This window comes from Stutzerimonas sp. C6.4V, from assembly GCF_058536345.1.
This window is the reverse complement of the sequence record NZ_JBZUBM010000001.1, coordinates 3,270,001-3,353,791: the sequence shown is the minus strand read 5'-3', so window position 1 is coordinate 3,353,791 and position 83,791 is coordinate 3,270,001. Positions and strand designations below refer to the sequence as shown.

The 83,791-nt window shown below is 59.9% G+C and carries 74 protein-coding genes and 1 tRNA gene (1 of these 75 cut by a window edge); 42 read left to right on the top strand and 33 right to left on the bottom strand.

The genetic code is table 11. The annotated features are described in order from the left end of the window. Positions 1 to 34 precede the first annotated feature (34 nt). From AC4LFW_RS15815 to AC4LFW_RS15795, 5 genes are read left to right on the top strand one after another with little or no spacing between them, the layout of a single operon-like run. Complete coding sequence (locus AC4LFW_RS15815) at positions 35 to 1,945, top strand: ATP-binding cassette domain-containing protein (RefSeq protein ID WP_491820249.1); 1,911 nt, start codon at positions 35 to 37, stop codon at positions 1,943 to 1,945. Then, positions 1,942 to 2,523, top strand: coding sequence for a mechanosensitive ion channel domain-containing protein (locus AC4LFW_RS15810; RefSeq protein ID WP_491820072.1), 582 nt, complete (start codon positions 1,942 to 1,944; stop codon positions 2,521 to 2,523). The genes AC4LFW_RS15815 and AC4LFW_RS15810 overlap by 4 nt, the downstream gene beginning before the upstream one ends. A gap of 6 nt (positions 2,524 to 2,529) precedes the next feature. After that, complete coding sequence (locus AC4LFW_RS15805; protein ID WP_491820071.1) at positions 2,530 to 3,291, top strand: TerC family protein; 762 nt, start codon at positions 2,530 to 2,532, stop codon at positions 3,289 to 3,291. 48 nt (positions 3,292 to 3,339) lie between these two features. Then, a complete protein-coding gene (locus AC4LFW_RS15800; protein ID WP_491820070.1) occupies positions 3,340 to 3,972 on the top strand; it encodes a LysE family transporter in 633 nt (210 codons plus the stop codon). A 14-nt stretch (positions 3,973 to 3,986) separates the two neighbouring features. After that, positions 3,987 to 4,448: a YaiI/YqxD family protein gene (locus AC4LFW_RS15795; RefSeq protein WP_491820248.1), complete on the top strand. Its 462-nt coding sequence runs from the start codon at positions 3,987 to 3,989 to the stop codon at positions 4,446 to 4,448. A gap of 45 nt (positions 4,449 to 4,493) precedes the next feature. On the opposite strand, the gene AC4LFW_RS15790 is transcribed toward AC4LFW_RS15795, so the two are convergent. Together AC4LFW_RS15790 and elbB are read right to left on the bottom strand one after the other, a co-directional pair. Further along, positions 4,494 to 4,964, bottom strand: coding sequence for a thioesterase family protein (locus AC4LFW_RS15790; RefSeq protein ID WP_491820069.1), 471 nt, complete (start codon positions 4,962 to 4,964; stop codon positions 4,494 to 4,496). Between the two features lie 145 nt (positions 4,965 to 5,109). Further along, positions 5,110 to 5,772 carry an isoprenoid biosynthesis glyoxalase ElbB gene (gene elbB / locus AC4LFW_RS15785; protein ID WP_491820068.1) on the bottom strand — a complete coding sequence of 221 codons (663 nt, stop codon included), beginning with the start codon at positions 5,770 to 5,772 and terminating at the stop codon, positions 5,110 to 5,112. A 311-nt stretch (positions 5,773 to 6,083) separates the two neighbouring features. Here elbB and hemB point away from each other — a divergent pair, with 311 nt between their 5' ends. Together hemB and ppk1 are read left to right on the top strand one after the other, a co-directional pair. Further along, positions 6,084 to 7,097 carry a porphobilinogen synthase gene (gene hemB / locus AC4LFW_RS15780; protein WP_491820066.1) on the top strand — a complete coding sequence of 338 codons (1,014 nt, stop codon included), beginning with the start codon at positions 6,084 to 6,086 and terminating at the stop codon, positions 7,095 to 7,097. A gap of 19 nt (positions 7,098 to 7,116) precedes the next feature. Beyond that, positions 7,117 to 9,321, top strand: a complete 2,205-nt coding sequence (gene ppk1 / locus AC4LFW_RS15775) for a polyphosphate kinase 1 (protein ID WP_491820065.1) — start codon at positions 7,117 to 7,119, stop codon at positions 9,319 to 9,321. A 47-nt stretch (positions 9,322 to 9,368) separates the two neighbouring features. Here ppk1 and ppx read toward each other — a convergent pair whose 3' ends face one another. Beyond that, positions 9,369 to 10,871, bottom strand: coding sequence for an exopolyphosphatase (gene ppx, locus AC4LFW_RS15770; protein ID WP_491820064.1), 1,503 nt, complete (start codon positions 10,869 to 10,871; stop codon positions 9,369 to 9,371). A 210-nt stretch (positions 10,872 to 11,081) separates the two neighbouring features. On the opposite strand from ppx, the gene trxA reads away from it, so the two are divergent. From trxA to AC4LFW_RS15750, 4 genes are all read left to right on the top strand, one after another. After that, positions 11,082 to 11,408 (top strand): thioredoxin TrxA, encoded by a 327-nt coding sequence (gene trxA, locus AC4LFW_RS15765; protein WP_003283463.1) that lies wholly within the window; start codon positions 11,082 to 11,084, stop codon positions 11,406 to 11,408. Between the two features lie 230 nt (positions 11,409 to 11,638). Continuing rightward, positions 11,639 to 12,898 carry a transcription termination factor Rho gene (rho, locus tag AC4LFW_RS15760; protein ID WP_019341285.1) on the top strand — a complete coding sequence of 420 codons (1,260 nt, stop codon included), beginning with the start codon at positions 11,639 to 11,641 and terminating at the stop codon, positions 12,896 to 12,898. Between the two features lie 99 nt (positions 12,899 to 12,997). Further along, entirely contained in the window at positions 12,998 to 14,464 is a 1,467-nt protein-coding gene (ubiD, locus tag AC4LFW_RS15755) for a 4-hydroxy-3-polyprenylbenzoate decarboxylase (protein ID WP_491820063.1), read from the top strand. A 34-nt stretch (positions 14,465 to 14,498) separates the two neighbouring features. Beyond that, positions 14,499 to 15,470: a CDP-6-deoxy-delta-3,4-glucoseen reductase gene (locus AC4LFW_RS15750; protein ID WP_491820062.1), complete on the top strand. Its 972-nt coding sequence runs from the start codon at positions 14,499 to 14,501 to the stop codon at positions 15,468 to 15,470. A 91-nt stretch (positions 15,471 to 15,561) separates the two neighbouring features. On the opposite strand, the gene AC4LFW_RS15745 is transcribed toward AC4LFW_RS15750, so the two are convergent. The 3 genes from AC4LFW_RS15745 to AC4LFW_RS15735 all read right to left on the bottom strand — a co-directional run bounded on the left by AC4LFW_RS15745 (position 15,562) and on the right by AC4LFW_RS15735 (position 20,302). Beyond that, the gene (locus AC4LFW_RS15745; protein ID WP_491820061.1) at positions 15,562 to 16,227 is read right to left on the bottom strand and encodes an SPOR domain-containing protein; all 666 of its coding nucleotides are present in this window, start codon (positions 16,225 to 16,227) and stop codon (positions 15,562 to 15,564) included. Further along, positions 16,228 to 17,967, bottom strand: coding sequence for an arginine--tRNA ligase (argS, locus tag AC4LFW_RS15740; protein WP_491820060.1), 1,740 nt, complete (start codon positions 17,965 to 17,967; stop codon positions 16,228 to 16,230). A 112-nt stretch (positions 17,968 to 18,079) separates the two neighbouring features. Continuing rightward, the gene (locus tag AC4LFW_RS15735; protein ID WP_491820058.1) at positions 18,080 to 20,302 is read right to left on the bottom strand and encodes a primosomal protein N'; all 2,223 of its coding nucleotides are present in this window, start codon (positions 20,300 to 20,302) and stop codon (positions 18,080 to 18,082) included. Between the two features lie 217 nt (positions 20,303 to 20,519). Between AC4LFW_RS15735 and rpmE the strand changes: the two genes are divergently transcribed. The 3 genes from rpmE to AC4LFW_RS15720 all read left to right on the top strand — a co-directional run bounded on the left by rpmE (position 20,520) and on the right by AC4LFW_RS15720 (position 23,067). Then, positions 20,520 to 20,732, top strand: a complete 213-nt coding sequence (rpmE, locus tag AC4LFW_RS15730; protein ID WP_491820057.1) for a 50S ribosomal protein L31 — start codon at positions 20,520 to 20,522, stop codon at positions 20,730 to 20,732. Between the two features lie 40 nt (positions 20,733 to 20,772). Next, positions 20,773 to 21,552, top strand: a complete 780-nt coding sequence (locus tag AC4LFW_RS15725; protein ID WP_491820056.1) for a thermonuclease family protein — start codon at positions 20,773 to 20,775, stop codon at positions 21,550 to 21,552. A 246-nt stretch (positions 21,553 to 21,798) separates the two neighbouring features. Then, complete coding sequence (locus AC4LFW_RS15720) at positions 21,799 to 23,067, top strand: malic enzyme-like NAD(P)-binding protein (RefSeq protein ID WP_491820055.1); 1,269 nt, start codon at positions 21,799 to 21,801, stop codon at positions 23,065 to 23,067. 55 nt (positions 23,068 to 23,122) lie between these two features. On the opposite strand, the gene AC4LFW_RS15715 is transcribed toward AC4LFW_RS15720, so the two are convergent. Further along, positions 23,123 to 25,564 (bottom strand): penicillin-binding protein 1A, encoded by a 2,442-nt coding sequence (locus tag AC4LFW_RS15715; protein WP_491820054.1) that lies wholly within the window; start codon positions 25,562 to 25,564, stop codon positions 23,123 to 23,125. 184 nt (positions 25,565 to 25,748) lie between these two features. On the opposite strand from AC4LFW_RS15715, the gene AC4LFW_RS15710 reads away from it, so the two are divergent. The 11 genes from AC4LFW_RS15710 to hemE all read left to right on the top strand — a co-directional run bounded on the left by AC4LFW_RS15710 (position 25,749) and on the right by hemE (position 41,299). Further along, positions 25,749 to 26,813 carry a pilus assembly protein PilM gene (locus AC4LFW_RS15710; RefSeq protein WP_491820053.1) on the top strand — a complete coding sequence of 355 codons (1,065 nt, stop codon included), beginning with the start codon at positions 25,749 to 25,751 and terminating at the stop codon, positions 26,811 to 26,813. Further along, positions 26,813 to 27,385 carry a PilN domain-containing protein gene (locus AC4LFW_RS15705; protein ID WP_491820051.1) on the top strand — a complete coding sequence of 191 codons (573 nt, stop codon included), beginning with the start codon at positions 26,813 to 26,815 and terminating at the stop codon, positions 27,383 to 27,385. Before AC4LFW_RS15710 ends, AC4LFW_RS15705 begins: the two co-directional genes overlap by 1 nt. Further along, positions 27,382 to 28,005 (top strand): type 4a pilus biogenesis protein PilO, encoded by a 624-nt coding sequence (gene pilO / locus AC4LFW_RS15700; RefSeq protein WP_491820049.1) that lies wholly within the window; start codon positions 27,382 to 27,384, stop codon positions 28,003 to 28,005. Before AC4LFW_RS15705 ends, pilO begins: the two co-directional genes overlap by 4 nt. After that, entirely contained in the window at positions 28,002 to 28,529 is a 528-nt protein-coding gene (gene pilP / locus AC4LFW_RS15695) for a type 4a pilus biogenesis lipoprotein PilP (RefSeq protein ID WP_491820047.1), read from the top strand. The genes pilO and pilP overlap by 4 nt, the downstream gene beginning before the upstream one ends. 53 nt (positions 28,530 to 28,582) lie before the next feature. Continuing rightward, complete coding sequence (locus tag AC4LFW_RS15690; protein ID WP_491820045.1) at positions 28,583 to 30,700, top strand: type IV pilus secretin PilQ; 2,118 nt, start codon at positions 28,583 to 28,585, stop codon at positions 30,698 to 30,700. A 3-nt stretch (positions 30,701 to 30,703) separates the two neighbouring features. Then, entirely contained in the window at positions 30,704 to 31,249 is a 546-nt protein-coding gene (gene aroK / locus AC4LFW_RS15685) for a shikimate kinase AroK (RefSeq protein ID WP_491820043.1), read from the top strand. A gap of 24 nt (positions 31,250 to 31,273) precedes the next feature. Continuing rightward, positions 31,274 to 32,377 (top strand): 3-dehydroquinate synthase, encoded by a 1,104-nt coding sequence (aroB, locus tag AC4LFW_RS15680; RefSeq protein ID WP_491820041.1) that lies wholly within the window; start codon positions 31,274 to 31,276, stop codon positions 32,375 to 32,377. A gap of 9 nt (positions 32,378 to 32,386) precedes the next feature. Beyond that, entirely contained in the window at positions 32,387 to 33,907 is a 1,521-nt protein-coding gene (locus tag AC4LFW_RS15675) for an SPOR domain-containing protein (RefSeq protein WP_491820039.1), read from the top strand. A gap of 170 nt (positions 33,908 to 34,077) precedes the next feature. Continuing rightward, positions 34,078 to 38,526: a glutamate synthase large subunit gene (gene gltB, locus AC4LFW_RS15670; protein ID WP_491820037.1), complete on the top strand. Its 4,449-nt coding sequence runs from the start codon at positions 34,078 to 34,080 to the stop codon at positions 38,524 to 38,526. 111 nt (positions 38,527 to 38,637) lie between these two features. Beyond that, entirely contained in the window at positions 38,638 to 40,056 is a 1,419-nt protein-coding gene (locus AC4LFW_RS15665; RefSeq protein WP_491820035.1) for an FAD-dependent oxidoreductase, read from the top strand. 178 nt (positions 40,057 to 40,234) lie between these two features. Continuing rightward, positions 40,235 to 41,299, top strand: a complete 1,065-nt coding sequence (hemE, locus tag AC4LFW_RS15660; RefSeq protein ID WP_491820033.1) for a uroporphyrinogen decarboxylase — start codon at positions 40,235 to 40,237, stop codon at positions 41,297 to 41,299. A gap of 41 nt (positions 41,300 to 41,340) precedes the next feature. Here hemE and AC4LFW_RS15655 read toward each other — a convergent pair whose 3' ends face one another. The 6 genes from AC4LFW_RS15655 to rpsU all read right to left on the bottom strand — a co-directional run bounded on the left by AC4LFW_RS15655 (position 41,341) and on the right by rpsU (position 47,691). Continuing rightward, positions 41,341 to 41,634, bottom strand: coding sequence for a hypothetical protein (locus AC4LFW_RS15655; protein ID WP_491820032.1), 294 nt, complete (start codon positions 41,632 to 41,634; stop codon positions 41,341 to 41,343). A 163-nt stretch (positions 41,635 to 41,797) separates the two neighbouring features. Next, positions 41,798 to 42,229, bottom strand: a complete 432-nt coding sequence (gene trxC, locus AC4LFW_RS15650; protein ID WP_491820030.1) for a thioredoxin TrxC — start codon at positions 42,227 to 42,229, stop codon at positions 41,798 to 41,800. Between the two features lie 911 nt (positions 42,230 to 43,140). Then, a tRNA-Ile gene (locus tag AC4LFW_RS15645) sits at positions 43,141 to 43,217 on the bottom strand. 117 nt (positions 43,218 to 43,334) lie between these two features. Next, positions 43,335 to 45,191 (bottom strand): RNA polymerase sigma factor RpoD, encoded by a 1,857-nt coding sequence (gene rpoD / locus AC4LFW_RS15640; protein WP_491820028.1) that lies wholly within the window; start codon positions 45,189 to 45,191, stop codon positions 43,335 to 43,337. A 218-nt stretch (positions 45,192 to 45,409) separates the two neighbouring features. Then, the gene (gene dnaG / locus AC4LFW_RS15635) at positions 45,410 to 47,335 is read right to left on the bottom strand and encodes a DNA primase (RefSeq protein WP_491820026.1); all 1,926 of its coding nucleotides are present in this window, start codon (positions 47,333 to 47,335) and stop codon (positions 45,410 to 45,412) included. 140 nt (positions 47,336 to 47,475) lie between these two features. After that, positions 47,476 to 47,691, bottom strand: a complete 216-nt coding sequence (gene rpsU, locus AC4LFW_RS15630) for a 30S ribosomal protein S21 (RefSeq protein WP_003283508.1) — start codon at positions 47,689 to 47,691, stop codon at positions 47,476 to 47,478. A gap of 196 nt (positions 47,692 to 47,887) precedes the next feature. On the opposite strand from rpsU, the gene tsaD reads away from it, so the two are divergent. Then, positions 47,888 to 48,913: a tRNA (adenosine(37)-N6)-threonylcarbamoyltransferase complex transferase subunit TsaD gene (gene tsaD / locus AC4LFW_RS15625; protein ID WP_491820023.1), complete on the top strand. Its 1,026-nt coding sequence runs from the start codon at positions 47,888 to 47,890 to the stop codon at positions 48,911 to 48,913. Between the two features lie 9 nt (positions 48,914 to 48,922). Here tsaD and plsY read toward each other — a convergent pair whose 3' ends face one another. Beyond that, a complete protein-coding gene (gene plsY / locus AC4LFW_RS15620; protein WP_491820021.1) occupies positions 48,923 to 49,492 on the bottom strand; it encodes a glycerol-3-phosphate 1-O-acyltransferase PlsY in 570 nt (189 codons plus the stop codon). 75 nt (positions 49,493 to 49,567) lie between these two features. On the opposite strand from plsY, the gene folB reads away from it, so the two are divergent. Together folB and folK are read left to right on the top strand one after the other, a co-directional pair. Next, positions 49,568 to 49,921 (top strand): dihydroneopterin aldolase, encoded by a 354-nt coding sequence (gene folB, locus AC4LFW_RS15615; RefSeq protein WP_491820019.1) that lies wholly within the window; start codon positions 49,568 to 49,570, stop codon positions 49,919 to 49,921. After that, positions 49,912 to 50,457, top strand: a complete 546-nt coding sequence (gene folK, locus AC4LFW_RS15610; protein ID WP_491820017.1) for a 2-amino-4-hydroxy-6-hydroxymethyldihydropteridine diphosphokinase — start codon at positions 49,912 to 49,914, stop codon at positions 50,455 to 50,457. Before folB ends, folK begins: the two co-directional genes overlap by 10 nt. A gap of 15 nt (positions 50,458 to 50,472) precedes the next feature. Here the strand turns inward: folK and AC4LFW_RS15605 are convergent, their stop codons facing one another. The 11 genes from AC4LFW_RS15605 to AC4LFW_RS15555 all read right to left on the bottom strand — a co-directional run bounded on the left by AC4LFW_RS15605 (position 50,473) and on the right by AC4LFW_RS15555 (position 64,539). Beyond that, positions 50,473 to 51,675 carry a multifunctional CCA addition/repair protein gene (locus tag AC4LFW_RS15605; protein WP_491820016.1) on the bottom strand — a complete coding sequence of 401 codons (1,203 nt, stop codon included), beginning with the start codon at positions 51,673 to 51,675 and terminating at the stop codon, positions 50,473 to 50,475. Positions 51,676 to 51,733: 58 nt separating this feature from the next. Next, positions 51,734 to 53,287, bottom strand: coding sequence for a SpoVR family protein (locus tag AC4LFW_RS15600; protein WP_491820015.1), 1,554 nt, complete (start codon positions 53,285 to 53,287; stop codon positions 51,734 to 51,736). Between the two features lie 10 nt (positions 53,288 to 53,297). Beyond that, positions 53,298 to 54,569, bottom strand: a complete 1,272-nt coding sequence (locus AC4LFW_RS15595; protein ID WP_491820014.1) for a YeaH/YhbH family protein — start codon at positions 54,567 to 54,569, stop codon at positions 53,298 to 53,300. A gap of 90 nt (positions 54,570 to 54,659) precedes the next feature. Next, complete coding sequence (locus AC4LFW_RS15590) at positions 54,660 to 56,582, bottom strand: PrkA family serine protein kinase (RefSeq protein ID WP_491820013.1); 1,923 nt, start codon at positions 56,580 to 56,582, stop codon at positions 54,660 to 54,662. Between the two features lie 270 nt (positions 56,583 to 56,852). After that, positions 56,853 to 57,182: a thiosulfate sulfurtransferase GlpE gene (gene glpE / locus AC4LFW_RS15585; RefSeq protein ID WP_491820011.1), complete on the bottom strand. Its 330-nt coding sequence runs from the start codon at positions 57,180 to 57,182 to the stop codon at positions 56,853 to 56,855. Continuing rightward, complete coding sequence (locus tag AC4LFW_RS15580) at positions 57,179 to 58,000, bottom strand: symmetrical bis(5'-nucleosyl)-tetraphosphatase (protein WP_491820010.1); 822 nt, start codon at positions 57,998 to 58,000, stop codon at positions 57,179 to 57,181. Before AC4LFW_RS15580 ends, glpE begins: the two co-directional genes overlap by 4 nt. Continuing rightward, a complete protein-coding gene (gene apaG / locus AC4LFW_RS15575) occupies positions 57,997 to 58,380 on the bottom strand; it encodes a Co2+/Mg2+ efflux protein ApaG (RefSeq protein ID WP_491820008.1) in 384 nt (127 codons plus the stop codon). The genes AC4LFW_RS15580 and apaG overlap by 4 nt, the downstream gene beginning before the upstream one ends. Before the next feature lie 26 nt (positions 58,381 to 58,406). Continuing rightward, positions 58,407 to 59,213: a 16S rRNA (adenine(1518)-N(6)/adenine(1519)-N(6))-dimethyltransferase RsmA gene (gene rsmA, locus AC4LFW_RS15570; RefSeq protein WP_491820007.1), complete on the bottom strand. Its 807-nt coding sequence runs from the start codon at positions 59,211 to 59,213 to the stop codon at positions 58,407 to 58,409. A 195-nt stretch (positions 59,214 to 59,408) separates the two neighbouring features. Continuing rightward, a complete protein-coding gene (gene pdxA, locus AC4LFW_RS15565; protein ID WP_491820006.1) occupies positions 59,409 to 60,389 on the bottom strand; it encodes a 4-hydroxythreonine-4-phosphate dehydrogenase PdxA in 981 nt (326 codons plus the stop codon). A 93-nt stretch (positions 60,390 to 60,482) separates the two neighbouring features. Continuing rightward, entirely contained in the window at positions 60,483 to 61,790 is a 1,308-nt protein-coding gene (locus AC4LFW_RS15560) for a peptidylprolyl isomerase (protein WP_491820005.1), read from the bottom strand. Then, complete coding sequence (locus AC4LFW_RS15555; RefSeq protein ID WP_491820003.1) at positions 61,771 to 64,539, bottom strand: LPS-assembly protein LptD; 2,769 nt, start codon at positions 64,537 to 64,539, stop codon at positions 61,771 to 61,773. The genes AC4LFW_RS15560 and AC4LFW_RS15555 overlap by 20 nt, the downstream gene beginning before the upstream one ends. Positions 64,540 to 64,670: 131 nt before the next feature. Between AC4LFW_RS15555 and AC4LFW_RS15550 the strand changes: the two genes are divergently transcribed. The 3 genes from AC4LFW_RS15550 to AC4LFW_RS15540 are packed head-to-tail and all read left to right on the top strand — an operon-like array spanning position 64,671 to position 67,125. Continuing rightward, positions 64,671 to 65,693, top strand: a complete 1,023-nt coding sequence (locus tag AC4LFW_RS15550) for an aminoglycoside phosphotransferase family protein (RefSeq protein ID WP_491820001.1) — start codon at positions 64,671 to 64,673, stop codon at positions 65,691 to 65,693. Then, a complete protein-coding gene (murU, locus tag AC4LFW_RS15545; protein WP_491820000.1) occupies positions 65,690 to 66,355 on the top strand; it encodes an N-acetylmuramate alpha-1-phosphate uridylyltransferase MurU in 666 nt (221 codons plus the stop codon). The genes AC4LFW_RS15550 and murU overlap by 4 nt, the downstream gene beginning before the upstream one ends. Further along, on the top strand, positions 66,355 to 67,125 hold the full coding sequence (locus AC4LFW_RS15540; RefSeq protein ID WP_491819998.1) for a TerB family tellurite resistance protein: 771 nt from the start codon (positions 66,355 to 66,357) through the stop codon (positions 67,123 to 67,125). The genes murU and AC4LFW_RS15540 overlap by 1 nt, the downstream gene beginning before the upstream one ends. A 4-nt stretch (positions 67,126 to 67,129) precedes the next feature. On the opposite strand, the gene AC4LFW_RS15535 is transcribed toward AC4LFW_RS15540, so the two are convergent. Continuing rightward, positions 67,130 to 68,146, bottom strand: a complete 1,017-nt coding sequence (locus AC4LFW_RS15535; RefSeq protein ID WP_491819997.1) for a DUF3530 family protein — start codon at positions 68,144 to 68,146, stop codon at positions 67,130 to 67,132. 294 nt (positions 68,147 to 68,440) lie between these two features. Here AC4LFW_RS15535 and gabT point away from each other — a divergent pair, with 294 nt between their 5' ends. The 7 genes from gabT to trpC all read left to right on the top strand — a co-directional run bounded on the left by gabT (position 68,441) and on the right by trpC (position 75,333). Further along, positions 68,441 to 69,721, top strand: coding sequence for a 4-aminobutyrate--2-oxoglutarate transaminase (gene gabT / locus AC4LFW_RS15530; RefSeq protein ID WP_491819996.1), 1,281 nt, complete (start codon positions 68,441 to 68,443; stop codon positions 69,719 to 69,721). A 102-nt stretch (positions 69,722 to 69,823) separates the two neighbouring features. Then, positions 69,824 to 70,498, top strand: coding sequence for a ribulose-phosphate 3-epimerase (gene rpe, locus AC4LFW_RS15525; RefSeq protein WP_491819995.1), 675 nt, complete (start codon positions 69,824 to 69,826; stop codon positions 70,496 to 70,498). Continuing rightward, positions 70,495 to 71,196: a phosphoglycolate phosphatase gene (locus tag AC4LFW_RS15520; protein ID WP_491819993.1), complete on the top strand. Its 702-nt coding sequence runs from the start codon at positions 70,495 to 70,497 to the stop codon at positions 71,194 to 71,196. Before rpe ends, AC4LFW_RS15520 begins: the two co-directional genes overlap by 4 nt. Before the next feature lie 180 nt (positions 71,197 to 71,376). Then, complete coding sequence (trpE, locus tag AC4LFW_RS15515) at positions 71,377 to 72,861, top strand: anthranilate synthase component I (RefSeq protein WP_491819991.1); 1,485 nt, start codon at positions 71,377 to 71,379, stop codon at positions 72,859 to 72,861. A gap of 2 nt (positions 72,862 to 72,863) precedes the next feature. Then, entirely contained in the window at positions 72,864 to 73,457 is a 594-nt protein-coding gene (locus AC4LFW_RS15510) for an aminodeoxychorismate/anthranilate synthase component II (RefSeq protein ID WP_491819989.1), read from the top strand. Next, complete coding sequence (trpD, locus tag AC4LFW_RS15505; protein WP_491819988.1) at positions 73,457 to 74,503, top strand: anthranilate phosphoribosyltransferase; 1,047 nt, start codon at positions 73,457 to 73,459, stop codon at positions 74,501 to 74,503. The genes AC4LFW_RS15510 and trpD overlap by 1 nt, the downstream gene beginning before the upstream one ends. Next, positions 74,500 to 75,333, top strand: coding sequence for an indole-3-glycerol phosphate synthase TrpC (gene trpC / locus AC4LFW_RS15500; protein WP_491819986.1), 834 nt, complete (start codon positions 74,500 to 74,502; stop codon positions 75,331 to 75,333). The genes trpD and trpC overlap by 4 nt, the downstream gene beginning before the upstream one ends. Before the next feature lie 57 nt (positions 75,334 to 75,390). Here the strand turns inward: trpC and crp are convergent, their stop codons facing one another. Continuing rightward, complete coding sequence (gene crp / locus AC4LFW_RS15495; RefSeq protein WP_491819984.1) at positions 75,391 to 76,035, bottom strand: cAMP-activated global transcriptional regulator CRP; 645 nt, start codon at positions 76,033 to 76,035, stop codon at positions 75,391 to 75,393. A gap of 214 nt (positions 76,036 to 76,249) precedes the next feature. On the opposite strand from crp, the gene AC4LFW_RS15490 reads away from it, so the two are divergent. After that, on the top strand, positions 76,250 to 76,672 hold the full coding sequence (locus AC4LFW_RS15490; protein ID WP_491819982.1) for an OsmC family protein: 423 nt from the start codon (positions 76,250 to 76,252) through the stop codon (positions 76,670 to 76,672). A 130-nt stretch (positions 76,673 to 76,802) separates the two neighbouring features. Here AC4LFW_RS15490 and coq7 read toward each other — a convergent pair whose 3' ends face one another. The 4 genes from coq7 to hemJ form a co-directional block, all read right to left on the bottom strand. Continuing rightward, on the bottom strand, positions 76,803 to 77,450 hold the full coding sequence (gene coq7 / locus AC4LFW_RS15485) for a 2-polyprenyl-3-methyl-6-methoxy-1,4-benzoquinone monooxygenase (RefSeq protein WP_491819980.1): 648 nt from the start codon (positions 77,448 to 77,450) through the stop codon (positions 76,803 to 76,805). Positions 77,451 to 77,503: 53 nt separating this feature from the next. Beyond that, the gene (locus AC4LFW_RS15480) at positions 77,504 to 77,845 is read right to left on the bottom strand and encodes a histidine triad nucleotide-binding protein (RefSeq protein ID WP_491819979.1); all 342 of its coding nucleotides are present in this window, start codon (positions 77,843 to 77,845) and stop codon (positions 77,504 to 77,506) included. Positions 77,846 to 77,958: 113 nt separating this feature from the next. Beyond that, positions 77,959 to 78,933, bottom strand: coding sequence for an NAD(P)H-dependent flavin oxidoreductase (locus AC4LFW_RS15475; protein WP_491819978.1), 975 nt, complete (start codon positions 78,931 to 78,933; stop codon positions 77,959 to 77,961). Between the two features lie 16 nt (positions 78,934 to 78,949). Continuing rightward, positions 78,950 to 79,378, bottom strand: coding sequence for a protoporphyrinogen oxidase HemJ (hemJ, locus tag AC4LFW_RS15470; protein ID WP_491819976.1), 429 nt, complete (start codon positions 79,376 to 79,378; stop codon positions 78,950 to 78,952). Positions 79,379 to 79,513: 135 nt separating this feature from the next. Between hemJ and argC the strand changes: the two genes are divergently transcribed. After that, entirely contained in the window at positions 79,514 to 80,548 is a 1,035-nt protein-coding gene (gene argC / locus AC4LFW_RS15465) for an N-acetyl-gamma-glutamyl-phosphate reductase (protein ID WP_491819975.1), read from the top strand. A 136-nt stretch (positions 80,549 to 80,684) separates the two neighbouring features. Beyond that, entirely contained in the window at positions 80,685 to 81,035 is a 351-nt protein-coding gene (gene erpA, locus AC4LFW_RS15460; RefSeq protein WP_491819974.1) for an iron-sulfur cluster insertion protein ErpA, read from the top strand. A 57-nt stretch (positions 81,036 to 81,092) separates the two neighbouring features. Here erpA and AC4LFW_RS15455 read toward each other — a convergent pair whose 3' ends face one another. Together AC4LFW_RS15455 and AC4LFW_RS15450 are read right to left on the bottom strand one after the other, a co-directional pair. Beyond that, positions 81,093 to 82,184, bottom strand: a complete 1,092-nt coding sequence (locus AC4LFW_RS15455; RefSeq protein ID WP_491819973.1) for an anhydro-N-acetylmuramic acid kinase — start codon at positions 82,182 to 82,184, stop codon at positions 81,093 to 81,095. Continuing rightward, a complete protein-coding gene (locus AC4LFW_RS15450; protein WP_491819972.1) occupies positions 82,184 to 83,587 on the bottom strand; it encodes a peptidoglycan DD-metalloendopeptidase family protein in 1,404 nt (467 codons plus the stop codon). The genes AC4LFW_RS15455 and AC4LFW_RS15450 overlap by 1 nt, the downstream gene beginning before the upstream one ends. 174 nt (positions 83,588 to 83,761) lie before the next feature. Between AC4LFW_RS15450 and tyrS the strand changes: the two genes are divergently transcribed. Next, positions 83,762 to 83,791 carry the start of a tyrosine--tRNA ligase gene (gene tyrS, locus AC4LFW_RS15445; protein WP_491819971.1) on the top strand. The gene runs 1,170 nt beyond the window's last position, so 30 of the gene's 1,200 nt are visible here — the first part of the coding sequence; its start codon is at positions 83,762 to 83,764; its stop codon lies off the right edge, out of view.

The following is an 83,791-nucleotide window of genomic DNA, read 5'->3' as shown; positions in this document are numbered from 1 at the left end:
CAAAATCCACGACCTGATAAACTCCGCCGCCATTATGATCCGACTTCAGAACCTTACTCTACAGCGCGGCCCGCAGCGTTTGCTCGACGGTGCCGAGTTGACCCTTCATCCTGGCCAGAAGGTCGGGCTTGTCGGTGCCAATGGCGCCGGTAAATCCAGCCTGTTCGCCTTGTTGCGTGGTGAATTCGCCGCCGACGGAGGCGACTGCCAACTGCCGCCGGACTGGCGTATCGCACACATGCGGCAGGAGGTCGATACGCTCGATCGACTGGCTGTGGATTACGTCCTCGATGGCGACACCGAGCTTCGTCGTGTCCAGGCTGCGCTGGCGACCGCCGAATCGGCCCATGACGGCAGCGCCCTGGCCCGCCTGCATACGGAGCTGGACAATGCCGACGGCTATAGCGCCGATGCTCGGGCGCGTAAGCTGTTGGCTGGCCTGGGTTTCGCCAATGAACAGATGGATCGTCCGGTCAGCAGCTTTTCCGGTGGCTGGCGGATGCGACTCAACCTCGCCCAGGCGCTGATGTGTCCTTCCGATCTGCTTCTGCTCGACGAGCCGACCAACCACCTCGATCTTGATGCGATTCTGTGGCTGGAGTCCTGGCTGAAAAGCTATCCGGGCACGCTGATGCTGATTTCTCATGATCGTGACTTTCTCGACGAAGTCGTCGGCAACGTCGTGCATGTCGAACAGCGCAAGCTGACCTTGTACCGCGGCGGCTATTCGGCGTTCGAGCGCGCTAGGGCCGAGCGTCTCGCGCAACAGCAGCAGGCGTTTGAAAAGCAGCAGGCGCAGCGCGAGCACATGGAGGATTTCATCCGTCGCTTCAAAGCCAAGGCGAGCAAGGCGCGCCAGGCTCAAAGTCGGATCAAGGCGCTGGAACGACTCGAGGAGCTGGCGCCAGCGCATATCGATTCGCCGTTCGATTTCGCCTTTCGCGAGGCCGACAGGGTTTCCAGCCCGTTGTTGGACCTGGCAGAAGGGCGTCTCGGATATGGCGACAAGGTTGTGCTGGACAAGGTCAAGTTGCAGTTGGTGCCTGGTGCTCGAATCGGCCTGCTCGGGCCCAACGGTGCGGGCAAGTCCACCTTGATCAAGACCCTGGCCGATGAGTTGCAGCCCTTGGGTGGCCGTTTGCAGCGTGGCGAGAACCTGGTCATCGGCTATTTCGCCCAGCACCAGCTCGACGCCCTGGATGCCAATGCCAGCCCGCTGTTGCACCTGCAGCGCATTGCACCGGGCGAGCGGGAGCAAGTGCTGCGTGATTTTCTCGGTGGCTTCGATTTTCGCGGCAATCGCTGCGATGAGCCGGTGCTCAATTTCTCCGGCGGCGAAAAGGCACGTCTGGCCCTGGCGTTGATTGCCTGGGGCAAGCCCAACCTGCTGTTGCTGGACGAGCCCACCAACCATCTGGATCTTGAGATGCGCCTGGCGCTCACGCTTGCATTGCAGGACTTCGACGGTGCGGTGCTGGTGGTGTCTCACGACCGTCATCTGCTCAAGAGCACCACCGATGAGTTTCTGCTGGTCGCCGACGGCCGCGTCGCTGGCTTTGACGGCGATCTTGACGACTATGCGAGATGGCTGACGGATTACCGCGTTCGGCAGCAGCCCGTGAACTCTTCGGAATCCGTTGGCGACAAGACGGACAAGCGTGCGCTGCGGCAGGCGGCGGCCGCGCTGCGTCAGCAGCTGGCGCCGCTCAAAAGGCAGGCTGACAAGCTGGAAAAGGACCTGTCTGGCGTGCAGGAAAAACTCGCCGAGATCGAGACACGTCTTTCAGACACTGCGCTTTACGAGGCGGCGCGAAAAGATGAATTGCGGGATGTGCTCGCCAGGCAGGCCGAGCTGAAAGGGCGTGAAGCCGCGCTGGAAGAATCCTGGCTCGAGGCGCTTGAGGCTCTGGAGTCACTGCAGGGCCAGCTGGAGGCCAGCGCATGAGCGAACGCCTGCTGCGCCTTTCGCATCAGTGGCAGGACCAATTGTTGGTCGCGTTTCAGGTGCTGTTGATCCTGACCGCAGCCTTCGTACTGCAGCGGCTGGTAGTTCGTGGGCTGTCACGGCTGGGCAACCGTTACCCATTGCCGGCCGAACTGCTGTTACCGCTGCGCGGAGGCATTCGCTGGCTCATCATCGGCGGCGCGCTGATCATGGTCCTGGAGCGTTTCGGCGTATCCGCCACCGTGCTCTGGACCGCGTTCTCGGGGTTCGTGGCAGTCGCAGCAGTGGCTTTTTTTGCCATGTGGAGCGTGCTGTCAAACTTGCTGTGTGCGGCGCTGATCATGGCCGTAGGACCTTTTCGCCTGGGCGACGTGGTAGAGCTTGTGGAAAGCTTCGACAAGCCGATCGTCAAAGGGCGCGTCACAGATATCAATCTGCTGTACACCACGCTTGAGGAAAGCAGCGAGGGTGGAACTGCCGCCATCGTCCAGGTACCCAACAGTCTGTTCTTTCAAAAGGCACTGCGCCGCTGGCGCGGGACCGAAATTCGACCTCTCGACCACACCTCCCACGAGTAAAGCAATATGGAATGGCTTAGCAACCCGGAAATCTGGGTCGCGTTTCTGACCCTGACCGCCCTGGAAATTGTCCTCGGCATCGACAACATCATCTTCATTTCCATCCTGGTGGGGCGCTTGCCCAAGGAGCAGCAGCCCAAGGCGCGTTTCTTCGGCCTGGCCCTGGCAATGGGGACGCGAATCCTGTTGCTGTTGTCGATCGCCTGGGTCATGCGTCTGACCAACGATCTGTTCACGGTCTTCGAGCATGGCGTTTCCGGGCGCGACCTGATCCTGTTCTTTGGCGGTCTGTTCCTGCTGTTCAAGAGCACCATGGAAATCTGGCACAGCGTCGAAGGTGAAGAGGAGCAGGGCAGCGCCGCCGGTGGAGCAGCCAAAGCCAGCTTTGTAGGCATCATCCTGCAGATCGCGGTCATCGACATCGTATTCTCCCTGGATTCGGTAATAACCGCGGTGGGCCTGGTAGATAACGTGCAGGTGATGATTGCCGCGATCGTCATCGCGGTCGGCGTGATGATGCTGGCGGCCGGTACCATCAGCGACTTTATCGAAAAGCACCCGACACTGAAGATCCTCGCGTTGTCCTTCCTGATCGTGGTCGGCACCTTGCTGGTCGCTGAGGCGTTCGGCGCCCATGTCCCGAAAGGCTACGTCTACTTCGCCATGGTCTTTTCCCTTGGCGTGGAGGCGATCAACATTCGCATGCGCAAGGCGATGAACCGCAAGCTCAAGGAACCGGTCAAGCTTGGCAAAGACATTCCTGACTGAGACACGCCCGCCGCTGCGTCCGGGCGCAGCGGCAACTGAGGAACACCCATGACGTTGGATACCTGGCTGGCCTTTTTCCTTGCCTGTTGGATCATCAGCCTCTCGCCTGGTGCGGGGGCCATCGCGTCGATGTCCTGTGGTCTGCAGTACGGTTTCTGGCGAGGTTACTGGAACGCCATCGGCCTTCAGATCGCTTTGGCGCTGCAGATCGCCGTCGTGGCGGCAGGTGTCGGTGCGGTACTGGCGACCTCCGCGCTGGCGTTCAGCCTGATCAAATGGTTCGGTGTCGCCTACCTGCTGTGGCTCGCGCTGAAGCAATGGCGGGCATTGCCCGAAGAGCTCGATGACAGCTCCGCGCCGCGGCCGATTGGCCGGCCATTGGCGCTGGTGTTCCGTGGGTTCCTGGTCAATGCCAGCAACCCCAAGGCCATAGTGTTCATTCTCGCCGTGCTGCCGCAGTTTCTCGATCCGCAGCGGGACCTGTTGGTCCAGTACATGCATATGGGCGCCACCATGGTGGTGGTGGATCTGATCGTCATGGCTGGCTACACCGGCCTTGCCGCGAAGGTGTTGCGCCTGCTGCGCACCCCGCGCCAGCAGCGCCTGGTCAACCGCAGCTTCGCTGCGATGTTTGCCGGTGCAGCAGCCCTGCTCGCTACTGTGCGGCGGGCCGTGGCATGAGCGGCGTCGGGCCATTGCGGGTGTGGGTTGATGCCGATGCCTGTCCAAAGGCGGCCAAGGAACAGTTGATCAAGTTCGCCCTCAAGCGAAAGTTCGAGGTGGTCCTGGTGGCGGGGCAGAGTCAGGTCAAGCCGGCCTTTGCCTGCGTTCAGCTGGTTGTCGTCCCGAGCGGGCCGGACGCTGCCGACGACTATCTGGTCGAGCATGCCCGGCCGGGTGAGCTGGTGATCTGCAGCGACGTTCCGCTGGCTGATCGACTGGTCAAGAAGGGTGTCGCAGCACTCGATCCGCGCGGCCGCGAGTTCGACGAGCGCAACATGGGGGATCGTCTGGCAGTGCGCAATCTGTTCACGGATCTGCGCGAACTGGGCCAGGCGGGCGGCGGTCAGGCGGCTTACGGCGACAGGGATCGTCAGGCATTCGCCAATGCCCTGGACCGTCTCCTGACGCAACTTTCCCGAGCCCGGGCACGCTAGGCGAGCCCATCCGGGGTCGCTTCGTCATGTCCGTCCCTTGTGCGGTTATCCGCACAGATAGGTGCCGGTGCCTACTGCAATCAACACATCCTCTTCGTTGTGCAGTTCGGAACGCACCACGGCCACCTTGTTGCCGGACCGCAGCAGCGTGGCACTGGCGTTGAAGCACTTGCCGCGCCCGGGACGCAGGTAGTCGATGCGCATGTCGATAGTGCCGAGGCGTGCAAGGCGCAGGGCGCGCTCCTCGGTCGTCAGATGCCGATGCTTTTCAAAGGCACCGATCATGGCCATGGCGCCACCTGCAACGTCAAGCAGGGAAGCGATCACGCCACCATGCAGGATGCCGTGGAAGAAGTTTCCGACCAGCTCCTGTTTCATGGGCAGGCGCATCACCACGCGCTGGTGGGAGACTTCACCCAGCTCAATGCCAAGGTACTCGTTGAAGGGTATGCGCTCGAACAGCTGACGCACGGCTTGTTGCTGCTCTTCGATGGTGTCGATGGGTGGCGGTGTCATGATCGCGGCTTCCTGGCGGATCGGATCAAGCTGCAGGAGTATGGCCGGATTGACCAGAGGTGCGGCGGGAGTGCCGGTACGATTGGCCTTATAGCCGCCGTCCGCACGAATAAACCCGGGGATGCCCCCGGGCTATATCGCTGGGTTACTCGCTTGTCAGGTCCAGCACGCGGTCGACGAGCTTGTTGATGCCCGAGGCCGCTTCGCTGATTGATTGGGCCAGCATGTACGCCGGCGTCGTCACCAGCTTGTGCTGCGGGTCTTCCACGATCTCGGTGACTTCGCACGCCTGATGCTCGATTCCCATCTCGCGCGATGCCACGGCAGCGGGGTCGTCGTCATTGCCCAATGTGCAGACGACGCCGGGACCGAAGATCTGTGCGGCCATCGTCGGGGCGATGCACATCATGCCGACTGGCTTGCCGGCTTTGGCGAATGCCTGCGCCAGCTGCAGAACCTCTGGCAGAATCGTGCTGCCGGCGCCCTGGGTGGCGAAGTCGGACAGGTTTTTCGCAGCACCGAAGCCGCCAGGCATGATCAACGCGTCGAAATCCTCGACGTCGGCCTCATGCAGATCCTTGATATTGCCGCGCGCCAGCCGGGCGGACTCGACCAGAACGTTGCGGCTTTCGGGCATTTCCGCGCCGGTAAGGTGATTGATCACATGCATCTGCTCGATGTCCGGTGCGAAACACTGGACCGTGGCGCCGCGCTGGTCCAGTCGCAGCAGGGTAATCACGCTTTCGTAGATCTCCGAGCCGTCGTACACACCGCAGCCGGAAAGAATCACGGCGACTTTTCTATTCATAGGGTTCTCCTGGTCGGATTTTCAAGCCCGATGGGCTTGGCTGATGGGCTCGATGTTAAACCCTGGCTTGGGTGCTGGTAAGTCCGCCTCTACCTGATGGGATGCATGGACGCGCCCGGCGATCGCTTCGTGCAGGTGCGGGCCGGTGCGCTCCTGGCTGCGGCTGGTTGCCTAAAGCACTGGCAGTGGGCGTCCTGGGTGACGACAATGACCACAACAGCCTGTCGATCTGGGATGACCCTGTCATCAATTGGTCATAAAGACAGCTTATAAACGTCATATTCGCCCGCCATGCGGGCCAGGAGTTCGCTGTGAGTTTCGTGCCTGCCAACCGGTTGTTCCCTGCCACTCGCCTGCGCCGTAATCGCCGTGATGACTTTTCCCGCCGACTGGTGCGCGAAAACCTGCTGAGCGTGGATGACCTGATCTTGCCGGTCTTTGTTCTTGACGGCGAAAACCGTCGGGAGCAGGTGCCGTCAATGCCCGGTGTGGAGCGTCTCTCCATCGATCTGCTGTTGGAGGAAGCGGAAGAACTCGTGGCGCTTGGCATTCCGGCGCTTGCCCTGTTTCCGGTGACTCCCCTGGAAAAGAAGTCCCTCGATGCGGCTGAAGCCTGGAACCCTGACGGCATTGCGCAGCGTGCCACGCGGGCGCTGCGTGAGCGGTTCCCTGAACTAGGCATCATTACCGATGTTGCGCTTGATCCCTTCACCACTCATGGGCAGGACGGCATTCTCGACGAGCAGGGCTACGTGCAGAACGATGTCACCGTCGATGCGCTGGTCCGCCAGGCCCTGTCCCATGCAGAGGCAGGCGCTCAGGTGGTTGCGCCTTCGGACATGATGGACGGTCGTATCCAGGCGATTCGCGAGGCGCTGGAAGTGGCCGACCATCACAATGTCCGGATCATGGCCTATTCAGCCAAATACGCCAGTGCCTATTACGGCCCGTTCCGCGATGCGGTGGGTTCAGCGGCCAACCTGGGCAAGGGCAGCAAGAACACCTACCAGATGGACCCGGCCAATGGGGATGAGGCACTACATGAAGTAGGTGCTGATCTCGCCGAAGGCGCCGACATGGTCATGGTCAAGCCGGGTATGCCTTATCTGGACATCCTGTGGCGGGTCAAGGATGCCTTTCGCGTGCCGACGTTCGTCTACCAGGTCAGCGGTGAATATGCGATGCACATGGCGGCGATACAGAACGGTTGGCTCACCGACGCCGTTGTGCTCGAGTCACTGACCGCCTTCAAACGTGCAGGCGCCGATGGCATCCTCACCTACTTCGCCAAGCAGGCGGCACAACAATTAAAGCAGGGGCGATAAGCCCTCCCGAGGCAGATCGATGACGAATCAGGGACTCAGCGAAAACGAAGTGCAGCTCGCTGCGATCGAGGCGCAGCCTCTCGAGGAGCTGGCTCCGCCAGCGCCCGAGCCGGAGAAGATGGAGGAGGCGCCAGCGCCAGTAGCGCCACCGCCAAACCTGGACGACAACAGCCTCTATATACACCGCGAGCTGTCGCAGCTGCAGTTCAATATCCGCGTGCTGGAGCAGGCGCTGGACGAGTCCTACCCGCTGCTGGAGCGGCTCAAGTTCCTGCTGATCTTTTCCAGCAACCTCGATGAGTTCTTCGAGATCCGCGTTGCCGGGCTGAAGAAGCAGGTAACCTTCGCTCGTGAGCAGGCCGGCGCCGATGGGCTGCAGCCCCACCAGGCGCTGGCGAGAATCTCTGAGATTGTTCATGACCAGGTCAACCGGCAGTATTCGATCCTTAACGAGGTTCTGCTGCCCGAGCTGGCCAAGCATCAGGTGCGCTTCATCCGCCGCCGGCACTGGACGGCAAAGATCAAGGCCTGGGTGCGTCGTTACTTCCGTGACGAGATCGCGCCTATCATCACGCCCATCGGTCTCGATCCCACCCATCCGTTCCCCTTGCTGGTCAACAAGAGCCTAAACTTCATCGTCGAACTGGAAGGCATCGATGCCTTCGGGCGGGATTCCGGGCTGGCGATCATCCCCGCCCCGCGCTTGCTGCCACGAGTGATCCGCGTGCCTGAAGACGTGGGGGGAGCGGGAGCCAACCATGTCTTCCTGTCATCGATGATTCACGCCCACGCCGACGACCTGTTCCATGGGATGAAGGTCAAGGGCTGCTACCAGTTCCGTCTGACGCGTAACGCGGACCTGTCGGTCGACACCGAAGATGTCGAGGACCTGGCGCGCGCGTTGCGCGGCGAACTGATCTCGCGGCGCTACGGCGATGCGGTGCGGTTGGAGGTGGTGGATACCTGCCCGAAGCATCTGGCCGACTTCCTGCTCAAGCAGTTCAGCCTGAGCGAGAGCGAGCTATATCGTGTCAACGGGCCGGTGAACCTGACCCGCCTGTTCAGCATCACAGGGCTCGATAGTCATCCGGAACTGCAGTACCTGCCGTTCACGCCGGCCATTCCCAAACTGCTGCAGAACAGCGAGAACATCTTCAACGTGGTCGGCAAGCAGGACATCCTGCTGTTGCATCCGTACGAGTCGTTTACGCCGGTGATCGATCTGCTGCGTGAAGCGGCGAAAGATCCCTGCGTGCTCGCCGTCAAGCAGACGCTGTACCGCTCCGGCGCCAATTCCGAGATCGTCGATGCGTTGGTCGAGGCCGCGCGTAACGGCAAGGAGGTCACCGCGGTTATCGAACTGCGTGCCCGCTTCGATGAGGAATCCAACCTGCAACTGGCCAGCCGCCTGCAACAGGCCGGGGCGGTAGTGATCTATGGTGTGGTGGGCTACAAGACCCACGCCAAGATGATGCTGATCCTGCGTCGTGAGAATGGCGAACTGCGGCGCTACGCGCACCTGGGGACCGGCAACTATCATGCGGGAAATGCGAGGCTGTACACCGACTACAGCTTGCTGACCTCCGACGACGCGCTTTGTGAAGACGTTTCCAAGCTGTTCAGCCAGTTGATCGGCATGGGCAAGACCATGCGCATGAAGAAGCTCCTGCACGCGCCGTTCACCCTGAAAAAGGCGTTGCTGGACATGATCGCCCAGGAGACTCAACACGCCAGCGAAGGCAAGCCGGCGCACATCATCCTCAAAGTCAACTCGCTGACCGACGCCAAGATGATTCGAGCGTTGTACAAGGCCAGTCAGACCGGCGTGCGCATCGATCTCATCGTCCGTGGTATGTGCTGTCTGCGTCCGGGCATCGCCGGGGTTTCGCACAATATCCAGGTGCGCTCGATCATCGGGCGCTTTCTTGAGCACAGCCGCGTGTTTTATTTCTTCAACGGGGGCGACGAAAGGCTTTACCTGTCCAGCGCCGACTGGATGGAGCGTAATCTGGACCGGCGGGTCGAGACCTGCTTCCCTGTCGAAGGCAAGAAGCTCGTGACTCGCGTCAAGAAAGAGCTCGAAGGCTATCTGACTGACAACACCCAGAGCTGGACCCTGCAGCCGGACGGCAGTTACCTGCGCAACAGTCCGAGTGGCAATCAGAATGCACGCAACGTGCAGAACTTCCTGCTTGAGCGGCTCGGTAGCCCTACCGCGCGGTAAGGTTCAGGCGTGGCGGCGGGCAACAGCCTCGCCGCCCTTGGCCCGGTTTATCGTACCGTCAGCGTGAAATCGATCCGCTTGAGCCAGTCCGCTTCCAGGGCGAAGTCAGCCTGCGTCAGCGGATTGTTGGCCAGCCAGCCCTCCGGGAAGACCACGTCCAGGCTGTTGTCACCGGCCTGGAGCTCGAATGCCGGCGCCTGCTGCGGTCCACGTATGTGATGGAACAGAATCGCAAAGCGCAGCAGCACGCACAGACGAGTCAGCTTGACGCCGTCTTCGCTCATCTCTTCGAATTTCTGCTTGGGAATGTTGCGCCGGTGGCCGCGGACCAACAGCGCCAGCATCTGCTGATCCTGGCGTGAGAAACCCGGCAGGTCGGAATGCTCGATCAGGTAGGCGCCGTGCTTGTGGTAGTGGTAATGGGCGATGTCCAGACCGACTTCATGAATGCGCGCCGCCCAGCCGAGCAGTTCCCGCAGCCATCCCTCATCCAGAGCCCAGTCCGCCGCTACCTGATCAAAGGCCTCCATGGCCTTGCTTTCGACCCGTGCCGCCTGCTCGGTGTCGACGTGATAGCGCTCCATGAGAAAGCTCAGGGTGCGGTCGCGTATGTCTTCCTGATGATGCCGGCCGACAAGATCATAGAGCACACCCTCGCGCAGGGCGCCTTCGGAGTGGGCCATGCTGGCGAGCTCAAGAGCGTCGAAAATCGCTTCAAGAATGGCCAGCCCGGCGGGGAAGATGCTCTTGCGGTCAGGCTTGATCCCGTCCATGTCCAGCTTTTCAACATCGCCGAGCTTGAACAGCTTGCGTTTGAGCACGCCGATGCCTTCGGCGGTGACTTCGCCATTGCTCAACCCTGCGCCCTTGATGGCCAGGCCCACGGCGCGGATAGTGCCGGAGGCGCCTACCGCATCCTGCCAGCCGAGCCGACGCAGGCCGTGCTCGATGCTCATCAGCTCCAGTCGGGCGGCGGTATAGGCTTGGGCATAGCGTGCAGCGGTGATTTTGCCGTCGCGGAAGAATCGCTGGGTAAAACTGACGCAGCCCATCTGCAAGCTTTCACGCAACAGTGAATCGAAGCCCTCGCCGATGATGAATTCGCTGCTGCCACCGCCAATGTCCACCACAAGACGCTTGCCTGCTGAGGCAGGAAAGGTGTGCGAGACACCCAGATAGATCAGCCGTGCTTCCTCGCGACCAGAGATAACCTCAACCTGGTGGTTGATGATCGTTTCCGCCTGGCGGATGAACAGGGCACGATTGCGCGCCTCACGCAGGGCATTGGTGCCCACGACACGCACCGCACCCTGGGGCAGATGGTTCACCAGCTGGGCAAAGCGGCGAAGGCAGTCGAGGCCGCGCTGCATGGCGACCTGATCGAGCTGTCTGTTTTCATCGATGCCGGCCGCGAGCTGGACCTTTTCGCCAAGCCGCTCCAGGATGCGCATCTCGCCGTTGCTGGTGCGGGCCAGCACCATGTGGAAGCTGTTCGATCCCAGATCGAGCGCGGCAATCATCGGAAATGGTTCGGCGGGTAGTGGGCGCATGGGGCAATCTCTGTGCAAAACCACGACATCCTGACATGATCGCCGTCTTCCGCCAACGCGCAGGCGCCAGGCAGTGCCATCTTGTCGCGATCCCTGGGTACACCTGCGCGTTTCTCCTGGCCAAATCCCGAGCGACAGGCTGCGGCTTTCGGTCTGCCCCAAGCCGGGCTATGATGGCGTCACTTCTGATTTTGACCCTGGAGAACATCCATGAGCGAATACATCAACAATGTCAGCGACAGCAGCTTCGAGCAGGACGTGCTCCAGGCAGACGGCCCTGTGCTGGTCGATTACTGGGCCGAGTGGTGTGGTCCATGCAAGATGATCGCTCCGGTGCTCGATGAGATTGCCAAGGATTACGAAGGCAGGCTCAAGGTCTGCAAGCTGAACATAGATGAAAATCAGGAAACCCCGCCAAAGTACGGCGTGCGTGGTATCCCTACCTTGATGCTGTTCAAGAACGGTAATGTCGAGGCGACCAAGGTGGGTGCCTTGTCCAAGTCTCAGCTGGCCGCGTTCCTCGACAGCAATATCTGATGCAGCTGCCGTGACTCCAAAGCCCTCGCAAAACGCGGGGGCTTTTTTATGCATGCAGGCTGGACGCTTCGCCTGTGTGGTGCTAAATTCGGCCCTGCGACGCTTCTCCGTCGCCCTCTGCATGCCGTCGCCGACGCACTTCAGCCTAAAAAAGCACAACGAACCTGTTCGTCTCTTGCTGCGCGGCTTCTCAAGCTAATCGCTTTCTTCATCCCTTCTGATCTCTCTCTATGAATCTGACCGAACTTAAGCAAAAGCCCATCACCGAACTGCTGGAAATGGCCGAACAGATGGGCATCGACAACATGGCCCGTTCGCGCAAGCAGGACGTGATTTTCTCCCTGCTGAAAAAGCACGCCAAGAGCGGTGAGGAAATCTCCGGTGATGGCGTGCTGGAGATCCTCCAGGATGGCTTCGGCTTCCTGCGCTCCGCGGATTCGTCCTATCTCGCCGGGCCTGACGACATCTATGTCTCGCCGAGCCAGATTCGCCGCTTCAACCTGCGAACCGGCGACACCATTGTCGGCAAGATCCGGCCGCCCAAAGAGGGTGAGCGTTATTTCGCCTTGCTCAAGGTCGACACGATCAACTTCGATCGTCCGGAAAATGCGAAGAACAAGATCCTCTTCGAAAACCTGACGCCGCTTTTCGCCAACAAGCGACTGACGATGGAAGCCGGAAATGGCTCGACCGAAGACCTGACTGGTCGGGTGATCGATCTCTGCGCCCCGATCGGCAAGGGTCAGCGTGGCCTGATCGTCGCACCGCCGAAAGCGGGCAAGACGATCATGCTGCAGAACATCGCGAGCAACATCACGCGCAACAATCCCGAGTGCCACCTGATCGTTCTGCTGATCGACGAGCGCCCGGAAGAAGTGACCGAAATGCAGCGCACCGTGCGTGGTGAAGTGGTCGCCTCTACCTTCGATGAGCCGCCGACCCGCCACGTGCAGGTTGCCGAGATGGTGATCGAGAAGGCCAAGCGCCTGGTCGAGCACAAGAAGGACGTCGTCATTCTGCTCGACTCCATTACCCGTCTGGCACGTGCCTACAACACCGTAATACCGAGTTCCGGCAAGGTACTGACCGGCGGTGTGGATGCTCATGCCCTGGAAAAGCCCAAGCGTTTCTTCGGCGCGGCGCGCAACATCGAAGAGGGCGGCAGCCTGACCATTCTCGCCACTGCGCTGGTTGAAACCGGCTCGAAGATGGACGAAGTGATCTACGAGGAATTCAAGGGCACGGGTAACCTTGAGCTACAGCTTGATCGGCGCATCGCCGAAAAGCGTGTCTTTCCGGCCATCAACATCAACCGCTCCGGCACCCGCCGCGAAGAGTTGCTGACCAGCGAAGAAGAGCTTCAGCGCATCTGGATTCTGCGCAAGCTGCTGCACCCGATGGATGAAAGCGCTGCCATCGAGTTCCTGCTAGACAAGCTCAAGGACACCAAGACCAACGAAGAATTCTTCATGTCAATGAAGCGTAAGTGATCGACAGGCGGCTAGCCGCCTGGGGCTGAAGGCTGGAAAGGCTGGACGAAGAGTTTTTCGTTCAGCCTCCAGCCTTTAGCGCTTTTATCGAGAGGCCTGATGAATTACACCGACCTTCGTGATTTCATTCGCAGCCTGGAACAGCGCGGCGAGCTGAAGCGTATCGCCGTGCCGGTATCGCCCGTTCTGGAAATGACAGAGATCTGCGACCGCACCCTGCGCAAGCAGGGGCCGGCGCTGCTGTTCGAAAATCCGACCGGCTTCGACATGCCGGTATTGGGCAACCTGTTCGGCACGCCCAGGCGAGTTGCGCTTGGGATGGGCGCCGAGGAGGTCTCGGAGCTGCGCGAGATCGGCAAGCTGCTGGCCTTCCTCAAGGAGCCCGAGCCTCCGAAAGGGCTCAAGGACGCCTGGAACAAGCTGCCGATCTACAGGAAGGTCATCAGCATGGCGCCCAAGGTTCTCAAGGACGCGGCATGCCAGGAGGTGGTGCTGGAAGGTGATGACGTCGACTTGGCCAAGCTGCCTGTCCAGACCTGCTGGCCTGGCGACGCGGGGCCGCTGATCACCTGGGGCCTGACGATCACCAAGGGGCCCAACAAGGAGCGCCAGAACCTCGGTATCTATCGTCAGCAGGTGATCGGCCGCAACAAGGTGATCATGCGCTGGCTCAGTCATCGTGGCGGCGCGCTGGATTTTCGCGAGTGGTGCGAAAGGTACCCGGATCGTCCCTATCCGGTCGCGGTGGCGCTTGGTGCCGACCCGGCCACCATCCTTGGCGCAGTCACGCCGGTCCCGGACTCGCTCTCCGAGTACGCCTTTGCTGGCTTGCTGCGTGGCAGTCGCACCGAACTGGTCAAATGCCGGGGGAGTGATCTGCAAGTGCCGGCGGGTGCTGAAATTGTCCTGGAAGGCCACATTCAGCCTGGCGAAATGGCCGATGAAGGGCCCTATGGTGACCACACCGGGTACTACAACGAGGTGGATCGGTTCCCGGTGTTCACCGTCGAGCGCATCACCATGCGTCGCGATGCCATCTATCACAGCACCTACACCGGAAGGCCGCCGGACGAGCCGGCGATTCTCGGTGTGGCGCTCAACGAAGTCTTTGTTCCGATCCTGCAGAAGCAGTTTCCCGAAATCGTCGACTTCTATCTGCCGCCGGAAGGCTGCTCCTACCGGATGGCCGTGGTCACTATAAAGAAGCAGTACCCCGGCCACGCCAAACGCGTAATGCTGGGCGTCTGGAGCTTTCTGCGGCAGTTCATGTACACCAAGTTCGTCATTGTCACCGACGACGATATCAATGCCCGGGACTGGAATGACGTTATCTGGGCGATTACCACGCGCATGGACCCCAAGCGCGACACGGTACTGATCGACAATACGCCGATCGACTATCTCGATTTCGCGTCGCCGGTCTCTGGCCTTGGCAGCAAGATGGGGCTCGACGCGACCCACAAGTGGCCGGGTGAAACCGTGCGCGAGTGGGGGCGGGCCATCGTTCAGGACGAGGCGATCAAGCGCAGGGTAGACGAACTCTGGGCCGAGCTGGGCATCGACTGATGACCTGCCATGTATTCACTCAGGTTTAGAATTGATGAAAGTGACCCTGCAGCCCTCCGGCGCAGTACTCGAGGTCGAGAGCGGCGAACTGATTCTGGACGCTGCGCGTCGGCTGGGATATGACTGCCCACAGGCCTGTCGCAACGGCAATTGCCTGATCTGCGCAGCGCTGCTGGTCAATGGACGCGTCCGCCAGCGCGGCGAGAGCCAGGATCACGGCGAGGTATTCGCCTGCCTCGCCGAACCGGAAGAAGACTGCGTCTTACTCTGGGACGGTGTGCTCGCGCCGGGGGAACTCCCGGTGCGTACGTTGAGCTGCCAGCTGATCAGCTGCGAAGCTGCCGGTGGCGACGTGTTTCGCGTACGGCTGCGTGCGCCGGCCGGAAAGATGCCGCGTTACCATGCAGGGCAGTACCTGCTGCTCAAGCGTGCCGATGGCGAGTTCAGTGCGTTCTCGCTTGCTTCGGCGCCCAAGCAGGGGCGTGAACTGGAGCTTCATGTACTGGCCCGAGAGGAATCGGCAGTTGCTTTGCTCGATTTCATCCGGCGTGCGGGCATGGCGACGATCCAGATGCCCTTTGGTGATGCCCATCTGGATGAGCTTCCCGACGGACCACTGCTGCTCATAGCGGCGGGCACCGGAATGGCACAAATGCACAGCCTGATCGAGCACACCCGAGCAGAAGGATTTACCCATCCGGTGCATCTGTACTGGGGCGTTCGCCGACCAGAGGACTTCTATCAACTACCGCACTGGGACGAGTGGCAGTCAATGCCCAACCTTTTCCTGCATCAGGTGGTCAGTGACGTCTGTGATTGGGAAGGCCGCTGCGGCATGTTGCATGAGGCCGTGTGCGAGGATTTCACTAACCTTGAGCCGCTACACGTATACGCCAGCGGTTCTCCGGCGATGGTTTACGGCACTCTGGATGCCCTGGTCGAGGCAGGCATGGATGCCAGGCAGATGCGGGCCGACGTCTTTGCCTACGCGCCGAGAAAAGTCTAGATCGGCTAGTCAGCCGTGGGTTCGCCGCGAAGCGTCAGGTGAGCTGATCGACAAGAAGCGGGAAGGCTAATTCCCGCTTTGCATGTATGGGTTAACGACTCTGCCGCTGCTGCAGCAACAGGTTGCTGTAGCCGCTGGCGGAGAGCGTTTTCTGCGCCTTGCCGAGCTGCTCGCGATCAGCGTAAGGCCCTACCAATACCCGATACCAGACCTCGTCTCGCACAGTGACATTTTCCACCCGGACATCCTGGCCCAGCAGGATGATCTGGGCGCGGACCTTCTCGGCCTCGGGTTTCTGCCGAAACGAGCCTGCCTGCAGGAAAAACTGCGTTGCCGGCGCTTTGGCAACGGTCGGCGGAGGTGGCGGCACCTGTCCATTTAGCGCCGCTTCAGCGCGTGCCGCATCGATGGTCGCAGCTTGCTCCGGAGTGACCGGTGCTGCGGCTGGTGGTTCGGGCTTGGGAGCTTCGGGCGGCAGTATGACTTCCGACTCTGGCAGCAGTGTGTAGAAATCGTACTTCGGCTTCACTGCCTGACCGGTTGCCGGAGTCGGCCGCTTGGGTTGCTCCTTGGTTTTTTCAGTTTCCCTGGATCGCTTGACCTCGCTGCCGCCGGGCTCCAGGTTCATCAGGAACACGATGAAGCCGCCGATGACCAGTCCACAAAGGAGCCAGACCCAGCCGGGCACCGGCTTCTTTGCTGGCGCCTGGTAGCGGCTCGCGCCTCGCTTCGGGGCGGGTTTCTTCTTGGCTGCCACTTACATTCGCTCCAGCGTTTCCAGGCCCAGCAATTCCAGCCCTTGCTTCAGCGTCTTGCCAGTCAGGGCTGCCAGGCGCAGGCGGCTCTGCTTGACCGACTCGCTCTCGGCCGAAAGGATCGGGCGGTGCTCATAGAAGCTGGAAAACAGGCCAGCCAGGTCATACAGATAGCTGCAGAGCACATGCGGTACGCCTTTTTCGGCAACGCCGTTGAGTACTTCGCTGAACTGCGCAAGCTTCGTGCCCAGCGCCTGTTCCGGCTCCGATTCGAGCTGAATCGAGCCGGATAGCTCGTCCATTCCGGTGCCGAGCTTGCGGAACACGCTGGCAACACGGGTGTACGCGTAAAGAAGGTAAGGCGCTGTATTGCCCTCGAAGCTCAGCATCTGTTCAAAGTTGAAGCTGTAGTCGCTGGTGCGATGCTTGGAGAGATCGGCATATTTCACTGCGCCGATGCCGACTGCTCGCGCAATCCGGCGAAGCTCGCCCTCGTCGAGATCAGGGTTCTTGCCTTTTACCAGGTCATAGGCGCGTAGCTCTGCTTCGTCGAGCAGGTCGACCAGCTTCACGGTGCCGCCGTCACGCGTCTTGAACGGACGGCCGTCCGCGCCGTTCATGGTGCCGAAGCCCATATGCTCAAGCTGCATGGCGCCGTCGACGAAGCCGGCGCGGCGGGCAACCTCGAAGGCCATCTGAAAATGCAGTGCCTGGCGCTGGTCAACGAAGTACAGCGCGCGGTCGGCCCGCAATTGCTGGCTGCGATAGCGCATCGAGGCCAGGTCAGTCGTGGCGTAGAGATATCCGCCCCCCGCCTTCTGGACGATCACCGGAAGCGGGTTGCCCTCGGCGTTCTTGAACTCGTCGAGAAAGACACACTGCGCGCCATTGCTTTCGCTCAACAACCCCTTGGCCCTGAGCGACGCCACGATATCGCCGAGCTCGGCGTTATAAGCGCTTTCGCCTTTCACGTCGTCCGGAGTGAGCTTGACGTTGAGGCGGTCGTATACCTTTTGGCAATGCGAAAGCGAGATCTCGTTGAAGCGTGTCCACAGGCGCAGGCACTCGGGGTCGCCTGCCTGCAGTTTCACCACCAGCGCGCGGGCGTGCTCGGCAAACTCGGTCGATTCATCGAAGCGCTGCTTTGCCGCGCGGTAGAACTGCTCCAGATCCGATAGCTCGGTTTCGGCTGCCGCCGGGTTTTCTTCAAGGTACGCGAGCAGCATGCCGAACTGCGTGCCCCAGTCACCCACGTGGTTCTGGCGGATCACCTCGTCGCCGAGAAATTCCAGTACGCGCGCAACGGCATCGCCAATGATGGTCGAGCGCAAATGGCCGACATGCATCTCTTTCGCCAGGTTGGGCGATGACAGGTCGACCACGACGCGCTGGGCCGGACCCGCCTTGCTGACACAAAGGTGCGCGTCAGCCAGCGCAGCGTCGAGTCGCTGGGCGAGCGCCGAGCTGTTCTGGAAGAAGTTAAGGAATCCGGGGCCGGCGATCTCGACCTTGCTGATGCTGGCGTCGCTCGGCAATGCCTCGATCAGTTTCTGCGCCAGATCCCGGGGCTTCATCCTGGCCGGTTTCGCCAGCATCATGGCGATGTTGCTGGCGAAGTCCCCGTGGGTCCTGTCGCGGGTGTTCTCCACCTGGATCGTCGGGGCCAGGCCATCGGGCAGCACACCGTCAGCGGTGAGGCGGGTCAGGGCTTGCTGGATCAGGTGGCGAATACTGTCTTTCATCGGATGCTCGGTCGGCCAGAGGCTTGGGTCGAAAACTGGGCATTATCGGGGGCCGAGGGGCGAACCTTCAAGGCTTAAGGCATGAGTCGTCGGTGTGTTCCGAGTCTAGTGCTCAAAATAGGTCGATCGGATCCACATCCAGCGACCAGCGTACCGCGCGGCTGCCGGGTAGCTGTTCCACGACGGGCATCCATGCATTCATCAGGCGATGCAGGGTCGCGCGCGTATTGGCTTGCAGCAGCAGTTGGGCGCGGTAACGACCGGCACGGCGCTCCATCGGGGCTGGCACCGGGCCAAGCAGTTCGATGCCGCTGAGCTCCAGTTCTGCCAACAGCTGTTCGGCCTGGCTGCATGCCTGATCGAGAAAGTCTTCCGCCTGGCCTGGTCTATGAGCCTCGGCGCGCAGCAATGCAAGATGACTGAAGGGGGGCAGCCCAGCGGCGCGACGTTCGCTCAATGCCTGGTCGGCAAACGCGAAATAGCCTTGTTCCGTGAGCTGCACCAGCAGTGGGTGGTCGGCAAGATGGGTCTGGATGATGACCTTGCCAGGTTCGTCAGCGCGTCCCGCACGCCCGGCCACTTGGACGATCAGCTGAGCCATGCGCTCGCTGGCTCGGAAGTCTGCGGAAAACAGCCCGCCATCAGCGTCGAGGATGGCCACCAGGGTGACCCTGGGAAAGTGATGCCCCTTGGCGAGCATCTGTGTGCCCACCAACAGGCAGGGCTCGCCGCGGTTGATGGTTGCCAGCAGCGCTTCCATCGAACCTTTGCGTGAAGTGCTGTCGCGGTCGATGCGCAGCACCGGATAGTCAGGGAAAAGAACGGCGAGTCGTTCTTCGGCGCGCTCAGTTCCTGCGCCAACGGGCCGCAGGTCGACCTGGCTGCAGTCTGGACAGTTCAGCGGCGGACGTTCGGCATGACCGCAGTGGTGACAGCGCAACTCATTGTGGCGCTGGTGTACTGTCATGCGTGCGTCGCAGCGCGGGCATTGACTGAGCCAGCCACAATCATGGCAGAGCAGCGAAGGGGCAAACCCGCGGCGGTTGAGGAACACCAGGACTTGTTGTCCTGCAGCCAGTGTTTGCGTCATGGCCTGTTGCAGCGGGCCCGATATCCCGGAATCCATTGGTCGGCTTTTGACATCCAGACGCAGGAAGCGGGGCGGCAGAGCGCCGCCGGCTCTCTGGGTCAGTTTCAACAGCGCATAACGGCCGGTATGGGCATTGTGCAGGCTCTCCAACGAAGGAGTCGCCGAACCGAGGACAATCGGCAGACCTTCCTGGCGTGCCCTGACGATGGCAAGGTCCCGGGCGTGGTAACGCAGGCCTTCCTGCTGTTTATAGGAGGCGTCATGTTCTTCATCGAGAATGATCAGCCCAGGATTCTTCATTGGCGTGAACAGTGCCGAGCGGGTGCCGATGATGATGTCGGCTTCGCCGTCCCGTGCCGCCAGCCAGGCATCCAGCCGCTCACGATCGTTGATATTTGAGTGCAGCAAGGCGATGCGCGCATTGAAGCGCTTTTCAAAACGGGCCAGGGTCTGCGGACCGAGGTTGATTTCTGGAATGAGCACCAGGGCTTGCTTGCCCGCTTTCAGCACCTGGTGGATGAGCTGCAGGTAGACTTCGGTCTTGCCGCTCCCGGTAACGCCTGCCAGCAGGAACGGCTGAAAACCCTCGAGGCCCGCGTGTATGGCTTCCACGGCGGAGCGTTGCTCCTGATTGAGCGGAAGTTCGGGCTGTAGCAACCAGCTGCCATGGTGGCGGGGAGCGGAGTGGCTGCGACGCGTCTCGACACGCAGCAATCCCTTCTGCGTGAGCAACTCCAGGCTGTCCTTGTTCAGCTGCAGCTGGCCCAGCAGCGAGTGAGCAACGCCATGGGGGTGCTGTGCAATCGTTCGCAGCGCTTCCCGCTGGCGGGGAGCCCGGCTCAATCGGGGATCTTCCGGGCGTGCGCCAGCGGCCGCATGCCAGAAGCGCTCCTGCCTGGCCTCGGCTGGCTCGCCTTGACGCAGCAGTACCGGAAGCGCCCAGCTGAGAGTGTCTCCGAGGCTGTGCTGGTAATACTGGGCAGTCCACAGGCATAGCTTGAACAAGGCGGCGGGCAAGGGCGTAGTTGCGTCGAGCAGTTCCAGCGCAGGCTTGAGCCTGTCTTGCGGCACCTCGCTGTCATCGACCAGCTCCACGAGCACGCCGATGATTTCGCGCCGCCCAAAGGGCACACGCAGCCGCATCCCCGGGCGCAGCGCCGCATAGGGCACGCCCACCGGCGGCAGGTAATCGAAAAGCCTGCGCAGGGGCGAGGGTAAAGCCAGCCGGAGAATGGGTTGAGGCACGCTGAGATCCTTGACGAGGATGCCGATGGTAAACGATCTCTGTCTGTCAGGCTGAGTCCAGCCTTGGGTACCTTGCGTCGGCTGGCGCCTTTTGACCGGGCGCCTCCAGGGCGACCGCCTGCGCTTGCATCACCTCGCTGCTCTGGTATTATTCGCGCCCTTCCGTGCGGTACTCGACATAGGGTCGGGTGGCGGCACAAGTCCTAGAGGATTTTCCATGAAAGCCGATATCCATCCAAATTACGTTGAAATCGAAGCCACTTGCAGCTGCGGCAACGTCATCAAGACCCGTTCCACGCTGGCCAAGAACATGAACATCGACGTCTGCTCCGAGTGCCACCCGTTCTACACTGGCAAGCAGAAAGTGCTGGATACCGGTGGCCGTATCGACCGCTTCAAGCAGCGTTTCGGTGTGTTTGGCGCCAAGTAAGCTGTCATCGCGAAGGGAACCCATGAGGTTTTCCACGCAAATGAAAAGGGCGTCCCTGGTGGGCGCCTTTTTTATATCCGCAATCTTGTGCTTGCCGGCTGCGGCGCTCTGCCGAGCTGACGGCCAGCTTGCTCAGGCTGATGTCGCAAGGGTGCTGGATGGCGATACATTGCGCCTGGCTGACGGGCGCAGCGTGCGTCTAATTGGCATAAATGCGCCTGAGCTTGGCCGCAAAGGCCATCGCGACGAGCCCTTCTCCGTCATGGCGCGCGACCGCCTCAAGGCCATGGTGGACGCTAATGGCGGCAAAGTGGGCTTGAGGCTGGGGCGGCAGGCCCAGGATCACTATGGTCGCCTCCTTGCGCATGCTTATGATGCCGGCGGCGAGAATCTAGAAGCCGATCTGCTTGCCGAGGGGCTCGGCTACTTCCTGGCCATTTCTCCCAATACCCGTTTGGCGGAATGTCATCGAGCAGCCGAGCAGCAGGCGCGACATGCCGGTAAGGGCCTATGGTTCCGGTCACCCGCCATTTCGTCCACGGAAATCCGTCGGGCCGGTTTCGCCTTGGTGCGGGCCAGGGTGCAGCGGCTGGAACGGAACCGTGGCGGCATCTGGCTGGAGTTGCCGGGCTCGCTGGTCATACAGGTCCCGCACAGGAGTTCTGCCGCTTTCGGAAGCGCGGCTCTCGAAAAGCTGATGGGGCGTGAGATCGAGGTCAGGGGCTGGGTGATCGACAGGCGGGGGCGCGTTGACGAAAAGCGGCAGGCCCGTTGGATGCTCAAGGTCACTCATTCCTCGATGCTTCAGCGGCTCGAATAACAGGCAGCTGAAAAAAGCATTCAGCTGTTGCTCCTGTTTGTCGCTGCGCCTCGTCTGCGTCTTTCAACGGTCTGCCAACGGATCTGTCCTGAGTTCGGCAGTTTTGCCACGCCCGGTTGGGCCTTGTCAGCTGAAAGTCTTATGGTCTGGACCTTGACAGTCAGGTTTCTGCTTGGCTTGTGACGGTGCGGGAAGTTGGCGTATCCTCGACCGCCTGTCTGTCCCAGTAAAATAAGCGGAATGCCCATGACTGACCTTAAAACTGCCGCTCTCGATTACCATGCCAAGCCCCGTCCGGGCAAGCTGAGCGTCGAGCTGACCAAGCCTACCTCCACCGCTCGCGATCTATCGCTCGCCTACAGCCCGGGTGTAGCGGAACCGGTGAGGGAAATCGCTCGTGACCCTGAGCTGGCTTACCGCTATACCGGCAAGGGCAATCTGGTGGCTGTGATATCCGACGGCACCGCGATCCTCGGTTTGGGCAATCTGGGGCCGCTGGCCTCAAAGCCGGTAATGGAAGGAAAGGGCGTACTGTTCAAGCGTTTCGCCGGCGTCGATGTGTTCGATATCGAAGTGGACGCTGAGAGCCCGCAAGCCTTCATCGATACCGTCAAGCGCATTTCCATCACTTTCGGGGGGATCAACCTCGAAGATATCAAGGCGCCTGAATGCTTCGAAATCGAACGCGCCCTGATCGAACAGTGCGATATTCCGGTGTTTCACGACGATCAGCATGGCACTGCCATCGTGACCGCAGCGGGCATGCTGAACGCTCTGGAAATTGCAGGCAAGACGCTTGAGGAAGCCAGGATCGTCTGCCTGGGGGCCGGCGCTGCTGCGACTTCTTGCATGAAGCTGCTGGTCAGCATGGGTGCGAAGATCGAAAACATATTCATGATCGACCGCAAGGGCGTCATCCACGCCGGTCGCGACGATCTGAACCAATACAAGGCGATTTTTGCTCACGAAACCGACAAGCGGACACTCGACGACGCGCTGGACGGTGCCGACGTATTTGTCGGGCTGTCCGGAGCCAATCTGTTGAGCCCCGAAGGACTTAAGCGTATGGCTGCCAACCCGGTGGTGTTCGCCTGCTCCAACCCGGATCCGGAAATCAGTCCCGACCTCGCGCATGCCACGCGTTCGGACGTCATCATGGCGACAGGCCGTTCCGACTATCCGAACCAGGTTAACAATGTGCTGGGCTTCCCCTTTATCTTCCGTGGTGCATTAGATGTGCGCGCGTCGCGTATCAACGAAGAGATGAAGATCGCTGCAGCATTGGCCTTGCGTGACCTGGCCAAGCTGCCCGTGCCGGCCGAAGTTGCAGCCGCTTATGGTGTTGATCATCTGGAGTTTGGACGTGAGTACATCATTCCCAAGCCGATGGATGCCCGCTTGATCACCTTGGTATCGGATGCGGTCGCCAAGGCTGCCATCGAAAGTGGCGTGGCCACGCTGCCCTATCCAGCCAACTATCCGCTGAAGTCGGTTGCCGACGTGTTTAACGGCTGATCGGCTGGCGATAAAAAACCCCGCATTGCGGGGTTTTTTTATTTTTAGGGCGACGTCAAAAAAGGTCGATTGGCGCCGCTTCCGATGAAGGCAGTGGGCTGCCGGGCACGGGTGCGCCGGGCTCGAACTCATCGGTGCCCGGTGGCAAGTCCTCGCTTCGGAACACCTCGAAATAAGCCTCCGGTGTTCCTGGTGCTGCCGCCCGCCCGCTCGCTGGATCGATGCGCAAGGTCAGAATTCCGTCCGGTTCGGCTGGAGGATGCTCGGGTTGGCCTTCCAAGACGGCGCTCATGTATTTCATCCAGATAGGAAGCGCGACGGTGCCGCCATATTCCGTCCGGCCAAGGCTCTGTGGCTGGTCGAAACCGGCCCAGACGGTAGTGACATGATCGGCGTTGTACCCTGAGAACCAGCTGTCCTTCGATTCGTTGGTCGTACCCGTCTTTCCGGCGAGATCCCCGCGGCCCATGGACAGGGCGCGGCGGCCTGTGCCTCGCTTAATCACATCCTGCAGCATGCTCGTCATGATGTATGCCGTGCGCTCGTCGATGATCTGCTCTGCATATACAGGCGGCTGGACCGTGGCCTCACGCTCACCTACCAAGCGCGTATCGTGCTGCGCAAACGCGGTGACGGCCGCCTGCTTCATTTCGTCCCCCAGTGGGGGGGGCTCGCCTCCGGGTACCCGTGCCGGGTTGGCCTGGAAGACCGGCTTGCCGTCACGATCATCGATTCGCTCGATCAGATAGGGCTCAATCTTGTAGCCGCCATTGGCAAAGGCTGTCCAGCCCGTGGCAATTTCCATCGGTGTTAGGGTCGCAGTACCAAGCGCCAGAGAAAGGTTTGCCGGCAGGTCTTCCGGTTTGAAGCCGAAGCGTTTTACGTAATCGATCGTGTACGGAATCCCCAGTGTCTGCAGCAGGCGGATAGAGACCAGGTTGCGCGACTTATATAGCGCCTCACGTAAGCGGATAGGTCCAAGAAAGGTGTTGTTGTCGTTCTTGGGACGCCAGACCCTGTCGAGACTGTCTTCGAAAACGATGGGTGAGTCATTGACCAGCGTGGCAGCGGTGAAGCCGGCATCCAGTGCAGCGCTGTAGACGAAAGGCTTGAAGCTCGAGCCCGGCTGCCGCTTCGCCTGGATGGCGCGGTTATAGTTGCTTTGGTCGAACGAAAAGCCGCCCACAAGTGCCTCGATCGAGCCGTCAGTTGGGTCGAGTGACACCAATGCCGCCTGCGCCTGTGGAATCTGGCTGAACACTGCCGTGTTATCCACCAGGCGGACCCGAACGACATCGCCGACCTTGGCAACGTCTTCGGGGCTATTGGGACGAGGTCCGAGACTGTTGGTGCTGATATATGGGCGGGCCCATTTCATGCTGTCCCAGGGCACGCTTCGTTGGGATCCGTCACGCAGAGCCACGGTCAGACCATCAGCAGAAACCCCGGTGACAACGGCGGGGACCAGGCCGGACTGGCTGCGAAAGGCGTTCAGCTCCTTGATCCAGGCGTTGCGATCGTTTCCTTTGAGTGTGGCCTCGGGCCCTCTGTAGCCATGGCGTTGATCATATTCGATCAAGCCCTGGTCCAAGGCCTGATTCGCGGCACTCTGCCGTTCACTGTTTGGCGTGGTGTAAACGCGATAGCCATCGGTGTACGCAGCACTACCGAAACGCCCGACCATTTCCGCACGAGCCATTTCCGCTATGTAAGGTGCCACCAACTCGGGCGATGCACCGTGGTAGGTTGCATCCACAGGCTCGGCCAATGCTGCCTGGTACCTGGCATCGTCGATCGAACCAAGCCGGTGCATGCGGCCTAGAATCCAGTCGCGCCGCTCCTTGCTGCGTGCCGGGTTGGCCAGCGGATTGAATGCCGATGGTGCCTTGGGCAATCCAGCAATCATTGCCATCTGCGCGAGGCTCAGCTCGCTCATGGGCTTGCCGTAATAAACCTGAGCTGCCGCTTCGATACCATAAGCACGATTACCCAGATAGATCTTGTTGACGTAGAGCTCGAGAATCTCGTCCTTGCTTAATTCCCGTTCGATCTGTAACGCCAGCAGAATCTCGTTGATCTTGCGTGAGAAGCTGCGCTCGCTGGACAGGAAAAAGTTCTTGGCGACCTGCATGGTGATGGTGCTGCCGCCTGTCTGAATCTGCCCAGTCTTCAATAATTGCGTGGCAGCGCGCATCAGGCTGGCCACTTCGACGCCATAATGATTCGCGAAATTGTCATCCTCGGCGGCCAGCAGCGCGGCGATGAAATCTTTCGGGATTTGATCGAAGCGGACAGGGGAGCGACGCATTTCGCCATACTCTGCAATCAGCTTTTCGTCGCTGCTGTAGACGCGCAGCGGTATCTGGAGCTGAACGCTGCGGAGTGAGTCAACCGATGGCAGATTCGGGCTGAGATAAAGAAAGGCGCCGCTGAGACTAAGCACAAGTCCACAGAAAATAGTCAGGCACGACCATAGGAAAAACTTCAGGAAACGCATCGGGGTTCATTGGATCCAGGGTGGGAGCTGAAGGGTAAGCCGCAGACGATGCTGAAAGGAAAAACCGTTCACATTATAAGCGGATTTTTTGCTGAAGAGCCATTTACGGTTCTGTCAAGGCTGTTATCTAATGCGGGCATACATAATTAATCCGTAAGTAGCGGATAAAGATAGGGAATCGGCCGTGCTAGGGCTCTTCACGAAGAAAGCAAATACGCTGCTTGGGATCGATATCAGTTCGACTTCCGTCAAGCTGCTCGAATTAAGCCGCTCGGGCTCCCGCTATCGGGTAGAGTCCTATGCCGTTGAGCCACTTCCACCCAACGCAGTGGTGGAAAAGAACATCGCTGAGCTTGAGGGCGTCGGGCAGGCCTTGACTCGCCTGCTGGCCAAGGCCAGGACGGGCGTAAAGTCGGCGGCGGTGGCAGTTTCCGGATCGGCAGTGATTACCAAGAGTATCGAAATGGAGGCTGGGCTCAACGACGATGAGTTGGAAAACCAGCTGAAGATCGAGGCAGATCAGTACATTCCCTACCCCCTAGAGGAGGTGGCGATTGATTTTGAAGTCCAGGGTCCATCGGCCCGTTCGCCAGGGCGTGTGGATGTCTTGCTGGCCGCGTGCCGCAAAGAGAATGTCGAGATCCGCGAGGCTGCGCTTGCTCTGGCAGGGCTGACCACCAAGGTTGTGGACGTTGAAGCCTATGCATTGGAACGGTCGTATGGGTTGCTGGCGCCGCAGCTGGGTGCGGGCCATGAGGAACTCACCGTTGCGCTGATCGACATCGGCGCCACCATGACCACCCTGAGCGTGCTCCATAACGGACGCACCATCTATACGCGCGAACAGCTGTTTGGCGGGCGCCAGCTGACTGAGGAAATTCAGCGCCGTTACGGGTTGTCCATGGAGGAAGCTGGGTTGGCCAAGAAGCAGGGCGGCCTCCCTGACGACTATGAAAGTGAAGTGCTTCAGCCGTTCAAGGAGGCTGTCGTTCAGCAAGTCTCGCGCTCGTTGCAGTTTTTCTTTGCGGCTGGGCAGTTCCACGACGTTGATTACATTCTTCTCGCGGGCGGCACCGCTTCGCTGCCTGATCTGGATCGGCTCATCCAGCAGAAAATCGGAACTCAGACTTTAGTCGCCAACCCATTTGCCGATATGGCCTTGAGCAGCAAGGTCAATGCGGGTGCCCTTGCAAGTGACGCGCCTTCGCTGATGATCGCATGCGGGTTGGCGTTGAGGAGTTTCGACTGATGGCCAAGATCAACCTTCTTCCTTGGCGTGAGCAGCTTCGGGAAGAGCGCAAGCAGCGCTTTCTGGTATCGCTTGCGGGGGCTGCGGTGCTCGCGGTGGGCCTGTTGTTTCTCGCCGATCAATATCTGGCAAATGCAATTGAGCAGCAAAACGCTCGAAATCAGTTCATCAGTAAGGAAATCGCTGTGCTTGATGCGCGGATCAGCGAGATCAAGGAATTGAGAGAACGTCGGCAGCAATTGCTCGAGCGCATGAAGATCATTCAGGACCTGCAGGGCAACCGCCCGATTATTGGGCGCGTATTCGACCAGCTGGTTCGTACATTGCCCGATGGTGTGTATTTCACGGACTTGAAGATGACTGGCAAAAATATCGCGATTGTCGGAGCCGCCGAATCAAACAATCGGGTCTCCAACCTTATGCGCAACCTGGATGGTTCCGACTGGCTCGAAGCCCCGAATCTCAATGAAGTCAAAGCTGTGACCGCAGGTGCTGTCGACCAGGAAAACGTATTTCAGCTTACGGTACAGCAGACGCAACCAGCGGTGGCTGTTGAGGAGGCGAAGCAATGAGTTTTGCCTCGTCAATTGAAAGCCTTCGTAGCGTTGATCTGTCGGATCTCGATCTCAACAACCTTGGCTCCTGGCCTGCGCCAGTCAAGGTCATCACCGCCGCGTTGCTGGTCATCCTGGTCTTGGCTGGAGGTTATTACCTGCATCTGAGTGATCTGCAGCTCAATCTGGAGCAGCAGAAAGCTCAGGAGGAGTCGCTCAAGCAATCGTTCTCCTCCAAGGCTTTCCAGGCTGCAAACCTCGAAGCCTACAAATCTCAGATGACCGAGATGGAGGCGTCGTTCGGCGCCTTGCTACGCCAGCTACCCAGCGACACCGAGGTGCCTGGGTTGCTTGAGGATATAACTCGTACCGGGCTCGGCAGCGGATTGGAGTTCGAGGAGATCAAGCTTCAACCGGAAGTTGCGCAGCAATTCTACATCGAGCTGCCAATCCAGATCAAAGTCATCGGTAGCTATCACGACCTGGCCACGTTTGTAAGCGGCGTCTCGAGCTTGCCCCGAATCGTCACGTTGCATGATTTCGAGATCAAGCCGGAGAGCAAGGACTCGTCCTCCAAACTAAAAATGAGCATTCTGGCCAAGACTTACCGTTATAACGACAAGGGGCTACAAAAATGATGGGGGCCCGATTATTCGCGATTGGCTTGGGTCTCGTCGCGCTAAGTGCTTGCAGTGACGGCGGAGATTTTGCTGATTTGCGCGCCTACATGGACGAAGTGCGTGCCAAGCCAAAGGGCTCGATCGAGCCGCTTCCAGCATTCTTGCCGTACGAGGCGTTCACCTACAGCGCCGCATCGCTGCGGCACCCGTTCCAGCCGCCAATGAAGCTTGATCTGGCTCAGCGTCAAAAGGGCACGAAGGACATCAAGCCGGACGATACGCGAATCAAGCAATTTCTCGAACAGTTCAATATCGAGAATTTCGTCATGGTCGGTACGCTGGCTAATGGAGTCGGTAACTATGCGCTTATCAAAGGCGGTGACGGCGTTCATCGAGTAAAAGTTGGTGATTACCTGGGGCGTAACCACGGTCGTGTCGTCGAAATCAACGAGGCGGAAGTCGACGTCGTGGAAATTGTCCCTGACGGAGATGGTGGCTGGCTAGAGCGCCCGCGTAGCCTGACCTTGAAAGAACGCTCCTGAGTTCGGAGCGAAACATGGAAAACCGATACCGGTCCGCACAACGGAAGCCTTTTATGAATACCACCCTCTCACGTCTTGGCTTGTCGCTTTTGGCAGTCCTTATCTCGCCGGCGCTATTGGCTGCCAATCTGAATAACATGGACGTTGCTTCCCTGCCTGGTGACCGCGTCGAACTGAAGCTCGCTTTCGACGAGCCGGTAGCGGCGCCTCGCGGATATACCTTGGACCAGCCCGCGCGCATCGCGCTCGACCTGCCTGGCGTATCCAGCAAGCTGGGCACCAAGAACCGCGAGCTGGGGATGGGAAATGCCCGCAGCGTGACGGTCGTCGAAGCTCAAGGGCGCACAAGACTCATCGTGAATCTCACGGCCCTCGTCCCTTACTCCACGCGAGTAGATGGCAACAATCTTTTCGTCGTGCTTGGCGAAAGCACTCCCGGGTTGGCGGCCACGGCTACCGCGCCGGTCGCTCCAGTTGTGCCGGCACCGCAACAGCAACAGCAGCAGGCGCGAGCAAGCAGTATCGAGAATATCGACTTTCGGCGCGGAGAGGACGGCGCTGGCAACGTCGTCATAAGCCTGTCGGACCCATCCGTCAGTCCGAGTATCGAAGAGCAGGGTGGCAAGATTCGGGTTTCTTTTGCCAAGACTCAACTGCCCGAGTCATTGAGAGTTCGTCTGGATGTTCAGGACTTCGCAACCCCGGTCAAGTTTGTCGACGCTACTAGCAAGTCTGACGGTGCGAGCATCTTTATCGAGCCGACCGGTCGCTATGACTACTTGGCTTATCAGACTGATGACAAGCTGACCATTAGCATCAAGCCGCTGAGTGAGGCTGATGTTGAGAAGCGCAAAGCAGAGCGCTTCGCTTACTCGGGAGAAAAGCTGTCGTTAAATTTCCAGGACATCGATGTTCGCTCGGTGTTGCAGTTGATTGCAGATTTCACTGATCTCAACCTTGTCGCCAGTGATACCGTTCAAGGAAACATCACGTTGCGGTTGCAGAACGTCCCGTGGGATCAAGCGCTTGATCTGGTGCTGAAGACCAAGGGGCTCGATAAACGTCAGGTCGGAAATGTTCTGCTTGTCGCGCCGGCAGATGAAATTGCAGCACGTGAGCGGCAAGAACTGGAATCCAAGCGGCAAATCGCAGAGCTCGCACCGCTCCGTCGCGAGGTGGTTCAGGTGAACTACGCCAAGGCTTCGGATATCGCGAAGCTGTTTCAGACGGTTACTAGCAGCTCGGGGCAGGCTGACGACCGTGGCTCTATAGCTGTCGATGACCGCACTAACAATATCATTGCCTATCAAACGCAGGAACGATTGGACGAGCTGCGTCGAATCGTGACTCAGCTGGATATTCCGGTGCGTCAAGTGATGATCGAGGCCAGGATCGTCGAAGCCAATGTCGACTACGACAAGGCGTTAGGCGTCCGGTGGGGGGGGAGCTTCACGTCCGGTAACGCAGCGGTCTACGGTAAGGACGGTGCTACTACCTTTGACACGGATACTGGGCGCGCTTACTTACCAGGAACCGACACTATCGGAAACTTTACGGCCAGCGAAGGCGTTGCACCGGTGCCCTTCGTCGATTTAGGTGTCGCAAATAGTACCGCTGGTCTCGGCATTGGTTTCATCACCAATAACTTGATCCTGGACTTGCAGCTTTCTGCAATGGAAAAGACCGGGAACGGGGAAATCGTATCGCAGCCGAAGGTGATGACTGCTGACAAGGAGACCGCAAAAATCCTCCGCGGCTCGGAAATCCCTTATCAGGAAGCCAGTTCCAGTGGTGCGACCTCTACGTCATTCAAGGAGGCCGCCCTTTCGCTGGAAGTAACCCCTCTGATTACGCCAGATAACCGGGTGATCCTCGAGGTTAAGGTGACTAAGGATGCAGCAGACTTTAGTCGTGCAATAAACGGCGTGCCTCCGATCAATAAAAACGAGGTTAATGCCAAGGTTTTGGTCGCCGACGGCGAGACAGTAGTTATTGGTGGTGTGTTCTCCAACACGCAAACCCAGTCAGCCGAAAAAGTCCCGTTTTTAGGCGATCTTCCTTATCTCGGGCGGATGTTCCGTCGCGATGTTGTAGCGGACTCTAAATCTGAGCTGCTGATTTTCCTGACACCGCGTATCCTGAACCATCAGGCCATTGCAGTGAATCGTTAACTGGTGGAAAACATCATCCTCGTAGGCCCGATGGGAGCTGGCAAGAGCACCATTGGGCGGCTACTTGCCAAGGAGCTTCGGCTGCCGTTTCGTGATTCCGACAAGGAAATCGAGCAGCGCACGGGGGCCAGCATTCCGTTGATCTTCGATGTGGAAGGCGAGCAGGGCTTTCGAGAGCGTGAGCAGGCTACGATCGCCGATCTCTGCAAGATGCAGGGCGTAGTGCTGGCAACTGGTGGCGGAGCTGTATTGCGGCCAGAGAACCGTCGTGCCCTTCGGGCTGGTGGGCGTGTTGTTTATCTGCATACATCGGTCGAGCAGCAGCTCGATCGCACCGCTCGTGATCGCAATCGACCGTTGCTCCAGACAACGAATCCCCGAGAGGTTCTGCTGGGTTTAATGGCTGTAAGGGATCCGTTATATCGGGAGATCGCCGACCTGGTTATCGAAACTGACGAGCGCCCGCCGCGGCTCGTAGTGGTTGAGATTCTCGATCAGCTCAAGCTGCTCGCGGCTCGTGAAAGCCATGACCGAACTGCGTTATCCTAGCCCCCTTTATTAAGTGGGGGCCCCATGCAGACTCTGAATGTCGATCTCGGCGAGCGTAGCTATCCGATTCATATTGGCGAGCGGCTCATCGAGCGCGGCGAGCTGTTATCCCCACACATTCGCGGCAACCAAGTGGCGGTTGTCACAAACGAGACTGTCGCTCCCCTTTATCTAGAGCGTCTCTGCCGGAGCCTGGCAGATTACAACGTCACTCCGATTATTCTGCCGGACGGCGAGGCACACAAGAACTGGCAAACCCTTCAGTTGATCTTCGATGGGCTACTGAACGCCAGGCATGATCGCAACACTACTGTGGTCGCCCTGGGCGGTGGGGTAGTCGGGGATATGGCGGGCTTTGCTGCGGCCAGCTACCAACGAGGCGTCAGTTTCATTCAGATCCCTACCACGCTGCTCTCTCAGGTGGACTCTTCGGTTGGCGGCAAGACGGGCATCAATCATCCCCTCGGCAAAAACATGATCGGTGCTTTCTACCAGCCCCAGGCGGTACTGATCGACACTGTCACGCTCCAGACGCTGCCGGCACGTGAACTCTCCGCCGGGCTGGCCGAGGTCATCAAGTACGGCTTGATCTGTGACGAGGCATTTCTCGGGTGGCTCGAAGAGCATGTCGACAGCCTTCGTGCGCTCGATCAGCAGGCCCTTACCGAGGCCATCCATCGTTCTTGTGCCGCCAAGGCCAGGGTGGTTGCAGCAGATGAGCGAGAGGGGGGTATCCGCGCAATACTCAATCTGGGGCATACCTTTGGTCACGCGATCGAAACGCATCAAGGGTACGGCGCATGGCTTCACGGCGAGGCCGTTGCGGCAGGTATGGTCATGGCGCTTGAAATGTCTCGTCAGCTTGGCTGGATTACCGTTACACAGCGTGATCGTGCTGTCAGTTTGCTTGCGAGGGCTGGCTTGCCTGTGGCTCCGCCTGCCCAAATGAGCCGTGATGACTTTTTGCGCCACATGGCGGTCGACAAGAAAGTCCTCAATGGTCAGATGCGCTTGATTCTGTTGCGCGGCTTGGGTGATGCGCTGGTCACCGGCGACTTCCCTCGAGAGGCGCTGGATGCCACGTTGAGCGTCGATTACGACGCATTGATGCAACAGTCGAATATCTAAGAGATTTTCATGACCACTTTGTCTGCCGACGACTCGTTTCTGGATCACTATGGATTCAGTCATGATCCCTTTGCTGCGCGCGTACCCGGATTCAAATTCTTTCCCGCTCAGCGCAAACCGGTGTTGGGGCAACTGCATCATCTCGCTCGCTATAGCCAGCTGTTATTGGTCGTGACGGGGCCCGGAGGCAGCGGGAAAACCCTCCTTCGTCAGGCGCTCGTGGCAAGCAGCAACAAGCAGTCCGTACAGAGCGTTGTTATCACGCCGCAGGACACGCTTGATTCTGCTGGTCTGCTGCAGCAAATTGCCCAGGCCTTGGGCGTGCAGCGTACCGATTTCGATTCGGTCATGGGGCAGATCATCCAGTTGGGGCTTACCGGGCAGGAGGTTTACCTTCTGGTTGACGATGCGGAGCGGCTGACTGGTGCGGCAATTGAAACCCTGTTGCGTCTGGCTGAAGGTAGCCCCGAGGGGCGACCCCATGTGTTTCTGTTTGGCGAGAATGGGCTGGTTCCTCGTCTGGAAGCGCTGGTTGAAGGGGAAGAGCGCTTTCACGTGATTGCTTTGCAACCCTATGAAGAAGATGAAACCCGTGAGTATCTCGCGTTGCGCCTCGAGGGGGCAGGTGCCGGACTGGATTGTTTCAGCGAAGACCAGCTGGGCCGCATACATGAACAGTCTGAGGGGTGGCCGGGTGCAATCAATCATATCGCTCGGAATGAATTGATCGAGGCCATGCAGAGTTCCAGGTCGAAGAAGAAATCGACTGGAAGGGGGCTGCCGCTACCAATGAAGCATATGTTGGCATTGGTCGCGGTGCTCTGCGTTGTGGTGATAGCGCTTCTAATGCGAGGCGGCAACGATGAGCCTGTGACCTCGACAACTACGAATCTCCCGCTTGAGTCTCTGCCGGCAGCGTCCTCACCTGCCGCACAGGAGCCTGGTGTATCTGTGTATGAATCGCAGCAGGCCCAACCGTTGATGCGTGAGCCGCTCGCGGCTGCCGGCGGGAATGAGAGTGAAGCCCTGCCCGAGGGGCCTTCGCTGACCACAACCCCCGAGGCGGAGGTGCCGGCGTCTGTAAGCTCGCCTGAGCATGACCAGCCTACAGGGCGCGCTTCGATTCCAGCGGCGCCCGAGCCGCTTAGCTCCCCCGTGCAGCCTGCTCAACCTATGGCTGCTGAACCTGAACCTGAGCGCCGAGCTGCGCCTGCAGCATCTCCTGCCGTTACTGCCCAGTCTGCAGGTGGTTGGTACGCGAGCCAGCCAAAAACGAATTATTTGGTCCAGGTGCTGGGTACGCGAAGCGAGAGCAACGCCGAAGCGGTCGTGAACAAATACGGCAGCGGCTACCGTTATTTCGTCAAGCGGCACGATGGCAAGCCTCTTTACGTGGTCACCTATGGTAGCTACCCAAGCCGGAGCGCTGCCGTGGCGGCAATCAACTCGTTGCCGGCCGCGCTCAAGTCAGGCAAGCCATGGGTGCGTAGCTTAGCCAGCGTCCAACAGGAAAATGCCGGTGCTCGGTAGCTGACGCTCTGCATGGGCTGCGTGCGCCGTTTCGGTGCGCGCAGAAATAAATTGTGCAGCCCTTCACTGCTTTGTAAACTGCTCCCCCTTTTGCCCGCGTGAAAGACAGGGCTTTGCTCCGTCTATCCGGTAAGAGGTTGTTTTACAACGAATTAGCTGTTGGAGCGCCTATGAGAGCAGGTCTGTTTCGTCCTGAAGAGTTCAAGGATAACTGCGGCTTCGGTCTGATCGCCCATATGCAGGGCGAGGCAAGCCATCACCTGCTTCAGACCGCCATTCAGTCCCTCACTTGCATGACGCACCGTGGCGGCATCAACGCCGACGGCAAGACGGGCGACGGTTGCGGTTTGCTCATGCAGAAACCCGACGTGTTCCTGCGGGCCATGGCGAAGCAGCACTTCAACACCGACCTGCCGGCCTTGTATGCAGTCGGTATGATCTTTCTCAGCCAGGATTCGGCCAGGGCCGACGCTGCCCGGCGCGCGCTCAACGAGGAAATTGCTGCCCAGGGGCTGACGCTGGTTGGCTGGCGCGAAGTACCCATCGACACCACCGTCCTTGGCCGTCTGGCATTGGAGCGCCTGCCCCGCATCGAGCAGGTGTTCGTCTGTGCTGAAGATATTTCCGAACGGGATTTCGGCATCAAGCTCTTCTTTGCTCGTCGCCGCGCCGAAGTGGCGCTGGCTGGCGACAAGGAATTCTACGTCTGCAGCTTTTCCGACAAGGACATCATCTACAAAGGTCTGATGATGCCGGCGGACCTTGAGCAGTTCTATCCCGACCTCGGAGACGAACGCCTGGCGACTGCCATCTGCGTTTTCCATCAGCGTTTCTCCACCAACACCATGCCCCAGTGGCCGCTGGCGCAGCCGTTCCGCTTTCTTGCCCACAATGGTGAGATCAATACCATCACCGGCAACCGTAACTGGGCCCAGGCGCGTCGCTTGAAGTTTGCCAACGAGTCGCTGCCAGGTCTGGAAAGCCTCGATCCGCTCGTAAACCGCACCGGCTCCGATTCTTCAAGCATGGACAACATGCTGGAGCTGTTGGTCACCGGCGGCATGGATTTGTTCCGCGGCTTGCGCATGATCATTCCGCCGGCCTGGCAGAACGTCGAGACCATGGACCCGGATCTGCGCGCCTTCTATGAATACAACTCCATGCACATGGAGCCCTGGGATGGCCCGGCCGGCGTGGTATTGACCGATGGCCGCCACGCGATCTGTCTGCTTGATCGCAACGGGCTGCGTCCAGCGCGCTGGGTGACCACCACTAACGGTTACATCACTCTGGCGTCAGAAGTGGGCGTATGGGACTACAAGCCGGAAGACGTCATCGCCAAGGGCCGGGTCGGGCCGGGTCAGATTCTGGCGGTCGATACCGAGACCGGGCAGGTTCTGCATACCGACGACATCGACAATCGCCTGAAGTCGCAGCACCCATACAAGAAGTGGCTGCGTCAGAATGCCCTGCGCATCCAGTCGACCCTCGACGACAACGACCATGGATCGGCGTTCTACGATGCCGACCAGCTCAAGCAGTACATGAAAATGTTCCAGGTCACGTTCGAGGAGCGTGACCAGGTGCTGCGCCCGCTCGCTGAGCAGGGGCAGGAGGCGGTAGGTTCCATGGGCGACGATACGCCGATGGCGGTGCTGTCGCGTCGTGTGCGCTCGCCGTATGACTACTTCCGTCAGCAGTTCGCGCAGGTTACCAACCCGCCGATCGACCCGCTGCGCGAGTCGATCGTGATGTCGCTGGAAACCTGCCTGGGCGCCGAGCGTAATGTCTTCGAGGAAACCGCAGATCACGCCAATCGTGCAATCCTGACGACTCCGGTGGTCTCTCCGGCCAAATGGCGGACCATCTTGGAGCTCGATCGGCCGGGCTTCGAGCGCCAGTTGATTGACCTCAACTACGAGGAGTCCATAGGGCTCGAAGCTGCCGTGCGCAACATTGCTGATCAGGCTGAAGAAGCGGTGCGTGGCGGCAAGGTCATGCTTATCCTCAGCGACCGTGCCATCACCCCGGGGAAACTGCCTGTACACGCAGCGCTGGCCGTCGGTGCGGTACACCATCGCTTGATCGAGACCGGTTTGCGCAGCGACTGCAACATTCTGGTCGAGACCGCCACCGCCAGGGATCCGCATCATTTCGCGGTGCTTATCGGTTTCGGTGCCACGGCAGTCTATCCGTTCCTCGCATTCGAGGTGCTTGGTGACCTGATCCGTACAGGGGAGGTGCTTGGTGATCTTTATGAAGTGTTCAAGCATTACCGCAAGGGCATTTCCAAGGGGTTGCTGAAGATCATCTCGAAGATGGGCATCTCCACCATCACCTCTTATCGGGGCGCCCAGCTGTTTGAGGCGGTCGGCCTGTCGGACGAGGTCGTGGATATGAGCTTCCGCGGCGTCGCAAGCCGTATCAAGGGGGCTCGATTCGTCGACCTGGAAGCCGAACAGAAAGCGCTCGCCAGTGAGGCATGGAGCAACCGCAAGCCCATCCAACAGGGCGGCTTGTTGAAGTTCGTCTACGGTGGGGAATATCACGCTTACAACCCTGACGTAGTAGCTGCCTTGCAGGTTGCGGTGCAACAGGGTGACTACAATCGCTTCAAGGAATACACCGCGCTGGTCGACCAGCGTCCGGCCTCCATGCTGAGAGACCTGCTCAAGCTAAAGGTTACGGACCAGCCGCTTGCGCTGGAGGATGTCGAGCCGCTGGAGCAGATTCTCACGCGTTTCGACTCGGCAGGTATCTCGTTGGGCGCCTTGTCGCCGGAAGCACACGAAGCGATCGCTGCTGCTATGAATCGCATCGGTGCGCGTTCCAACTCCGGTGAAGGCGGGGAAGACCCGTCTCGCTACCGCACCGAGCGCAGCTCGAAGATCAAGCAGGTGGCAACCGGTCGTTTCGGTGTCACGCCTGAGTATCTGGTCAACGCCGAAGTCTTGCAGATCAAGGTTGCGCAGGGCGCCAAGCCAGGCGAGGGTGGCCAGTTGCCGGGTGGCAAGGTCAACGGGCTGATCGCAAAGCTGCGTTATGCGGTGCCTGGCGTGACCCTGATTTCTCCGCCACCACACCATGACATCTATTCGATCGAAGATCTGGCGCAGCTGATCTTCGATCTGAAGCAGGTCAACCCCACGGCGCTGGTATCGGTCAAGCTGGTGGCTGAGCCGGGCGTCGGCACTATTGCAGCCGGCGTTGCCAAGGCGTATGCCGACCTGATCACCATTTCCGGCTATGACGGCGGAACGGGCGCATCGCCCCTGACCTCCATTCGTTACGCTGGCTCGCCCTGGGAGCTTGGCCTTGCCGAAACTCACCAGACCCTGCGCGGAAACGACCTGCGGGGCAAGGTCCGGGTGCAGACCGATGGTGGCTTGAAGACCGGCCTTGATGTGGTCAAAGCGGCCATTCTGGGTGCCGAGAGCTTTGGTTTCGGTACTGCGCCGATGATCGCGCTGGGCTGCAAGTACTTGCGTATTTGCCATTTGAACAACTGCGCCACTGGGGTTGCGACGCAGAATGATCAACTGCGCAAGGACCATTTCATCGGCACCGTGGACATGGTGGTCAATTTCTTCACCTTCGTCGCCGAGGAAACCCGCGAGTGGCTTGCCCGGCTTGGCGTGCGCAGCCTGCAGGAATTGATCGGACGAACTGACTTGCTCGAGGTGCTGCCGGGCGAGACCGCCAAGCAGAACCACCTCGATCTGACGCCACTGCTGGGTAGCGATCATATCCCGGCCGACAAACCACAGTTCTGCGAGGTGGACAGGAATCCTCCCTTCGATCAGGGTCTGCTTGCCGAAGAGATGGTCAAGCTGTCCCGTGCGGCGATCGAGGCCAAGAGCGGCGGTGACTTTGAACTGGACATTTGCAACTGCGATAGATCCATCGGTGCGCGTGTGTCCGGTGAGATCGCTCGGGTGCATGGCAACCAGGGTATGAAGGACGCGCCTATCACCTTCCGCTTCAAGGGCACGGCGGGGCAAAGCTTCGGCGTATGGAACGCCGGCGGTCTGCACCTGTACCTGGAAGGCGACGCCAATGATTATGTCGGCAAAGGCATGACCGGCGGCAAGTTGGTCGTTACTCAGCCAAAGATCAGCAGTTTCAAATCGCAGCACTCGGCAATCATCGGCAATACCTGCTTGTACGGCGCGACAGGCGGCAAGCTGCTTGCAGCCGGTACGGCCGGTGAACGATTCGCTGTCCGTAACTCGGGCGCCCATGCAGTGGTTGAAGGTACCGGGGACCATTGCTGCGAGTACATGACCGGTGGTTTCGTTTGCGTTCTGGGCAGGACTGGCTCCAACTTCGGCTCCGGGATGACTGGTGGTTTCGCCTATGTTCTCGATATCGATAACAGCTTTGTCGATCGCGTGAATAATGAGTTGGTGAACCTGCAGCGAATCACCGGCGAAGCGATGGAAGCTCACCGCAGCCACCTCCAGGAGGTCCTGCGAGAATACGTAGCCGAGACTGGCAGTGAGTGGGGCGCTGAGCTGGTGGAAAACCTGGACGATTACCTGCGTCGCTTCTGGTTGGTCAAGCCGAAGGCTGCGAACCTGGCGTCGCTGTTGTCCAGCACCCGGGCGAACCCCCAATAAGAAAGCAGATTCAAGCGGTAAGTCCTGGGCTATTCCCAGGGCTCGCCCCGCTCCCGTGATTGTCACGCAGTCTGCAGCCAGTGCTTGTAGCTGCTGCTAAGAGGTTTTGAAATGACTGAACGTCTGAATAACGACTTCCAGTTCATCGAGGTCGGGCGCAAGGATCCGAAGAAAAAGCTGCTGCGTCAGCGCAAGAAGGAGTTCGTAGAGATCTACGAACCCTTCAAGCCGCAGCAGGCTTGCGAGCAGGCCCATCGTTGCCTGGGTTGTGGCAACCCCTACTGCGAATGGAAATGCCCGGTACACAATTACATCCCCAACTGGCTGAAGCTGGTTTCCGAGGGAAACATCCTTGCTGCTGCTGAGCTGGCTCACCAAACCAATACGCTGCCGGAGGTCTGTGGGCGGGTCTGTCCGCAGGATCGTCTGTGCGAAGGCGCCTGTACCCTGAATGACGGTTTCGGTGCTGTCACTATCGGATCGGTGGAAAAGTACATCGCCGATACTGCTTTTGCCATGGGCTGGCGCCCGGACATGTCCAAGGTCAAGCCGACCGGGAAGAAGGTCGCCATCATCGGCGCCGGCCCGGCCGGTCTGGGTTGCGCTGACGTGCTGGTCCGCAGCGGCGTTACGCCGGTAGTCTTCGACAGAAACCCGGAAATCGGCGGTCTGCTGACCTTCGGTATCCCGGAGTTCAAGCTGGAAAAGACAGTGCTCAGCCGCCGGCGTGAAATCTTCACCGGCATGGGCATCGAATTCCGCCTGAACACCGAAGTCGGCAAGGACGTGACCATCGACCAGCTACTCGCTGACTACGATGCAGTGTTCATGGGTATGGGGACCTATACCTACATGAAGGGCGGCTTCCCTGGGGAAGATCTGCCAGGTGTATACGACGCGCTGGATTTCCTTATAGCCAACGTCAATCGCAACCTCGGTTTCGAGAAATCACCTGAAGATTTCGTCGACATGAAGGGCAAGAAGGTCGTAGTGCTGGGCGGTGGCGACACTGCTATGGACTGCAACCGTACCTCGATTCGTCAGGGTGCGAAGACTGTGACCTGTGCGTACCGCCGTGACGCGGCGAACATGCCCGGGTCACGCAGGGAAGTTAAAAACGCCAAGGAAGAGGGCGTGAAGTTCCTCTTCAACCGTCAGCCGATTGCCATCGTTGGTGAGGGCAAGGTGGAAGGCGTCAAGGTTGTGGAAACACGCCTCGGCGAGCCGGATGCGCGGGGGCGCCGTAGCCCCGAGCCGATACCCGGGTCCGAGGAAGTGCTGCCGGCTGATGCGGTTGTTATCGCGTTCGGTTTCCGCCCCAGCCCCGCTGACTGGTTCGAAGCCAAAAGTATCCAGACCGATAACCAGGGGCGCGTCGTCGCCCCCGAAATGGGTAAGTTCAAGCATCAGACCAGCAATCCAAAGATATTTGCCGGTGGCGATATGGTGCGCGGCTCCGATCTGGTGGTCACGGCCATCTTCGAGGGCCGCCAGGCTGCTGAAGGTATTCTCGACTTCCTGGAAGTCTAATTGGTAGGGTTGGGTCGTGCCTCCATACAACTGTTGCGGATGTAGGCGTTTGCCCGCCCCGCATATGCTCCGGCAGGCCTGATCTGAATCAAGCCCATAGACAAAAGGCACGGCGCTCGCCGTGCCTTTTGGTTTCCGCTTTGCGACAATGCCGCCACTTTTTTGCTGGAAGCCAGACATGACCGCCCTGAAGAACGATCGCTTTCTCCGCGCCCTACTCAAACAGCCGGTTGATGTGACGCCGGTGTGGATGATGCGTCAGGCCGGACGCTATCTGCCCGAATATCGCGCCAGCCGCAGCAAGGCGGGCGACTTCATGAGCCTGTGCATGAATCCCGAGCTGGCGTGCGAGGTCACGTTGCAGCCCCTGGACCGTTATCCTCTCGACGCTGCCATCCTGTTTTCCGACATCCTCACGGTGCCGGATGCCATGGGCCTGGGCCTGTATTTCGAAGCAGGTGAGGGGCCTCGCTTCAGGAAAGTAGTCAGCAGCATGGCCGATATCGAGGCGCTGCCTGTGCCTAATCCTGAGCAGGAGCTTGGCTATGTCATGCAGGCCGTGCGTACCATCCGCCGGGAGCTCAACGGCCGCGTGCCGCTGATTGGCTTCTCTGGCAGCCCCTGGACGTTGGCGACCTACATGGTCGAGGGCGGTTCCTCCAAGGACTTTCGCAAGTCCAAGGCGATGCTGTACGAAAATCCGCAGGCCATGCATGCACTGCTCGACAAGCTGGCGCAGTCGGTGACCAGCTACCTCAACGGGCAGATCCTGGCCGGTGCCCAGGCTGTGCAGATCTTCGATTCCTGGGGAGGCAGCCTCTCAGCTGCGGCATATCAAGAGTTCTCACTGGCCTACATGCAGAAAATCATCGATGGGCTTATCCGCGAATATGAAGGCCGTCGTGTACCGGTGATCCTGTTTACCAAGGGCGGCGGGCTTTGGCTGGAGTCGATGGCCGTCACAGGCGCCGAGGCGTTGGGGTTGGATTGGACCTGCGATATCGGCGCGGCTCGGGCTCGAGTCGGAGACAAGGTATCGCTGCAGGGCAACATGGATCCGAGCGTGCTGTTCGCCAAGCCTGACGCCATTCGCGCCGAGGTCGGCCGTATCCTCACCAGTTACGGGCACGGCAGCGGGCACGTATTCAATCTGGGGCACGGTATTACACCAGAGGTTGACCCAGCCCACGCCGGTGCTTTCATCGACTCCGTGCATGAGCTGTCTGCTAAATACCACGCCTGATCCGCCTGGATGAAAAGAGCCGCTAAAGCGGCTCTTTTCAGTTATGGCTGCTGGTAATGACCTGGTGTGGTGCCCGGTTCGTGTTCATGCAGCAACTTGGTCACGCGTATGTCGCTTATACCTATGACCTCGGCTTGCTCCAGCATCTCCGCTTCGTCGGCTCCCGCATCGGGCATTACAAGGCTGTTTTCAGCATCCCCGTTGTGTAACTCGATCAGATGCCGTGCAGCGCTGGCCTGCGACATCCGCTCATCTTCCGACTCGATAATGTGGTGGCGCGGGTCGTTCTGAAAGATGTAATTGACTTCGAATTTGTGCGATGACTTTCCGAACATGATGGCTCCAGGACGAGTTGTATTCTGTCCTGTTGACTCACGAGTCGAATTATTCGTTCGGTAATGCTGCGGTTTGAGCGACAGTCGGGCTCCTGGGGGCTGCGCTCGCCGGTCAGCGCTAGAGTAGGCTAAGGCATAAACCTACCCAACGATGAGAGAGCCTCTATATGCCTTGTTGTTCCAACCAGCTGAGTAACTGAGCAAGCGGCATCGCACCACCCTGGCGGGAAATTTCCTTGCCATCCTTGAACAGTATCAGGCTCGGGATTGAGCGAATGCCGAGTTGCGCGGAGAGCTGCGGGTTGCCCTCGCTGTCGAGCTTGGCGAATCGGCAGCGTCCCTCGAGCCGTCTGGCAGCCTGCTCGAAGGTTGGGGCAAAGGCCTGGCAGGGTCCGCACCAGCTTGCCCACACATCGACCAGCAACGGTAGCTCGCCCTTGATCTGACGCGCAAAGCTGTCCTGCTCCAGGGTGAACGGCTTGCTGCTCAGCACAGGTGACTTGCAATGGCCGCACCGAGGCATGTCGGTAAGGCGTTCGGCGGGGATGCGGTTGAGCCCCGCGCACTGTGCGCAAGGAACAAGGAGGGCAGTCATGGCATAACTCCGGTTGGCGTGCTTCGAGAGGACGAAGAGTAGGTGGAGTCGGTCCGGTAAATATCAAGTCGGCCACGAAGCGACTTGCGCCACAGCCATATCATGGATGTGCATGTCGAGGCGAAGTGTTCCCTGATGTCCTAAGGCTTCCAGGGACAGGACCAAAAAAAACTCTGCAACGAAACGCGCTGACGCAATTATCGTTCGGCTGTCTGCTCAGGTCTTCACTCGCCGCTCACCGATGAGCATTCCGCACGAGACCGTATAGAGCACTTCTCCGCTCTTTATCATCAAGGGGGCTCTCTCGGTAATTATCGCGCCGTTGCCAAGCATCTCATCGATATGTGCCCGTAGTTGGTTAAAGCGTCTCGTGTATTGGCGATCCATGAAGGGCCTCTTAAGGCTGTAGGTTCTTCACGATCTGACCATCAACCGCCACGTTCGTTGACAGCTGGAAACTACCCTCTCGCCTGAACCTGGCCCTAGACGGCTGCAGGCTGATACAGCAACGGACGCAATATCAAATAGCTACTATACTGTCGAGTCTTCACATAGTGAGCACACTGCAATGAACGCACAGGCCGTCCCGATATTGCTAATGTTTCTGACCGCTGCGTTCTTTGCAGCGTATCTCATGCGCCGAGCGTTTGGTGCGCTTGACCGCCAGAAACAGGCTCCTGAAGCAGAGCCGCTATCAGTAGCGTCGGAGGCTGGCAAGCCAGACCATGATGGCGTAAGAGCGCGCTCAGCCTCGTAGCAGAACGCTTCGATCATGCAAGGCTCTGTCCGCGCTGCTCTGATGGGGAGCGTTTGCGACACAACGTTCCCCGCTGGCGGTGAAGAACCATCGAGAAGCTTATTGGAGCGTTGCTGAGCCAGAAAAAAAGCCGCGCAATGCGCGGCTTTGAAGGTGGTGGGCCCACACGGACTCGAACCGTGGACCAAAGGATTATGAGTCCTCTGCTCTAACCAACTGAGCTATAGGCCCTCAGAGGCCGGCGGATTATACCGGTGGTGTTGCGTGTGCGCCAAGCGCAGCAGAACGCAGCTTGTTGTTTTGTTTGGCCATGAATGCAAAAACCCCGGCCTGGGCCGGGGGTTTGATTTACTCGTCGAGGAAGGAGCGCAGGTGCTCGCTTCTCGTCGGGTGGCGCAGCTTGCGTAGTGCCTTGGCTTCTATCTGACGGATGCGCTCGCGGGTTACATCGAACTGTTTGCCGACTTCCTCGAGAGTGTGGTCGGTATTCATGTCGATCCCGAAGCGCATGCGCAGTACCTTGGCTTCCCTTGCGGTGAGGCCGGAAAGCACTTCGCGAGTGGCTTCCTTGAGACTCTCCACGGTCGCCACGTCGATGGGCGATTGCATGGCGGAGTCTTCAATGAAGTCACCCAGGTGCGAGTCTTCGTCGTCACCGATCGGTGTTTCCATGGAGATCGGTTCTTTGGCGATCTTCAGTACCTTGCGGATCTTGTCCTCAGGCATTTCCATGCGCTCGCCAAGCTCCTCAGGCGTAGGCTCGCGGCCCATTTCCTGCAGCATCTGGCGGGAAATGCGGTTGAGCTTGTTGATCGTCTCGATCATGTGCACCGGGATGCGGATGGTCCGCGCCTGGTCTGCAATAGAGCGAGTGATCGCCTGGCGAATCCACCAGGTGGCGTAGGTCGAGAACTTGTAGCCGCGGCGGTATTCGAACTTGTCCACCGCTTTCATCAGGCCAATGTTGCCTTCCTGAATCAGGTCGAGGAACTGCAAGCCACGGTTTGTGTACTTCTTGGCGATGGATATAACAAGGCGGAGGTTGGCCTCGACCATCTCTTTCTTCGCCCGGCGAGCCTTGGCTTCGCCGATCGACATGCGCCGGTTGATGTCCTTGATGTCGGCGATCAGCAGTGCGCATTCTTCTTCGAGGGCGAGCAGCTTCTCCTGGCAGCGCTGGATGTCTTCCTTGCGTGCCGCGATGGCTTCGGCGTACTTGCTCTTGCCATTGGCAAGTTGATCGGCCCAGCTCAGGTCGGTTTCGTTGTTCGGAAACTGACGCAGGAAGTCAGCGCGCGGCATGCGTGCATCACGCACGCAGATCTGCATGATGGCGCGTTCCTGGGCACGGACTTGGCTCAATGCGTCGCGCACACGGTCGACCAAGGCATCGTACTGCTTGGGGATGAGCTTGATCGGCATGAAGAGCGTAGCCAGCTCCTGAAGGGCATCGGTCGCCTGTTGGCTGCCACGGCCATGCTTCTTCAGGGCCTTTTTGGCGGCTTCGAGCTGTTCGGCAACCGCGCCGAAACGAACGCGAGCAACTTCCGGGTCCGGGCCGCCATCGCCTTCCTCTTCGTCGCTGTCGGAGTCTTCTTCTTCTTCGTCATCCTTATCGTCTGCAGCAGGCTTTGCGGCAGTCTGAGGTGTGACGGGCTCGACTTCTTCCTGCGGGCCGGCTGCGCCGTCGTCGTCAGGGTCTATGTAGCCGCTGAGGATGTCAGATAGCCGCCCACCCTCACTGGTGACCCGATCATAGTCGGCGAGAATGCTGTCTACCGTGCCCGGGAAATGGGCTATGGCGCTCATTACTTCGCGAATGCCTTCCTCGATGCGTTTGGCGATTTCGATTTCGCCTTCGCGGGTCAGCAATTCAACGGTGCCCATTTCTCGCATATACATGCGCACGGGATCGGTGGTGCGGCCAATATCGGTTTCGACAGCGGCAAGTGCCGCTGCGGCTTCTTCCGCTGCGGCTTCATCGGTATCGGCTTCGGCCAGCAACAGGGCATCGGCATCCGGGGCAACCTCGAATACATTGATACCCATGTCGTTGATCATGCGAATGATGTCTTCCACCTGTTCCGGATCGGAAATATCCTCCGGTAGGTGGTCATTGACCTCGGCGTAAGTCAGGTACCCCTGCTCACGGCCACGCTGGATCAATTCTTTGAGACGGGACTGCTGTTGCGCTTTTCCGGACATATAACCCTATCCACTGACGGTTCTGGCGGGCTGAAAACAAGCTGAGCATTATAGCCGAGCAGGGACCTCGCGCGCCAGTTGAGGTCGATTTAGGGCACTCTAAAAACTATCTCCGTTGGCAACACTGCGTTAAAAACAGGCTCGGACTGCTCATTTAGACCACTAAACTCCGTATCCTCGCCTGTTTTTTCCTTGTCTTGCCTGCCTTGCCTACGTTTTTAGACGTGCCCTTTAGCGGGTGCTGAGTTGCGATTTAGCAGGGTGCGCAGCTGATCTTTCTCCTCTGCGCTGAGTTCGCCTTGGCGAGCCTTGCGTAGCAGCGTCTCCAGGCTGCGCTCGCGTTGTCTGGAGGCAAGGCTTGTTATGGTGTCGAAAAACTGTTGTTCAAGGTTGTCGGCCGAAATCAGCCATTCTTTCTCAGCCAGGGCTCGTAAAAGTCGCCCTTGGTCCGTTCCGTGCCAGCGAGCGATCAGCTGCAGGCTTCTGAGCCTTGGGTTTTTCTGCAAAGTGCCGAGCAGTGCAACCAGCAGCTGCGCATAAGTGTCATCTTCGTCGGCAAAGTGGCTGACGTCTTCGACCTTTTGAGCAAGCTCCGGATGATGCAGGAGGGTGCGCAGGGTCGTCAGGGCCGGCGGCTCGACGCTTGTTGGTGTGCGTGGGCCTCGTGGTTTGAAGTCTGGACGCCCGCCGGGTTTTTTCCAGTCCTTTTTCCATTCTTTCTTGTCGCTGCGCCTGGGCTGCGCGGGCTCGGGCGGTGCGTAGTAGTCGCCTTCGTCGTGTGTGGCGCCGGTGTCGTAATAAGCGCTGTCATCGTATTCCGGGGTTGCGCTCGGACTATTGGCCAACGACATGTGCTGGAGCGTTTCGCCTTGCAGGCCGGTGATCTGGCTGAGCCGTTGGCGCATCAGTGCGCGCAGATTCTTACCTGGAATTTTTTCGATCAGCGGCGCTGCCAGGGTCGCAAGGTGGGCCTTGCCTTCCAGTGATCGAGGGTCGGCTTCCTCGCTCAGTTGCTGGAAAAAGTAATCGGCAAGCGGCTGGGCCTGTTGATTGATGCGTGCAAGGAAGGCATCGGTGCCTTCTGCGCGTACCAGGCTGTCCGGATCTTCGCCGTCTGGCAAGAACAGAAACCGTGCGCGGCGACCGTCCTGCAGGTTGGGCAGGGTGGCTTCGAGTGCGCGCCAGGCCGCTTTGCGGCCTGCAGCATCACCATCGAAGCAGAAAAGAACGCTGGGGACGATGCGAAACAGGCGCTTGAGGTGTTCGTCGCTGGTTGCTGTACCAAGGGTTGCCACTGCGTTGCGCAGCCCTTGCTGTGCTAATGCGATGACATCCATGTAGCCTTCCACGACCATGATTTCTTCAAGGTCGCGGTTGGCTTTGCGCGCTTCGTAAAGGCCGTACAGTTCCTGGCCTTTGTGGAATACAGGCGTTTCCGGAGAGTTGAGGTATTTAGGCTTATCGTCGCCAAGTACTCGTCCGCCAAAAGCAATGACGCGGCCGCGTGAATCATGAATGGGGAACATCACGCGATCACGGAAGCGATCATAGCTTCTGCCGCTTTCTGCGTTCTCAATCAGCAGGCCGGCATCGATCATCGCCTTTTGCTGGAGGCTGTCACCACCCAGATGCTTCATCAGGTTGTCCCAGCCGGGTGGCGCGAAGCCAAGGCCGAAATCTCTGGCTATCACGCCGGACAGTCCGCGACCCTTGAGGTATTCCACGGCTGCCTTGCGGGCTGGGTGGTTTTTCAGCGCTTGCCGGTAGAATTCGGCCGCAGCGTTGAGCAAGGGATAGAGCGGCGAGTCCACCGGTTGACGTGGCTTGCGTCCTGGTCCGCTTTCCTCCCGGGGGACCTCCATGCCAGCGCGCTTGGCCAGCTCCTCGACAGCCTGGGGAAACTCCAGGCTGTCGTGGTCCATGATGAACCCGAGCGCGTTGCCGCCAGCGCCGCAGCCGAAGCAGTAGTAGAACTGCTTGTCGGGGCTTACGCTGAACGAAGGCGTCTTTTCCTTGTGGAATGGGCAGCAGGCGGTGTAGTTCTTTCCGGCTTTTTTCAGCTGGATGCGTGAACTCACCACCTCGACAATGTCGGAGCGGTTCAGCAGGTCGTCAATGAAGGATTGCGGAATCAGGCCGGCCATAGGGCTATGAGAATACGCTCGCAGTGATCGGGCCGGAATGAAAAAAACTCCGACTTTTCGCCGTTGGCGAAGCGGAGTTTCCTTCAGGAACGCAAAGCCCGGCAGTTGCCGGGCTTGATGCAACGCTTAGCTGTACCGGATCAGTACAGGCGAACGCTACGGCGCTGTTCGCGCTGCACTTTCTTGGCGTGACGCTTTACCGCTGCTGCAGCTTTACGCTTGCGCTCGGCAGTAGGCTTTTCATAGAACTCGCGGCTACGGACTTCAGCCAGAACACCGGCCTTTTCGCAAGAACGCTTGAAGCGACGCAGAGCTACGTCGAATGGTTCGTTCTCTTTAACTTTAACGTTGGGCATCCAGGACGTACCTTCACTTGTTTACCGGTTACAACGCGCTTCGGCAAATATCGCGAGCACGCTGGTTTTAAGGGTTGCGGATGTTAACGCCTTGACGCATGGAATGCAAAGCCCCCTGAGCGAAAAGCGCTGGTCGGTCGCAGGGCCCGGCGATTAATATGCGCGGCTTCATTCGCTTCTTTAAAGGGTCATGCCCATGTTGGTTCTGGGGCTGGAAACGTCGTGTGACGAGACGGGCGTTGCGCTTTACGACAGCGAGCAAGGTCTACTGGCTGATGCGCTGTTCAGCCAGATCGATCTGCACCGCGTCTACGGCGGGGTCGTGCCTGAGCTGGCTTCACGCGACCATGTCAAGCGCATGCTACCGCTGATCCGCCAGGTGCTCGAGGAGGCCGGGCGCGAGTCGAACCAGATCGATGCGGTTGCCTACACGGCCGGCCCTGGGCTGGTCGGGGCATTGCTGGTCGGCGCTTCCTGTGCCCAGGCCATGGCATTTGCCTGGGGGGTGCCAGCGATCGGGGTGCACCATATGGAAGGTCACCTGTTGGCACCCATGCTCGAGCAGACGCCACCTGCGTTTCCATTCGTTGCGCTGCTTGTATCCGGCGGCCATACGCAGCTGGTTCGGGTCGACGGCATCGGCCGCTATGAGCTGTTGGGAGAGTCGGTCGATGATGCCGCGGGCGAGGCGTTCGACAAGACCGCCAAGCTGATGGGGTTGCGTTATCCCGGCGGTCCGGAAATCGCTGCGCTGGCTGAGCGAGGGACTCCGGGGCGATTTAACTTCCCGCGGCCGATGACCGACCGGCCCGGCCTGGATTTCAGCTTCAGCGGGCTGAAAACGTCCACCCTGACTGCGTGGCAACTATGCCAAAGCAACGGCGACAACGGTGATCAAACCCGTTGTGATATTGCGCTCGCCTTCCAGCAGGCGGTGGTCGATACCTTGACCATCAAGTGCCAGCGCGCCTTGAAACAGACCGGCCTCAAGAGTCTGGTGATTGCTGGTGGCGTAAGCGCTAACCAGTCACTGCGTCAGAGTCTGGAGAAGATGCTTGAGAGCCTGAACGGGAAGGTGTTTTACGCCAGGCCCCGCTTCTGTACGGACAACGGTGCCATGATCGCCTATGCCGGCTGTCAGCGGCTGCTGGCAGGGCAGCATGAGGGGCCGGAAATCTCGGTTCAGGCCCGTTGGCCTATGGAGCAGCTGGCTGCTGTCTAGACAGCAGTTCTAGAAATGCCGCTCCCGGCCGGCACGCAGGTCCTGCAGGTTGTTGCGGTGTCGCCAGATGATCAAGGCAGCAAGCAGCGCCATGGGTACGAATGCAGCGGGTTGTTGCCAGGCCAGCAGAGGCAGGCACAGGGGTAACGCGCACAAGGCGGCAAGGGAGCTGATGCGGCTAAGCTTGAACACCAGCAGCCATGTGCCAAGCGCTACGAATGCGACAGGCCAGTAAAGGCCGAGGAGGGCACCGGCCGCAGTCGCAACGCCTTTTCCGCCGTGGAAGCGAAAGTAAAGAGGGTAAAGGTGGCCAATGACGGCGGCGAGACCGATCCAGGCTTGCTGCTGGAGCGCAAGGCCCAGCGAGGCTGCAAGCAGGACCGGCAGCAGTCCCTTGAGCAGGTCGCCGAACAGCGTCAGCACTGCGAGGCGCCTACCAGCCAGGCGTAGCATGTTGGTCGCGCCGGGATTTCCCGAGCCACTTGAACGCGGATCGGGCGCACCGGCCAGGCGACTGAGTAGAATGGCGAATGACAGGGAGCCGATCAGATAGGCAAGCAGTATCAGTTGCCAGAACATGGCATCCATCCGGGGCAGGGAGCCTTGAGTCTAACGGCGGACGCCAGCGTTGTCGTGCTGTGAGGAGAGAGTTGCGTGGATACAGTTTTCATCGAAGGGTTGGAAGTGGACACGCTGATCGGCGCCTATGACTGGGAGCGCGGCATTCGGCAGTGTCTGCGTCTGGACCTGACCCTGGGCTGGGACATTCGTCCCGCTGCGGCAAACGACGAACTGGACAAGGCGCTGGACTATGCCAAGGTCACGGCTTCCATCGACCGCTTTGCCCAGGCGTCGCGTTTCGAGCTGGTGGAAACCTTCGCCGAACGGCTCGCGGCCTCCCTCATGGATGAGTTCGGCATCACCTGGCTGCGCTTGCGAGTCACCAAGCCGGGCGTCAATACACGTGCCTCGGCACTGGGTGTGGAGATTGAACGCGGATGTCGATGACTCCCGTACTGCTGGGGCTCGGCAGCAATGCTCGGCGCGAACAGCACCTTACCGCTGGTCTCCATGCGTTGCAGCAAATGCTCGGTGACATGAGGTGCTCGCCTGTGTTCGAGAGCCTGGCGGTGGGCTACAAGGGTGAAAACTTCTTCAACCTGGTCGTCTCCGGGACGACGGGGTTGCCACTGATGGAGCTTGATCGCCGACTCAAGTTCATCGAGGCGGACAATGGTCGCTATGCGCCGGACCGCAAGGGCTTGCCGCTGGATATCGATGTGCTGATGTACGGTGATCTGGTCGGCAATTTCCATGGACTGGAGTTGCCGAGGCCGGAAACCCTGAGAAATGCCTTTGTGTTGTGGCCGTTGTCATTGCTGGCGCCAGAGGTTCGGCACCCTGTCGTGGCCAAGACCTTCGCCCAGCTGTGGGGCGAATCGAGCATTGATCAAGAGCTTTGGCCGGTGTCGTTTGACTGGCAAGGTTCAGATCTAACCCCTGACCGTTTGCGGCAATCCTTCCCGGCCCCCTCTGACCGGTAGCCGCTCCGGCCAGCGCTAGGGTGAGGGGCTCCGCTGGCGTTCCGCATAGCGTTCAACGGCGTGCCGCCGTTCGGCTTTGAGCGCCTCACCCAGCTCTGCTCCCTTGTACCCCTGCTCGATCAGCGCCTTGACCTCCACGGCGCGCGCGGCCATGGCGGCACCGACCAGGTATTGCGCCTGCGGATAGGCGGTGGGGGCGCTTCGGGCGTCGCTGCGGGCGATCGTTCGCCATGCTTCTATGCAGAGCTCAAAGCGCTCAGGGCGGCGGTAGATGTCGAAATGCTGCAGCAGCTCGAAAAGCGCCGCGCCCGCGAGTTGCATGGCCATGTCCGCCTGGTGGCGAAAGGCGCCGACCAGCAACGCCAGGTCCTGGCATTCGCGGGGCACCTTGAAGCGCGCGCCGACTTCGGCAATCCGTCCTGAATCCGCAGGCTGATCGAGGCGTGAGGGGATATTTGCGAGCCCATGCAGCAGGCATGCCCAGCGCACGGCGAGCGGCTGCTGGTCGTCTGCGCAATCATGCAGGACGTGGAGAAGCTGCCGACCAGAACTGACCGGCGCTTCGCGATACGTGTCGAACAGCTCATCGATTTCGGGGAACAGCTCCTTAAGCGCGCCGCACCGGCGCAGGACCTGAACGAAGACATCCGGACGTGGCTCCATGAGCGCACGTGATATTTCCTTCCAGCTGCGCTCCGGGGTCAGTGCCTGTAACTCGCCGGATTCGGCGAGTTGGCGCATCAGGTTTTCGGTCTCCGTTGCGACGCGAAAGCCGAGGTCCGCGTAGCGCGCCGCAAAGCGCGCGACACGCAAAATCCGCAGCGGATCTTCAGCGAAGGCGGGCGACACGTGCCTGAGCACGCGGTCGGCGAGGTCCTGCTGGCCGTTGTAGGGGTCGATCAGGTGACCTCTGGCGTCCTCTGCAATAGCGTTGATGGTCAGGTCGCGACGGACCAGATCCTCTTCAAGGGTGACGTCGGGGCTGGCATAAAAGGTAAAGCCGCCATAACCACGACCGCTCTTGCGTTCGGTGCGTGCAAGGGCATATTCCTCGCCGGTTTGCGGATGTAGAAACACCGGGAAATCCGCCCCGACCGGACGGTAACCCTGCGCCTGCATCTGCTCGGCAGTCGAACCCACGACAACCCAGTCCACCTCAGTGACAGGCCGTCCCAGCAACCTGTCTCGTACCGCCCCTCCAACTTTATAGATTTGCATGTCATCCTCCGGAGCGGGGAGGATAAACCAAAGGCGGGGCGGCGACAGGTGTCCCTGTTCAGGTCGGCCTTAGTGCCAGGCTCATGCCGGGAAATCTTGCCTCAGGCTCTGCTTCCGTACGTGGCGGCATGTGGTGGTTGGCCACCACCTTGTCATCCTGCATCGATTGCAGATGGACATCGAATCCCCAAAGCCGGTGCAGGTGCTTGAGTACCTCCTCGGTGGAGCCGCCAAGCGGTTTACGGTCGTGTTGCTGATGACGCAGGGTAAGTGAGCGGTCGCCGCGGCGATCGACACTCCAGACCTGCACGTTCGGTTCACGGTTGCCGAGGTTGTATTGCGCGGCCAGGAGCTCGCGGATAGTGCGATAACCGCTTTCGTCGTGGATTGCAGGCACCAGAAGATCGTCCTTGCGGTCGTCGTCGAGGATGCTGAACAGCTTCAGGTCACGAATCACCTTGGGCGAAAGGAACTGCAGGATGAAGCTCTCATCCTTGAAATTGTTCATCGCGAACTTGACGGTGGTGAGCCAGTCGCTGCCGGCGATATCGGGAAACCAGCGCTTGTCTTCCTCGGTTGGGTTCTCGCAGATCCGGCGAATGTCCTGGTACATGGCGAACCCCAGGGTGTAGGGATTGATACCGCTGTAGTAGGGGCTGTCGAAACCGGGCTGATAGATGACGCTGGTGTGGGACTGAAGGAATTCGAACATGAAGCCGTCGGTCACCAGCCCTTCGTCGTACAGGTCGTTGATCAGCGTGTAGTGCCAGAATGTTGCCCAGCCTTCGTTCATGACCTGCGTCTGCCGCTGCGGGTAGAAATACTGGGCGATCTTGCGCACGATGCGCACTACTTCTCGCTGCCAAGGCACCAGCAGCGGTGCATGTTTTTCGATGAAGTAAAGGATGTTCTCCTGGGGCTCGGCGGGAAAGCGCTGGTCGCGCTGGCGTTCGTCATCTTTCTCGCCGAATTTGGGAATGGTTCGCCACAGATCGTTGATCTGCTTCTGCAGATGCTCTTCGCGATCCTTCTGCCGGCGTCGCTCTTCCTCGGCAGATATCGGGTAGGGCCGCTTGTAGCGGTCGACGCCGTAGTTCATCAGCGCATGGCAGGAGTCGAGCAGATCCTCCACGGCATCGATGCCGTGGCGTTCTTCGCACTGCATGATGTACTGCTTGGCAAACACCAGGTAATCGATGATCGAACTGGCGTCGGTCCAGGTGCGGAACAGGTAGTTACCCTTGAAAAAGCTGTTGTGGCCATAACTGGCATGGGCGATCACCAGTGCCTGCATAGTGATGGTGTTTTCTTCCATCAAATAGGCGATGCAGGGATCGGAGTTGATGACGATCTCGTAGGCCAGGCCCATCTGCCCGCGGGTATAGGATTTTTCCGTGCTGAGGAAATGCTTGCCGTAGGACCAGTGGTGATAGCCAAGCGGCATGCCCACCGAGGCGTAGGCGTCCATCATCTGCTCGGCCGTGATGACCTCTATCTGGTTGGGGTAGGTGTCCAGCGCATAGCGCTCGGCGATGCGACCGATCTCTCGGTCATAGCTCTTGATCAGCTCGAAGGTCCATTCCGAACCGGTGGAAATGGGCTGTCGTTTCATGCTGCGTACCTCAGCTAGCCATGCGCCGCTGGAACAGTTCGCGGAACACCGGGTAAATGTCTCCAGCCGTTACCAGTTGCTGCTGGGCAAACGAATCGGCAAAGGCTTCGGCCACCTGGTTGTATTCGTACCACAGCGCCTGATGCTCGCGCGGGGTGATTTCGACGTAGGTGAAGTATTGGACGAACGGCATGATCTGGTTGATCAGGATGTCCCGGCAGACCGGGGAATCGTCATTCCAGTTGTCGCCGTCGGACGCCTGTGCAGCGTAGATATTCCACTCGTTGACCGGATAACGCTCGGCCATGATCTCCTGCATCATCTTCAGCGCGCTGGAGACGATGGTGCCGCCGGTTTCGCGGGAGTAGAAGAACTCTTCTTCGTCGACTTCCTTGGCACTGGTGTGGTGGCGAATGAACACCACCTCGATCTTGTCGTAGTTCCGCTTGAGAAACAGGTAGAGGAGGATGAAGAATCGCTTGGCGATGTCCTTGGTGGCCTGGGTCATCGAGCCGGACACATCCATCAGGCAGAACATTACCGCCTTGGAACTCGGGTTGGGGTGTTTGACCAGGAGGTTGTATTTGAGGTCGAAGGTGTCGAGAAAGGGGACGCGATGAATGCGGGCGCTGAGTCGCTGCAGTTCCTCTTCCGCGGCCTGGATGTCGCTGAAGTTGGCCGGCTCCTCACGTTTGAGACGCTCCAGTTCGGCCTTCACTTCACGTAATTTGGCGCGGCTGCTGCCTGATAGCGCAATGCGCCGCGCATGGGCCGAGCGCAGCGTGCGCACGATATTGATTCGCGAGGGATTGCCCTCGTTGCTGATGCCTGCACGAACCGTCTTGAAGGTGTCGGTGCCGGTGAGGTGCCGTTTGACCAGGTTGGGCAGCTCCAGATCCTCGAACATGAAATCCAGAAACTCTTCCTGAGTGATCTGGAACACGAAGTCATCCATGCCCTCGCCACTGTTGCTGGCCTGGCCTGCGCCCTGGCCGCCACCTCCGCCTTGTGGGCGGGGAATCCGCTCACCGGCGATAAAATCCTTGTTGCCTGGATGCACGATGGTCTGCCGGCCACCGCGGCCGTGATGAAGAATCGGCTCGTCGATATCCCGCCCTGGGATACTTATCTGCTCCCCATGTTCCATGTCTGTGATGGAGCGCCGGCCTACGGCTTCCTCCACGGCCTTCTTGATATGCCCTCGGTAGCGCTGCAGAAACCGCTGGCGGTTGACGGTGCTTTTGTTCTTGCCGTTCAAGCGGCGGTCGATCACGTAACTCATAGGCCCCTCCGGGGCAGCTGGAAGCTGGAAGCTAGAAGCTGAAAGCGTGCTGCTTTCTTCCAGCTTCTAGCTTCAGACTTCAAGCTGCTGTTACTGCGATTTACGTACCCGCAGATACCATTCCGACAGCAGTCGTACCTGCTTTTCGGTATATCCGCGCTCGACCATGCGCACGACGAAGTCGTTGTGCTTCTTCTGATCCTCCTTGCTGGCCTTGGCGTTGAAGCTGATGACCGGCAGCAGGTCCTCGGTGTTGGAGAACATCTTCTTCTCGATCACCACGCGCAGCTTCTCGTAGCTGAGCCAGGATGGGTTCTTGCCGTTGTTGTTGGCTCGGGCGCGCAGCACGAAGTTGACGATCTCGTTGCGGAAATCCTTCGGATTGCTGATACCGGCCGGCTTTTCGATTTTTTCCAGTTCTTCGTTCAGCGCCATGCGGTTGAGGATTTCGCCGGTTTCCGGGTCCCGGTATTCCTGGTCCTGAATCCAGAAGTCTGCATACAGCACGTAGCGGTCGAAGATGTTCTGGCCGTACTCGCTGTAGGACTCCAGATATGCTGTCTGGATCTCCTTGCCGATGAACTCGACGTAGCGTGGCGCCAGGTACTCCTTGATGAAGCGCAGATAGCGCTCGCGAACCTCCGCGGGGAACTGTTCCTGCTCGATCTGCTGCTCCAGCACATAGAGCAGGTGTACCGGGTTGGCAGCGATCTCGTGGGGGTCGAAGTTGAAAACCTTGGACAGGATCTTGAAGGCAAACCGGGTGGAAAGCCCATTCATGCCCTCATCGACACCAGCGGTGTCCCGGTATTCCTGGATCGACTTGGCCTTGGGATCGGTGTCCTTGAGATTCTCGCCGTCGTACACCCGCATCTTCGAATAGATGTTGGAGTTTTCCGGCTCCTTCAGCCGGCTCAGCACCGAGAACTGCGCCAGCATCTTCAGCGTATCCGGCGCACAGTGCGCCTTGGACAGGGAGCTGTTGAACAGCAGCTTGTCGTAGATCTTTATCTCGTCGGTGACCCGCAGGCAGTAAGGCACCTTGACGATGTAGATACGGTCGATGAAAGCTTCGTTGTTCTTGTTGTTGCGGAAGGTGTGCCATTCCGACTCGTTGGAGTGGGCCAGCAGGATGCCGTTGTAGGGAATGGCGCCGAGACCCTCGGTGCTGTTGTAGTTGCCTTCCTGGGTGGCCGTCAGCAGCGGGTGCAGCACCTTGATCGGTGCCTTGAACATCTCGACGAACTCCATCATGCCCTGGTTGGCGCGGCACAGCGCGCCCGAGTAGCTATAGGCATCGGCGTCGTTCTGCGGGAATTCCTCCAGCTTGCGGATATCCACCTTGCCCACCAGCGCAGAAATATCCTGGTTGTTCTCGTCGCCGGGCTCGGTTTTGGCGATGGCGATCTGATTGAGGATCGACGGGTACAGCTTGACCACGCGAAACTGGCTGATATCGCCACCAAATTCCTGCAGACGTTTGGTGGCCCAGGGAGACATGATCGAGGTCAGGTAGCGGCGCGGGATGCCGTAATCCTCTTCGAGAATGTCGGCGTCTTCGGCGGGATTGAACAGCCCCAGCGGCGACTCGAAAACCGGGGATCCCTTGATGGCGTAGAAAGGCACTTTTTCCATCAACTGCTTGAGCTTTTCGGCCAGTGACGACTTGCCGCCACCCACCGGGCCGAGAAGATAGAGAATCTGCTTCTTCTCTTCCAGTCCCTGGGCTGCATGGCGGAAGTAGGAGACGATCTGATCGATGCAGTCTTCCATGCCGTGGAAGTCTTCAAAGGCCGGGTAGCGGCGGATCACCTTGTTGGAAAAGATGCGCGACAGTCTTGGGTCCGTCGACGTGTCGATTACCTGTGGCTCGCCGATCGCCATCAGCAGGCGCTCGGCAGCAGTGGCGTAGGTACCCCGGTCTTCCTTGCACAGATCGAGGTATTCCTGAAGCGAATACTCTTCCTGGCGTGTTGCTTCGAATCGTTGCTGGAAATGGCTGAAAATGCTCATTGACTTCACCTCGGACGATGCTCGGAGCCGGTGTTGTCATCTGGCATTCAGGTACCGGCCGACTATCGGCCTGTGGAGTCCCCCCGAACACCTGATGGTCGAAACTTGAGGCCCGTTAGCCGCAGGACGGCTTCATCTGTATGGATGGCCTGACTGAAGGATAGTTCGGATTCGGCACATTCAAGGGCAAGGAGGCGCTATTACCGCTGCGTTTCGTCGGAAGGAAGGCTCAAGGCCGCGCCCTGTGCGGCCTCTGGCAGAAAATATTTTTTAGGCAGGATCGCTTTGTTCGACTTCATCAGGAAAGGCCTGGCGCCACAGTTCGAAGCCTCCATCGAGGCTATAGACGTCCGAGAAACCCTGTTTCACCAGGTAGGCTGCAGCACTCTGGCTGGAGTGCCCGTGATAGCAGGTCACAATCAGCGGATGGTCGAGGTCGGCTGTGGCGATGAAGTCGGGCAGCGAGTGGTTGTCCAGATGAGTGGAGCGGCTGATGTGTCCAGCGGCATAGCTCCCGGCGTCGCGGATATCGACCACGACGCCGCCCCGGTCACGCAACGCCTGCGCCTGTTCCGGTGAGATGCGCTTGAAGTCCGTCATGCTTTTGCCTCGCAGTCGCAGTGGTATAGCTCGTTGCTGTCAATGTTCATCAGTGTCATGGAATTGCCCCAGACGCAGCCGGTGTCCAGAGCAAACACGTTCGGCTCATCGCAATGACCTTCCAGTGCGGCCCAGTGACCAAAAATGATCTTGGCTCCGCGCGCTTTACGCGTGGGGTGGCTGAACCAGGGCGCAAAGCCATCGGGCGCCGAGTCGAGTCCTTCCTTGGCATCCAGATCGAGCGTACCGTCGGCCTTGCAGAAGCGCATGCGCGTGAAATAGTTGGTAATCACGCGCAGTCGCGGAATACCGTGCAGGTCCTTGCTCCACTTGGCCGGCTGGTTTCCGTACATGCCGTCGAGAAAGGGTTGCAGCAATGCATCATCGCGAAGCGCCTGTTCGACCTCGGCTGCCCGACGCAGGGACTTGCTCAATGTCCATTGGGGCGGGATACCGGCATGCACCATTGTGGTTTCACGCACGGGGTCGTGATGGATGAGTTTTTGCTGGCGCAGCCAGTAGATCAGGTCGGCGCGGTCGGGTGCGTCGAGAATCGCCTGCAGCGTGTCGGACTTTTTCAGCCGTTCGACGTTGTTGGCGACAGCGAGCAGATGCAGATCGTGGTTGCCAAGAACTGTAATTCCCGAGCTGCCAAGGTCATGCGCGAAACGCAACGCCTCAAGAGACTGAGGTCCACGGTTGACCAGGTCACCAGCCAGCCACAGGCAGTCGCGGGACGGGCTGAAATCGACGCGTTCCAGCAGGCATTGCAGAGGGGTAAGGCAACCTTGCAGGTCACCGACAGCATAGGTAGTCAATGCAGAGCTCCGGGTACGGCCAGCCTGAACGGCGCAATCAGGGCGTCGAAGCGGTGCCCATCTTCGGCGAGCATCTGATAACTGCCTTGCATGGTGCCAACACGGGACGCCATCAGCGTACCGCTGGTATATACGTGGCGCTGGCCTGGGGCGAGGACCGGCTGCTCGCCAACTACGCCGTCGCCGCGTACTTCCTGCACCTGTCCGTCGCCGTCGGTGATGATCCAGTGGCGTGACAGCAGCTGCGCAGTGAGCTGGCCATTGTTTTCAATGGTTATGGTGTAGGCAAAGGCAAAACGGTTTTGTTCCGGCTGCGACTGGTCTGCCAGATAGGCCGTGCGGACGCTAACGTCGATCCGATAGCGAAGGTCTTCGGGCATGGTGACTCCTGCTTGTGGGTTCGCCTTCAGGCGCGGGTGCAGCTGCGGGCGGAAAGTTGATCCGACAATCTTACGAACGCGGCCAGGTCCAACTGTTCCGGGCGCAGACTGCCGTCGACCTCCGCCGCGGCGATGGCATCCGCATCCAGTAGCCCCTTGAGGGTGTTACGCAGCGTCTTGCGGCGTTGATTGAAGGCCTGCCGGACAACGGTCTCCAGCTGCCTGTGGTCCTGGGCCGGATGGGGCAACACCTCATGCGGGACCAGGCGAACGATAGCCGACTCGACCTTGGGCGCAGGGTTGAAGGCGCCGGGGCCAACGTTGAACAGATGTTCGACGCGGCAGTGGTATTGCACCATGATCGACAGCCGGCCCCAGTCACCTCCGCCCGGTGCCGCTGCGAGGCGCTCGACCACTTCCTTCTGCAACATGAAATGCATGTCGCGGATCAGGTTGGCATGATCGAGCAGATGAAAGATCAGCGGTGTGGAGATGTTGTATGGAAGATTGCCTACGATGCGCAGGCTGTCTGGCTCCGAGCTCAGCTGGGCGAAGTCGAACTTCAGCGCATCGCCCTGGTTCAGCGCAAAGTTGTCGCGGTCGGCGAATTTCTGCTTGAGGATCGGAATCAGGTCGAGGTCCAGCTCGACCACGTCCAGGTGCGCACCGCTGTCGAGCAAGCCTTCGGTCAGTGCGCCCTGGCCCGGGCCGATCTCGACGATCCGCTCCCCCTGCTTGGCGTGGATGGCGCGAAGGATGCGATGAATCACGCCAGCGTCGTGGAGGAAGTTCTGGCCGAAACGCTTTCGCGCGCGGTGTTGGTAATCGGACATCGGAAGCTCCAGGGGGCAGCTCGAAGCCAGGAGCTTAGAGCTGGAAGCGAAAAGGCGCGCATTTTAGCAGCCCGTAAGAAGAGAAAGACGAGAAAGGCGCAGGAGGACGAAAAGGGGCGGGACGACTCGGGGACCTTTGCGCAGAAGCCATTCGCCAAACTGATTTGCTTCCAGCTTCCAGCTTCCAGCTTCCAGCTATCGCGCCATCTGATACGCGGTGTCCAGTGCGACCTGAAGGCTGCCGGTGTCGATTCGCCCGGTACCGGCAAGGTCCAGTGCGGTTCCATGGTCGACCGAGGTGCGCACGATGGGCAACCCAAGGGTGACGTTCACCGCAGCGCCGAAGCCTTTGTATTTAAGTACCGGCAAGCCCTGGTCGTGATACATCGCCAGCACGGCGTCGCAGTGCTCAAGGTGCTTTGGTGTGAACAGCGTGTCTGCGGGCAGCGGTCCGACCAGATCGAGGCCTTCGTTTCTCAGGCAGCTCAGCGCAGGTTCGATGACGTCGATTTCCTCGCGCCCCAGATGACCCCCTTCGCCCGCGTGGGGGTTCAGCCCACAGACGACTATGCGGGGGTGGGGTATGCCAAACCTGGTGACGAGATCGTGATGGAGAATCCTGGTCACTCGTTGCAGCCGCTCGCCGGTCACGGCGCTCGCCACATCCTTGAGAGGGAGATGAGTTGTCACCAGGGCTACGCGCAACCCGCGAGTCGCCAGCATCATCACTACCTGTTCGGTGGCGGTCAGCTCCGCGAGAAATTCGGTATGTCCTGAAAACGCGACGCCCGCCTCGTTGATCACGCCTTTGTGCACGGGCGCGGTGATCATGCCGGCAAAGCTGCCGTCCAGGCAGCCCCGACCGGCGCGCGCCAGGGTCTCGAGAACATATGCTGCATTGGCCGGGTTGAGCGTGCCTGCCACCACTGGTTCGGCAGGCAGCGTATCCCAGACATACAGCGCACCGGCGGAGGCAGGGCGATCCGGCCACCCCTGGGGGCCTACAGTCAGGATCTGGATGTTCAAGCCCAGCGCCTTGGCACGGTCGCGCATCATATCGGCGCTGGCTATGGCGATCAGGATGTGAGGATGTGTCTGGCCTGCCAGCAGCAAACAGAGGTCGGGACCGATGCCGGCGGGTTCGCCGGGCGTGAGGGCGAAGCGTTTGGCGATCATGACGGTGCCTTCAGGCTGGTGAAAAGAGGCGGGCCGGCCGATTGGCCGGCCCGTCGAGGCGAAACAGGAGCAAGGTCAGCGTGACCGTCGTGATCAGATCTTGATTTCGACGTACGCCTCGTCGCGTATCTGGCGCAGCCAATTCTGCAATTCTTCTTCGTACTTGCGATTGCGCAGCAGGTTCAACGCCTGTTGTTCACGGAACTCTTCGCTGGCGTCCGTGGCGCGGCGGCCGAGCACTTCCAGAATGTGCCAGCCGTACGGCGTCTTGAACGGTTCAGACAGCTGGCCGCTGGGCGTGTTCGTCATCACCTCGCGGAACTCCGGCACCAGCGAGTTGGGGTCGATCCAGTTCAGGTCGCCTCCATTGAGTGCCGAGCCGGGATCTTCGGAGAAATTCTTCGCCAGTTCGGAGAAGCTTTCGCCTGCCTGTATACGGTCGCGCAACCGCTCGATCAGACGACGGCTTTCTTCCTCGCTGCGGATCTGGCTCGGCTTGATCAGGATGTGGCGAACATGGACTTCGTCACGTACCTGCGTCTCGCCGCCGCGCTTGTCGAGCACCTTCAGCAGAATGAAGCCCGGCGGAGTACGCACCGGTTGGGTAACCTCCCCGACCGACATCGAGCTGACTTCGCTGTCGAACGGCGGCGGCAGCTGGGCTGCTTTACGCCAGCCCATGTCGCCACCTTCCAGCGCGTTTTCACTGGCTGAGCGCGAGACGGCCAGCTTGGGGAAGTCGGCACCCTGCTGAAGCTGCTGGTAGGTGTCCTGAGCAATTTTCTCAGCTGCCTGGATCGTCGCTGAATCAGCTGATTCAGGTACCGGAATCAGGATATTGGCCAGACGGTATTCTTCAGACAGTTGCAGCTTGCCAAGATCGGAGGCGAGGAAGTTTTCAACCTCCTGATTCGAGACCTGCACCCGTTCAGCGATTCGCCGCTGACGCACCCGGCTGATGACCATCTCCCGGCGAATCTGCTCGCGCGCAGCGTCCAGACTCAAACCGTCGCGCTCCAGCGCAGCCCGAAACTGGTCAAGGCTCATGTTGTTGCGTTGAGCGATGGTGCCCATGGCCTGGTTGAGTTCTTCATCAGAAATGCGGATGCCTGAGCGCTCACCGATCTGCAGCTGCAGATTCTCGGTAATCAGTCGTTCGAGAACCTGCTGCTGCATGACCTCGGCGGGCGGCATCTCGGCATCGCGCTTTTCGATGGTCTGTTGAACCTCGCGTAGACGCTGCTCCAGTTGGCTCTGCATGATGACATCGTTGTCCACGATGGCAACGATGCGGTCCAGCGGCCGAACTTCGGCCGAGGCGGTGCTGAGAGCAGCTGCGCTGCTCAGCAGAAGGGCGCCCGCCAGCAGGGGGCGCAGGAAATCAGAAAGCTTGATCTTCACGTTCACGGTAGCCTTGTATGCCTTCGTCGAGGAATGTCTCGGTGGAGCTGCCGAACACGCCGCCGAGTCCCTTGAGGACGATTTGCAGGAAGATGCCGTTGTCCGGCTCATCATTCTGCGATGGGTTGAGACTGGTTTCGTCGTAATCGATCCAGTAGCGGTTAATCAGGCGCAGTTTCCAGCAGCAATTGTCGTACTCGAAACCGCCGAAGGCTTCCAGCGTGCGGTTGCGGCTGTAGTCATGCTGCCAGCGTGCGATCAGGCTCCACTGCGGCAGGATTGGCCAGATCGTGGAGATGTCGTGCTGGTTGATCTTGTAGTAGTCCTCGATGTACTCAGGCGAGCCCGGCGTACCGTAGTCGCCGCCGTAGGTCCACTGGCCGGTGGCCTGGTCGAAGCGAACGGTGTCGTTGCGATAACGGTAGCCGAAGTTGACGATCTTCCGCGGGTTGTCGGCCGGCTGGTAGTGGAACATGGCGCTGCCTGAACGCGTACTGCCTGCATCCGGATCCCAGTTGAAGCTCGAGGTGAAGTGCCAGTCGCGGTTATAGCGGTACAGGTACTCAAGGGCATAAGGCGACACGTCAGAGGTCGAGCCCGGACGATCCTCAAGATTGGGTAGCTGCACTTCACGATCGCGGAAGTAGATGATCTGGCCGAAACTCAAGCGCTGACGCTCCAGCCCGTTCGGCTCGATCCAGCGATTGGTCACGCCCAGCGACAGCTGGTTGGCATCACCGATCCGGTCGTTGCCCGAGAAGCGATTTTCCCGCCACAGCGAGGAGTAGCTGAAGGTGTTCTCGCCGGTATCGAACACCGGGATGTCATCCTGGTCTTCTTCTGGCACGTACAGGTAGAACATCCGCGGCTCGAGGGTCTGACGATAGTCCTTGCCAAACCACTGGGTGTCGCGATCGAAATACAGGCCGCTGTCGACGCTGAAAATCGGCACGCTACGGTCAGGCGAGTCATTGAACTCGGCCACTTGGCTGCGGCCGGTATTGTCCAGCGTGAGGTCATACCTGGTGTATGCGTATTTCAGCGACGGTTTGACGAAACCCCAGGACCAGTCGAGGGGCAGGCTGACGCCCGGCTCAAGATGTAGACGCTCGCCTTCCGCACGATTCAGCCCGGCAAGCCGCGCGTCGTACCACAACTGTTCAGGCGTGCCTGTATTGCCATATTCGTCGGTGAAATATCCGCTGCGCAGGCTGCGCTGAAAACTGACGAATTCAGTGTTATACGCAAACTGCAAACCGCCCGGCTGGAACGGCAGTGCGCCGTTGAGCGTCAGCTGCGGCAGGCGCTCATAGGGAGTGACGTCGGCGATGGTGGCGCGCTCGTAAGCATGCACGTTCAGTCGCGCTGTGTAGTTTGCTGCGCGATAGGTAAGGGTGCCGCGCTGGTCCAGGTGATCGGGCTGGTCGATGCCCAGCTGGGTGTCCAGATCCTGGAAGTAATAGGGGTCGCTGATGTCGGTGTAGTCGACTTCTGCCAGCCAGCGGTTATCCAGGCCGGTGCGGTGTTGCCAGCTGTACATCCAGCGCTGGTCTTCGTACTCAGACTGCAGCTCGCGATCGTCGTTGCTGTCGTTCAGGTAGGCGGCGCCAAACTGGCCGTCACTGTTGCGGGTCAGGTAGCGGAACTCACCCTCCATCAGCAGGCCGCGGTCGGTCATGTAGTTCGGGTAGAGCGTGGCGTCGAAATTGGGGGCCAGGTTGAAGTAGTACGGCGTCACCAGGGACAGCCCGGTATCGCTGGAAGAGCTGATGCTTGGCGCAAGGAAGCCGGACTGGCGGCGGTCATCTATCGGGAAAAAGATATAGGGGGTGTAGAACACCGGAACGCCCTTGACCCGCAGCGTCACGTTGGTTGCCGAGCCGAAGCCGGTGGCAGGGTTCAGCGTCACGTTGTTGCCTTGCAGATACCAGTCGTTGTCGCCTGGCTCGCAGCGGGTATAGGTCCCGTCCTTGAGGCGGATGATGGCGTCATCGGTGCGTTTGGCATACAGCGCGCTGCCGCGGACCTTGCCTTCGTGAACGACATACTCGGCATTCTCCACCTGGGCTTCCCCGGTGTCGAGGAACAGCTCGGCGCGGTCTCCGACCATCAGGGCACCCTGGTCACGCAGACGCACGTTGCCTCTCAGCTCGCCGCGGTTTTCCAGCTGATACAGGTTTGCCTCATCGGCTTCGGCCTGGATACTGCCCTGGCGAAGCACCACGTCCCCTGCCAGCGTGGCGATTTCCTGCTGCTGCTCGTAGCGGGTTGCCTTGGCCGAAACGTATGTGGGTGCTTCGCTCATCGGTGTTTCATCGAACTGACCGGGACGGTTCGGTTCAACATAGGTGCCGGCGCAGTAGGGGCCGGTCTCGGCCAGCTGGGCATTGGTCAGCTGATCGCGCGGCACCCAGTCAAGGTGACTGTAATCGGCGCTGCGTGAGGCCAGGGCCCGCCCTCTGCTTTCGTTGACCAGCCTGGTGGTCGCTACCTGACGTTGTGCCTTGCGCGCCGGCTGTTGAGCGGATGCGGTCGTGCTGCCAGCGGTGCTTACGCTATGGGCTGGACGTGAAGGCAGTGCTGGACTGGCCGCGTCAGACGAACAGTTCCAACCGCCGCCGGTGCCGGGCTGGCAGGCGAACTGTTCGGCTGCGATCGCCAGAGGCATCGCTACCGGTTGCAGAGCAAGTAGCCCGCCGGTAACCAATAGAGGGAATTTTTTACGAAAAGCGGGATATTTGACTGCCATCTTGTTTTTTGGTCCGTGCTTGCGGCGAGCCATCGGCCGGGCTGGGCCGCACGCCTCTCGATGGGCTGAAAAAGATGCTGGATAATAAAGCATGACCTGCCTATCGGCTAGCGCCGTGGAGAGCCCCTGAAATGCCGCAACATGATCAACGCCTGCTGGACCTCAACGCCTGGCTGAAGCCTCATCTAAGCGACCTATTCCAACGTCAGGGCTGGGGGGATGTGCCCGATTCGACGCTGGTCCCGGCCAGCAGCGATGCCAGTTTTCGTCGCTATTTCCGTTGGGAGACGCCGCAGCGCAGCTTCGTGCTGATGGATGCACCGCCTCCTCAGGAGAACTGCCGGCCGTTCGTCAACATCGCGGCCTGTCTTGCTGGCGCTGGCATCCACGTGCCTGAGATTCTGGCCGCCGACCTTGACCGCGGGTTCCTGCTGTTGAGTGATCTGGGGCGGCAAACCTATCTGGACGTGATCGACGCAGGCAACGCGGACGAGCTGTTCGCCGATGCCATGGAGGCGCTGCTGACCTTCCAGGACGGCGCCGATCCGTCTGGCTTGCCAGCTTATAACGAGGCACTGTTGCGCCGGGAGTTGCAATTGTTTCCCGAGTGGTATGTGCAGCGCCATCTTGGGCACAGCCTCACCGCGGTCGAAGAGCAACTTTGGGAGCGCAGCTGCCGCGTGCTGATCGACTCGGCACTGGCGCAGCCTAGGGTATTGGTGCATCGCGACTATATGCCGCGAAACCTGATGGTCAGCGAGCCGAACCCCGGTGTACTGGATTTTCAGGACGCAGTGCTCGGCCCGGTGACCTACGACATAACGTCCCTGTTCAAGGACGCGTTTGTCAGCTGGCCCGAGGAGCGCGTGCTTGGTTGGCTGCAGAGTTATTGGGATGCCGCGCGGGCGAGGGGCATCCCTGTGCAGGAGAGCTTTAGCGAATTTCACCGTGCCAGCGACTTGATGGGGCTTCAACGCCACCTCAAGGTCATCGGTATCTTTGCTCGCATCTGCCACCGCGATGGAAAACCCCGATACCTGGGTGACGTGCCGCGCTTCTTTGCCTATCTCGACACCGTCCTGGCACGACGTCCCGAGCTGGCTGATCTGAAGCAACTCCTGCAAGGGCTGCCGAGGGAGCGGACAACAGCATGAAAGCAATGATTCTCGCTGCAGGCCGGGGAGAACGCCTCCGTCCGCTTACGCTTCATACGCCCAAGCCTCTCGTGCGAGTTGGAGGCATGCCACTGATCGAGTACCACATAAGGGCGCTGGCCAAGGCCGGTTTTGATGATCTGGTGATCAATCACGCCTGGTTGGGCGCCCAAATCGAGAGCCACCTTGGCGATGGTGCCGATCTGGGCGTGCACATCCGCTATTCGCCAGAAGGGGAGCCGCTTGAAACCGGAGGCGGTATCCATCGGGCGCTGCCCTTGCTGGGAGAGGAACCCTTCGTCCTGGTCAATGGCGATATCTGGACCGATTACGACTTCAGCTGCCTTAACAGGCCTCAGTCAGGACTGGCTCATCTTGTACTGGTGGATAACCCGGCGCACCACCGCGAAGGAGATTTTGCCTTGATCGACGGCATCGTCCGTGACGAGTCGACAGCCGCGCTTACCTATAGCGGCATCGCCGTGCTCAGCCCGCGGTTGTTCGTGGGCTGTACGGCGGGCGCTTTCAAGCTGGCGCCCTTGCTGCGCAGAGCCATGGCGGAGGGGCAGGTCAGTGGCGAGCATTACCGGGGGCGCTGGATCGACGTCGGCACCCATGAGCGCCTGGCTGAAGTCGAGCGCGTGCTCGAGGCGCAGCGCTAGTGTTCTGGCCGATCACGCTGCTGGGCGCCCTGGCCGGCTGGCTGCTGGCGAGCATTCCAGGGGCTTTGCTGGGGGCGCTTGTCGGGCAGGTGCTGGATCGCCGTCTCGGAATCGATTCGTGGGCGAACTTGCGGAAACGGCTTGCCGGTGCCAAGCCCGTCATGCCAGGCAACGACTTGCTGTTCTTCTTGCTCGGGCGCCTGGCAAAAAGCAGCGGGCGGATCAGCGAGGCGCACATCCAGGCCGCGCGCAGGGAGATGCAGCGTCTACGGCTGTCGGCCGGACAGCAGCGGGCTGCCATCGATGCCTTCTATCGCGGCAAGTCAAGCGGCGAGGGGCTGCGAGAGCCGCTGCAGCGGTTGCGGGGTCGCCAGGATGAAGCGAAGGCCGTGCTCCAGGCGTGCTGGCGCATGGCAAGGGCGCAAGGGCACGTTGACGCGCGCGAACATGAACTGATCATGCTCTGGGGCAAGTGGATGGGCTGGGACTCGGCGGCAATCGCAGCCCTGGACCAGCACAGAAGCCGCGCCCAGGGTGCCCCGAGCAACCTGGGCGGCGCATACGAGCAGGCCTTGCGGTTGCTCGAGGTGCGTGCAGACAGCGAGCCGCAAGTCATCAAGCGAGCCTACCGGCGGCTGCTCAGTAAACACCACCCTGACAAGCAGGCCGGGGCGGGTGCGACACCGTCGCAGGTGCGCGAGGCCACGGAGCGGACCCGCGAGCTGCACAACGCCTACAGCCTGATCCGTGAGCGACGGGGCTTCCGCTGAGCCGCTATTGCTTGTCCAGCCAGCCCCGAATGCGCCGCAGCAGCCTTTCCCGATCAATCTCGACATTGCCGGTCGGCGGCGGCAGTTTCACCTGGCGGTAGGACGGATGCTGGAGGCGTCGGCTGGCATTCAACCGCTCGCGGGCGGCCGATAAGGTGGCGCTTCTCTCCTCTGAATAGAAGTCGCCGGTAGCCAGTTTGAGTGCCGGAACCAGCTGTGCGACAGCTTCCTGCTGTCCCTCGGGCTGACGTGGCTGGATCATCAACAGGTGCTTGACGTCCGCGGGTGCCAGTTGTTGCAGGTAGCGGGCCGCCCAGTACGCGCCGGTGCCCTGTCCAAGAAGCACGAGGGTGGTCGGCTGCTTGCTGCGGGCGAACGCCAGGGCAGCCTCGATACGTTCATTGATCTGCTCGGCCGGGTCGGCGTTTGGTAGTTCCGGTTCGACGGCAGCGGGCGCCTCTGGCGTTTCAAGCGGCGGTTCGGTGGGTGGCGTTGCAGTTTCCTCTGGCAGATAGCCGGCCTCGCTCGGTGGTTGAACGTCGGGCTGACCTTCGTTCGCTGCCTCGCTTTGTCTGGAAGCCGACACGTCCGCCGGGTCACCTGACGCAGCGGTCATTGGAATAAGATTCGGCGAGTCTGGCAAGGTCAGGCTCAATGTATGCCAACCGTGATCCGGCAGCCCCCGGCGTAGCGGCCCGATGCCGCGCGGCCAGTCTGCCGTCTCCCCATCGCCAGGGACCAGAATGATCGCCCCTTTCGGCTCAGCCACATTGGCAGGTCGCCAGAGCGCGACGAACTCATCTGAACCTGCTTTCAGGCTGAGGAACTCCTCAGGCGGCAGTTGCTGTAACAAGCCGGCGACGATCGTGTCGCTGCGTGAGGGCAGTGCGGGCCGCTCGGCTGCTACCGGGGCAGTGTCGGGGTCCGCGTCGGCCGGCTCGTCCGCGGCACTGATGGACCAGGCTGTCAGTGTTGCAGACAGGGCGACAGCCCACCGAATTGAATCGCGAAAACGAGGCATTGGAACTCCATAAATTAGACGCAACAAGGTCTCTGGAAATTGCGTCGCGGACACCTGGCTTGGGGTGATGCGTACAGTATTGCTGGGTCAAACAGATGCACAGCCAATGGGCAATGCTTGCGCAGCAAGCTCCCAGAAGAAAGCGCAGAAATCGAGCGTGCAAAATAATGCACGGAGTTTTACTGTAATCCGAACGCTCCGGAGGGTGCGGCAGTCGATCATCGTATGCTGCCGTGCCCGCTTCCTGGCGTCCTTCATGACCCGTGCCGACGATGAGCGGCTACCGAGGAGCTTATGAGCAAGACCAACGAATCCCTGATGCAACGCCGTGTCGCCGCCGTCCCCCGTGGCGTCGGTCAGATCCACCCGATCTTTGCCGACCACGCGAAGAACAGCAGCGTGGTGGATGTGGGGGGCCGCGAGTTCATCGATTTCGCCGGCGGCATCGCCGTGCTGAATACCGGCCACCTGCACCCGAAGATCGTCAAGGCGGTGGAAGACCAGCTGCACAAGCTCACCCACACCTGCTTCCAGGTGCTGGCCTACGAACCGTACGTCGAGCTATGCGAGAAGATCAATGCGCGGGTGCCGGGTGATTTCGCCAAGAAGACCCTGCTGGTCACCACCGGCTCCGAGGCCGTGGAGAACGCGGTGAAAATCGCCCGCGCCGCCACCGGCCGTGCTGGTGTGATTGCCTTCACCGGCGCCTATCACGGCCGCACCATGATGACCCTCGGCCTGACCGGCAAGGTCGCCCCGTACTCCGCCGGCATGGGCCTGATGCCGGGCGGGATCTTCCGTGCGCAGTATCCCTGCGCGATCCATGGCGTCAGCGTCGATGAGTCGATCGCCAGTATCGAGCGCATCTTCAAGAACGATGCCGAGCCGCGCGACATCGCCGCGATCATCGTCGAGCCGGTGCAGGGCGAGGGCGGCTTCAATGTCGCGCCGAAGGATTTCATGGCCCGCCTGCGCGCGCTCTGCGACGAGCACGGCATCCTGCTGATCGCCGACGAGGTGCAGACCGGCGCCGGGCGCACCGGCACCTTCTTCGCCATGGAACAGATGGGCGTGGTCGCCGACCTGACCACCTTCGCCAAGTCGGTCGGCGGCGGCTTCCCGATTGCCGGCGTGTGCGGCAAGGCCGAGATCATGGATGCCATCGCGCCCGGCGGGCTGGGCGGCACCTATGCCGGCAACCCGCTGTCCTGCGCGGCGGCGCTGGCGGTCATGGAAATCTTCGAGGAGGAGCAGCTGCTCGACCGCTGCAAGGCCGTGGCGGAGAAGCTCACCGCCGGCCTCAAGGCGATCCAGGCCAAGCACAAGGAGATCGGCGAGGTGCGCGGCCTCGGCGCGATGATCGCCATCGAGCTGTTCGAGGATGGCGACCTGGCGCGACCGGCCGCGGCGCTGACGTCGCAGATCGTCGCCCGGGCGCGGGAGAAGGGCTTGATCCTGCTGTCCTGCGGTACCTACTACAACGTGCTGCGCGTGCTGGTGCCGCTGACAGTCGAGGACGAGCTGCTCGAGCGCGGCTTGGCCATCATCGGCGAGTGCTTCGACGAGCTGACCTGATCCGACCTGACGCGCCGGCATTCGTGGCGGATGTCAGGCGCGCCGCAACCCTGACCCCTCGGGTACAATGCGCGGCATCTTGCCGTGCTACCCGAGGTCGTCATGCAGCCGTTCGCTATCGCCCCTTCGATTCTTTCCGCCAATTTCGCCCGCCTGGGCGAGGAAGTGGACAACGTGCTGGCCGCCGGCGCCGACATCGTCCATTTCGACGTGATGGACAACCACTACGTGCCCAACCTGACCATCGGCCCTATGGTCTGCTCGGCGCTGCGCAAGCATGGCGTCACTGCGCCCATCGATGTGCACCTGATGGTCAAGCCGGTGGATCGCATGATCGGCGACTTCCTCGAGGCCGGCGCGACTTACATCACCTTCCACCCGGAAGCCTCCGAGCACATCGACCGTTCGCTGCAGCTGATCAAGGCCGGCGGCGCCAAGGCCGGTCTGGTGTTCAATCCGGCGACACCGCTGGACGTGCTCAAGTACGTCATGGACAAGGTCGACATGGTCCTGCTGATGAGCGTCAACCCTGGCTTCGGCGGGCAGAAGTTCATTCCCGGCACGCTGGACAAGCTGCGCGAGGCGCGCGCCCTGATCGACGCCAGCGGGCGCGAAATTCGTCTGGAGATCGATGGCGGCGTCAATCCGAAGAACATCCGCGAGATCGCCGCAGCAGGCGCCGACACCTTTGTCGCCGGCTCGGCCATCTTCAACCAGCCGGACTACAAAGCGGTGATCGACCAGATGCGCGCCGAGCTGGCGCTGGCCCGCCCATGACTCGCCTGGAGCAACTGTTCGACGGCACGCTACCGCGGCTGGTGATGTTCGATCTGGACGGCACCCTGATGGACTCGGTACCGGACCTGGCGGCCGCGGTGGACAAGATGCTGATGCTGCTCGGCCGCCCACCGGCCGGTGTGGCCCGCGTGCGCGACTGGGTCGGCAACGGTTCGCGAGTGCTGGTGCGCCGCGCATTGGCCGGTCAGCTGGACCATGACGGTGTGGCCGACGAGCTAGCCGACGAGGCGCTGGCGCTGTTCATGCAGGCCTACGCCGGCGGCCACGAGCTGACCGCTGTCTATCCGGGGGTGCGTGAATGTCTGGACTGGCTGCGCGAGCGGGAGGTGAAGCTCGCGATCATCACCAACAAGCCGGCGCAGTTCATCGAACCGCTGCTGGAGGAGAAGGGGCTGGCTGGTTATTTCCAGTGGCTGGTCGGTGGTGACACGCTGCCTCAGCAGAAGCCTGATCCGGCGGCGTTATTGTGGGTCATGGGTGAGGCTGCGGTCGAACCGGTCGCTTCGCTGTTCGTCGGCGATTCGCGCAATGACGTCCGTGCCGCGAAAGCGGCGTCCGTTCCCTGTGTCGCGCTGACATATGGCTACAACCACGGCGATCCCATCGCTGATGAGGAGCCTGCGCTGGTGCTCGATGACCTGCGCGAGCTGGTTGCTTCGGTTTCGGGGCTGCGCTAGTGTGGCCCCTGTCCTCTGAACCCCCCCAGACGAGATCAGATCGTGGTGGTCACCCGCAAACAATGGATGAATGTCATCAAGGCCCTGGCCCGTTGGCGCTGGCGCGCCTGACATCTTCTGCCGGCTCGGCCGGTACGTTTGCAATCGACCCAATTAGCTCCCTCCGACCACGAGGCTGACATGACCCGCGAAGAATTCCTGCGTTTGGCCGCCGAAGGCCACAACCGCATTCCCCTGTCGTTCGAGACGCTCGCCGATTTCGATACGCCGCTGACGCTCTATCTCAAACTGGCCGACGCGCCCAATTCCTACCTGCTCGAATCCGTGCAGGGCGGCGAGAAGTGGGGGCGATATTCCATTATCGGCCTGCCGTGCCGCACCGTGCTCAGGGTGCACGATCATCGAATCAGCGTGACCACCGACGGCTTCGAGACCGAGGCCTGTGAGATCGAGGATCCGCTGGCCTTCGTCGAAGCCTTCCAGCAGCGCTATCGCGTGGCGCCGGTCGAAGGGTTGCCGCGGTTCAACGGTGGCCTTGTGGGCTACTTCGGTTACGACAGCGTGCGCTATGTGGAGCGCAAGCTGGCGACCTGCCCCAACCCCGATCCGCTGGGCACGCCGGATATCCTCCTGATGGTCTCCGATGCGGTAGTGGTGTTCGACAACCTCGCCGGCAAGCTGCACTGCATCGTGCTGGCCGACCCAGGGCAGCCGGACGCCTATGAGGCGGGGCAGGCGAAACTTCAGGCGCTGCGCGAAAAGCTGCGCCAGTCGATCACCCCGCGCCTGGGTCTGGACTTCGAAAAGAGCAACGGCGCCGAACCGAGCTTCCGCTCCAGTTTCAGCCGCGAGGACTATGAGCAGGCGGTCAACCGTATCAAGGACTACATCCTTGCCGGGGACTGCATGCAAGTGGTGATTTCCCAGCGCATGTCGATTCCGTTCGAGGCGGCGCCGATCGATCTTTACCGCGCGCTGCGCTGCTTCAACCCGACGCCTTATATGTACTTCTTCAACTTCGGCGACTTCCACGTTGTGGGTTCGTCGCCGGAAGTGCTGGTGCGGGTCGAGGAGGGACTGGTCACGGTCCGCCCCATCGCCGGTACCCGTCCACGCGGGGCTAACGAGGAAGCCGATCTTGCGCTGGAAAAGGACTTGCTCGGCGACGCCAAGGAGCTCGCCGAACACCTGATGCTGATCGACCTGGGCCGTAACGATGTAGGCCGCGTCGCCGAAAACGGGTCGGTGCGGCTGACCGAGAAGATGGTCATCGAGCGCTATTCCAACGTCATGCACATCGTTTCCAACGTCACCGGCCAGCTCAAGGCGCCGCTGACGGCGATGGATGCGCTTCGCGCCATCTTGCCGGCGGGCACCCTGTCCGGCGCGCCGAAGATTCGCGCCATGGAAATCATCGATGAGCTGGAGCCGGTTAAACGCGGTGTCTACGGCGGCGCCGTCGGCTATCTGGCCTGGAACGGCAACATGGATACCGCTATCGCCATCCGTACCGCAGTGATCAAGGATGGCGAACTCCACGTGCAGGCGGGCGCCGGCATCGTGGCCGATTCGCAGCCAACGCTGGAGTGGGAAGAAACGCTCAACAAACGCCGCGCCATGTTCCGCGCGGTCGCCCTGGCCGAACGCGACCAGCAGGAGAACTGATCATGCTGTTGATGCTCGATAACTACGATTCCTTCACCTACAACGTTGTGCAGTACCTGGGCGAGTTGGGCGCGAACGTCAAGGTAGTGCGCAACGACGAGCTGAGCGTGGCCCAGATCGAGGCCTTGAATCCCGAGCGCATTGTCGTTTCGCCCGGCCCATGCACGCCGAACGAGGCGGGCGTCTCGCTGGAGCTGATCCGCCATTTCGCCGGCAAGTTGCCAATTCTGGGTGTCTGCCTCGGCCATCAGAGTATCGGCCAGGCGTTTGGCGGCGACGTGGTACGTGCCCGCCAGGTCATGCATGGCAAGACCAGTCCGGTTTTTCATGAAGATACAGGTGTGTTCGCCGGCCTGAACAATCCGGTCACCGTCACCCGTTACCATTCGCTGGTGGTCAAGCTGGAAACGCTACCGGACTGTCTGGAAGTCACCGCGTGGACGCGCAACGACGACGGCAGCGTCGATGAGATTATGGGCCTGCGGCACAAGACGCTGAATGTCGAAGGGGTTCAGTTTCACCCCGAATCGATCCTGACCGAGCAGGGCCATGAGCTGTTCGCCAATTTTCTGAAGCAGACCGGAGGCGTGCGCTGATGGATATCAAGGAAGCCCTCAACCGCATAGTCGGTCAGCTGGATCTGAGCACCGATGAGATGAAGGCGGTGATGCGCCAGATCATGACCGGTCAGTGCACCGATGCGCAGATTGGCGCCTTCCTCATGGGCATGCGCATGAAGAGCGAAACCATCGATGAGATCGTCGGTGCCGTGCAGGTCATGCGGGAACTCGCTGCACCGGTCCATTTCGACACCCATCGCCTGGTGGATACATGCGGGACGGGCGGCGACGGTATGAATATCTTCAACGTCTCGACTGCTGCTGCATTTGTCGTGGCGGCTGCCGGCGGCAAGGTGGCCAAGCATGGCAACCGGGCAGTTTCCGGCAAGAGCGGAAGCGCCGACCTGCTCGAAGCGGCGGGTGTCTATCTCGATCTGAGCCCCGAGCAGGTTGCACGCAGCGTCGATGCGGTAGGTGTCGGTTTCATGTTCGCCCCAGCCCACCACGGCGCAATGAAGTTTGCCGCCGGGCCACGCCGCGAACTGGGTTTGCGCACCCTGTTCAACATCCTCGGTCCTATGTCCAACCCGGCGGGCGTCAAGCATCAGGTACTCGGCGTGTTCAGCAAGGAACTCTGCCGGCCCATGGCCGAAGTGCTCGCGCGCCTTGGTAGCGAGCACGTGCTGGTTGTTCATGCCCAGGACGGCCTGGATGAAATCAGCCTGGCGGCACCTACTTACGTAGCCGAGCTGAAAGGGGGCGAGATCAGCGAGTACCGTATCCAGCCGGAAGACTTTGGTATCAAGAGCCAGAGCCTGATTGGTCTCAGCGTGGAGGATGCGCAGGGTTCGCTGGCGCTGATTCGCGATGCACTGGGTCGCCGTAAGACTGAAAATGGTCAGAAGGCAGCCGACATGATCGTGCTTAACGCTGGTGCTGCGCTCTACGCGGCGGATGTGGCCAGCTGCCTCAAGCAGGGCGTCGAGATTGCCCATGACGCACTTCATACAGGCCTGGCACGTGACAAGCTCGAGGAGCTGGTGTCATTCACCGTAGTGTTCAAGCAGGAGCAGCCGCGATGAGCGTACCGACGATTCTGGAAAAGATCATCGCACGCAAGCACGAGGAAGTGGCTGAGCGACAGCTGCGGACTAGCCTGGGTGAGTTGGAGGTGCTGGCTGCAGGAGCCGATCCGGTACGGGGCTTCGCGCGCCGTATGCAGGAGCAGGTCGCCAGCAAGCGACCAGCAGTGATTGCCGAGGTGAAGAAGGCCTCACCCAGCAAAGGTGTGCTGCGCGCAGAGTTCCATCCGGCCGAGATTGCTCGAAGCTACGAAGCGGGTGGTGCGACATGTCTTTCCGTGTTGACCGATGTCGACTTCTTCCAGGGAGCCGATGACTATCTCAAGCAAGCCCGGGCCGCCTGTTCTCTACCAGTGATTCGCAAGGATTTCATGGTCGACCCTTACCAGGTCGTCGAGGCGCGAGCACTCGGCGCAGACTGCATCCTGTTGATCGCCGCAGCGTTGGACGATGTCCTGATGAAGGAGCTGGCAGACGTCGCTGCCACGCAAGGGCTCGATGTACTGGTGGAGGTGCATGATGGCCAGGAGCTTGAGCGCGCGCTGCGCCTGTCGACACCGCTGCTAGGTATCAACAACCGGAATCTCCATACCTTTGATGTGAGTCTGGAGACAACACTGGATCTGTTGCCGCGCATCCCGCGCGATCGCACCGTGATCACTGAAAGTGGCGTGCTCCATCGCGCCGACGTTCAGCTGATGGAGATCAATGGGGTACACGCGTTTCTGGTCGGAGAAGCCTTCATGCGGGCGGAGCAGCCGGGGCTGGAGCTTCAGCGGCTGTTCTTTCCGGGGCGCGGCAGGCCCATCACCGCAGCCGATCCAGATTGATCACCTCATGAACAAGCCGGCCCCCCAGCCGGCTCGTTCATAGGTAGGGAGTGCACGTCAGCGAGTCCCGAAGACCACCATGGTCTTGCCCTTTACGTGTACCAGCCCTTGTGCTTCGAGGCTTTTCAGCACGCGCCCGACCATCTCGCGGGAGCAGCCAACGATACGGCCGATTTCCTGCCGCGTAATCTTGATCTGCATGCCATCCGGATGAGTCATGGCGTCCGGCTGCTTGCACAGGTCGAGCAGGGTGCGCGCAACACGGCCGGTGACGTCGAGAAAGGCCAGGTCGCCCACCTTGCGGGTGGTGTTGCGCAGGCGCTCAGCCATCTGGCTGCCCAGCGCATAGAGGATGTCGGGGTCCTGCTGGGTCAGCTCGCGGAACTTCGCATAACTTACCTCGGCAACTTCGCACTCGGTCTTGGCGCGTACCCAGGCGCTGCGTTCTTTTTCGTTCCCTTCCTTTTCGAACAACCCCATCTCCCCGAAGAAGTCTCCCGAGTTGAGATAGGCAATGATCATCTCTCGTCCGTCATCATCCTCGATCAGGATGGTGACCGAACCTTTGACTATGAAGTAAAGGGTTTCAGAGCGATCACCTGCATAGATGATCGTGCTTTTGGCGGTATAGCGCCGTCGATGACAATGCGCGAGCAGTTTATCGAGGTTCTTGATCTTGGGCGTAAGTGTGATAGCGACCATGCTGAAGTCCCGGAGTTATATCCAATAAAAGGGCTTTCTTATTATTTATGACTGAGTGCAGTTGTCAGCCTTGGGGAGATTAACAGACCTGTTCGGCTAGACAATAAAACTGCGACACGAATATCAACTGCCGTAGGGCATCTTCGTCGGATTGCCAACTGCGGTGAGGCGGGGCTCTCATGTTAAGCTTCGTGCTTTTCTACCGGAGTCGACGATGAAAGCGCGCATTCAGTGGGCCGGCGAGGCGATGTTTCTCGGCGAGTCAGGAAGTGGTCACGTTGTGGTCATGGATGGCCCGCCAGAACATGGAGGGCGGAATCTAGGCGTCCGGCCGATGGAAATGCTTCTGCTTGGACTTGGTGGCTGCAGCAACTTCGATGTCGTTAGCATTCTGCGCAAGTCACGCCAACCGGTAGAGAGCTGCGAGGCTTTTCTTGAGGCTGAGCGCGCTACCGAAGACCCCAAGGTATTCACCAAGATTCATCTGCATTTTCTGGTAAAGGGGCGCGGTTTGAAGGAAGCGCAGGTCAAGCGGGCAATCGAGCTGTCTGCCGAGAAGTACTGCTCCGCCTCGATCATGCTGGGAAATGCCGGTGTCGAGATCACGCATGGCTACGAAATCGTCGAGCTAGGCTAGAAATCAGGGGGCTGCCACGTCAGGCAAGCCCTACGGCGATCATCCGTCTCAGGCATCCGCGCGCCGGCTTCGGTTGCCATCGTTAGCGCCCCGTTATCAAACGGGGCGTCTACGTTTCGGCTCAGCGGCTTCAGATCCGATAGGTGGCTTTGGTCATTACGTTGGCCATCAGGCTCATGCCGAACTTGATTGGCGCAGGAAACCGCAGCCCGCCTGCCTCCAGGGCGGCCGTAGAATGCTGAGCCTCATCCTTGCGCATCTGCTCCAGGATGGCGCGGGACTTCTCATCCGCGTCCGGGATCTGCGCGAGATGCTCATCCAGATGCTTGCAGACCTGATCTTCCGTAGCGGCGACGAATCCAAGGCTGATTCGATCGCTGATCAGGCCAGCTGATGCACCGATTCCGAACGACAGTCCATAGAACAATGGATTGAGCACACTGGTATGGCTGCCTAGCTGGTGGATGCGTTGCTCGCACCACGCCAGATGATCGATCTCCTCATCGGCCGCATGCTCCATGGCCGCCCGAACCCGGGGCAGCCGCGCCGTCAGCGCCTGCCCCTGGTATAGCGCCTGCGCACAGACCTCACCGGTGTGGTTGATGCGCATCAGCCCGGCCACATGGCGTGCTTCGCTGTCGCTCAGGTCTGTTTCGTTTTTCAAAGTTGCCGGCGTCGGTCGCTGAGGCTGCCCGCTGAACGGCAGCAGGGTCCGGAGCGCGGCGTCAGCCTGCATCAGAAGGCGATCGGCTGGTGAATATTCGCGTTGATTGGGCATGTCGCCTCCTGAAGGTATAAGAAGCCATTGGCTGGGGATTCGATTGGCGCGACTCAGCCTGGCGGCCAATGCATCTGGCGTTGGCCAAGCACATGCATATGGATGTGATAAACCGTCTGGCCGCCGAGGTCGTTGCAGTTCATGACGATGCGGAATCCCTCTTGGCAGCCCTGTTCTTCAGCGAGGCGCTGAGCAGTGAAGAGAATATGGCCGGCGAGTGCCTTGTCCTCGCTTTCGCTCAGGTCATGGAGCGTCGCGATGTGTTTCTTGGGAATAACCAGAAAATGGACAGGTGCATGAGGCGCAATGTCATTGAAGGCGATTACCTGATCGTCTTCGTATAGCTTGTGCGCGGGAATAGCCCCAGTCGCGATCTTGCAGAAGAGACAGTCCATGATGTTTCTCCGGGGGTGTGGCTCGTTTGGCAGTGTAACAGGCCGTCGGTGCCCTAGAGGTTCATGTCACCTAGCTGCGTCCGTATTACGAGCGCGCTTGGGTTCGATTCGCCTCATGCCTGGCGGGACCAGCGCTGTGCCAGATTGGCGGCCTGGCTGTGAGCTGCTCGGTACTCCTGATCGAGGCGCTCGATAAGCTCATGAGCGCTTGGCAGGTCATTAATCTCGCCGACCCCTTGGCCGGCGGACCAGACGGTTTTCCATGCCTTTGCTTCGTCGCTGACAGGCTTGAGCTTCTCGGCATGGTCCATTTGCCCCTTGCCTTGCAATCTAGCCTCGTCGAAGCCAGCTCTTTGCAGGCTTTGACGCATGAAACTGGCAGGAACGCCCGACACCGCCGCGGTATGGACGATGTCGGCAGCGCGGGCCTGAAGCAACATTTCCTTGTAATCATCGGAAGCCTGGCTTTCCTGCGTCGCAATGAAGCGCGTGCCCATGTATGCAATGTCGGCACCAAGCAGTTGCGCTGCGAATATTTCGTGTCCGTGGTTGAGGCAGCCTGACAGCAACAGGGTTTTGTCGAAGAACTGGCGAATTTCTGCGATCAGCGCGAATGGGCTCCACGTACCTGCATGCCCTCCCGCTCCAGCGGCGACTGCAATCAGGCCATCTACACCCGCTTGCGCAGCTTTTTCGGCGTGCCGGCGGGTCGTCACATCATGAAACACCAGACCTCCGTAACTATGGACCGCGTCCACCACCTCTTTCACCGCTCCAAGACTGGTGATGACGATGGGTACCCGTTGATCCACGCATATGCTCAGGTCTGCCTGCAAGCGTGGGTTGCTGTGATGAACTATGAGGTTGACCGCGTATGGTGCCGCGCTGGTTGCTGAGGAAAGTCGTGCATCGATGTCTTGCAGCCAGTCTCGAAAGCCACTGCTTTCTCGCTGATTCAACGCGGGGAAGCTGCCCACGATACCGTTGCGGCAGCAGGCGGCTACCAGGGCGGGGTTCGAGACCAGGAACATGGGAGCTGCGACCAGAGGCAGGCGCAGGCGTTGTTCAAGCAGGTTGGGCAGCGACATGGAGCCCTCCTCGATTTCAGAAAGGTTTTACGACTACCAGAATGACAATGGCGAGCAACAACAGAACCGGAAATTCGTTGAACCAACGATAGAACACGTGGCTTCGAGTATTTTCGTCTCGAGCGAAGCGTTTCAGCTGAGCGCCACACAGGTGGTGGTAGCCGATCAAAAGGACGACCAGGGCCAGCTTCGCGTGCAGCCACCCGCCCGTACTGAACAGTGCAGGGTTTAGCGCAATCATCCCAATCCCGAAAAGCAGCGTTGCGACCATCGATGGCATCATGATGCCGCGGTAGAGCTTGCGTTCCATCACTTTGAAGCGTTCGCGGCTGGGAGCGTCTTCGCTCATTGCGTGATAGACAAACAGCCTCGGAAGATAAAACAGACCGGCAAACCAGCAGACGATTGCAACGATGTGCAGGGCCTTAATCCAGAGATAGAGCATTCATTACATTCCTGGGTAGCAGAGTTGGGCTGATAGTAGAGGTATGCGAGGCCGCGCGTCACCTCAGCGGTTGGCCCTGGGCGCGAGCACCTTTATCATCGGCAATCTTTATCGTTCCACTGCAAGAGGCAGCTCATGGTCAAGGTCGGAATCGTTGGCGGTACAGGCTATACCGGGGTCGAGTTGTTGCGTTTGCTGGCTCAGCACCCTCAGGCCGAGGTGGCTGTCATTACCTCGCGCTCCGAGAACGGTGTAAGGGTGACGGACATGTACCCGAACCTGCGCGGCCACTACGACAAGCTTGCTTTCAGCGTGCCGGATACTGCGACACTCGGCTCATGTGACGTGGTTTTCTTCGCTACGCCACACGGCGTTGCGCATTCACTGGCCGCAGAGCTGCTCGCGGCGGGGACCAAGGTCATCGACCTGTCGGCAGACTTCCGCCTGCAGGATGCGCAGGAATGGGCCGAGTGGTACGGCCAGCCGCATGGCGCTCCCGAGCTGTTGCCAGAAGCCGTCTATGGCTTGCCGGAGGTCAACCGGGAACAGATCAAGGGCGCAAGGCTGATCGCTGTGCCTGGTTGCTATCCAACCGCGACTCAGCTCGGCTATCTGCCGCTGCTGGAGAACTGTCTAGCTGACACGTCGAGGCTGATTGCCGACTGCAAATCAGGCGTTAGCGGAGCTGGTCGCGCCGCCAAGATCGGCTCCTTGTTCACCGAAGCCGGGGAAAGCATGATGGCCTACGCAGTCAAAGGGCATCGTCATCTACCGGAAATAACACAAGGTTTGCGCCGCGCCGCCAATGGGAACATCGGGCTGACATTCGTCCCTCATCTCACGCCCATGATTCGAGGCATCCATGCAACGTTGTACGCGACAGTGGCGGACACGTCCGTCGACCTACAGGCGCTCTACGAGACGCGTTATGCCAACGAGCCCTTCGTCGATGTCATGCCTGCCGGTAGCCACCCGGAAACCCGTAGCGTGCGTGGCGCGAACGTTTGTCGGATCGCTGTCCACCGGCCACAGGGGGGTGACTTGGTCGTGGTCTTGTCGGTCATCGACAACCTGGTGAAAGGGGCGTCCGGTCAAGCGCTGCAGAACATGAATATTCTTTTTGACCTGGACGAACGGCTCGGTTTAGGCAACGCGGCCCTGCTGCCGTAAAGGCTGTTCGTCCTGGCTGCGGAGCCAAGAGAGCTGAGGCAGTGGGTTCGCTGATGAATAGTTGACCAATTTCGTAGGACAAGCCGATAATGCTTCGTCTACGCAGCAATGCGCGCATGCGCGCCAGGAGAATATGATGAGTGTCGAATCCTTTACGCCCACCGCTATCCAGTTCAGTCAGGGTGCTGCGAGCAAAGTGAGGACTCTCGTTGATGAAGAGGGAAACCCGCGCTTAAAACTGCGAGTCTTTGTCACGGGAGGGGGTTGCTCTGGTTTTCAGTACGGCTTCACGTTTGATGAAGATCTGGCTGAGGATGACACCATCATCGAGCGCGAGGGCGTGAGCCTCGTGGTGGACCCGATGAGTTACCAATACCTAGCTGGAGCTGAAGTTGACTATCAGGAGGGGCTGGAGGGATCTCGTTTCGTCATCAAGAACCCCAACGCTACTACCACATGCGGATGTGGTCAGTCATTCTCTATCTGACCACAGCCACAGCTGCGCTGAAGCGACGTGCCTGACGTTCGCTCACCGCGCCAGGGTTCAGGCGGGGTAGATTGCGCCCAGAATCCGAAGACCTTTGGCCCCTGTGACGCTCGGTCGGTTGGCCGGGACGCCTTCAATACAGCAGTGCGCAAGCCAGGCAAAGGCCATCGCCTCTATCCAGTCGGGCTCAATGCCATGGTTCGCAGTGCTCGACACTTGGCATCCAGGCAGTAGCTCCTGCAACCTGTTCATCAATGCGACGTTATGAGCGCCACCTCCACAGACGAGTAATTCGGCCGTTTCCGGTTGGCTGGCTAGCAACGCATCGCAAATGCTTCTGGCAGTCAGCTCGAGTAACGTCGCCTGTACATCTGCTGGCGCGACGTCAGGCAAGGGCGCTAGCTTATGCTCCAGCCACTGCAGGTTGAACAACTCTCGCCCGGTACTCTTGGGTCCTTGTCTGGTGAAAAAGCTATCGTTGAGCAGAGTACCGAGGAGCTGACCGGATACACGTCCGCTCGAAGCCCAGTCACCATTTCGATCGTAGGGTTGGCCTTGGTGCCGATTTATCCAGGCGTCGAGCAGCACATTACCCGGACCGCAGTCGAATCCGCGTACCGTCTTGCCGGGATGAAGCAAGCTAAGATTACTGAAGCCGCCTACGTTCAATACCGCTCGTGGACGTGCTGTATCGCCGAATACGGCTTCGTGGAACGCAGGTACCAACGGGGCTCCCTGCCCACCTGCCGCTACGTCACGGCGGCGGAAATCAGCAACGACAGAGATATCGGTCAGTTCCGCGATAAGCGCGGGGTTTCCGATCTGAATGGTGAAGCCACGTTGGGGCTCATGTCGCACGGTTTGCCCATGACTTCCGATGGCCCGGACGGCTGAGTTGTCTATGCCTAGCCGCCGCAGCAGCTTTTGTATACCGCAGCTGGCTAACTCCGCCCAGGCCTGTTCAGCTGTGGCTGCCCGAGCCAACTCGTCGCTTCCCGGAGAGCAAAGCGCAAGCAACTCCTGCTTCAACCGTGCAGGCATCGCTTCGTAATGCGTACCAAGCAACGACGTTCGCTTGCCTTGTTCTATGAGGGCGAAGTCGAGACCGTCAAGACTGGTGCCTGACATGACCCCGATGTATAGAGGCATTAGCGGTTCTGCATGGCTAGCATGGTGGCACGCTCTTCATCCATGCGGGCCATCAGGGGGCCGCTAAGCTGAAGAAATCGCTGCTTTTCATTCTTCGCAATGGGGTCAGCCATGGGTAGCTTTAGCCCGAGCGGGTCTACATGCACGCCGTCTACCTGAAACTCATAATGCAAATGGGGGCCGGTAGATAGACCGGTGGTGCCGATATAGCCAATTATTTGCCCTTGCTTGACCGTCGAACCGTTCCGCACTCCTTTTGCAAAGCCCTGCATATGCGCGTAGAGCGTCCGGTAACGGTTGCCATGCTGTATCACGACGGTATTCCCATAACCGCCCTTGCGGCCCGCGAGCAGAACCTTCCCATCGCCGGCGCTTTTGATCGGCGTCCCACGCGGAGCGGCATAATCGACCCCTTTGTGGGCACGAATTTTATTCAGAATTGGATGCTTGCGGCCGTTGGAAAAGCGCGAGCTGATACGCGCAAAGTCAACGGGAGTGCGGATGAACGCTTTTCGCATGCTGCTGCCGTCAGCTGTGTAGTAGCTGCTATTGCCCTGCTTGTTCGTATAGCGAACCGCAGTATACGACTTGCCTCGGTTCGTAAAGCGAGCAGCAAGGATATTGCCGGTTCCAACGCGCTCGCCCCCAATCATCTTTTCCTCATAGACCACTTCGAAAGTATCGCCTTTGCGAATGTCCATGGCGAAATCGATGTCATAGCCGAAAACGTTGGCTAGATCCATCGTAAGATTATGGCTTAGGCCGGCACGCTTGGCTGCGAGGAACAGACTGCTATCAATACGGCCATAAGCGTAGGCGTTATGAACGTCTGGCTTGATCTGCTCCTTCTTGAACACATAACCAGAGTCGGACCTCTCCAGCTGTATGCTTTCCAGTTTGTTCAGCGGGCTCCGCAACTTCTCGAGCTCTCCTCGCTCGTTCAATTGAAACTCGAGTCGTTGACCAACGTTGAGCCGCGCCAGCTGCTTGGCCCCCTTGCTGCTCGCCAGGACCTCGTGGACGGTTGATTGCGGAAGGCCCACCTTGGCAAACACGGTCGATAAGGTATCACCGTTGGCGACAATCACTTCCTTGAGCGGAGACTCGATCTCCGTCATGGCTTCGTTGGTCTCCGTGGGGACGTCGAGCTCTGTAGCTTCAGCTTCGTCCTGATTCAACATGGGCTCTGCGAAAGGCGCTTGCGTGGAAGGCGAAAGAGAGGCGATGTCAACAGGGGCCAGTTCAGCCGGGGTGTCTAACTTGAGGTCAAGATAAGTTCTCTTGGCCTCGACTTCGCGGGATGGAAAGACAAGGAGTGCCAGGCTCAGAAGCGCAGCTACACCGCTCGCAGCCAGCAGATGGCTCTTCGGGTAGAGTGGTGCTTTCGATTTTGAATAGGTCATTAGAAGTCTGGCGATATTTTGTACAGGAAAATATCTGCCTAAAATATAACCAAAGACTCCACGAGGCAACCCTGAGGTTGCCCCGCCGCCCACTGGATCACATTCCCCGGCATTGAATTCTTCGGGGTATCTTGTAAGGTTGTCGCCCTTTTATCTTCGGTTGCGGAGCCTGCAATGAAGTCAGTTCAAGATCAGCTGTCGGTT

Excerpts from the sequence above, each read along its gene's own strand:
- AC4LFW_RS15675 (WP_491820039.1), top strand. The coding sequence starts at position 32,387 with ATGACCACTTTGTCTGCCGACGACTCGTTTCTGGATCACTATGGATTC.
- AC4LFW_RS15810 (WP_491820072.1), top strand. The coding sequence starts at position 1,942 with ATGAGCGAACGCCTGCTGCGCCTTTCGCATCAGTGGCAGGACCAATTG.
- AC4LFW_RS15705 (WP_491820051.1), top strand. The coding sequence starts at position 26,813 with ATGGCCAAGATCAACCTTCTTCCTTGGCGTGAGCAGCTTCGGGAAGAG.
- hemE (WP_491820033.1), top strand. The coding sequence starts at position 40,235 with ATGACCGCCCTGAAGAACGATCGCTTTCTCCGCGCCCTACTCAAACAG.
- aroB (WP_491820041.1), top strand. The coding sequence starts at position 31,274 with ATGCAGACTCTGAATGTCGATCTCGGCGAGCGTAGCTATCCGATTCAT.
- AC4LFW_RS15535 (WP_491819997.1), bottom strand. The coding sequence starts at position 68,146 with ATGCCTCGTTTTCGCGATTCAATTCGGTGGGCTGTCGCCCTGTCTGCA.
- AC4LFW_RS15665 (WP_491820035.1), top strand. The coding sequence starts at position 38,638 with ATGACTGAACGTCTGAATAACGACTTCCAGTTCATCGAGGTCGGGCGC.
- ubiD (WP_491820063.1), top strand. The coding sequence starts at position 12,998 with ATGAATTACACCGACCTTCGTGATTTCATTCGCAGCCTGGAACAGCGC.
- trxC (WP_491820030.1), bottom strand. The coding sequence starts at position 42,229 with ATGACTGCCCTCCTTGTTCCTTGCGCACAGTGCGCGGGGCTCAACCGC.
- AC4LFW_RS15510 (WP_491819989.1), top strand. The coding sequence starts at position 72,864 with ATGCTGTTGATGCTCGATAACTACGATTCCTTCACCTACAACGTTGTG.
- AC4LFW_RS15550 (WP_491820001.1), top strand. The coding sequence starts at position 64,671 with ATGCCGCAACATGATCAACGCCTGCTGGACCTCAACGCCTGGCTGAAG.
- pdxA (WP_491820006.1), bottom strand. The coding sequence starts at position 60,389 with ATGATCGCCAAACGCTTCGCCCTCACGCCCGGCGAACCCGCCGGCATC.
- trxA (WP_003283463.1), top strand. The coding sequence starts at position 11,082 with ATGAGCGAATACATCAACAATGTCAGCGACAGCAGCTTCGAGCAGGAC.
- ppk1 (WP_491820065.1), top strand. The coding sequence starts at position 7,117 with ATGACGAATCAGGGACTCAGCGAAAACGAAGTGCAGCTCGCTGCGATC.
- AC4LFW_RS15725 (WP_491820056.1), top strand. The coding sequence starts at position 20,773 with ATGAAAAGGGCGTCCCTGGTGGGCGCCTTTTTTATATCCGCAATCTTG.
- hemJ (WP_491819976.1), bottom strand. The coding sequence starts at position 79,378 with ATGCTCTATCTCTGGATTAAGGCCCTGCACATCGTTGCAATCGTCTGC.
- trpE (WP_491819991.1), top strand. The coding sequence starts at position 71,377 with ATGACCCGCGAAGAATTCCTGCGTTTGGCCGCCGAAGGCCACAACCGC.
- rpoD (WP_491820028.1), bottom strand. The coding sequence starts at position 45,191 with ATGTCCGGAAAAGCGCAACAGCAGTCCCGTCTCAAAGAATTGATCCAG.
- AC4LFW_RS15490 (WP_491819982.1), top strand. The coding sequence starts at position 76,250 with ATGAAAGCGCGCATTCAGTGGGCCGGCGAGGCGATGTTTCTCGGCGAG.
- pilP (WP_491820047.1), top strand. The coding sequence starts at position 28,002 with ATGATGGGGGCCCGATTATTCGCGATTGGCTTGGGTCTCGTCGCGCTA.
- trpC (WP_491819986.1), top strand. The coding sequence starts at position 74,500 with ATGAGCGTACCGACGATTCTGGAAAAGATCATCGCACGCAAGCACGAG.
- rpmE (WP_491820057.1), top strand. The coding sequence starts at position 20,520 with ATGAAAGCCGATATCCATCCAAATTACGTTGAAATCGAAGCCACTTGC.
- erpA (WP_491819974.1), top strand. The coding sequence starts at position 80,685 with ATGAGTGTCGAATCCTTTACGCCCACCGCTATCCAGTTCAGTCAGGGT.
- AC4LFW_RS15595 (WP_491820014.1), bottom strand. The coding sequence starts at position 54,569 with ATGAGTTACGTGATCGACCGCCGCTTGAACGGCAAGAACAAAAGCACC.
- coq7 (WP_491819980.1), bottom strand. The coding sequence starts at position 77,450 with ATGCCCAATCAACGCGAATATTCACCAGCCGATCGCCTTCTGATGCAG.
- gltB (WP_491820037.1), top strand. The coding sequence starts at position 34,078 with ATGAGAGCAGGTCTGTTTCGTCCTGAAGAGTTCAAGGATAACTGCGGC.
- crp (WP_491819984.1), bottom strand. The coding sequence starts at position 76,035 with ATGGTCGCTATCACACTTACGCCCAAGATCAAGAACCTCGATAAACTG.
- rsmA (WP_491820007.1), bottom strand. The coding sequence starts at position 59,213 with ATGTCCGATTACCAACACCGCGCGCGAAAGCGTTTCGGCCAGAACTTC.
- AC4LFW_RS15800 (WP_491820070.1), top strand. The coding sequence starts at position 3,340 with ATGACGTTGGATACCTGGCTGGCCTTTTTCCTTGCCTGTTGGATCATC.
- plsY (WP_491820021.1), bottom strand. The coding sequence starts at position 49,492 with ATGTTCTGGCAACTGATACTGCTTGCCTATCTGATCGGCTCCCTGTCA.
- glpE (WP_491820011.1), bottom strand. The coding sequence starts at position 57,182 with ATGACGGACTTCAAGCGCATCTCACCGGAACAGGCGCAGGCGTTGCGT.
- AC4LFW_RS15750 (WP_491820062.1), top strand. The coding sequence starts at position 14,499 with ATGAAAGTGACCCTGCAGCCCTCCGGCGCAGTACTCGAGGTCGAGAGC.
- ppx (WP_491820064.1), bottom strand. The coding sequence starts at position 10,871 with ATGCGCCCACTACCCGCCGAACCATTTCCGATGATTGCCGCGCTCGAT.
- AC4LFW_RS15600 (WP_491820015.1), bottom strand. The coding sequence starts at position 53,287 with ATGAAACGACAGCCCATTTCCACCGGTTCGGAATGGACCTTCGAGCTG.
- AC4LFW_RS15815 (WP_491820249.1), top strand. The coding sequence starts at position 35 with ATGATCCGACTTCAGAACCTTACTCTACAGCGCGGCCCGCAGCGTTTG.
- argS (WP_491820060.1), bottom strand. The coding sequence starts at position 17,967 with ATGAAAGACAGTATTCGCCACCTGATCCAGCAAGCCCTGACCCGCCTC.
- AC4LFW_RS15605 (WP_491820016.1), bottom strand. The coding sequence starts at position 51,675 with ATGCAAATCTATAAAGTTGGAGGGGCGGTACGAGACAGGTTGCTGGGA.
- murU (WP_491820000.1), top strand. The coding sequence starts at position 65,690 with ATGAAAGCAATGATTCTCGCTGCAGGCCGGGGAGAACGCCTCCGTCCG.
- AC4LFW_RS15690 (WP_491820045.1), top strand. The coding sequence starts at position 28,583 with ATGAATACCACCCTCTCACGTCTTGGCTTGTCGCTTTTGGCAGTCCTT.
- AC4LFW_RS15720 (WP_491820055.1), top strand. The coding sequence starts at position 21,799 with ATGACTGACCTTAAAACTGCCGCTCTCGATTACCATGCCAAGCCCCGT.
- AC4LFW_RS15805 (WP_491820071.1), top strand. The coding sequence starts at position 2,530 with ATGGAATGGCTTAGCAACCCGGAAATCTGGGTCGCGTTTCTGACCCTG.
- argC (WP_491819975.1), top strand. The coding sequence starts at position 79,514 with ATGGTCAAGGTCGGAATCGTTGGCGGTACAGGCTATACCGGGGTCGAG.
- AC4LFW_RS15455 (WP_491819973.1), bottom strand. The coding sequence starts at position 82,184 with ATGCCTCTATACATCGGGGTCATGTCAGGCACCAGTCTTGACGGTCTC.
- folK (WP_491820017.1), top strand. The coding sequence starts at position 49,912 with ATGTCGATGACTCCCGTACTGCTGGGGCTCGGCAGCAATGCTCGGCGC.
- elbB (WP_491820068.1), bottom strand. The coding sequence starts at position 5,772 with ATGAATAGAAAAGTCGCCGTGATTCTTTCCGGCTGCGGTGTGTACGAC.
- AC4LFW_RS15590 (WP_491820013.1), bottom strand. The coding sequence starts at position 56,582 with ATGAGCATTTTCAGCCATTTCCAGCAACGATTCGAAGCAACACGCCAG.
- AC4LFW_RS15520 (WP_491819993.1), top strand. The coding sequence starts at position 70,495 with ATGACTCGCCTGGAGCAACTGTTCGACGGCACGCTACCGCGGCTGGTG.
- trpD (WP_491819988.1), top strand. The coding sequence starts at position 73,457 with ATGGATATCAAGGAAGCCCTCAACCGCATAGTCGGTCAGCTGGATCTG.
- apaG (WP_491820008.1), bottom strand. The coding sequence starts at position 58,380 with ATGCCCGAAGACCTTCGCTATCGGATCGACGTTAGCGTCCGCACGGCC.
- AC4LFW_RS15450 (WP_491819972.1), bottom strand. The coding sequence starts at position 83,587 with ATGACCTATTCAAAATCGAAAGCACCACTCTACCCGAAGAGCCATCTG.
- dnaG (WP_491820026.1), bottom strand. The coding sequence starts at position 47,335 with ATGGCCGGCCTGATTCCGCAATCCTTCATTGACGACCTGCTGAACCGC.
- gabT (WP_491819996.1), top strand. The coding sequence starts at position 68,441 with ATGAGCAAGACCAACGAATCCCTGATGCAACGCCGTGTCGCCGCCGTC.
- rpe (WP_491819995.1), top strand. The coding sequence starts at position 69,824 with ATGCAGCCGTTCGCTATCGCCCCTTCGATTCTTTCCGCCAATTTCGCC.
- AC4LFW_RS15715 (WP_491820054.1), bottom strand. The coding sequence starts at position 25,564 with ATGCGTTTCCTGAAGTTTTTCCTATGGTCGTGCCTGACTATTTTCTGT.
- AC4LFW_RS15555 (WP_491820003.1), bottom strand. The coding sequence starts at position 64,539 with ATGGCAGTCAAATATCCCGCTTTTCGTAAAAAATTCCCTCTATTGGTT.
- AC4LFW_RS15475 (WP_491819978.1), bottom strand. The coding sequence starts at position 78,933 with ATGTCGCTGCCCAACCTGCTTGAACAACGCCTGCGCCTGCCTCTGGTC.
- AC4LFW_RS15480 (WP_491819979.1), bottom strand. The coding sequence starts at position 77,845 with ATGGACTGTCTCTTCTGCAAGATCGCGACTGGGGCTATTCCCGCGCAC.
- rpsU (WP_003283508.1), bottom strand. The coding sequence starts at position 47,691 with ATGCCCAACGTTAAAGTTAAAGAGAACGAACCATTCGACGTAGCTCTG.
- tsaD (WP_491820023.1), top strand. The coding sequence starts at position 47,888 with ATGTTGGTTCTGGGGCTGGAAACGTCGTGTGACGAGACGGGCGTTGCG.
- AC4LFW_RS15655 (WP_491820032.1), bottom strand. The coding sequence starts at position 41,634 with ATGTTCGGAAAGTCATCGCACAAATTCGAAGTCAATTACATCTTTCAG.
- pilO (WP_491820049.1), top strand. The coding sequence starts at position 27,382 with ATGAGTTTTGCCTCGTCAATTGAAAGCCTTCGTAGCGTTGATCTGTCG.
- AC4LFW_RS15790 (WP_491820069.1), bottom strand. The coding sequence starts at position 4,964 with ATGACACCGCCACCCATCGACACCATCGAAGAGCAGCAACAAGCCGTG.
- rho (WP_019341285.1), top strand. The coding sequence starts at position 11,639 with ATGAATCTGACCGAACTTAAGCAAAAGCCCATCACCGAACTGCTGGAA.